General features: G+C 61.0%; 91 protein-coding genes and 1 tRNA gene. 42 read left to right on the top strand and 50 right to left on the bottom strand.

The features are described 5' to 3' along the window. The first annotated feature begins 229 nt into the window (after positions 1-229). From IC235_RS16755 to IC235_RS16730, 6 genes are all read left to right on the top strand, one after another. The gene (locus tag IC235_RS16755) at positions 230-604 is read left to right on the top strand and encodes a hypothetical protein (RefSeq protein WP_223847369.1); all 375 of its coding nucleotides are present in this window, start codon (positions 230-232) and stop codon (positions 602-604) included. Between the two features lie 24 nt (positions 605-628). Continuing rightward, the gene (locus tag IC235_RS16750; protein WP_191006345.1) at positions 629-1,603 is read left to right on the top strand and encodes a TorF family putative porin; all 975 of its coding nucleotides are present in this window, start codon (positions 629-631) and stop codon (positions 1,601-1,603) included. Positions 1,604-1,626: 23 nt separating this feature from the next. After that, on the top strand, positions 1,627-2,301 hold the full coding sequence (locus IC235_RS16745; RefSeq protein ID WP_191006344.1) for a response regulator transcription factor: 675 nt from the start codon (positions 1,627-1,629) through the stop codon (positions 2,299-2,301). Positions 2,302-2,330: 29 nt separating this feature from the next. Next, positions 2,331-3,728, top strand: coding sequence for a sensor histidine kinase (locus IC235_RS16740; protein ID WP_191006343.1), 1,398 nt, complete (start codon positions 2,331-2,333; stop codon positions 3,726-3,728). A gap of 274 nt (positions 3,729-4,002) precedes the next feature. Continuing rightward, positions 4,003-5,814, top strand: coding sequence for a DUF885 domain-containing protein (locus IC235_RS16735; protein ID WP_191006342.1), 1,812 nt, complete (start codon positions 4,003-4,005; stop codon positions 5,812-5,814). 630 nt (positions 5,815-6,444) lie between these two features. Next, positions 6,445-7,074 (top strand): flavin reductase family protein, encoded by a 630-nt coding sequence (locus IC235_RS16730; RefSeq protein ID WP_191006341.1) that lies wholly within the window; start codon positions 6,445-6,447, stop codon positions 7,072-7,074. Positions 7,075-7,231: 157 nt separating this feature from the next. Here IC235_RS16730 and IC235_RS16725 read toward each other — a convergent pair whose 3' ends face one another. The 4 genes from IC235_RS16725 to IC235_RS16710 form a co-directional block, all read right to left on the bottom strand. Further along, entirely contained in the window at positions 7,232-8,431 is a 1,200-nt protein-coding gene (locus tag IC235_RS16725) for an MBL fold metallo-hydrolase (protein WP_191006340.1), read from the bottom strand. A gap of 351 nt (positions 8,432-8,782) precedes the next feature. Continuing rightward, complete coding sequence (locus tag IC235_RS16720; RefSeq protein ID WP_191006339.1) at positions 8,783-10,780, bottom strand: M1 family aminopeptidase; 1,998 nt, start codon at positions 10,778-10,780, stop codon at positions 8,783-8,785. Between the two features lie 95 nt (positions 10,781-10,875). Continuing rightward, positions 10,876-11,676, bottom strand: coding sequence for a helix-turn-helix domain-containing protein (locus IC235_RS16715; protein ID WP_191006338.1), 801 nt, complete (start codon positions 11,674-11,676; stop codon positions 10,876-10,878). A 516-nt stretch (positions 11,677-12,192) separates the two neighbouring features. Beyond that, the gene (locus tag IC235_RS16710; RefSeq protein WP_191006337.1) at positions 12,193-12,576 is read right to left on the bottom strand and encodes a hypothetical protein; all 384 of its coding nucleotides are present in this window, start codon (positions 12,574-12,576) and stop codon (positions 12,193-12,195) included. Between the two features lie 115 nt (positions 12,577-12,691). Here IC235_RS16710 and IC235_RS16705 point away from each other — a divergent pair, with 115 nt between their 5' ends. Continuing rightward, a complete protein-coding gene (locus IC235_RS16705) occupies positions 12,692-13,906 on the top strand; it encodes an esterase/lipase family protein (protein ID WP_191006336.1) in 1,215 nt (404 codons plus the stop codon). Positions 13,907-14,255: 349 nt separating this feature from the next. On the opposite strand, the gene IC235_RS16700 is transcribed toward IC235_RS16705, so the two are convergent. Next, positions 14,256-15,785: an HTTM domain-containing protein gene (locus tag IC235_RS16700; RefSeq protein WP_191006335.1), complete on the bottom strand. Its 1,530-nt coding sequence runs from the start codon at positions 15,783-15,785 to the stop codon at positions 14,256-14,258. 111 nt (positions 15,786-15,896) lie between these two features. After that, a complete protein-coding gene (locus tag IC235_RS16695) occupies positions 15,897-16,394 on the bottom strand; it encodes a hypothetical protein (RefSeq protein WP_191006334.1) in 498 nt (165 codons plus the stop codon). 210 nt (positions 16,395-16,604) lie between these two features. On the opposite strand from IC235_RS16695, the gene IC235_RS16690 reads away from it, so the two are divergent. Further along, a complete protein-coding gene (locus IC235_RS16690; RefSeq protein WP_191006333.1) occupies positions 16,605-17,027 on the top strand; it encodes a thiol-disulfide oxidoreductase DCC family protein in 423 nt (140 codons plus the stop codon). 518 nt (positions 17,028-17,545) lie between these two features. Further along, complete coding sequence (locus IC235_RS16685; RefSeq protein WP_191006332.1) at positions 17,546-19,609, top strand: reprolysin-like metallopeptidase; 2,064 nt, start codon at positions 17,546-17,548, stop codon at positions 19,607-19,609. A 27-nt stretch (positions 19,610-19,636) separates the two neighbouring features. Here IC235_RS16685 and IC235_RS16680 read toward each other — a convergent pair whose 3' ends face one another. Both IC235_RS16680 and IC235_RS16675 read right to left on the bottom strand, forming a co-directional pair. Further along, positions 19,637-20,872, bottom strand: a complete 1,236-nt coding sequence (locus IC235_RS16680; RefSeq protein WP_191006331.1) for a serine hydrolase — start codon at positions 20,870-20,872, stop codon at positions 19,637-19,639. Continuing rightward, positions 20,872-21,987, bottom strand: coding sequence for a mandelate racemase/muconate lactonizing enzyme family protein (locus IC235_RS16675; RefSeq protein ID WP_191006330.1), 1,116 nt, complete (start codon positions 21,985-21,987; stop codon positions 20,872-20,874). Before IC235_RS16675 ends, IC235_RS16680 begins: the two co-directional genes overlap by 1 nt. A 535-nt stretch (positions 21,988-22,522) precedes the next feature. On the opposite strand from IC235_RS16675, the gene IC235_RS16670 reads away from it, so the two are divergent. Beyond that, on the top strand, positions 22,523-23,443 hold the full coding sequence (locus tag IC235_RS16670) for a T9SS type A sorting domain-containing protein (RefSeq protein WP_191006329.1): 921 nt from the start codon (positions 22,523-22,525) through the stop codon (positions 23,441-23,443). Between the two features lie 225 nt (positions 23,444-23,668). Here the strand turns inward: IC235_RS16670 and IC235_RS16665 are convergent, their stop codons facing one another. Continuing rightward, complete coding sequence (locus tag IC235_RS16665; RefSeq protein ID WP_223847368.1) at positions 23,669-26,152, bottom strand: glycoside hydrolase family 31 protein; 2,484 nt, start codon at positions 26,150-26,152, stop codon at positions 23,669-23,671. Positions 26,153-26,349: 197 nt separating this feature from the next. Here IC235_RS16665 and IC235_RS16660 point away from each other — a divergent pair, with 197 nt between their 5' ends. From IC235_RS16660 to IC235_RS16645, 4 genes are all read left to right on the top strand, one after another. Further along, a complete protein-coding gene (locus IC235_RS16660) occupies positions 26,350-27,669 on the top strand; it encodes a glycosyltransferase family 4 protein (protein ID WP_191006328.1) in 1,320 nt (439 codons plus the stop codon). Between the two features lie 185 nt (positions 27,670-27,854). Then, positions 27,855-28,325, top strand: coding sequence for a YdeI/OmpD-associated family protein (locus IC235_RS16655; protein WP_191006327.1), 471 nt, complete (start codon positions 27,855-27,857; stop codon positions 28,323-28,325). Positions 28,326-28,410: 85 nt separating this feature from the next. After that, positions 28,411-30,276, top strand: a complete 1,866-nt coding sequence (locus IC235_RS16650) for a glycoside hydrolase family 13 protein (RefSeq protein WP_191006326.1) — start codon at positions 28,411-28,413, stop codon at positions 30,274-30,276. A gap of 289 nt (positions 30,277-30,565) precedes the next feature. Further along, a complete protein-coding gene (locus IC235_RS16645; protein ID WP_223847367.1) occupies positions 30,566-30,826 on the top strand; it encodes a DUF7710 domain-containing protein in 261 nt (86 codons plus the stop codon). Positions 30,827-30,868: 42 nt separating this feature from the next. On the opposite strand, the gene IC235_RS16640 is transcribed toward IC235_RS16645, so the two are convergent. The 8 genes from IC235_RS16640 to IC235_RS16605 form a co-directional block, all read right to left on the bottom strand. Further along, positions 30,869-31,225, bottom strand: a complete 357-nt coding sequence (locus IC235_RS16640; RefSeq protein ID WP_191006324.1) for a DUF6713 family protein — start codon at positions 31,223-31,225, stop codon at positions 30,869-30,871. 80 nt (positions 31,226-31,305) lie between these two features. After that, entirely contained in the window at positions 31,306-31,734 is a 429-nt protein-coding gene (locus tag IC235_RS16635) for a hypothetical protein (RefSeq protein ID WP_191006323.1), read from the bottom strand. A 101-nt stretch (positions 31,735-31,835) separates the two neighbouring features. Beyond that, positions 31,836-32,690: a helix-turn-helix domain-containing protein gene (locus IC235_RS16630; protein WP_191006322.1), complete on the bottom strand. Its 855-nt coding sequence runs from the start codon at positions 32,688-32,690 to the stop codon at positions 31,836-31,838. Positions 32,691-33,178: 488 nt separating this feature from the next. Continuing rightward, positions 33,179-33,637: a DUF2147 domain-containing protein gene (locus IC235_RS16625; RefSeq protein ID WP_191006321.1), complete on the bottom strand. Its 459-nt coding sequence runs from the start codon at positions 33,635-33,637 to the stop codon at positions 33,179-33,181. 20 nt (positions 33,638-33,657) lie between these two features. After that, entirely contained in the window at positions 33,658-34,503 is an 846-nt protein-coding gene (locus IC235_RS16620; RefSeq protein WP_223847366.1) for an oxidoreductase, read from the bottom strand. Positions 34,504-34,612: 109 nt separating this feature from the next. Continuing rightward, positions 34,613-35,176, bottom strand: coding sequence for a TetR/AcrR family transcriptional regulator (locus IC235_RS16615; protein WP_191006320.1), 564 nt, complete (start codon positions 35,174-35,176; stop codon positions 34,613-34,615). 167 nt (positions 35,177-35,343) lie between these two features. Further along, entirely contained in the window at positions 35,344-35,799 is a 456-nt protein-coding gene (locus IC235_RS16610; protein ID WP_191006319.1) for a macro domain-containing protein, read from the bottom strand. A gap of 355 nt (positions 35,800-36,154) precedes the next feature. Then, on the bottom strand, positions 36,155-38,203 hold the full coding sequence (locus IC235_RS16605) for an alpha amylase C-terminal domain-containing protein (protein WP_191006318.1): 2,049 nt from the start codon (positions 38,201-38,203) through the stop codon (positions 36,155-36,157). Between the two features lie 370 nt (positions 38,204-38,573). On the opposite strand from IC235_RS16605, the gene ggt reads away from it, so the two are divergent. Continuing rightward, positions 38,574-40,325 carry a gamma-glutamyltransferase gene (gene ggt, locus IC235_RS16600; RefSeq protein ID WP_191006349.1) on the top strand — a complete coding sequence of 584 codons (1,752 nt, stop codon included), beginning with the start codon at positions 38,574-38,576 and terminating at the stop codon, positions 40,323-40,325. Positions 40,326-40,641: 316 nt separating this feature from the next. Here ggt and IC235_RS16595 read toward each other — a convergent pair whose 3' ends face one another. The 5 genes from IC235_RS16595 to IC235_RS16575 all read right to left on the bottom strand — a co-directional run bounded on the left by IC235_RS16595 (position 40,642) and on the right by IC235_RS16575 (position 45,003). Continuing rightward, positions 40,642-41,394, bottom strand: coding sequence for a LytR/AlgR family response regulator transcription factor (locus IC235_RS16595; protein ID WP_191006317.1), 753 nt, complete (start codon positions 41,392-41,394; stop codon positions 40,642-40,644). Beyond that, a complete protein-coding gene (locus IC235_RS16590; RefSeq protein WP_191006316.1) occupies positions 41,391-42,425 on the bottom strand; it encodes a sensor histidine kinase in 1,035 nt (344 codons plus the stop codon). Before IC235_RS16590 ends, IC235_RS16595 begins: the two co-directional genes overlap by 4 nt. A 263-nt stretch (positions 42,426-42,688) precedes the next feature. Further along, complete coding sequence (locus IC235_RS16585; protein ID WP_191006315.1) at positions 42,689-43,444, bottom strand: hypothetical protein; 756 nt, start codon at positions 43,442-43,444, stop codon at positions 42,689-42,691. A 281-nt stretch (positions 43,445-43,725) separates the two neighbouring features. Then, complete coding sequence (locus IC235_RS16580) at positions 43,726-44,091, bottom strand: hypothetical protein (protein ID WP_191006314.1); 366 nt, start codon at positions 44,089-44,091, stop codon at positions 43,726-43,728. Positions 44,092-44,391: 300 nt separating this feature from the next. Next, positions 44,392-45,003: a hypothetical protein gene (locus tag IC235_RS16575; RefSeq protein WP_191006313.1), complete on the bottom strand. Its 612-nt coding sequence runs from the start codon at positions 45,001-45,003 to the stop codon at positions 44,392-44,394. A 202-nt stretch (positions 45,004-45,205) separates the two neighbouring features. Between IC235_RS16575 and IC235_RS16570 the strand changes: the two genes are divergently transcribed. Then, positions 45,206-45,598: a hypothetical protein gene (locus IC235_RS16570; RefSeq protein WP_191006312.1), complete on the top strand. Its 393-nt coding sequence runs from the start codon at positions 45,206-45,208 to the stop codon at positions 45,596-45,598. Between the two features lie 91 nt (positions 45,599-45,689). Next, a complete protein-coding gene (locus IC235_RS16565) occupies positions 45,690-48,188 on the top strand; it encodes a DUF4132 domain-containing protein (RefSeq protein WP_191006311.1) in 2,499 nt (832 codons plus the stop codon). Positions 48,189-48,477: 289 nt separating this feature from the next. Here the strand turns inward: IC235_RS16565 and IC235_RS16560 are convergent, their stop codons facing one another. From IC235_RS16560 to IC235_RS16550, 3 genes are all read right to left on the bottom strand, one after another. Further along, positions 48,478-50,715 (bottom strand): M3 family metallopeptidase, encoded by a 2,238-nt coding sequence (locus tag IC235_RS16560; RefSeq protein ID WP_191006310.1) that lies wholly within the window; start codon positions 50,713-50,715, stop codon positions 48,478-48,480. A 403-nt stretch (positions 50,716-51,118) separates the two neighbouring features. Further along, positions 51,119-51,667 carry a pentapeptide repeat-containing protein gene (locus tag IC235_RS16555; protein WP_191006309.1) on the bottom strand — a complete coding sequence of 183 codons (549 nt, stop codon included), beginning with the start codon at positions 51,665-51,667 and terminating at the stop codon, positions 51,119-51,121. Between the two features lie 291 nt (positions 51,668-51,958). Further along, positions 51,959-53,011 (bottom strand): NYN domain-containing protein, encoded by a 1,053-nt coding sequence (locus IC235_RS16550; protein ID WP_191006308.1) that lies wholly within the window; start codon positions 53,009-53,011, stop codon positions 51,959-51,961. A gap of 245 nt (positions 53,012-53,256) precedes the next feature. On the opposite strand from IC235_RS16550, the gene IC235_RS16545 reads away from it, so the two are divergent. After that, positions 53,257-56,205 carry a TIM-barrel domain-containing protein gene (locus IC235_RS16545; protein ID WP_191006307.1) on the top strand — a complete coding sequence of 983 codons (2,949 nt, stop codon included), beginning with the start codon at positions 53,257-53,259 and terminating at the stop codon, positions 56,203-56,205. A 24-nt stretch (positions 56,206-56,229) separates the two neighbouring features. Here IC235_RS16545 and IC235_RS16540 read toward each other — a convergent pair whose 3' ends face one another. Together IC235_RS16540 and IC235_RS22685 are read right to left on the bottom strand one after the other, a co-directional pair. Beyond that, positions 56,230-59,007 carry a DUF6443 domain-containing protein gene (locus IC235_RS16540; RefSeq protein ID WP_191006306.1) on the bottom strand — a complete coding sequence of 926 codons (2,778 nt, stop codon included), beginning with the start codon at positions 59,005-59,007 and terminating at the stop codon, positions 56,230-56,232. A 54-nt stretch (positions 59,008-59,061) separates the two neighbouring features. Continuing rightward, positions 59,062-63,654, bottom strand: coding sequence for a carbohydrate-binding protein (locus tag IC235_RS22685; RefSeq protein WP_317173598.1), 4,593 nt, complete (start codon positions 63,652-63,654; stop codon positions 59,062-59,064). Positions 63,655-64,437: 783 nt separating this feature from the next. On the opposite strand from IC235_RS22685, the gene IC235_RS16530 reads away from it, so the two are divergent. Then, complete coding sequence (locus tag IC235_RS16530; protein ID WP_317173597.1) at positions 64,438-64,986, top strand: GNAT family N-acetyltransferase; 549 nt, start codon at positions 64,438-64,440, stop codon at positions 64,984-64,986. A gap of 67 nt (positions 64,987-65,053) precedes the next feature. Here the strand turns inward: IC235_RS16530 and IC235_RS16525 are convergent, their stop codons facing one another. The 4 genes from IC235_RS16525 to IC235_RS16510 all read right to left on the bottom strand — a co-directional run bounded on the left by IC235_RS16525 (position 65,054) and on the right by IC235_RS16510 (position 69,137). Continuing rightward, a complete protein-coding gene (locus tag IC235_RS16525; RefSeq protein WP_191006304.1) occupies positions 65,054-65,761 on the bottom strand; it encodes a phosphatase PAP2 family protein in 708 nt (235 codons plus the stop codon). A 623-nt stretch (positions 65,762-66,384) separates the two neighbouring features. Further along, positions 66,385-67,023, bottom strand: a complete 639-nt coding sequence (locus tag IC235_RS16520) for a hypothetical protein (RefSeq protein ID WP_191006303.1) — start codon at positions 67,021-67,023, stop codon at positions 66,385-66,387. A 102-nt stretch (positions 67,024-67,125) separates the two neighbouring features. Beyond that, a complete protein-coding gene (locus IC235_RS16515) occupies positions 67,126-67,713 on the bottom strand; it encodes a Crp/Fnr family transcriptional regulator (protein ID WP_191006302.1) in 588 nt (195 codons plus the stop codon). A 221-nt stretch (positions 67,714-67,934) separates the two neighbouring features. Beyond that, on the bottom strand, positions 67,935-69,137 hold the full coding sequence (locus IC235_RS16510) for a helix-turn-helix domain-containing protein (protein WP_191006301.1): 1,203 nt from the start codon (positions 69,135-69,137) through the stop codon (positions 67,935-67,937). Positions 69,138-69,213: 76 nt separating this feature from the next. Between IC235_RS16510 and IC235_RS16505 the strand changes: the two genes are divergently transcribed. From IC235_RS16505 to IC235_RS16465, 9 genes are all read left to right on the top strand, one after another. After that, on the top strand, positions 69,214-70,509 hold the full coding sequence (locus tag IC235_RS16505; RefSeq protein WP_191006300.1) for an alpha-amylase family glycosyl hydrolase: 1,296 nt from the start codon (positions 69,214-69,216) through the stop codon (positions 70,507-70,509). Continuing rightward, positions 70,461-70,679 carry a hypothetical protein gene (locus tag IC235_RS22890; RefSeq protein WP_191006299.1) on the top strand — a complete coding sequence of 73 codons (219 nt, stop codon included), beginning with the start codon at positions 70,461-70,463 and terminating at the stop codon, positions 70,677-70,679. Before IC235_RS16505 ends, IC235_RS22890 begins: the two co-directional genes overlap by 49 nt. 35 nt (positions 70,680-70,714) lie before the next feature. Then, positions 70,715-71,431 carry a DUF421 domain-containing protein gene (locus IC235_RS16495; RefSeq protein ID WP_191006298.1) on the top strand — a complete coding sequence of 239 codons (717 nt, stop codon included), beginning with the start codon at positions 70,715-70,717 and terminating at the stop codon, positions 71,429-71,431. Between the two features lie 333 nt (positions 71,432-71,764). Next, a complete protein-coding gene (locus IC235_RS16490; protein ID WP_191006297.1) occupies positions 71,765-72,817 on the top strand; it encodes a S41 family peptidase in 1,053 nt (350 codons plus the stop codon). 213 nt (positions 72,818-73,030) lie between these two features. Continuing rightward, the gene (locus IC235_RS16485; protein WP_191006296.1) at positions 73,031-73,990 is read left to right on the top strand and encodes a sensor histidine kinase; all 960 of its coding nucleotides are present in this window, start codon (positions 73,031-73,033) and stop codon (positions 73,988-73,990) included. Continuing rightward, positions 73,987-74,691, top strand: a complete 705-nt coding sequence (locus IC235_RS16480; RefSeq protein ID WP_191006295.1) for a LytR/AlgR family response regulator transcription factor — start codon at positions 73,987-73,989, stop codon at positions 74,689-74,691. The genes IC235_RS16485 and IC235_RS16480 overlap by 4 nt, the downstream gene beginning before the upstream one ends. A gap of 564 nt (positions 74,692-75,255) precedes the next feature. Beyond that, entirely contained in the window at positions 75,256-76,200 is a 945-nt protein-coding gene (locus IC235_RS16475; protein WP_191006294.1) for an aldo/keto reductase, read from the top strand. Between the two features lie 173 nt (positions 76,201-76,373). Beyond that, entirely contained in the window at positions 76,374-76,823 is a 450-nt protein-coding gene (locus tag IC235_RS16470; RefSeq protein ID WP_191006293.1) for a hypothetical protein, read from the top strand. Positions 76,824-77,076: 253 nt separating this feature from the next. Then, entirely contained in the window at positions 77,077-78,105 is a 1,029-nt protein-coding gene (locus tag IC235_RS16465; RefSeq protein WP_191006292.1) for an NADP-dependent oxidoreductase, read from the top strand. 90 nt (positions 78,106-78,195) lie between these two features. On the opposite strand, the gene IC235_RS16460 is transcribed toward IC235_RS16465, so the two are convergent. From IC235_RS16460 to IC235_RS22880, 4 genes are all read right to left on the bottom strand, one after another. Beyond that, positions 78,196-79,221 (bottom strand): transglutaminase-like domain-containing protein, encoded by a 1,026-nt coding sequence (locus tag IC235_RS16460; protein ID WP_191006291.1) that lies wholly within the window; start codon positions 79,219-79,221, stop codon positions 78,196-78,198. Between the two features lie 365 nt (positions 79,222-79,586). Further along, positions 79,587-79,931 carry a zinc ribbon domain-containing protein gene (locus tag IC235_RS22885; RefSeq protein ID WP_394355275.1) on the bottom strand — a complete coding sequence of 115 codons (345 nt, stop codon included), beginning with the start codon at positions 79,929-79,931 and terminating at the stop codon, positions 79,587-79,589. Next, positions 79,894-80,457 carry an RNA-guided endonuclease InsQ/TnpB family protein gene (locus tag IC235_RS22220; protein ID WP_223847365.1) on the bottom strand — a complete coding sequence of 188 codons (564 nt, stop codon included), beginning with the start codon at positions 80,455-80,457 and terminating at the stop codon, positions 79,894-79,896. Before IC235_RS22220 ends, IC235_RS22885 begins: the two co-directional genes overlap by 38 nt. 8 nt (positions 80,458-80,465) lie before the next feature. Beyond that, a complete protein-coding gene (locus tag IC235_RS22880) occupies positions 80,466-80,573 on the bottom strand; it encodes a helix-turn-helix domain-containing protein (protein WP_223847364.1) in 108 nt (35 codons plus the stop codon). 270 nt (positions 80,574-80,843) lie between these two features. On the opposite strand from IC235_RS22880, the gene IC235_RS16445 reads away from it, so the two are divergent. The 3 genes from IC235_RS16445 to IC235_RS16435 all read left to right on the top strand — a co-directional run bounded on the left by IC235_RS16445 (position 80,844) and on the right by IC235_RS16435 (position 83,063). After that, positions 80,844-81,704 (top strand): helix-turn-helix domain-containing protein, encoded by an 861-nt coding sequence (locus IC235_RS16445; protein WP_191006289.1) that lies wholly within the window; start codon positions 80,844-80,846, stop codon positions 81,702-81,704. A gap of 162 nt (positions 81,705-81,866) precedes the next feature. Further along, on the top strand, positions 81,867-82,265 hold the full coding sequence (locus tag IC235_RS16440; protein ID WP_191006288.1) for a DUF983 domain-containing protein: 399 nt from the start codon (positions 81,867-81,869) through the stop codon (positions 82,263-82,265). A gap of 255 nt (positions 82,266-82,520) precedes the next feature. Beyond that, the gene (locus IC235_RS16435) at positions 82,521-83,063 is read left to right on the top strand and encodes a YdcF family protein (RefSeq protein ID WP_223847363.1); all 543 of its coding nucleotides are present in this window, start codon (positions 82,521-82,523) and stop codon (positions 83,061-83,063) included. Positions 83,064-83,353: 290 nt separating this feature from the next. Here IC235_RS16435 and IC235_RS16430 read toward each other — a convergent pair whose 3' ends face one another. The 5 genes from IC235_RS16430 to IC235_RS16410 all read right to left on the bottom strand — a co-directional run bounded on the left by IC235_RS16430 (position 83,354) and on the right by IC235_RS16410 (position 89,979). Further along, entirely contained in the window at positions 83,354-85,351 is a 1,998-nt protein-coding gene (locus IC235_RS16430) for a M1 family metallopeptidase (RefSeq protein ID WP_191006286.1), read from the bottom strand. 78 nt (positions 85,352-85,429) lie between these two features. Continuing rightward, positions 85,430-85,795 (bottom strand): hypothetical protein, encoded by a 366-nt coding sequence (locus IC235_RS16425; RefSeq protein ID WP_191006285.1) that lies wholly within the window; start codon positions 85,793-85,795, stop codon positions 85,430-85,432. A 212-nt stretch (positions 85,796-86,007) separates the two neighbouring features. Then, the gene (locus IC235_RS16420) at positions 86,008-87,207 is read right to left on the bottom strand and encodes an acetate/propionate family kinase (RefSeq protein WP_191006284.1); all 1,200 of its coding nucleotides are present in this window, start codon (positions 87,205-87,207) and stop codon (positions 86,008-86,010) included. A gap of 145 nt (positions 87,208-87,352) precedes the next feature. Further along, a complete protein-coding gene (pta, locus tag IC235_RS16415) occupies positions 87,353-89,455 on the bottom strand; it encodes a phosphate acetyltransferase (RefSeq protein WP_191006283.1) in 2,103 nt (700 codons plus the stop codon). A 167-nt stretch (positions 89,456-89,622) separates the two neighbouring features. Further along, positions 89,623-89,979 carry a hypothetical protein gene (locus IC235_RS16410; protein WP_191006282.1) on the bottom strand — a complete coding sequence of 119 codons (357 nt, stop codon included), beginning with the start codon at positions 89,977-89,979 and terminating at the stop codon, positions 89,623-89,625. A gap of 347 nt (positions 89,980-90,326) precedes the next feature. Between IC235_RS16410 and serA the strand changes: the two genes are divergently transcribed. The 4 genes from serA (at position 90,327) to IC235_RS16390 (ending at position 94,897) form a co-directional block, all read left to right on the top strand. Then, complete coding sequence (gene serA, locus IC235_RS16405; RefSeq protein ID WP_191006281.1) at positions 90,327-92,228, top strand: phosphoglycerate dehydrogenase; 1,902 nt, start codon at positions 90,327-90,329, stop codon at positions 92,226-92,228. Positions 92,229-92,500: 272 nt separating this feature from the next. After that, complete coding sequence (locus IC235_RS16400; RefSeq protein ID WP_191006280.1) at positions 92,501-93,046, top strand: REP-associated tyrosine transposase; 546 nt, start codon at positions 92,501-92,503, stop codon at positions 93,044-93,046. A gap of 249 nt (positions 93,047-93,295) precedes the next feature. Beyond that, entirely contained in the window at positions 93,296-93,922 is a 627-nt protein-coding gene (locus tag IC235_RS16395; RefSeq protein WP_191006279.1) for a hypothetical protein, read from the top strand. Positions 93,923-93,934: 12 nt separating this feature from the next. Further along, positions 93,935-94,897: a nucleotidyl transferase AbiEii/AbiGii toxin family protein gene (locus IC235_RS16390; protein WP_191006278.1), complete on the top strand. Its 963-nt coding sequence runs from the start codon at positions 93,935-93,937 to the stop codon at positions 94,895-94,897. 231 nt (positions 94,898-95,128) lie between these two features. On the opposite strand, the gene IC235_RS16385 is transcribed toward IC235_RS16390, so the two are convergent. Both IC235_RS16385 and IC235_RS16380 read right to left on the bottom strand, forming a co-directional pair. Then, on the bottom strand, positions 95,129-96,562 hold the full coding sequence (locus tag IC235_RS16385) for a D-alanyl-D-alanine carboxypeptidase/D-alanyl-D-alanine-endopeptidase (RefSeq protein ID WP_191006277.1): 1,434 nt from the start codon (positions 96,560-96,562) through the stop codon (positions 95,129-95,131). A gap of 73 nt (positions 96,563-96,635) precedes the next feature. Then, on the bottom strand, positions 96,636-96,917 hold the full coding sequence (locus IC235_RS16380) for a hypothetical protein (RefSeq protein ID WP_191006276.1): 282 nt from the start codon (positions 96,915-96,917) through the stop codon (positions 96,636-96,638). A gap of 376 nt (positions 96,918-97,293) precedes the next feature. Between IC235_RS16380 and IC235_RS16375 the strand changes: the two genes are divergently transcribed. After that, positions 97,294-97,659, top strand: coding sequence for a DoxX family protein (locus IC235_RS16375; RefSeq protein ID WP_191006275.1), 366 nt, complete (start codon positions 97,294-97,296; stop codon positions 97,657-97,659). 235 nt (positions 97,660-97,894) lie between these two features. Next, positions 97,895-99,670: an ABC transporter ATP-binding protein gene (locus IC235_RS16370; RefSeq protein ID WP_191006274.1), complete on the top strand. Its 1,776-nt coding sequence runs from the start codon at positions 97,895-97,897 to the stop codon at positions 99,668-99,670. A 253-nt stretch (positions 99,671-99,923) separates the two neighbouring features. Here the strand turns inward: IC235_RS16370 and IC235_RS16365 are convergent, their stop codons facing one another. Further along, the gene (locus IC235_RS16365) at positions 99,924-100,754 is read right to left on the bottom strand and encodes a polyphosphate kinase 2 family protein (protein ID WP_191006273.1); all 831 of its coding nucleotides are present in this window, start codon (positions 100,752-100,754) and stop codon (positions 99,924-99,926) included. 206 nt (positions 100,755-100,960) lie between these two features. After that, positions 100,961-101,683 carry a VIT1/CCC1 transporter family protein gene (locus IC235_RS16360; protein ID WP_191006272.1) on the bottom strand — a complete coding sequence of 241 codons (723 nt, stop codon included), beginning with the start codon at positions 101,681-101,683 and terminating at the stop codon, positions 100,961-100,963. Positions 101,684-101,801: 118 nt separating this feature from the next. Here IC235_RS16360 and IC235_RS16355 point away from each other — a divergent pair, with 118 nt between their 5' ends. Further along, positions 101,802-102,524, top strand: a complete 723-nt coding sequence (locus tag IC235_RS16355; RefSeq protein WP_191006271.1) for a Dps family protein — start codon at positions 101,802-101,804, stop codon at positions 102,522-102,524. 106 nt (positions 102,525-102,630) lie between these two features. Here IC235_RS16355 and IC235_RS16350 read toward each other — a convergent pair whose 3' ends face one another. Continuing rightward, positions 102,631-103,095 carry a low affinity iron permease family protein gene (locus tag IC235_RS16350; protein WP_191006270.1) on the bottom strand — a complete coding sequence of 155 codons (465 nt, stop codon included), beginning with the start codon at positions 103,093-103,095 and terminating at the stop codon, positions 102,631-102,633. A gap of 195 nt (positions 103,096-103,290) precedes the next feature. Between IC235_RS16350 and IC235_RS16345 the strand changes: the two genes are divergently transcribed. After that, positions 103,291-103,372 (top strand) — tRNA-Leu (locus IC235_RS16345). Between the two features lie 137 nt (positions 103,373-103,509). Here the strand turns inward: IC235_RS16345 and IC235_RS16340 are convergent. The 4 genes from IC235_RS16340 to IC235_RS16325 form a co-directional block, all read right to left on the bottom strand. After that, positions 103,510-105,147, bottom strand: coding sequence for an NFACT RNA binding domain-containing protein (locus IC235_RS16340; RefSeq protein WP_191006269.1), 1,638 nt, complete (start codon positions 105,145-105,147; stop codon positions 103,510-103,512). A 105-nt stretch (positions 105,148-105,252) separates the two neighbouring features. After that, on the bottom strand, positions 105,253-106,020 hold the full coding sequence (locus IC235_RS16335) for an MBL fold metallo-hydrolase (RefSeq protein WP_191006268.1): 768 nt from the start codon (positions 106,018-106,020) through the stop codon (positions 105,253-105,255). 149 nt (positions 106,021-106,169) lie between these two features. Continuing rightward, complete coding sequence (locus IC235_RS16330; protein ID WP_223847362.1) at positions 106,170-106,583, bottom strand: response regulator; 414 nt, start codon at positions 106,581-106,583, stop codon at positions 106,170-106,172. Between the two features lie 28 nt (positions 106,584-106,611). Beyond that, positions 106,612-110,301 carry a PAS domain S-box protein gene (locus IC235_RS16325; RefSeq protein ID WP_191006267.1) on the bottom strand — a complete coding sequence of 1,230 codons (3,690 nt, stop codon included), beginning with the start codon at positions 110,299-110,301 and terminating at the stop codon, positions 106,612-106,614. A gap of 123 nt (positions 110,302-110,424) precedes the next feature. Here IC235_RS16325 and IC235_RS16320 point away from each other — a divergent pair, with 123 nt between their 5' ends. Both IC235_RS16320 and miaA read left to right on the top strand, forming a co-directional pair. Next, positions 110,425-111,582 carry a glycosyltransferase gene (locus IC235_RS16320; protein ID WP_191006266.1) on the top strand — a complete coding sequence of 386 codons (1,158 nt, stop codon included), beginning with the start codon at positions 110,425-110,427 and terminating at the stop codon, positions 111,580-111,582. A gap of 43 nt (positions 111,583-111,625) precedes the next feature. Then, positions 111,626-112,552, top strand: a complete 927-nt coding sequence (gene miaA / locus IC235_RS16315; protein ID WP_191006265.1) for a tRNA (adenosine(37)-N6)-dimethylallyltransferase MiaA — start codon at positions 111,626-111,628, stop codon at positions 112,550-112,552. Between the two features lie 182 nt (positions 112,553-112,734). On the opposite strand, the gene pfkA is transcribed toward miaA, so the two are convergent. Continuing rightward, positions 112,735-113,706, bottom strand: a complete 972-nt coding sequence (gene pfkA, locus IC235_RS16310) for a 6-phosphofructokinase (RefSeq protein ID WP_191006264.1) — start codon at positions 113,704-113,706, stop codon at positions 112,735-112,737. A 235-nt stretch (positions 113,707-113,941) separates the two neighbouring features. Between pfkA and IC235_RS16305 the strand changes: the two genes are divergently transcribed. Further along, the gene (locus IC235_RS16305) at positions 113,942-114,400 is read left to right on the top strand and encodes a tellurite resistance TerB family protein (RefSeq protein ID WP_191006263.1); all 459 of its coding nucleotides are present in this window, start codon (positions 113,942-113,944) and stop codon (positions 114,398-114,400) included. Positions 114,401-114,541: the final 141 nt, after the last annotated feature.

The following is a 114,541-nucleotide window of genomic DNA, read 5'->3' as shown; positions in this document are numbered from 1 at the left end:
CCAACGCCGCCCATGCCCGGTCACTGATTTCATCCAGATTGCTCACGAACCCAAAGATAATTGTCCGTACAGCCTAGACCGGCAGCATTATTTGCTGCCGAAAATTCAGTAATTTGCTCCCCCGTCCGGTGGAGCTTAGCCGAACTTTATTATGAAAAGCAGGTTCCATTTCTTTTTTGCACTGCTGTTGGGGTTGGCCTCTACCCAGGTCCAAGCCCATGTGTACTTTATGCCGACTACAACCGTGGCCTCTAAATTAGCATCTACCGAAGAGCCGACCACGGCCAGCCAAGGCCCCGAGCAAGGCAGCCCGCCCGTGAAGGCGGTGCCCCTGACCGGGCGCAAAAACAAGCCCCAACAGGTGGAGGAGCAAGCCGAGGGCTCGTCGGATAATACTTCCGCCCGCGACGACAACGACAGTCCCTCGGCGCGCGACAACACTTCCTCGGCGCGCGGCGACCGGCCCGAGCGCAGTGCCCGGGGCGCTCGCGGCAGCCGCGATTCAGATGGCGCTCGGGGAGCTGGGGCCCGGGGAGGCCGCGGGGCCGAAGGCGGCCGGTCCATTGGGGGTGGCGGAGGCCACGGCCGGGGCCGCGGGCAGTAATTTATATCAACTATTTGTTTACGCATGCGCCTATTACGCAGCAATTACCAACTGTCCGGACTTATTCTCCTCGGTGGCTTCCTCCTGACTTGCTATTCGGCGGTTGGCCGGGCGGTAGGTAGCAGCCGGGCGCCGAGCACCCAAGCCGCACCGGCCGACACCACCGCCGGGCGCGTCGGGCATGGCGGGTTTACGGCGGCCCTTAGCTACAGTAGTAATTCCTCGTTTTTTGGGCGCAGCCAAACCACCCGCTATCCCTACATGGCGGGCGAGCTAACGTATAAAAGCCGGTTTGGCGTATGGGGCTCCGTAATGAGCTACGACCTGTTTGATACCAGTTCCCTCGTGGATGAAACCGACCTGTCGATGGGCTGGGACGGCGACTTGTCCAGAACCGTGGACGCCTCCCTCAGCTATTCGCGCTTTCTGTTCGCGGCCAACAGCCCCCTGATTAAATCCAGCGTCAACAACTCGGTAGATGCTTACGTGGGCTGGGACTGGCAATATGTGTACTCGCGGTTGAACGCGAGTTACTTGTTTGGGGAGAGAAGCGATGTATTTCTGACGCTAGACAACTCGCGCAACTTCGAGATCAACCGGGTATTCACGCCGGACGGCTACCTATCCATTGTGCCCCGCCTGAGCCTGACGGCCGGCACCCAGCGTTTCATCGAAACCAGCATGGAGCAACAGACCCGGCGCGGCAATGGCAAGACTAAAACCAGCAACGGGAATGGCAATGGGAACGGCAACGGCCATGGGAACGGCAATGGCAATGGCAACGGGAGTGGTACCAGCACGGGGAGTACGATTGTGACGACAACTTCAAGCACCCGCTTCCAAATTCTGACTTATGAGTTGCGCCTCCCCGTGACGTACTCCCTAGGAGTAATTTCGGCGCAGGTAGCTTGGCGCTACTTCATTCCCGTTAACCTGCTGCCCGACGACGACTCCCGGCCCCGGTCTTTCTTTACCACCAGCCTGTCGCTGAACCTGTAGCCCTACCCTATCCTACCCTAGCTATGACCGTCCTAATTGTGGAAGATGAGCGTACCCTGGCCCGTGAGCTGGGCATCTTCCTCTACCAGCAAAATTTCACCTGCACCATCGCCCGCACGGCCCGCGAGGCCAGCCAGCAGCTAGCCGATAATGCTTTCGACTTCGTGCTGCTGGACCTGGGCCTGCCCGATGGCGACGGGCTGTCGGTGCTGGCCGAAGCCAAACGAAACGAGCTGACGGCGGCTGTCATCATCCTCACGGCCCGCGGTGGCGTCGAGGACCGCATTGGGGGACTCGAGCTGGGGGCCGACGATTACCTGGCCAAGCCCTTTTCCCTACCCGAACTGCTGGCCCGGATGCACGCCATCACGCGCCGCCGCTTCGGGCTGCACAAGCCCTTGGTGCCAGTCAGCACTTTTCAGCTCGACTTGCAAGCCCGGCGCCTGCTGCACCAGGGGCAGGAAGTGGCGCTCTCCATCAAGGAGTTTGACGTGCTGAGCTATCTGGTGCTGCACAAAAACCGGGTGCTGACCCGCCTGCAGCTGACCGAGCACATCTGGGGCAACCTGCCCGAGTCGGGCTTCGACTCGAACTACATCGACGCGCACATCAAAAACCTGCGTCGCAAGCTGGGCCAGTACGAAGACGTGGAATGGCTGGAGACCGTGCGCGGCATGGGCTACCGGGTGCGGCTGTAGCACCGCGCCCACGGTAGAAAGAACGGCTCATGCCGGCCCGCCAGGCGCCCAGCCAGCCGGGCCGCGCTTACCAACCGACGATGAAGCTCAGCACCAAATTTTCTTTATTCAACGGGTTCTCGCGGGTGGCCATTCTGCTGCTGCTGCTGGGGGGACTACCCCTGGTGATGAGCCGGCTGGCCCTGCTCACCACGGACCAGCGGCTGGTGCAGACCAAGGAAAAAGTGCTGCGCCTGATTCGCCGGAACGGCATCTCGGCCTTCATCGAGGGCGGGCAATCCTCCTACGGCAGCTACAACCTGCTCAAGGAAGAGTTTATTTCGCTGGAGGCCATTCAGCCCGGCCCTCACATTGATGAGATTGAGGACTCGAAGCGGGCCGTGGAAGACGAGATTGTCGCCTACCGGGTGCTGAGCTACTCTTTTACGCAGGGGCAGCAGTCTTACTTGCTGGAAATCGGGCGCAGCACGGGCTCCATCGGCGAAACCGAGGATAACTTCCGCCGGTACGCCCTCTACGTGCTGCTGCTGGCGGTGGCCCTGACCACCCTGGCCGACCTGGCCTTTTTCCGCTATTTGCTCACGCCTTTTTACACCATCATCCGCCAGCGGCTGAAAAACGTGCACCACCCGGCCGCGTTCAACTTTGCCCCCATCCCGACCAGCACCGACGACTTTCGCTATCTCGACGAGAGCCTGCGGGAGATGATGGCCACCATTCAGGCCTCGTTCACCAAGGAACGCAAGTTCATCGCCGACGCCTCGCATGAGCTGCTCACCCCGCTGGCGGCCCTGCAGTACCGCTTCGATAACATGCTTAGCGACGAGAGCATGTCGGACGAAAACCTGCTGCGCATCGTGGACTCGCAGCGTACGGTACATCGCCTGCGCACCATCATCAAGTCGCTGCTGATGATTTCAAAAATCGAAAACGACCAGTTTCCGCGCACCGAAAGCACGGGGCTGGGCCAGCTGGTGGCCGAGGTGAGCGAGGAAGTGCAGGACCGTCTGGCCGTGCGGAACCTGACCATGAAGCACGAGCTAGAGCCCGACTTTGAGGTCGTAAACTGCAACCGGGGCCTGCTGTTCACGCTGGTGTACAACCTGGTGACCAACGCCATTAAGTACAACCGTGAGGACGGCCAGATTTTCGTGCTGGGGCGCCCGGCCCCCACCGGGAGTGGCTACGTGCTCGAAATTAGGGATACCGGGCTGGGCATTGCCAAAGAGCAGCTACCGCGCCTGTTTAATCGGTTTGATAAAGGCGTCGCCACCGATCCCGACAGCTACGGCCTGGGCCTGTCCATCGTCCAGACCATTGCTGATCTGCACGGCATCGGCATCGAGGTGAACTCCATCGAGGGGTTGGGCACCTCGTTCCGGCTCTTGTTTCCGCCCGCCCCTGGAACGTCGACGCCCGCAGCCTGACCAGGACGGACCATAGCCGCAGGCGGCCAGGGAAAAGCCATACTACCCGCATTTGGCTAAGCTCGACTATTCGGCTGGCCAGGAGAAGCCTTTTTGCCAAATTTGGTAGGCCGCACGGTCAAAGCTCACCGGAGCAACAGTAGCTTTCACGCTAGGTGTGCTAGTCAAGGCTTAGCCAGATGCAGGTGTAGTATGGGATGGGCGGCAAACGCAGCCCATCGGGTATTCTTCCGTTATTTGACCTCATCATTCTACTTACCCCGACGTCCGCTTCATGAAAAGACTTATCCTCGCCGGCCTCGTGGCCACGGCGCTCACTACGGCCTGCAACCAGACCAAAACTTCCGACACGGCCGCGAGTGGTACGGCTGGGGTCGCGGCCGACTCAACCAGCGGCCTGAATGGCCTGTTCAACAGCTACTGGGAGCAGCTCTCCCGCCTGGACCCACTCGCGGCCACGGCCTACGGCGACAACCGCTACAACGACCAGTTGCCCAACAACCAGACCCGGGCCTTCCGCGATACCATGCGCGTCTTTTACCAGACTTACCTGGACCGGCTGCATAAATACGACCGCGAGCCGTTGAGCGACAACGATAAAATCAGCTACGACATCTTCGAATACGAGATGGAGCACGGACTGGCGGGCCTCAAGCTCAACACCTGGATGCTCCCGACTAACCAGTTCTACGGCCTGCCCATCACGCTGGCCCAGTACGGGTCGGGCCAGGGCAACCAGCCCTTTAAAACCGTGAAAGACTACGAGAACTGGCTGGGCCGGGCGCACGGCTTCACGGCCTGGACCGACTCGGCCATTGCCAACTTCCGGGTGGGCATGCGGCAGGGCGTAGTACTGCCCCGGGCCCTGGTGGTGCGGATGATTCCGCAGCTGCAAGCGAAGGACATGGTGGTGACGGACCCCACCAAGAGCTTGTACTATGGCCCGATTACGCGCTTTCCCAAGGACTTTTCCGACGCCGACAAAGCCCGGCTGACCGAGGCCTACAAAAAAGCCATTATGACTGACCTGGTGCCGGCCTACCAGAAGCTGGGCGCCTTCCTGGCCAAGGAATACCTGCCGAAAGCCCGCGCCACGAGCGGCATCGACGCCGTGCCGGGGGGCAAGGAGATTTATGCCTACGACGTGAAGTACGAAACGACGACCGACAAAACCCCGGCCGAAATCTACCAGACTGGCCTGGCCGAAGTGGCGCGCATCCGCGCCCAGATGGAGAAGATCAAAGCCGACGTTGGCTTCAAGGGCGACCTGCTGGCTTTCTTCAAGTATTTGAACACCGACCCCAAGTTCCGCCCCTTCAAGACGCCGGCCGAGGTGCTGGCGGCGTTTGAGAACATTCATCAGCGGATGCTGCCCAACCTGCAAAAGCTGTTCGGCCGCACTCCCAAAACACCCTTTGAAATCCGCGAAACGGAGAAGTTCCGCGAGGCCTCGGCTTCGGCCGAGTACAACCAGGGCTCGCCCGATGGCTCGCGGCCAGGTATTTTCTACGTGCCGATTCCCGATGCCACTACGTTTGCGACTACTTCGGGCATGGAGTCGCTCTTCCTGCACGAAGCCATTCCAGGGCACCACTACCAGATTTCCTTGCAGCAGGAAAACGCCAGCCTGCCCAAGTTCCGGCGCTTCGGCGGCCAGAACGCCTACGTGGAAGGCTGGGCCCTGTACTGCGAAAGCCTGGGCCCGGAGCTGGGGCTCTACCAGGACCCCTACCAGCACATGGGCGCCTTGGGCGACGAGATGCTGCGCGCCGTCCGCCTGGTAGTCGACACGGGCCTGCACTCGCGCCAGATGACCCGCGAACAGGCCATTGCTTACCTGCTCGCTAATTTGAGCACCAGCCCCGACGAGGCGACCTCAGCCATTGAGCGCTATATGGCCATCCCGGGCCAGGCCCTGGGCTATAAAATCGGCCAGCTCAAACTTCGGGAGCTCCGGGCCAAGTACGAAAAGCAGCTTGGCAGCAAGTTCAAAATCAGCAGCTTCCACGATGAGCTACTGCGCGATGGCTCTATGCCACTGGCCGTACTAGAAAAGAAGATGGATGCTTGGGCCGCCAAGCAGTAAGCGCTACTGGAGCACCTCCCCGACTCGGCCTTTCCCAAAGAGCGGGGCCGCCAGGGTACGCGGGCAAGCTCAATGCATCCATCAGAAAGCCCCATTGCTACCAGCAATGGGGCTTTCTACCTATCGGGGCGGGCCGTCCCATTACCTTATTTGGGAGCATGACATGGCGCTGAAGATGGCATAGCTTACTCCGTTTATCCTGCCCAGGACCCACCTTATAAGAACCCATTCTATCCTAATTGCTCACCCCTGCTGGCCGCGACAGGGCGGCTAGCGCTATATAGCAAATCCACGTTGTGGAATAGCCGCGCCGCGGCGAGCAGTTGGTAGCCTATTTACCCCGTGACTACCGAGAGCCGCATCGCGGTGGCAGCGCTGCCGGACGAATCTGTCACCGCTACGCGGCTTCATGCCCGTTCTGGCTGCCCATGCTACCAACCTGCCGCCGCGACGCGGCTATTCGGCAACTTGAGTTTGCTATCTGACTGGACCGTCGTTGGCACGAATTCGTCACGCTACCCCAACTGTTTAAACTGGGCAACCATATACCAGCGGAACTAATGACGCGGCCCGTAGGCTAGCGCCGCTACCACAAACCGAAGCTTAATTCACCGCTTTAATTCAGTCTTTATGCGCCACATCACCGCCACCGATATCAAGAACTTTGAGCGGATCTACCGTCTTAACCTCGTCAACGGCCTGCCGGGCTTCAAGCCAGCCAACCTTATTGGCACGGCCGCACCCGACGATACCACCAATCTGGCCGTGTTCAGCTCGGCCCTGCACCTGGGCTCCGACCCACCCCTGCTCGGCATCGTAACGCGGCCGACCACCGTACCCCGCCATACTTACCAAAACCTGAAAAGCAGCGGCTGCTACACCCTGAACCACGTGCCCGTAGCCCTGGCCGCCCAAGCCCATTACACATCCGCCGATTTCGGGCCGGAAATCTCAGAGTTCGACGCCTGTGGCTTCACCGCCGCTTACCGCGATGATTTCCCGGCCCCTTACGTGGTCGAAAGTCCGCTCAGCATCGGCCTGCGACTGCGCGAAGAGCTGCCCATCTCCAACGGCACGGTGCTACTGGTAGGCACCGTGGAGCACGTGTACCTACGCGAAGAAGCCCTGCGGCCCGATGGTACCCTGGACCTGGTCGCGCTCGGCGATGCCTGCATCTCCGGCCTCGACGGCTACCACGAAGTCCTGCCCCCAACCCGCTTCGGCTACGCCCGGCCGGGGCAGCTGCCCGTGGCACAGTAGGTTGTTAGTTGTTGGTTGTTAGTGCTGGATGCTCGCATGATGGCCGTTCTTCAAGTCGGAAAGACGTTATGCACCCTTCAACGAAGTAGAACTCCCTATTCGACAGGCTTTTATTGGTCGCGCTACCAGGCACTAACAACCAACAACCAAGCTCCAACTACGGGTACTGCGTTTCTATCTTCCGGCTACGTTGGTCGGAATACTGGCGGTCGGCATAAGATGAACCGGAGCTTTGGGGCTGGTTTGGCTGGTCGGTGTAGGCCCCTGGGCGGCGATACTGCCAATCCGGGCCGGAGGCTCGTTGCTCGGCGGGGTTATCGCGGTACCAGGCCCGGGAGGGGCTGTCTTCTTTTCGGCTGCTTTTGCCTTCTTGGTCTTTTAGGGCCTTCGGCCGGCGCTTCTTTTTTTCATTACCGGCCCAAACCAGGGCGACGGCCCCAACGGCTACTCCGGCCACGGCCAGGCCCGCCAGCCATGGTTTCACTACGGGTGGGGGCACCGAACGTACGCCCCCGGCATCGGCAGTAGCGGGCTGGGGCACGTAGCGGCCTTTCCTGGGCCGGGCAACCTCGTCGAACCGAGCGGCTAAATCGGCCAGTTGGTCTCGCAGGGTCGTGCCGTGCATGGGAATGCCGTGACCAGTGGCCGCCACTTCGGGCTCCATCCGGGCCAGCAGCTCTACGGAGGCGCGGGCGGCATCCCAATCGGGGGTGAAGTAAGCCGGGGGGCCGTGCACTTCCTGCTTCTGCGTATAGGTGCCGCAGCCCGACTCGGCGAAGACCGTGGTGAAGGCATCACCGGCTACCAGTACTTTGTCGTGCTCCCGAAAAAACGACACGTGGCCAAAGGAGTGGCCCGGCGTGTGCACCCAGCGCCAGCCGGGCAGGCCGGGCACGCTGCCATCGGCGGGCAGGGCCTGCACGCGGGGACGGAAATCATAGGGGTGTTTGGGGTAGGCAAACGACAAGTAAGCCATCATGCCGCAGCCCACGGTTGGGTCCGGCGGCGGGTAGCTCGAAACGCCCGTGAGGTAGGGCAGCTCCAACTGGTGGGCGTACACGGGCACCCCCGGCCAGGCTTCGAGCAAGCCGTCCAGGGCCCCCACGTGGTCGAAGTGGCCGTGCGTGAGCAGAATGGCGGCGGGCGCGTTATCAGCGCCAAACAGCTCTTCGGCGTGCCGCCTGATTTTGTCGGCCGAGCCGGGCAGCCCTGCGTCGATGAGCACCCACGGGCCCTGCGGCTGGTCGGGTGAAAAAGCGTAGTAGAGGTTGGCGAATACGTCGCGCAGCATGGTCAACCCCGGCACTACGGGGTTGAAGGCGGGCGTACTGGCCCGAGTGGCTTCGTTAGAGAGCATACGGATAAGGAAAGGTGGTGAAAAACGGAAAGCGGCAACCGCCATGTGTATTACGGCAACCAAGCGGCCAGGGATGGGGCTTTTTCGGTAGCGCGGAGGTTATACCGCCCGGATTAAACAGCTAGGGCCCGCCGGGCAACGCCTTAGCTGTATAACGCCCTTAGAGCCGTTTCCTAGTCCGTGTACCCGCCGTCTGGCTCCCCTCCCCAGGGGCTTCGCGCCTCCAGCGAACCGGGGTCGTACCCGAGAGGGTCAGCCCCGTAGGGGTCCCGGGAGGTTTTCCCGCCTGCGCCCGGTACACGGAGCTGAAAATCGCTATAGGTCTGTGGCTTGGTCAGCTAGCGCGCCAAATCATTGATACCCGACCAGTAGTTTGGCCATGCCGGCGGCGTTGCCGTTGAGGGCGTCGGCGGTTAGGGCGTTGGTTTTGGCCCACGTAAATACGGCTCGGTCGCCTTTGGCATGGGCCAACTGAGCGAGGCGGTAATACACTTGGACCAGCGCGTTGGGGTCGCGCACCGGGCTTTGAATGGCGCGCAAAAAGTAATTCATCGCCGCGTCCCGCCCGGGAGGTCCCTGCCCGACCTTCAGCCGGCCCAACTCGTAGCACAAGGCAAACTCCACCCCGTAGCAGTCGGGCTGAGTTAACCGACTTAGTGCAGCCTCTGCTGCCGTGTTAGCCTCTTCCTTTTTGCCCGCGAGGCGCAGGATGCGTACGCCGACCACCGGCGCTAGAGCCTGAGCCGGGGCTCGGTACTGCTCTTCCCAGTGCGGCACGCGAAACGCGGGGTCCAGTCGCACCTGCTGCACCGGAAAGGCCGCGGGGAGAGATACCTGGGTCGTGGGACTGGTGAGGTCGATGAATTGACGGGTCCTTTCGCCCCTCACGCCCAACAGCTCTAACTCCAGGCGCAACCGGTAGAAGGGGGCGGGCTGCACAATCGTCAAGGCCACCGCCGGCCCGTGCTGAGCCCAGGTCAGGGACCAGTCAGGCGCGCCCTGGCGCTGAAACCACTGCTCGTAGAACCAGCTCAAATCCTGGCCGGCGGCCTGTTCAATTTCGGCCAGAAACGCTTCCCAGGTCAGGGGCTCGTGTCGGTGACGCTGCACGATGGCGCGCAGTCCCTGCCCCATTCGGTCGCGGCCGATGGTTTCGGCCAACAAGTCCAGCACCAAGAAGCCTTTGCTGTTGGCCAGGGCGTGAGCATTGGCCCCATTCACGTTTTCCAGTGCGGCGTCGTGGCCGCTGAGGGCCAGGGTGAGGTAGCCCAGCCCGCACTGGTCGCGGACGTAACCGGGGTAGCCGGTGCGGCGGTATTGCTCGGCGTGGGCCGAATCGAACCGGCTTACCACCTGCAGCGACCCGAATTGCGCCATGCCTTCGCTGAGCATCCCGGTCCCCTTCGCGCCTGCCGCCTCCACCGCCACCGCCCACCATTGGTGCGCCAGCTCATGGCCGAACAGGGCGTAGTTGAACCGGCTGCCAAAAGCCGACGAAGGCAGGGTAATACCGGCGTATTCGCTGGAACCGCCGATACTGAGTTTGTTAGAAACGTCCTCCGGATACTCCAGCAGGCTGAAGCTGCGGAACGGGTACGGCCCGAATTCTTCGGCTAACGCCCCGATGATGGCGGCGCTACGGTGCAGATAGCCCGCCGTGGCTGTGTCGCGCGTGAGCCGGTAAGCCGTGGTAGGCACCGCGCCGGCGTAATCAGTGCGCTGGTAGCAGCCCACGAACAAGGAAAATATGGCCGGGCTGGGCACCGTGAACCGCGTCACCCGCTGCGGGCCCTGGAAAGTTTGCCGCGACTCACAGCCCATGATGACCGGGGTAAAGGCACGGGCCGTGGTCACGCGAATGGTGCCGGTGCCTTCCATTGCAGTCGTGGTATTGTCGCGCCGCCGGGCCTGCACCTGCGGGTACCAGGCCACGTTGTAGCCCCCCGCCAGGCAGTACGAGCTGTCGAGGAAAAATTGGAAAGCCGGCAACCGGCCGCCCCGGTACGCAAAGCCAATGCGCACCGGCTGGCCAACTGCCAGCCGGTGGCCGAATACGAAGCGGTAAGTTGTCTGGCCATCACCAGCCTCCAGTTTCTTGATTATAAACTTATCACGCTTCGGTGACAGCAGTCGAAACGCCGGATTTCCCATGGTTTTGTGCAGCACCACATCTACGGAGTCCCGGAAATTCTCGGCGGCTACGAAGGCGGCCGTGCCGCGGACCGTCAATTGCCGAGCCCCTAAATTGGCGTCGACCAGTAACTCGTATTTCACAACCGGGGTTGGTTGGGCGGGGGCCGGAGTAGTTCCCAGCCAGAGGGCACTTAGCAGCAATAGAAGCCATTTCATACGGGCAAGCCGGCGCTAGTCTGACGGCGGCGCAAAGGACTTGCCTTCGTCGCAGGAATGTCTTGGACCGGCTTGCCCTCACTGGTACCGGTTTGTCACAACAAGGCCTTTCGATACGCTGCGGGGGGCTGGCCCATCACTTTCCTGAACACTCGGCTTAGGTGGCTGGCATCGGCAAACCCTACTTGAAACGCTATTTCCTCCGTGCTGAGGCCCGGTTTCGCCAGCAGATCGCACACGCGGGCTATTTTCTTGTGCCGCAGGTACTCTCCCGGGGTCATGCCCGTCACCCGCTTGAAATCCCGGCAGAGGTAATCAGGCGAGAGGCCAGCCACCTGGGCCAGTTCCGGCAACGTAGGAGTGTGCTGGGGCGTGTCGTCGAGCAAAGCCTGTACCCGGCGGATGGCGCGGGAGGCTACCCTCCCCGGGCGTTGGCCGCGCAAAAAGGTGCCGGCCAGTTGCACTGCGTAGCCAAAGGCAATAGCTTCGGAAAAGCAGTCCGGCTGGCGCACTTCTTTGATGATGCTGCGTACCAGTGCTTTGAGCGGCGGGCTGGCGACGAGCTGATGCGAGCGGGTGTTGCTCAGCGCCGTCCCGAGGGGCAGGCAATCCGGCCCAATTTCCACGTTAAAACACGCCGCCGACTGGTACTGGAACGCATTGGTATGCTCCCATTGCCTGGGATGAAACAGCAAGTCGCCCACCTGGCAGTGCCGTTGGTGGCCGTTGTGCACTTCGGTGTAACTCCCCTCCAGTACGTAGGTGAAATGAGGGTTGACGTGATGATGCGCCGGAATGCTGGTACGGGGCAAATGCTGCGATGTAGCCAGCACAATACCACCAACCGACGCAGTGAACGGTACTTCTCCCATGTATTGGCCAGTTTGCAGTTCCATAGTATTCGTCTTGAGGTGTATCGGGCAGTAAGTCTGTCAAAGGCCAGTCATCACCCGTTAGGCGGTCAATTTAACGGGTGTAAGGTCGGTGCTATACCGGTAAAATACGGCCAGGAGCAAGTTGTGATCGGCTAGAGTGCGTTTATGACCTCTTCACGGATCACCTGGCCCAGCGGTACGGCCGGCGCGTTGGGAAGCCAGCGCATATCGTGCTGAAAAGAAACATCCTTTTCATTCATAAAACTGCTGGCTCATGGAACGTACGCCGCCTTGGCTCAGTCGGGACCAACGCTTGTCGAAAGAATTCGACCGCCTGCTGATGCCTGCCAACGCTTGTATACTGGGGCCAACGCCCGACGCGTACCCAGTTTTTGCTAACTCAAACAGCTTATTAGTGAAGCTCAGCGCATGCTGCCCGGTGGTGCTCACCCGTTTTCAGCGAGGGCCCGACGAGCTTGCCCCGAACGCAAAAAGCCCGCTACCGGGGAAGTAGCGGGCTTTTGGGAAATCAAAAACCTATTGCGGCGGCGACTTGGGCTGCTGCTGGTCGTTCTGGTTACCGACGCCGTTCGTCGATTTGTCGGGGGCGGCCAGGGTGCCGCTGGCAGCCTGGGGTGAGGCTGTACTCTTCCCGGCAGGGGCCGAATTCAGTTGGTCCTGCACGGTGCCCTTCTTAAGGGCTGCCGCCGAACCGACGCCGCCGGGGAGTTCTACTCGTTGCTTATAGTTGATGCTGTCGCGGTTTACGTCGAAGCTGCGCCAGGCGGGCGGCGGGTATACGAATCCGTGTTGGTACTGCGGGTTTTTGCCGGGGCTCCAGCGATAATCGCAGGACGAAACCGCGGCAGCCAAGGCGGGGCCCAGCAGCAGGGCCAGGACAGAACGGGAAGATAGCTTCATGAAGTAGTGCTTGGATTAGTGGTGCAAAGTACGTTGATTTCAAGTGTAAGGTCAACGTAATGTCAGCGACGGCGCTACTTTCGGGGTATTCTCCCACCGCTGTCCTCTCCTGCTCATGTCTGAATCCAGCCCTAATCAGCCTTCCCGCTTCCGCCGGGCCCTCGGGGCGGTGGGCCGGGCGGCCCTGTTGCCCGTCCGGGGGGTGGGGTACCTCATACGGTCGGGCAAGGCCCATCAGCACTTTTTTTTGCCCGTGCTGAACGGGGCCCTGGGCGACCAGCTGGCCGCCCGCTACGACCCGCGAGCCATTCGCATGAGCTTCCGACGGGGCGGGCACGACGTGGCCGTGGCCGACCTGCGCCTCAGTGAGCCGCACCAGAAAACGGTGGTGTTCGTGCACGGACTGATGGGCGACGAGCTCATTTGGCAAACCGGGTTTCAGGACCCGCCCGGCAGCCGGCGCTACGGCCCGCGCCTGGCCGAGGAGGCGCACGTTCGGTCGCTCTACGTGCGCTTCAACTCCGGCCTGCACCTCTCCGAAAACGGCCGCGAGCTTAACCGCCTGCTCACCGAGCTGGTCGATACCTACCCCGATGCGATTGGCGAACTGGTGCTGGTGGGCCACAGCATGGGCGGGCTGATTATTCGCTCGGCCGGGTATTATGCTTCAGTGGATGACGAATTAAAAATTAAAAATGAAGAATTAAAAGTGCGGAATCAGAAAGCAGAAACTGATAACGAGCGGTCTATACCCACCACCGACCAGTCGCCCGACCCGCCATCCAACGACTCATTTTTAATTTTTAATTCTCAATTTTTAATTACCAAAGCTCCCTGGTTGGTGCATTTACGGTCGGTTTTCCTGCTCGGCACCCCGAACGATGGTTCGTGGCTGGAGCAAAACTCCCACTTCACGGCCCGCCTGCTGCACCGCATCAACCTCTTCCCCACTCGCTTTCTCAGCAAAGCCCTCAACAAGCGCAGCAACGGCATCAAAGACCTGCGCTACGCTATTTTAGTAGATGAGGATTGGCAAGATGCCCACGCCGACGACCTTACCCCGCCCCGGACGCCGGTGCCCCCGCTGCCCGGGGTGCAGTACCACATTCTGATGGGGGCCTGGCTGCGCGCTACCCGGCCCTCGGCCCTGCGCGAGTATTTCGGTGATGGGCTGGTAGGCCAGGACAGCGCCCGCGGGCACAATACGTTCGGCAATGAAGCCGCCTTGCCGACCGGAGCCCGGGTACGCACCGCCGTGTTCAGCCAGCAGCACCACGGCGGGCTACTCACTCACCCCGAGGTGTTCCAATACCTCAAGCAATGGGTATAGGGGGCTAATGCCTTGATAATAGATACCTAGTCGACTTGGTACGGAGAAACCTCACCCCCGACCCCTCTCCGCAGGAGAGGGGAGCCTGACGACAGGGGCGCAGGCCGGAATTCCAGTTCCAAGGAAAAGAACCACACCCATCTGGAGCATGGCACTGCTATAGCGCTAGCATATGGCTGCTCAAATTTGGTTCCTCAGTCCGTATCCCAGTCGTCTGGCTCCCCTCTCCTGAGGAGAGGGGCTGGGGGTGAGGTGTCCCCGCTGGGTCCAGTCCACAGACCAGAAAACGGTCCAATATGCCAGCTACCAACACCGTGCCTGATGTGCTGGTAAAGTAGTACTCTCACTCTTATCGATTGCTGGCTTCCGTGATTCCGCAGTTGCACAGCACTTCATGAGTTGGCTTAGCGAGCTTATAATCAGGCAATGACACCTCTTTCATGTAGATGATTGACAGGCGGCGTACGGGCGGGTGGGTCGGGTCTTCATTCCAGATCCGCAGCAGGTAGTTACAGTAGTAGGGCCGCATCCACTCGTTGCTGACAAACAGGTAGTTTTCAGAATATTTGCGCCAGCGGTCGTTTTTAAATAAAGCCAGTACCGAAGCTGGTTTGGCGTACGTTACGGGAGCACCAGCCCGATTTAAGTCGAGTTGGCGTCCAGTGCTGGTGCTACCTTCCAGGATGTACCAGCCATCATCTTTAAACACCGTTGGGGCAAACATGCCCCAGTGCTGGTCAACTCGAAACAAATAACCAAACCAGCGCATGGAGGCCGACATCAGCTCGCCGCTGGGTCGGATAATAGCTACATCATCGAGGTTCCACCAGCACACGTAGGCCAGCACCGCCACCACGAAGGTTTCGCGCCCGGCCCGCACTACCCGCCGGCTACCGGCCGAGGGTTCGGCCGCGTACTCGAGGCGCAGCCGCCAGGGTGCCTGCCATTTCGGGAGGCGGGCCCACCAGCGCTCAACCCGGGAGACCCGGGGGGCCAAGCGGCGGGTGAGCCAGTCGAGCGCCACGGGGGGCAGCAGGCCCACAATCGACGCCCAGTTTATCAGGAAAAAAAGGCCCACAAACAGAGTAAGACTAATGCTGAGGTGAAACACGAACAGCACCACTACCACCAGCAAGCGCCACCAGGCCACGCCCACCGGAATAAAGAGCACGAACGGGAGCAGCAGCTCAGTGAAATAAGCCCCGAAGGTGAGGAAGCGCAGCAGCTCGGGGTACGGGTAGAGCAGCCGGCCACCGGGCATCAGCACCTGGTCGAGACTGAAGGCGTAGTAAAGGGCCGTGCCGTCGCGGGTCCACTCCGCGCCATTTTTAAGGAGGGCTGTGCACCAATAGAGCAGGGCCAGCTGCACAATGTAGGCCACCGTGGCGGCGCTAAAGTACTCGTAGCGTGCCGGGGCGGGCTGCCGGCGGGCATCGCACGACCACACCCGGCCCCAGGGCAGGAATATGCCCCAGAACAACAGCATCCGCAGTAGGTCGTCGCCGCCCTGCTCAATGAGGGGGTTGCGGTTTTGCACCGACACGAGCAACACCCACGAGGCCATAGTGGCCAGCCGGGTATGATAGCCCAGCAGCAGGGCCCCGGCCAAGACCGCCGCGATGGCAAACAGCGCCGCCTGCCCCTGCCACAGGCCGGTAGCAGCGTGTAGCGAAAACTGGTAGGGCGTCCAGAGGTGGTCGAGTACGGCCGCCATGGGCAGCACGCCCATATTGGCGTAGTGGGCCTCCAGGTCGGTGCTGCGGATGGCTAAATCCGTCAGCACCACCGCGGCCGTGGCCATGCGCAATAGGGCCAAGGCCCGCAGATCCAGCACGAAAGGCCGTCGTAATACTTCCCAAAAACCTGTGCTCGGGGCCATAAATAGTGGTTAGTCCGGGGCCCGGGTGGGCCTAAATTCAACAAGGCGAAAAGGGAGCCACACAAATGACTCACCTTTTCGCCTTGCGAAAAGTAGTAATCGGAATGCCGATTAGCGCGAGGTCGAACCGCCGCCGCTACCGCTGGTTGAGCCACCACCGGTTGAGCCACCAGCGGTGCTACCCGAGGTGCTCATGCCACCCGCCGTTGAGCCGCCGGCCGTCGAGCCGCCGCCAGTTGTGGATGCACCAGCGGTCGAACCGCCACCCGCCGTGGAGCCGCCGCCCGCGGTCGAGCCACCTCCGGCCGTAGAACCGCCGCCCGCAGTCGAGCCCCCGGCCGTGGACCCACCCGCGGTTGAGCCTCCAGCACCACCGGCCGTGGACTCACCACCCATCGAGCCAGAACCGCCCGTGGACTCCGACCCACCCATGGCGCCAGAACCAGTAGCCGCTGAGTCAGTGCTCATGCCAGTGCCCGATTCTGTTCCCGTGCCGCCGCTGTTCGAGCTTCCAGATTCGCCACTCGTTTTACTTTGGCAAGCTCCCATCAGTGCGGTGCCCAGCACCAGCGTAGCAACGAAGGCTGAAGGTTTTTTAGTAAACATCATGTTAAAGAGTTGGTTGGTTTGGTAGGCTATACGGTCAATATTGAGTGGATAACTGTTGAAAAAACCCGTATTTTTATTGATATAACTACGTAGAGGCCGCTTAGGATCTTGGCTACTCATCCACCAGCAAACCGCTACCGCCAGTTATCCCAATAAGCTTAGTGAGCCGCTAGGCCCGAATTTCAAAGCCTGCGCCTCGTATACGAATCTATGTTTCTCCCTTCTCCCCTGCCTGATATTATTCTGTTCGACGGGGTGTGCAACCTCTGTAACGGCTTCGTGCAATTCGTGATTCGTCACGATCCGCAGAGCCGCTTCCGTTTCGCCGCCTGGCAAAGCGAAGCGGCCCAAAGCCTCCTGCGGACCCACGGCCTGTTACCGGATGTCCGGGCTGCCGAACCCGAATCGGTGCTGTTGCTCAGTGGAGGCCGCCTGTACTCCCACTCGACGGCCGTGCTACACATTGCCCACATCTTGGGCGGCCGATGGCAGCTGATGAAAATGGGGTGGGTGCTACCTCGGAGTTGGCGCGATGCCCTCTACCGCTTTGTGGCCCGCCACCGCTACCGCTGGTTCGGGCGGCAGGAAAGCTGCCTGCTGCCTACCCCAGCGCTTAAAGCACGTTTTCTATAAAACCACCCGAGCTATTTTAGGTTGGCTGGCACTTGTTTCATTGCGGTAACTTGCAGATTGGCGTTCGTGCTTAAGACTAACTTTAACAACAATTCTACGGCCCTAAATTAGAGACCGAAAATATAATCTTTCTCATAAACACAGATTTTATCCATTGGCTATTATTTGCTTTACTATTCTCGCACATAAATACACCAGCTAACATTTTCACGGCTACTAAGGGTTAGGTTTGGCCTGGGCTTGCTGATCAATTAAACTCCTTATTTTCTGCGTAAATTGGGTCGGGACCGGCCGGCGATAAGCAGTTACCGAGAGTTAACCACAGCTCACATTAATGAGCGGGTGCATTTATTACACTAATTAATATTAAAATTATATTTCTGTTAAAAATATTTATAAAAATGGCAAGCACGAAACACCGAATATTATTTCTATTTATTGCTGCCCTATTAATTCAGCGAGCCCATGCCCAAACGGCGCCGCTATGGCGCCAGGCCGCAGCGCCCGTGGCCCACAGCTTGGAATCTCAGCCTGGCCCCACCAGCTGGTTTACCCTGGATGTTGCCCAGCTGACAGCCCGCCTGGCCCAGGCACCTCCCGAAACTCTCCGCGCCGAAGCTATCTCCGTGGAGCTGCCCTATCCCAATGGCACTCTGCACCGCTTCGCCATTACCCGGGTACCCGTGCTGGCGCCCGCCCTGGCCGCCCGCTACCCCGAGCTGCAAACCTACGCTGGCTGGGCCCTCGACGACCCGGCCACGACGGTGCGGCTGGAAACCTCCCCCTCCGGCTTACAGGCTCAGGTCCTCACCCTGGCCGGGGCCTTCAGCGTGGGGCCCGACCCCACCGCGAGCCACCGCTACCAAAGCCGAGCCGATAAGCCCAGCGATTTTGAATGTCTGGTGAAGCAGGTCGCGGAACGCGAACTTGCCGGTACACCCCCACCCGCCGCACCGGCACCTTATGGGGCTCAACTGCGCACCTTGCGCCTGGCTTTAGCAGCCACGGCCGAATACAGCAATAACCTGGGTGGCGGCACCGTGGCCGGTACCCTGGCCAGTATGGCAACTCTCGTAAGCCGGTTAAATGCCGTATACGAGCGCGACCTGGCCCTCCGGCTGCAACTGGTGAACGATAACAACCGGCTCATTTATCTAGATGCCGCTTCCGACCCCTACGACAACAGCAACCCGACGACCATGATGAATGCCAACGACGCCGTTGTTAAGACCGCTCTTGGTGCGGGCAACTACGACCTGGGCCATGTGCTCGGCTACCGTAGCAACGGCTACTCAGGTGTAGCGTACGTGGGCGTGGTGTGCACCAATACCGCCAATTCTAATAACCGAGCGGCGGGCGGCGCCTCCACCGCAGGGACCCTATCTTCGATGACCACCGTGCTGACCCATGAACTAGGCCACCAACTAGGGTCCAGCCACACCTTCAACGGTGACCAGGGCAACTGCAGCGGCGGCAACCGCAATGGCACCCTCGCCTTCGAGCCGGGCGCTGGCAATACCATCATGTCGTACGACCAACGCTGTGCTCCCGACAACGTGGGCAGTGGCATCTCTTTCTTTCACGCCGGTAGCTTAAGCGCCATCATGCCCCTGCTGACCTGCGGCACGCTCACCAGTACCAACAACCGGCCGCCCAGCCTGACCGTGCCACCCAGCACCTACACTATTCCGAAGGGCACCCCCTTTACCCTGGCCGGCAGCGGCTCCGACCCCGATGGCGATGCGCTAACGTATTCCTGGGAAGAGCTCGATCGCGGCAACGCCGGGGGCCTGGCCGTCGCGGCCACCGATGTCTCGGAGCCGCCCTTATTCCGCAGCTTCGCGCCGGAAGTCAGCCCCGAACGTACCTTTCCCATGCTGTCGGCTATTCTGAGCAATACGGCTTCGCTGGGGGAAATCCTGCCGCTGGTGCCCCGTTCACTCAATTTCCGGCTCACGGCCCGCGATAACCGCGCCGGCGTGGCCGCCGCCAACCTGACGCTGACCGTGGCCGCCACCGGGCCGTTTCGCGTGACGGCGCCCAACACGCCCCTGACCGCGGCCCCCGGCAGCCCCTTCACCGTCACCTGGGACGTGCAAGGCACCAATCAAGCCCCCGTGAGTTGCGCCAATGTGCAGATACTTTTCTCGGCTGATGGAGGTCTGACCTTTCTCACCGTGCTGCTGGCCAGTACCCCCAACAATGGCTCGGCCCAGGTAACGCTGCCTCCTCTGAACACTACTCAGGGTCGCCTGAAGATTCAGGCCATCAACAACGTTTTCTTTGCCATTAACAACGCGAACATTACCATTAGCTCCCTCCTACCCGTTAAACCGGCGGCCGTTGAAGCCGGGCCGGCCTCGCAACTGCGGCTGTGGCCTAACCCCGCCCGCCACACCGTGGAGGTAGCCGGCCTGGCGCCCGGCCAGGTGGCTCAGCTGTACGACCTAACGGGGCGCCTGATTCTAACGGCACCCGCGCCGCACCGCGGGCCGCTGCAGTTGGTGCTGCCCGCCAGCATCCCCGCGGGCATCTACGTGGTGCGCGGGGGCGGCCAGTCCCGGCGCCTGGCTCTGGAATAAGGGTCAGGCAGGTTCGCACGGTCCTTTTTACCGGTTTTTCTTTCGGCGACACTCGGCTTCGTACACCCGGCGGCCTAAGTCCCGCATAAAGGGGAAGCCGATAGCATCGTATTCGTACTTGTCGTCGTTGAGCACGCCATCGGCATTAACGTATAGCACGACGCTGAGCAGGAATTCTACTCCTTGCGCTGCGTCGACAATGTAGGCGTTATCGATGAGGAACCCGTACGCCTCACCAATTTTGTTGAACACCCGCACGCCCGGGGGTAACGGCGTGGTACCGCCCCCACCCAGTAAGAACTTCACGTAGGTGTCCGGGTAGTGAGCCGCGTCGTAGCGCGGGTGTACGCTTTCGCGGGGCAGCTGCGAAAGGGCTTGCCGGAGCAAGGCGTAATCTTCGGCAGCCAGGCGCAGGCGCTGAGTCGGCGGCCGGGTTTCGGGGAAGAGCACTGCCCGAAGCATCTGCTGCAAATCGAGCAACGAAAACGCGTTCTTCTGGCTGAAATCCACTGGACCGGGCACGAAAGTGCGGCCCTCCAGGTGGGCCTGCCCAATCGTTTCGTCCCGCATGGCCACGCGAGGCCAGGGGCCGGAGTAGAAGGCGGCGGGCTGCTGGTAAAGCAGTTGCGTGGCGGCTGTATCGGCGTAGAACGCCACGGGGTTGGTGTGGCGGCTGCCCGGCTCCTGGTCGCCCACCGAAAGGCGGTGCAGCAGGCGGCTGTGGCGCAGGCCCAACCGGGCCAGGCCCGCGTTCAGCGCGGCGGGCCCCACGAATTCGTAGAGCCGGTTAAAAGCATCATTGTCGCTTACCAACAAGGATTTGCGCACGTAATTAGCTACGCTTGGCCGGCCGGTGGCCGACGAGGTATCGCGGCGCACCCGCGTTTGGCCCGCGAAGGCCGAGTCGGTCAGCATCACCGATTCGGGCGTGAGGCCGGGGGTTTGCGAGCTCAGCGCCCGCAGTTTCTCGAGGGCCAGGGCCGCGCCGGCCAGCTTCACGGTGCTGGCCGGGTAGAAGTATTCGCGGGGCCGCAGCCGGTAGCCGTAGCTCCGGAAATGTGGCGTGCCGGCGGCGTCGCGCCGAATGCGGGTGTAGAGAATCTGGAGGCGATAAGCGTCGGGATGGGCCAGCACGCGGCTTAGGCCCGCAGTATCGTGCCGCAGCACCTGGCGCAACGGATTGCCCCATTGGGCCGCCACGGGGCCCGCCGCGGCCCAGAGGCCGGCCGCCAGCGTTAGGGTTCGAAGCAGGGGGTTTATCATTAGAAATGAACTTGCTCGGCGCGGCGCAGGTAGGCCTCATCAATGGTAGCACCCAGGCCCGGCCCGGTGGGCACCTCCACCACGCCGCCGGGACGGTAGCGGATACCGCCCACCACGGGGTCTTCGGTAAACAGGAGGGGCGTATCGAAGTCGCAGTGCCGGATGGCGTCGTTCGTGAGGGCGAGGTGGGCGGCGGCCGTCATACCCAGGCGCGACTCCAGAAAGCCTCCTACTTGCAGCGTCAGGCCGGCCGCCTGGCCGAAGCCCGCAATTTTCCGGGCCCGGTGAAAGCCCGACGACTTCCCGAGCTTGATGTTGAACAGCTGGCAGGCGTTTAGGGCAATGAGCCGGGCGGCGTCGTGCTCGTCGCCGCAGCTTTCATCGGCCATAATTGGAATGGGCGACGCGGCCGATACCCGGCTCAGCTCCATGAAGTGGTGGCGCAGAATGGGCTCCTCACAGTGCTCAATGTTGAATTCGGCCAAGGCGCGTAGCACCGCAATAGCTGCGTCGGCCGTTTTCCAGCCCTGGTTGGCATCAATGCGCAAGGGGTGCGTGGGCCCGATGCCGTCGCGAATAGCCCGAATTCGGGCCACGTCGGCCGCCAGTGTATCGCCCAGCTTCACCTTGATGGCCGGGAAACCCTCGTGCTGAAAGCGCACGGCGTCGGCCCGCATTTTAGCGGGCGGCCCGAGGCTCACGGTCATGTCGGTAGTTAGCACCTTGCGGTTATTTCCACCCAGAAACTCGTAAATCGGCAGGCCGGCGTGCTGGGCCGCGATGTCGTGCAGGGCCCCGTCGAAGGCGCTTTTAATACTGGTGTTGCCGTAGATGATGCGGTCCAACTCGGCCAGACAGCCCGCCAGGTCCAGGGCGTCGCGGCCTTTGAGGGCCGGGGCGAAGTATTGGGCCACGACGAAGCAGGTGTCGATGCTTTCGCCGTTGATGGTGAGAAAGGGGCTGCATTCGCCGTAGCCCGTGTGGCCATCGGCCGTTCGCAGTACCACCACAATATTTTGCACCGCAGTGAGGGGCCCGAGCGAAATAACGAATGGCTCGCGCAGCGGCACGAGCAGCTTGTAGATGCTGATAGACTCAAGGGTAGTGCCGGGCATGGAGCTGGGGAAGGAACCACGAAGAACGGCCCAATGCGCCGCATATGCAATTGGGCCGCTACATATGCAATACGGGCCCAGCCACCGACTCAGCTCGCGTACCCGTTCCCTGGCCCGAACCGGCGCCAACAGGGTAGGTTCGTCATCGGAGCCGCTAAGGCTTTTGGTGCGGTGCGCCGGCTGGAAGCCACTGACTACCTCTTTCAAGGTTATTGGTCATGTCCACTCACGCGCACCGTTTCGGAAACCTGGTCAATGCGGCGAAAAAGTCATGCGGTAATTACAAGTCCGGCCGCTTGTTAGCGCTCTACCAGGTCTGACCTTTTTAGCGCCGGGAGGTTCGCATGAACCCGTCTCGCCGCCTAAAACGAACGACTCCTGGCCTGCTGCTCTACCGCCATTTGGGCCATCGGCTATTTACATACCCGTACTCAGTGCTTACTTTAACGCAACGAATCACCACATCGGGGATTTCGTTATTACTTATTCTACATTAATCTTTTACATTCTCATTTTTACCCTTCAATTCCCCTTAATGAAATCAATTTTCCACCCTCTGCTTGCCCTCGCGGCGGTTGTGGGCCTGCTGGCACCGGCCCAAGCCCAAACATTTCCGAACAACTCCTTCGACACGTGGGCCACGCGCAACGGCGCGGAGGCCCCCGACGGCTGGCGCACAACCGACGACGTGATCCAGGACTCGCTCCGCATCCGGCTAATTACAAATACGGTGGTTAAAACGAACGTGGTGCAAAGCGCAAGCGGGCCTTTCGCCGCGCAGCTGCAAACGAAATCTCTGCTGGGCCAGACAATCCCGGGCATCGTCATTCTCGGGCCTACTACCAAAAGGCGTGCGCAGGTACCCGGCGGGATACCATTCACCGGCCGGCCGGCCGCGCTGGAGTTTTATTATCAGCTCAGCGGGGCGGAGGCCTTGGCCAACAAGCCGGCGGCGCTGGTACAACTTACCCGCTGGGTAAACGGCCGGACCCAAGTAGTAGCCAACGCGGGCTATTACTTCACTACCCTCACAAACACCTACACCCGAGTCTACCTGGGCTTGAACTACCAGTCAGCCCTTGTTCCCGATTCGGTGTCGATAGTATTCATTTCGGGCAGCGTTCAACCGCTGTCCACGAGCACCGTACTGCGCATCGACCAGGTTTCGTTCACGGGTACGGCTACCGCTACCCGTGACGCCGCCCTAGCTGGCACCATCAGCGCGGCGCCCAACCCCAGCCCCAGCGGGCGTTACGTGCTCAGCTCCCCCGAGGCCAGCCTACTGGCCGGCCCCTTGGCCGTGCGCGACGCCCTCGGCCGCGAAGTACACCGCGAAGACGCGCCCCGGCTCGCCGCCACCAGTCGCACCCTCGACTTGAGCGAGCTGCCCGCCGGGCTGTACACCGTGCAGCTCTTCACGCCGCGCGGGCTGGTCACCCGCAAGCTCGTGCGCTAAAGCGCATTACCCTACACCGCCACACAACGAAAGGGGCGCTCAGCGGAGTGCCCCTTTCGTTGTGTGGCACTCACTTGGCTGGAGAAATGATGCAAAAGCAAGTACGACTACCATTGATAAATGACAGGAACATGCTCCCACTGCTTGTTCAGTAAAGGAAAATAGAAAGTTGTTGCAAAAAAGGCGCTCTACGAGCGCCTTTTTAGTCTGAATCTATTAGAAAGCCTAAGCGACAGGAGTAGCCGGCGCGGCTACTTTCGCCACCACGGGCGGCACCACATTCACCCGCACCTCGCCGAAGCTGACCGGTACTACGAGGCTGGGCAGCGTGAGGCCCGTTTCCAGGGTGGCTTCGGTGACGACGGCAGGCTGGCCATCGGCCGAAACAGTAATGGGGCCGGGCAGGCCGTGCAGCACCACGCGGTAGGTGGCGTAGCTGGGTTGGTAGTCGCCTTCGATGGCCTGGGTGAGGGTGAGCCCGGTTTCGGAGCCGGTGAGGGCGAAGCGGCGCACGGTTTTCTGGCCTTCCTGGTAGGCGTAGCCCTCACCGCCATCGTCGTAGTGCACACTTTCGGCCGTGCCATTTTTGTAGTACACGTGCAGGGTGAGCTCCTCAATGGGCTTTTCGCCCACGTACTGCAGCACGGGCTGCATGGGCACCACGGCCCCGGCGCGCACGAACAGCGGAATACGGGTGAGGTCGGCGGCGGCCCACACCTCACTGCCGCCGGCCGTGGGGGCATCGGTCCAGTAGTAAAACCAGTCGCCGCGGGGCAGGTACATCCAGCGGCCTTCGGCGCCGGCCTGGGTGATGGGACACACCAGCAGGTTATCGCCGAGGCCGAATTCGGCCATGCGCAGGTAGGTTTCGGTGTCGTTCTGGTCGAGGAAGGTGAGCGGGCGCAGCATGGGCAGGCCCTGCTCGGCGTACTGCCAGAAGGTAGTGTACATGTAGGGCAGCAGGCGGTAGCGCAGCTCAATGAAGTGCCGGGCCAGGTCGGTCACCGGGTCGCCGAAGCTCCAGGGCTCTTGGTCGCCGTGGTCGCCGGAGCTGTGAGTGCGGAAAAACGGGTGGAAGGCTCCCAGGGCAATCCAGCGGGCGTACAGCTCGCCGGTGGGGCTGTCTACAAAGCCCCCGATGTCGGAGCCAATGAAGCTGAAGCCGGAAATGCTCAGGCGCTGGCACTGGATGTTGGCCAGCCAGAGGTGCTCCCAGGAGGCAATGTTGTCGCCGGTCCAGCCCGAGGAGTAGCGCTGCCCGCCCGAGTACGTGCTGCGCGTAATAGTGAACGGCCGGTTGGGGTGGCAGAACTGCTTCATGCCCTGGGCCGTGGCCCGGGCCATTTGCATGCCGTAGATGTTGTGGGCCTTCTGGTGCGAGGCCCACAGGCCGTCGTAGTGGAAGCGCACGTCGGGCGGGAAGGTGCCTTTCTCGAACACGGCCGGCTCGTTCATGTCGTTCCACACGCCTTTCACCCCAATGTCCTGCACCAGCTCCCGGAACAAGCCCGCCCACCAGTCGCGCACCGTGGGGTTGGTGAAGTCGGGGAAGTTGCACAGGCCGGGCCAAACGGAGCCTTTCATCAGCGGGCCGTCGCCGCGGCGGCAGAAGTAGTCGTTGGCCAGGCCCTCCTGGTACACGGAATACTCGGGGTCGATTTTAATACCGGGGTCGATGATGACCACCATCTTAAAGCCATCGTCGGCCAGCTCCCGCACCATGCGCTTGGGGTCGGGGAAGTGCTCCTTGCTCCAGGTGAAGCAGCGATAGCCTTCCATGTAGTCGATGTCGAGGTAGAGGGCGTCGCAGGGAATCCGGCGCTGGCGCAGGCCAGCGGCGATTTCCTTCACGTTGCTCTCGGGAAAGTAGCTCCACTTGCACTGGTGGTAGCCCAGCGTCCAGAGCGGCGGCAGCTCGGGCGGGCAGGTGAGCAGGGTGTACTCCTGGGTTACCTCCATCAGGGTGGGGCCGTAGATGAAGTAGTAGTTCATCTCGCCGCCCTGGGCCCAGAAGCTGGTTACGTCGGCCCGCTCGGCGGCAAAGTCGAAGCTGGCCTTGAAGGTGTTGTCGAAGAAAATGCCGTGGGCAATTTTCTGGTGCAGCACGTGGTAGAATGGAATGTTCTTGTAGAGCGGGTCGGAGCCCTTGGTGTAGCCGTAGGTGTCGGAGCCCCAGTTGGTGAAGCGCTTGCCGCGCAGGTTCATGTTATCGGGCTTGTCGCCGAGGCCGTAGTAGTGGACGCCGGCGGGCACCTGCTTGCTCATCTTCACGATGTCGTTGCCGGTGTCGTAGTCGTACTCCCAATGAAAACCTTTTTCGTCGTCGCTCAGAATAGTACCCGAGCGGTCGAGCACGCGGGTTTTCAGGCTTTCTTTCTGAATGATGCAGATGAGGCGGGCCGTCGTGAGGCGGTAGTGGTCGGGCTTTTCGCGGAACTCGATTTGCTCGGGCGCGGGCCGCGGCCGGGTATCGACGGAGACGGCATAGGAGAAATCGGGCAGCAGCGGGCCATCGGTGAGGTAGCGGAAGCGCAGAATTTTGTCGCTGAGCACGTGCAGCAGCAGGCGCACGCCATTCTGACAATTGAACAGAAACCGGTTACCGTCGAGCTGTTCCGCTCGTATTACTTCGCCGGGGTAGTGCTCCTGGTGGCTTTGGGCCGCCAGGTCGTTGACCATGTAGTTATTTCCCTGAATTGAGGAGTCCATAAAGTGTATGCTGAGCAAAAGGCAGAAACGGCCGTGAAACCAGTTAAAAAAAGATCGGCGCGACCGGTTGGGCGGAGCTTAAGAGCGCAAGTTACTTTTTCCAGGCCGGCTTTTCACGGATATGTGAGCCGGCTTGCGTAGCATTGACGACTGATTAGTTCCCGCCCGGCCACTCCACTGACCAGATACTACCGCTCATGCTACCCACTACCCCGACCGATTTTTCTGTGCTACTGCTCGCCTGGGACGATGCCGATCCCAAGGTGGCCGTACTCGGCGGCTCGGCTCTACCCCCTACCCTGCCCTTGGTATACCAGCTAGCCACGCACCAGTCCGTGGTGGCCCTGTACCCGCACCTGCCCACCGAATCGGAAGCGGCAGCCCGCCCAACGCCCGAAACGGCTACTCCCATCGCTGCTGCTCCGAACCCGAAAGCCCCCCCCTCCGCGACGACTACCGATGCTTTGCCCGTCGCTACTACGGCGGGAGTACGGCTGCTGCCCGAGCCCGCGGCAACGGTCGCCGGCGCAGCGGCACCCATGGGGTTCCGGATCCTGTCGTCGCGCATCATTGGCCTGGACGACCTAGCACCCGACCGCCCCTCGCCACTGCCCGGCGCCCTGCTGCCACCACCTGCCCTAAGCGCGGCCGCTCCCCCGCCGGCTTCTCGCAGCCAATGGCCCACGGGTGCCGATGCGCCCTCGTTCTTCCGGGCCCAGGTACCGGCGGCCCCCTACGTGGGAGCCTGTTTCGAACCCACCCCGGGCCCCTCGGTTCATAGCTTGCCCGCGACTGTGGAGGGTGAAGCGGCCGAAGTAACCCTTGAAATCGCGCCCTCGGTACCCGCCGCTCAGGTGCCTACCCCCGCGGCCCCACCCAGCGAACAGCCAGCAGCTGAGGCTTCGACTCTGGCTCCCGACCCGGGCCCCGAGTTGCTCCCCGTAGCCCAGCCGACGCTGTTCGCCGAGCCCACGGACGAGCCGGGCCCCGCCGAAGCCATTGATCTGCTGGCCTCGGAGGATAATATCACGCCCGATGCGCCACTGGTCGCCATCCCAACCGCCGCCCCCGCGCCGGCAGCGGAGCCGCAGTCGGCCCCGCCTGCTCCCAGCGAACCCGTACCATTACGCCCAGCCCTCGACGGGCTGAATTACCGCATGATTCAGTATGCCCGCCAAGCCGCGCAGCTGGTACGGGGGCACACCAGCTTCGGCGTCATCTACGCGCCTAACTGGCCGGCCTGGCTGGCCGCTTTAGAAATTCGCAACAGCACCGGTCGGCCCCTGGTGGTTTACGCGGCCGGCTTAGCCGCCGACTTTGGCGGCCCAGCCGAGCGCGGCTGGCTGCTGGAAGTTGAGCGAATGACCCTCCGCCGGGCCCGCGTAATTTTAGTGCCGGACGAAAGCCTGCGCTACCGGCTCCAGGAGCAGTACGGCGCTACCATCGCCGAAGTGCGTGTGGTACCCGCCGCTGATGAGCCAGCCGTGCAGCGCGTGCTCAGCGAAGTAAGCCAGTAAAGCAGCACCGAACCACTAGCCAAAGCGGGCTGGGGTGAGCTGTTTGGGCCATGTGAGCGCGCACCTGCGCCCGTTAGTGGGCCGGCATCGCGCGCTCGACGCTAAACCCTGGTCAGGGCGCTGACTTACCGCAAAATGGCTTCCTTTGTCGGATCAAGCCACCTTTACGCCGCCAATCCCCCCGCATGCAGCCCGAACACGAATTTGAAGCGGTTTTAGAAGCCGGTGAGGCCGAGGGCGGGGTGTTGGTAGTGCTGCCGTTCAGCGTGGCCGAGGCGTATGGTACCCGCGGCCGGCTGCCCGTACGGGCCACCTTCGATGGCTACCCATACCAAGGCCAGCTCACGCCGCTTGGCGACGGGCACCACGCCCTGCTGCTCCCCAAGCAAATCCGGCGCGCCATCGATAAAACTCTCGGCGATACGGTACGGGTGGCCCTATCACGCGACGCAGCCGAGCGCAAACTGGAAGCGCCGGCCGACCTCGCCGAACAGCTGGCGACCGTGCCCAAAGCAGCCGCTTACTTTGCCAAGCTGGCCTACACCCAGCAGCGCGATTACGTGCGCTGGCTCGAAGGAGCCAAAAAGCCCGAAGCCCGGGCCGACCGGCGGCGCCAAATTGTGGAAATGCTCGCCCAGGGCCGCAAGCGGGGCTAGCGTGGCCGATAGCGGGCCCCCACGTATTTTGCACTGTTCTGTTTCCCGAGCCCCTTGGTTTCTCGCTTCATTCAACTTCATTCCCATGCACAAGAGCTACCTGCTGCTGGCCCTGCTACTTCCCCTGATGGCGGGGGCCCAGACCGTTACCATCGACCGCGTAAACCCGACCAACTGGTGGGTGGGCATGAAAAACCCCAACGTGCAGCTGCTCGTCCACGGCCCCGGCGCGGGTACGCTCACCTACAGCATTGCCTACCCCGGCGTGAAGCTGGTGAAAGCCAGCACCGTGGATAACCCCAACTACGCCTTTCTGGATTTGACCATCGCGCCCACGGCCAAGCCGGGGAAGGTGCAGTTGGTGGGTAAGAAAGATGGCCAAACCATCACCGAGGCCTGGGAGCTGCGGGCCCGCGACAACACGCCCAAAGCCCAGGGAGTAACCCCGGCCGACTTCATCTACCTGGCCATGCCCGACCGGTTTGCCAACGGCGACCCCACCAATGACAAGTTCGCCGACCTGCGCGACCCCAACATGGACCGGGCCAACCCCTTCTTCCGGCACGGCGGCGACCTGGCGGGGGCGGCCCAGCACCTCGGCTACCTCAAAGACCTCGGGGTGACGGCTATCTGGTTCACGCCCCTGATTGAAAACAACCAGCCCCTGACCAACGAGGGCGGCAGCATGCGCGCTTCCTACCATGGCTACGGCTTCACCGACCAGTACAACGTGGACCGGCGCTTCGGCGGCAACGAGGCCTATAAAGCCTTCGTGCAGCAGGCTCACCAAGCCGGCCTACGCGTGGTGCAGGATGCCGTGTACAACCACGTGGGTAGTATGCACTGGATTTTGCAGGACTTGCCCATGAAAAGCTGGCTGCACCAGTGGCCCACCTACACCAACACCTCTTACCGCTACCAGCCCATTACCGACCCTTACGCCGCGCCGAGCGACCGCAAAATCACCCTCGATGGCTGGTTCGTGCCCTTCCTGCCCGACCTCAACCAGCAGAACCCCTACGTGGCCAACTACCTGATTGAAAACGCTATCTGGTCGGTGGAAAACTTCGGTATTGATGCCTGGCGCATCGACACGTACATGTACAACGACCAGCCCTTTATGAACCGCTGCAACGCCGCCCTGCTGGCCGAGTACCCGCGCCTCCACATTTTTGGCGAGTCGATGGTGAACAACGTGGTGGACCAGGCGTACTACACCCGCAACAACATCAGCTTTCCCTTCAAGTCGAACCAGCCGGGGGGCATCGACTTCGTGCTCGAATACGGCATGCTCGACGCCCTGAAGCAACCCGTCAGCTACGACGGCGGGGTGCAGCGCTTCTACCAGACGCTGGCTCAGGACGCGGTGTACCAGGACCCTACCAGGCTGGTCACCCTGCTCGACAACCACGACCAAAACCGCTTCCTCTCCGAAGTCGGCGACGACTTGGACAAGTACAAGATGGGCCTGACCTGGCTGCTCACCACGCGCGGCATCCCCAGCATGTACTACGGCACCGAAATCCTGATGAAGAACTTCAAGGACCCCACCGATGCCGAGGTGCGCAAAGACTTCCCCGGCGGCTGGCCCGATGATAAGGAAAACAAGTTCACCGCCGCCGGCCGCTCGGCCCGCGAAAACGAGGCCTTCGACTTTGTGAGGAAACTGGCCACTTACCGCCGCGGCCATCAGGTGCTGCACACCGGCAAGTTGATGCAGTACCTGCCCGAAAATGGCCTCTACGTGTATTTCCGCTACGACGCCATCAACACCGTGATGGTAGCTTCTAACACTTCAGATAAGGCTGCCAAGCTGCCCACCGCCCGCTTCGTGGAGCGCACCGGGGGCTTCAGCAAGGCTCGTAACGTGCTGACGGGAGAAACGTTGAACGACATCTCCACCCTGGCCCTGCCCGCCAAAACGGCCGTGGTGCTGGAGTTGCTGAAGTAGCTAACACCAATTGCGGAATAGCCGCGTAGCGGCGGCAGGTTGGTAGCCTAAGAAGGAGAAGGTAAGAGCCGCGTAGCGGTGACAGACTCGTCTGACCACCCTGTCACCGCTACGCGGCTTTATCCGGGCAGGTGTTCTATTTTCTGCCAACCTGCCGCCGCGATGCGGCTAGTCCGCAACTAGGGGTAGCTATTCAGCACGGGTCAGGCCACGGTTAGGGTGCCTGCTGTAGATTTACGCATTCGAACCATACTGGAATATCATGGCGCAAGTAGCTACAGGATCTGGCGTGTGGGTCTTTCACGGAGTGGGCGGGCATTTTGCCAGTGGGGTGTTCACTACCCGCGAGAAAGCCGAGGCGTGGATTGAACACCACGGCTTAACCGGCGTGTTGACCCGCTATCCCTTGGACCAGGGCGTGTACGATTGGGCGCTGGAACAGCAAGCATTTCAACCTTCCAAGCCTGAACACACCCAAGCCAGCTTTATTCAGCGATTCACTTCTGCCAATCAGGAGCACTACCACTACGACCCACAAGACTTCGGGTGAGTAACCCACGCTAGCCTGGCAAACCAGCCTGCCGTTAAGGGCTTACCCCACCCACAGCTCCAGGGCCCCGGCGGCAGCGGCCCCCGCAATAATGCTCCAGGAGCCCCGGTCGGTGAATTCATTTTGTGGATGCCACAGAAACAGCAGGTGGAGCCCGCCGTGCACGAGCATGAACAGGCTCATGCCCCGGATAAAGCCCGGACGGCTCGCCTCACCGGCCAAAGCGACCAGCATAAAGTAGTAGATAGGGATATGAACCAGGAAAAACAGCCGTTTTCCCCAGGCATCGCTCAGGCCCGACAGGCCCGGAAATATTCGCCACTCCCGGCACCGTACCGCATCCATCTCGTGCAGCAGCAACAGGGAGAACCCCAGAAAAAAGGCAGAGTGACTAGCCATATACCATGATGGAGTAAATAAATAAAATCGGGAGTCGCTACCTCGGGGCGAGCCTTCCCGGCAGGGTAAGCGCCGGCTGGCTACCCAGCGGTTATCAGGTCTCGGGAACGCTCTCCGACGGCTTGTGACCAATGGCGCCCCCGCAACCCGTAGGCCAGCGCCAGGCCGCAGCCCACGCCCCACAGAATCCAGGCCGCCCCAAGCAGGACTACAGCCGACGATTCGCCATACAGGGATTGCTGAAACGTGAGGGCCAGGCCATCGAGCAGGGTGGCCACGCCGGTCATGACCACGGCTGAGTCGTAGAGCTCCGGGGGCGTTAAGCGCCCCAACCGCTTCGCAATCTGTATAAACAGCCAGCTCAGGGGCACCGTCGCCGCGTAGAGGGCCAGCAGTCGCGGCGGGTGCCCCGTAAAAAAGTACGGGCCGAAGTAGCGCACGAACCGGGCAGCGAACAACCAGAATACGATTCCCAGCACCAGGGAGAGCAGCAGTTTGCGCGTGTTCATAACGACCAGTAGGTTAGATGATTTGACAGAGGCAAAGGAAGCCGCTTCATCGCCCGGGCCGTGAGGGGCAAACGTGGGAATAGCTGGTAAAAACGTAAGAATTAGCCCTGGCGATACTGCTGCGGTGAGCAGCCAGCGGCCTGGCGGAACACCTTGCTGAAGTAGGCGGGGTCCTCGTAGCCCAATTCGTGGGCAATGGCCGCGACGGGGGTGGTGGCGTAGCGCAGCAGGTACTTGGCTTCGAGCACTTCCATGGCCCGGATCCACTGGCTGGGGGCACGGCCCGTGTTGGTGGTCACCATCTGGCTCAGGTGGCGCGGGGTAATGCAGAGCAGGTCGGCGTAGTCCCGCACCTGCTTTAGGCGCCGAAAGTGCTGGCTGACCAACTCCTTGAACTGTCGGCTGATTTGCTCCCCCCGGGTGGGCACTCCGGCCGCGGGCGTACCGACCGGGGCATACTCCCGGTTAACCAGCACGAACAGCTCGAGCAGGTACAGGCGCAGCAGCAAGGCATGGTCCGGACGTTGGGCAGTGCACTCCGCCTGCAAGTTGGCGAAAAGCTCCTGCGCCCGCTGGCCGGTGGCGGGCGAGAGGTTCACGACGGGACACCCGGCGGCCTGGAAGAAGCCAAACCCGTCGAGCAGCGACCGATTCAGGTGTGGGCTGTTCAGGAAGTCGTCGTCGAAAACGCAGTACACGAACCCCAGATCCGGGGAGGGGTCGGTGTAGCTGATAATCTGCCCCGGAAAGGTGCACACCACGGTGTGGGGCTGCAGCTCGTAGGACTGCAAGCCGATAGTTTCCCGGGCCGTTCCGCTGAGGGTCAAGCCGCAGGCGTACTGCATGATGCGCACCGGCGGCAGGTCGGGCAGCAGGCTGTGGTGCGAAAACAGTCGAAACCCGGCGCTCGCTGCCAACTCGGTGGGCCCTTGCGGCAGGTTGTAAACGGGAATCATGCGGTAAACCAAGGTTGGTAAGTAGCCGGTCAAAAGTACTGATATAGAGCAGGACGTTCTGCTATACACGAGTACTTGGGCACAAGTGCTTAAGGCTATAAGGCTAAGATAGAAGCCCCACCCCTGCCGGGCCGCTGCACAGAGCGCCCTTCTGCAAATCTTGGTTCGGCATGACGACCGACTGAAATTTTAGAGCCTTTCCCAGCCCGTGTCCCTGCGTCTGGCTTCTTTCTTCTGAGGGCCGTAGGCAAACATCCGGCTCGCTTCGTTTCACGATACCATTTGGCTCCCCGCTCTTGGGGCTTCGCGCCTCAAGCGAACCGGGGACGGAGTTTTCACGGCTGCGCCCAGTACCCAAACCTGAACACCGCTCTGACCCTACCTGGAAGTGGACGACTCCACGTTTGCCTATTGCCCGCTAAGTAGCCTTCTTTGGTAGGACCAGCATGATGAACTAGGTGAGTCCGTGTCAGTTTTCCCACCGCGGTCTATTTGCCGGGCCGGTCCCACAGAACGGTCCGGCCTAGCATGGAGAAGCCAAGGTACCCGCGCAATGCTATCCTGCCGTCTTTCCACTCGATATGGCAATTATATGTGCGTCCGCTCGGCGGATCGTAAATCTTCCCGTCGGTCCAGCGACCATCCTGGTAGGTCAGGCCCGTTAAGTGGATGATGTTTTGCAACGAGCGGGTACGCAGCTTGGGGTCAGGATTGTTAACATCTTTTTTAAACGTTTTGCCGTCGGCTTCCACCACTCGGTTGCCCCACAGCAATTTGCCGACGTAGTAATTGCCGGAGCGCATAATTTCCATGCGAGCGTCCTTGCTTTCCGACACCCAAATGCCCAAGATGCGGTCGGCCGGCGGCACGGACGATTGAGCCCGTACCGGCGCGGCTAGCAGCAGCAGCAATAGCCAGCCGAGCCAAATTAAAGCTGGTTTTTTCATGATAATTGGTGGTAAAGGAGTTACGCTTTAAATAGTTTGCGGAATTTTGAAGAATGCCCCCCAAAGCTGGTCGAAGCAGCGGTCGGGTAGCAGCCAGCGCAGGCCGATGACGACGCGGGCCGACGCCGGGGCCGTGTACCGAGCCCGCGGCCGGCGGGCCGACGCCGCTCGCCAAATGGCATCGGCCACCACCTGCGGGCTGGCCCCTGCTTTTCGTCGGTATCGCGGTACACTTGCGCGGCCGTGTGAGCCAGTTGGCGGTAGGCCCCGTGCCCGGAAACCCGGAGCAAGTGCTCGACGGCAATGCCCGCCCAATCCGTCTTGATGCTGCCCGGCCGAACCAACACCACCGCAATGCCGAAAGGCCGCAACTCGTTGCGCAGGCAGTCTGAAAAGCCTTCGAGGGCGAATTTGGTGGCCTGGTACCAAGTGCCCAGCAAGGACCACGTGCGCCCGCCAATGGACCCAATGTTGATGATGCGCCCCGCTCGCTGCTGGCGCATGGTGGGCAGAAAGAGCCGGATTAATTCGGCCAAGCCAAAAAGATTCACCTCGAACTGCCGACGCGCTTCTTCCAGGGGAACGTCCTCCAGCGCCCCGTACGAGCCGTACCCAGCATTGTTAACTAGCAGCGCAATGCCCTTGCGCTCGGCCAATACTTGCTCAACACACCTGGCGATGCTTTGGGCATCAGTCAGGTCCAAATAAACCAGCGTAGCCCCGGACGCTTCCAGATCTTGCATGGCCGCAAGGCGCCGGGCGGCAGCGTACACGCAAAAACCCTTGCTAAGCAGGGTTTGGACAGTGGCTCGACCGATGCCACTGGAAGCGCCCGTAACCAGCGCAACTTGAGGAGTTGGTTCCATGTTTATGATTGACTAGTCAGTCAAATTTTGGTTAAAAAAGGGGTTTAAACACTAATACTTTCCCAAAATGGGTATAGGTCTGGCACCAGATACCGCTACGCTTGTACGTTCAAACGCTAATACTTTCCCAGACTGCCTGAGCGGCCTGCTCCAGCAGATGGTTCTGCTCCTGCTCGGTAGCCGGATTAAGGAGCAAGAAATGAAAGAGAGCGAAGACCTGGCTGCTGACCATTAAAAACAACAATGGCACGGGTAGCGGACGCAACAGCCCGGCGCCTACGCCCTCAGCCAAGGCCTCCAAATGCCGTTGGGTTTGGCGTTGTACCTGTTCCGCGGACAGTTTACTTTGATAGGGCGATGCCTGAAATTGCTGAATGAAGCGAAACGCTAAGGGGTTCGCCAGGGCCCACCGGACCGATTCGGTAAGAAATTGCTGAAATCGCTCACGAACCGACTGGGTGGCCCAGGTATGCTGGTTGAGGTGCGCGTCCAACTCGTCCTTCACGTAAATATAGACGGCTACAATCAGGTCGTCTTTTGTTTTATAAGCATTGAAAAGGCTACCATTAGAGACCCCTGCTTCGGACGCTACCCGGCTGGTTGGGGTGCCGTGGAAGCCATTCTCCACGAAAAGGCGCAAAGCTGCGTCGATGATTTTAGAAGTAGAAGGCATGGTTGGACTGACTAGACACTCTAGATAAAAACAAAGGTAACCATCGCTTTTTACGACGCAAATTTTTCATAGTAGGATTTTCAGCAGCTACTCAATGGCGAATAATTTGCTCATCAGCTCATCGGGACTTCGCCAAGCCGCGGTGTAGTATAGACAAAAGGCCACTTTCACGGCTGCCATTCAACAAATACGTGGTCCTCCCCCGCCAATTCTTCTTCAATAATAGCGGCAATCACCGGCCATTCGCCCCCGGCTAACCCGGCCCCAATAGCCGGATAGCCGATGCGCTGGCCGGCGTACTCCTGCTTAATGCGGCGGAAGACCTGGCGTAAGGCATCGTAATCGGCTTTGCGCCCCCGGCCCTGCCAGTGGTACTGGGTGTAAGCGTTGAGGATGGTTAGCGCCTTGCCTCCAACCTGCACGTTCGCCACGGTATAGTGTCCGAGTTTGGCTTTATCTCCGACGGGGGTGGCTAAATCCGCTTCATAAGCCGCAGGAAATACCTGCTTGATGGTTTTGGCAATGCCGGCGCCCATGGTGCAAAAGCAGTTGCAGCCATGCACGATGACGTCGAATTCGCCAGCTTTTGCCTTCCGCACTAGGTCTCCTTTTTCCGTTCGCATCCTGTTTGAGCATTGGGTATATGGTGCTTCAAGGTAGTGGGTTTCCTACAACTTGGCTCCAGCCTAGAGGTGCTTATTCGAGTTGTATTATAGCGGTTCTAACATCAGTGTACAGGGCACAGCCGTTGAAACCTCACGGGACCCCTACGGGGCTAACCCCTCTCCACAGGAGAGGGGAGCCAAACATTGGGTACACTGACTGGTAAAATGCTCTAGAAGCCGTTTGCGTTAGTGAAAAAGCACTTTTGAACATCCTGCTCGATCTGGCGTCCGCTGGTCGAAGCAGGATCGCTTTTAATTTACTCAAACAGCTTCTCAATTTACCGAACTCCTTATTGCCCAAGGGACCCCGATGTTAGCTCATCGCCAACACCAACGCCACCCGGCTGGGCACGTACAGGCTGAGTTGGTGCTCGTACGTTTCGTATTCGAAGGATTCGTCGGGCCGGTCGAAGCCGCCGAACTGGCGGTTATCCGACGAGAGCACCACGCGGTATTTGCCCTCCTCCGTCACCCAGAAACGGTAGTCGGTCAGGCTTTTTTCGACGTGCAAGTTGACTACGAACACCAACCCGCCGCGCTCGAATACCAGCACCTTGTTTTCCTCGTCGTGCTTGAGCAAGGTGGCCGGGCCGGCGGCGAGCAGGTGCCGGGCGCGGGCCAGGTGCACCAGGGCCTTATCAAAGTTGCCCAGTTGCTGGAACTTCAGGTCGGGGTTGTCGGCCAGGCTCCACTGGCGGCGGGCAAAATGGTAGCTCCAGTTGTTGCCCTCGCGCGGAAAGTCGACCCACTCGGGGTGGCCAAACTCGTTGCCGATGAAGGTGAGGTAGCCTTCGCCCCCGGCCGCCAGCGTGAGCAGGCGAATGAGCTTGTGCAAGGCCAGCGCGCGGGCCGCGCCGGGGTCCGGGTCGTGGGCCTGCATATGGGTATAAATACCGGCATCAAACAGCCAATGGGCCAGCGTTTTGTCACCCACCAGGGCTTGGTCGTGGCTTTCGGCGTAGGCAATGGTCTTCTCCCCTACCCGGCGGTTGGTGAGGGTGTGCCAGAGGTCACCGAGCGGCCAGTGCTCGTCGGGGGTATGCTTGAGCAGCTTGATCCAAAAGTCGGGAATGCCCATGGCCAGGCGGTAGTCGAAGCCCACGCCACCTTCTTTAATTGGCCGGCACAGCCCCGGCAGGCCGCTCATGTCTTCGGCAATCAGCAGGCTGCCTTTTTTGAACTCGTGGGCCAGCGTAGTAGCCAGCTGCAGGTAGAGAATGGCATCCTCGTCGGCGGCCGGGCCGAAGTAATTGTCGTAGCCCACAAAGGCCACCCCCTCGCCGTGGTGGTGGTAGAGCATGCTCGTCACCCCATCGAACCGAAAGCCGTCGAAGTGGAACTCCTCGAGCCAGTAGCGCAGGTTGCTGAGCAGGAACTGCTGCACTTCGGGCCGCCCGTAGTCGAATAGCTTGCTGTCCCAGCCGGGGTGGTTGCCCCGCGCCCCTTTGTGGAAGTAGAGGTTGCCCGAGCCATCAAAATCGGCCAGGCCCTCGGCTTCGTTTTTTACGGCGTGCGAGTGTACGATATCGAGCAGCACCGCAATGCCGCGGCGGTGCGCCTCATTAACTAAAAACTTCAGGTCTTCGGGCGTGCCGAAGCGGGAGCTGGCGGCAAACAGATTGGCTACGTGGTAGCCAAACGAGCCGTAGTACGGGTGCTCCATAATGGCCATCAGCTGCACCACGTTGTAGCCGGCCGCCGCGATGCGGGGCAGAATATTTTCGGCAAACTCGCGGTAGGTACCCACCCGGCCTTCTTCGGTGGCCATGCCCACGTGGGCTTCGTAGATGAGCGGCTCCGGCACCGCGGCGGCAATTTTGAACTTCTGGTCAGTCCAGACGAACGGGGCAGCCGGACGCCACACCTGGGCCGCAAAGTCTTTGGTTTGTTCGTCCTGCACGGCGCGCCGGAGCGCGGCCGGCAGCCGGTCTTTCCCGCCGGCGGCCGTCACGACGTGCACCTTGTAGCGGCTGCCCGGCGCGAGGCGGTCGAGATACTCACTGTCGGGCAAAAACACCTCCCACACCCCAAAATCCAGGCGCTGGAGCGGGTTGGCCCGACGGTCCCAGCCGTTGAAATCGCCAATCAGGGCCAGCGCTTCGGCGCCGGGGGCCCACTCGCGGTACACGTAGCCGCCGCGGCTGGCGTCGTGGTTCAGGCCCAGTTGCTGGTGGGCGGTGGCGTACTGGCTTAGGGAGCCGTGGTACTGCTCAATCTCGGCCAGCCGCGCCCGCAGCCGTTCGAGCCGCCGTTGCAGCACCGGCTCGTAGGGCACCAGCCAAGGGTCGTTCTTGGCGAGAGCCAGCGAAGGCCGACGCGGGGCCGGAGGAATGGTAGAAGCAGGGGTTTTTGACTTAGCCATGAGGAAGGGGGTTTACCCCAAAAGTAAGGGAACGACACGACGCGGCCCTGAGTGAGGAATCAGCAATCAAGAACGAGCCATAAAGGAGCTTGCGAAGACGAGACTGCTTCAGTTGCCTAATAGACTATCGGAGCGGATAAAGACGCTCACACTAACGGAAGCTGATCACTGAAGCACTAGCAACGTCGTGTACGTCGGGGGTTAAAGATTAGCGGTGCACTACTCATCAGCTCCAACGACGAGTTGCCCAACCGGCGCCTTCCTTGCGCGGACTAACGCGCACCGCCCTTTAAGCCCTTATTCCTGCTTGTGAAACAAGGGCCCGCCCTCAGTAGCAAGCTGGCTAATAAAAGCGTTATTTTGTTCGATGATGAGATACCGTTTGCTACCCTTTTCGCTCGGCCTGTTACTGGCCTGCTCTACCGAGCGCTCCGTTACATCTACCTCAACGGCTTTTGAAGCACCGCTGGCTACGCCTATTCCCAAGGCTGCCGCGCCGCGCCTGGCCGATTCGGCCATGGTAGTATCGGCCCACCCCGAGGCGTCGAAAATAGGCACCCAGATCCTGCGGCGCGGCGGCAACGCCTACGACGCCGCGGTGGCCGTGCAGTTTGCCCTGGCCGTGGTGCTGCCCGTAGCGGGCAACATCGGTGGCGGCGGCTTCCTACTCTACCGCGACCGCAACGGCTCGGCCGGCAGCCTGGACTTCCGCGAAACGGCCCCCGCCCGCGCTTCACGCGATATGTACCTAGACCGTCAGGGCAAGGTAGTGGAAGGCCTGAGCACCGCCGGCCCGCTGGCCGTAGGCACCCCGGGCACCGTGGCCGGCATGGTGACCCTGCACCAGCAGTTGGGCAAGCTCTCGTGGCCGGCCCTGGTGCAGCCCGCCGTGGACCTGGCCGCCAAGGGCTTCCAGCTCACGGTGAAAGAAGCCGCCGGCCTCAACCACTTTCGCGCCGATTTCCTGAAGTACAACCCCGGCAGCACCCCCGCCTACCTGCGCCCGGGCGGGGGCGAGTGGCAGGCCGGCGACACCCTGCGCCTGCCCGAGCTGGCCCGGACCCTGGCGCGCGTGCGCGACCAGGGCCGGGCGGGCTTCTACCAAGGCGAAACCGCCCGCCTGCTGCTGGCCGAAATGAAGCGCGGCGGCGGGCTCATCAGCCAGGCCGACCTGGACGGCTACCGCGCCAAGTGGCGCGAACCTCTGCGGGGCCGCTACCACGAATACGACGTCATCACCATGCCGCCGCCGAGCAGCGGGGGCGTGGCCCTGCTGCAAATGCTGCAAATGCTGGAACCCGTGAACCTGGCCCGGGCGGGCTACCACACGCCCCTGGCGGTGCACTTCATCACCGAGGCCGAGCGCCGCGTGTACGCCGACCGGGCCACTTACCTCGGCGACCCCGACTTTGGCTACGTGCCGGTGCGCAAGCTGCTCGAGGTGGACTATAATCGCCAGCGGATGGCATCGCTACGCGCCCAGGGCCGGGCCACGCCCAGCAGCGAGGTCGCGGCCGGCGCCAACCTGCCCGGCTACGAGAGCAGCGAAACCACCCACTACAGCATCGTCGACGCCCTGGGCAACGCCGTGAGCTGCACCACCACCCTCAATGGCGCCTATGGCAGCCGCGTGGTGGTGCCCGGTGCTGGCTTTTTGCTTAACAATGAAATGGACGACTTCAGCGCCAAGGCCGGCGTGCCCAACGCCTACGGGCTGGTGGGCGGCACGGCCAATGCCATTGCGCCCGGCAAGCGCATGCTCAGCAGCATGACGCCGACCATTCTTACCCGCAATGGGAAGGTGGCCCTGGTGGTGGGCTCGCCGGGTGGTAGCACCATCATCACCAGCGTCTTGCAAACCATCCTGGGGGTGGTCGACTACGGGCTCAACGCCCAGCAGGCCGTAACGGCGCCGCGCCTGCACCACCAGTGGCTGCCCGACGTCATCGACGTAGAAGCCGGCGCGCTGCTCCCCGCCGCGCAGGACACCCTGCGGGCTTGGGGCTACCACCTCAACCCCCGCCTGCCCTGGGGTCGCCTCGACATCATCCGTGTGCAGCCCACCGGCAAGCTGGAGGGCGGCGCCGACCCCCGCGGCGACGATACCGCGCTGGGGTATTAACGCGGGGCGTATTGTATGACCGGGCAGCCGTCTGCTCTTCTGTGAGCTGAGAAGGAAAGCTGGAAGACCACTCCTCCACCGGCCAAACCAGCAGGGCCCGGTCTGGTCAGGCGTCCGCGCAGCCGAAGCAGCTCGCGGGTCACCACTAATCTCCCTTCCTACAGCGATATGGTGAACCAAGTGCCCGGCGCGGCCCCGCTCACCCCTGCCGGGTCGTACCCGGTAGGAGGCAGTTCAGGTCCGCCGGGTCACGCCAGCTACCCGGCTCACCATATCGCTCTAACTTCGTGCTACTGCTCCGGGCGCCGGCAGGGCCTTAACCTAACCACTTCCGCAACCCGGGCGTGCGGCTTGCGCTGGAGATAAACACTTTGCTTACGCCTTGCAAATGCACCGCTAACCGGTCGGAACCGTAGTTTTCTAATTTGTCGAGGTAGTGGATGCTGATAATCTCGCTGCGGCTGATCCGGAAAAAATCTCGCGGATTGAGCACGCTTTCCAACTGGCTCAAGGTTTCGGGTAGCACGTGCCGGTTGCCTTTGGGGTCGAAGGCCACGGCCACTTCGTTGATCAGCTCGATGCAGACGATGTTGGCCGTGGTCAGCAGGTAGATGCCCCCGCGCGCTTTTACCACGAAGCGTTCTTTGTAGGTTGGCTGGCCAAGCACGGTTTGCAGCATTTGCGCGGCTTCGGGGCTGAGGTGAGCGAAGCTGCTTCGCAGCCGCTCAAACTTTTGTAGGGCGCTGCTCAACTCCGGGTACTCAATCGGCTTGAGCAAGTACGCAATCCCGTTTTCCCGAAACGCCCGCAGCACAAACTGGTCGTAGGCCGTGGCGAAGATGATGGGGCAAGTGAGGGAAACCTCCTCGAAAACGCGGAAAACGGGCCCGTCCAGCAGCTCGATGTCCGAGAAAATCAGGTCTGGGGACGGGTGTTCGCGCAGCCACCCGATGGCATCGGCGGCACTTTCCAGCACGGCCAGCACGGTTATGGCGGGGTTGTAGCGGCGCAGAGAGTCACGCAGCTTTTCGCTGGCCAGCGGCTCGTCTTCGATAATGAGGACCCTCATGCGGCCAGCAATTTAAGCAGTGGCACGCGCACCGTGAAGCTGTCCGGCTCGGGCCTAATGTCAACGGGCTCGTCGGTTAAGAGGGCGTAGCGTTGCCGCAGGTTGCGCAGGCCGGTGCCCAGCGAGCCGCCAACCGCCGGCTTCGCCCGTACCACATTGTGGACCACCAGCCAGCCTTCGTCCAGGGCGATGCTGACCTCCAGGGGCACCTTGCAGCTGCCCTCGTTGTGCTTAACGACGTTCTCGAGCAGCCCTTGCAGCGTAGTCGGCACCACAAAGCCTCCCGCAGCTACCGCGGCGGGTGCGAGTTGCCAATTGAACCGGTAGGCCCCCGAAAAGCGCTGCTCCAGCAGGTAAACGTAGTTTTGGGCAAATGCCACCTCCTCCGCCAACGCCACCACCTCCTCATCCTGATGCTGCAAGCTATAGCGGTACAGCTCGGTAAGGTTGGTCAGAAAGCGCTGCGCCAGCGCCGGGCTCTTGCCAATCAGCGCCGACAAAATATTGAGGCTGTTGAACAAAAAGTGGGGGTTGGTCTGCTGCTGCAATTGCCGCAGTTGCATTTCCGTCTGGGCTTGCTGAGCCAGCAAGAACAGCTCCCGGGTTTTGAGTAGTTCGGCCAGGTAGCGGTACGCGATATAGCAGTTGCCCAGCACAGCGTGGATAATAAAATAGACCAGGATGAAAACCAAGGTACCGAAGCGAGTAGGCGGTTTGGCCATTACCCACCACTCGAAGCCAATGCTACTCGCTACGGCCACGGCTACGTACAAACCCGCACTAACACCGAACAGCCGGGCGTAACGCCACCCCCCACCCACGGAATTGACCCATCCCACCCGGCGGTCCGCCGCGCGGACGACGCCAATGGAAAGCAGGCCATAGAAAAACATACAAGCCACGGCGTTCCAATAGTAATGAAACTGCTCGAACGAGCCCGCCACCAGCAACCGAATCAGCAGCACCAGGAGCAGGCAGAAAACCAGCAAGCCGAGGGCGACTAGTAAGTAGGTTTTCGGGTGGCGCTTCATGCCCAAGGCATTGACAGTAGAGGTGGTTTACTTAATGGAGAACCGGTTGGCCAGGCTTCTAAGTAGCCGGTCAAAAGTAATGATACACAAAAAGGCGGTTCTGCTCTATCTGGCGTCCGCTTGCCGAAGCGTCGCTACCGCTTCGGCGAGCGGACGCCAGATAGAGCAGGGCTTTCTGACTTAATAAGACTACTTATGCACAAGAACTTAAGCTCACGGCGCAGAGCGAGGCAATCAGCCCCGCCTGGCTGGTACCGGCCAGGCTATTTTCGAGCCGGTGTTGGGCGGGCGCTGGTCTTAGGATAGCTGTCGGTCACTTTGCCCGTTGCGTCGAGGAAGTTAAGCTTGGCTTGGCCGCTAGCCTCCACGGTCAGGCTGATACGGGGATTGCCTTTCACGTCGCAAACGTACACGGCGGCGGTCTTATCGGGCTCTTTGCCCACAAAAATCCGGTCGGCGCCGAACAGGCCTTTTGCTCGAAGCTTGTTCAGGGCGGCCGTTTTTTCGGCCCCATCCGGTAGCGCTCTAACTGCCAATAGCTCATCTATATTTTCCGATATCGGCGCGTCGGGACGATCCTTAATGAGCAAGCCGGCTATCCGTTGCCCTCCTTGCTCTCCGTAGGATAGTGAGATGGTCTCATCCTGATCGTACTGGTCGAATGACAGGTTCATCCCGGCTTGTGGTTTACCATTCACTTTCTTGCCCGCAAAGGACAGGCCCCCGCACTCCACGCCCTCGTCGTTGAAGAACAACATACCGCCTAGATTACTATTATTTGATCGTTTCACTTGCTTTCCTCCCACAACTGCGTCTGGAAAGCGTTCATGGTTGGCGATAATCATCCCCAGCTTGCCATCTTTCTCGACCACGTTAATCCGTTCGACGTTGATTTCGCCAAACGTGGTGGGCGTTTCGCTGCCGGTGAAGCTGCTTACGAGCAGCCCCCCGAGCAAGAGGGTACTGAGCCCAGCGTACGCTTTCAAAAAGCGTACGTCCTGCTGTATTTTCTTTTCCATGCCGGTTAGTGATTAGGTGATTGCGCCACAAGGCTAGTGGCGCGGCACCGAGCGACCAACCAAAAAACCGGGAAGTCGGCAAAAAATCGCGGGAACGAAGCAAAAGCAGCCGTGGGCTTTGGGCGCTAAGCCACCACTTCCAGAATAGCAAAGGCCCCGGCGCGGCAAACCAGCGGAATGGTTTGCCGCACCGGGGCCGGGCTGGGCGTAAGTCGCAAGGGCAGTTGCTCCTACTAGCCGCGCTCGTTGCCGCTGGACCTTATTTGCTTACCGAAAAGCTGCTAGTGTTTAGGAGCGCTGGCCAGGTGGCGCAGGTTGCCGGCGGCGGAAATCAGCTTCTGGCTGAGCTCACGGGCTTTGTCGCCGTTGCCACTGAAGTTGTGCACCGACAGGACCGACTGGGCCGTCATTTCACCCAAATTTTGGAAAGCCACGGACATGCCGGCGGCATCGTTGTTGTTGATGCAGGTGCGGAGCGTTTCCAACTCCTTCACGATGGGACGCAGCGCGGGCTGGTCGCTGGAGCGCAGGTGCTGGACCCAGTTGTCAATTTGGGCGTGGCCGGCGCTGGGGTCCATCTGGAAGCCGTTGCCAATGGCGGCAAACAGGTTTTGAATGCTGCCTTCTATTTCAGAAATAAAGCTCATGAGAAGAATTGGAGGAGAATAAAAACAGGAGAGGCCGGGCGCGGCGCGGCCACAGGGCCCGGGTTTGTGGCGGCGAAGGTACGCAAAGGGGCAGGCAAAATCCCATGCTCCGGCCCCTGAGCCGCCTCTTGGCCGTACGCAACGTCCCGGGCAGGGACGGCCCAGCACAGCGGCTTCCCCTACCCTACCAACGGGGTGCTGGCCGCCCACAGCGCCTCGCCAAGCCAGCGCAGCTTGCTGCTGATTTCTTCGTCAAGGTCGGCCTCGGTGGCGGCTTTGGTGGGTTGTTAGCTGAAATGATTAATCTAGCTCTATTAAGCGCGAAATATCATGATCATCAATACCTTGAGTAACTAAATCAAAACATCGTTCAATAACAGCGCGAATCTTCTCCCGCTCTCTTGACTCAAATCGCACTACTACATTATTCCAATCCCTTCGAAGCAGTGTGAGGCGATAACAGCCTTGAGGATCTGACTCAGGATACCAGCCAAGGTCTAGTACATGTGCCCTCTGAGCCCTAACCCAATCTGTTCCATTGAACTGAAGACGTTCTATTGATAATAAATCCTCGTTATAAAATCCATCATTAACAATAGTTCCATTGAGAAGAACTGGATCTTCGTCTCCAAAAGAATTATGAATAACAGCCCAACCACCTGGTATTTTAAGTGCAACTAATTTTTTGTACATAAGTAAGCTGGCCCAGGCTATGGGGCGAATGGTTGATGTGGTTTTCAGGTTGGTCATTTCAACCAGCATGGCACCCGGCGCGCCGGCACCATTCCCGCCCGTCGAGCAAACTCCGTCAGCTGTCAAGCTGGCTGCGGGAGCCCCGGTTAAATCGCCTTTAACGGCCTCGATAGCCGCATCAAGCGCCGGACCCGGGGAAGCCGGGTTGAATCTGGACATCGTAAAACGAGTGGGTGAAGATACGCTGGGCAGATGCTTGACCTTTTTCCCGACTCGGCGGACGGAGCAGGCATTTAACCTTGGAAGGCGCAACTAAGATGTACTGGGTTGAGAGAGCCCATTCTGATCTGAGAAATTTTGGCAACTTGCTAAAGCAATTCGCATAAACCAATCCTCCCATTTTAATTTTGCGCATAGGTATATGTCGGTACTTACTATTCAGGACGAAACGGCTACGGGTGGCGTCCTCCACCGGCTGGAACTGGAAATAGCTCAGGAAATGCTAACCGTGCGGGAGCTGATTGAGCAGCGGGTGCGCCAGGAAGTCGCCGCCTACAACGCCCAGCAGTCGGATGTTTTCCAGGGCTTAGTCCAGCCCAGCGAGTCGGAGCGGGTGCTCAATGGCTACCGCCGGCGGAGGTTCCAGCCCATTGATGCCGAGCAGCAATTGTACAAGGCCCTGGAAGGATTTCAGCAAAACCGCTACTTCGTGCTGGTAAACGAGCGGCAAGTGGAAACGCTCGACGAGGAAGTATGGCTTGGTGAGGGGGCGACCGCCAGCTTCATTAAGCTCACGCCGCTGGTAGGTGGGTGAGGAGGCGCACCAGGTTGTTGACTGCGTTCAATTCTTACTATATCGCGTAGAAATGGCTCTTACAAAAGATCTTACCCAAGAAGAAGTCGCAATGTCTAAGCTGCTCGATGACGCCTGTGCTGAGGCCGTCGAGATGAAACCCGTGCTTATTGAGCTCGTTCCCGAGGTGATGAATAAAAAGTATAGGACGAAACTCAACGAGTTGCCAGCCTACCAAGCGGTGCGAGCTACGGATGCGGCTTACCAAGGGCGCTTGGCGCTGGCCATTGCCACGGCGATGCACCGCTGCAGCCACGAAGAGCACTGGCGGGTACGGTACAACATGGGTGAAGTGCTCGGGGCATTACTACGAGGTACGCTAGGCCTGGAGGAGGACGACTATCTGCGGCTGTTTAAGCTGTACGGCTTGGATTTCTCACATGCCCATCCCTGCCGGAATCTGTGGTACTTCCCAGTGGGCTTGACCCTGGCCCAGGTAGGCCGGCTGGCTAAAAAGCAGGGCCAGTTGAGCCCGCCCATGTTAACCTTCTTAAATCAGCTGCTGCAACACACCACCGGCCTTTCTGGTGATGAAGGTAAAATCGCGCTCAAAGTGCAGGAAATTCTGAATCAGGTGACGGGAGTCGAAACCTTGCCCACTATTGTATTCGCTGATGGTGATCCTTTTGGCCAACAACTGAATGAGTTTGTGGCGCACCTGGATGTGGCCTCGTCGGCTACCGGCGCTTGGCTGCGCTTACTTCAGCTGTGGCAGAAGGCGAATGGCGGCCAGCCCACGGCCAAACTACGCAAGGAATTGGAGGCTGCCATTGCCGCCATAGGCGTCGAGGCCCTCCGCCACCACGCCCGCGGGTGGCTGGAATTGCTAATCAAAATGCCCGTCGAGGAAAAAGTGCACGACATGGGCTCGTATACGTACACGTCTCTCACCTTTCTGATGGAGGCTAACGCAATTGTAGCCAAAGGCTTAGTATGGGCCATGCAGCCACTAGCCGACAATACCATCCAGCCCTTATTGGCCAACTTAGCTGTGAAGTGCTACCGGAAGATTCCTGGTAAAGGGCCGTTGGCGGCGGGCCTGGGCAACGCCTGCTTGCTGACCCTGGCCGAGGGCGGCTTGCCCGGGGTGGCGCTGCTGGCGCGGGTACGGCCCAAAATCAAGCAGACCAACACGCAGGAGTTGATTGCGCGTCATATCGAAAAGGCTGCGCGGGAACTCGGCGTCAGCCCCGCCGAAGTGGAGGACATGGCCGTGCCCGATTGTGCCTTGCACGAGGGTCGGGCCGTGGTGCCATTCGGCGAGTACACCGCGACGCTGACCCTCACGCAAGGCAAGGCCGATGTAGCCTGGGAGAAAGCCGGCCAGCCGCTCAAATCGGCCCCCGCCGCGCTAAAGGCTACTCATGCTGCCGACCTCAAGCAGCTGAAGGAGACGCAAGCCCAGGCCCAGCAAACCTACACGGCCCAGCGCGAGCGGCTCGACCGCAGCTTCGTGGAGGAACGCCGCATCCCCTGGCCCTGGTTTGCGCAGTACTACTTCCACCACGGCCTGCTCAGCGGCCTGGTGCGCCCGCTCATCTGGCGCTTGCAGCACCCGAATGGTGCTTACACCGACGCGCTCTGGCTCGACCAGGCCTGGCGCGATGCCCACGGCCAGCCCGTGCCCGCGCCCGACGAGCAAACGCAGCTCCAGCTCTGGCACCCGGTCATGGCTTCCCCTGACCAGGTGCTGGCCTGGCGGGCCTTGCTCGAGCAGCACCAGCTGCGCCAGCCCCTGAAGCAGGCGTTCCGCGAAGTGTATTTGCTTACCCCACCCGAGGAGCGCACGGCCACCTACTCCAACCGCATGGCGGCCCATATTCTCAAGCAGCATCAGTTCAACTCCCTGGCCAAGCTGCGCGGCTGGAGATACAGCCTGCTGGGCGCCTACGACAAGGGCTACGAGTCGGACAAGGCCAGCCTGGCGCTGCCAGCCCATAACCTGCAGGCCGAGTTCTGGGTGAGTGAGGTGAACGCCGACGCCGCCTGGAATGATACGGGCATTTGGAACTACATCAGTACCGATCAGGTGCGCTTCGTACGGAGCGACGCTCCGGTGCCCCTGCCCCAGGTACCGCCCGTGGTTTTTTCGGAGGTGATGCGCGACGTGGACCTGTTCGTGGGCGTGGCCAGCGTGGGCAACGACCCGCTCTGGCGCGACAACGGCGGGCTGGTGCAGTACCGCAACTATTGGGAAAACTATAGCTTCGGCGAGCTTGGGGAAGTGGCCAAAAACCGCAAGCTGGCCCTTGAGCGCCTCGTGCCCCGCCTCAAAATTGGGAAGGTGAGTGCAATCCAGGACCGGTTCCTGGTGGTGAAGGGCAAGCTGCGCACCTACAAAATCCACCTGGGCTCGGGCAACATCCTCATGGAGCCCAACGACGAGTACCTGTGCATCGTGCCCGACCGCTCGGCCAAAGCCGTCACCACCGACGTGTTTCTGCCCTTCGAAGGCGACGCCGTACTCTCCATCATCCTCAGCAAAGCCCTGCTGCTCATGGACGATAACCAGATCACGGACGAGACCATCAACCGGCAGATTAAGCGGTAGCCGCAACGCTCGGATAGCCGGCTTAGCAACTACAAAAAGCCCCTCACCAGAAATGGGAGGGGCTCTTTGCTATTGGGTTGGAATTGGTCGGCAGGCTGACGGCGACAGCTTCTCGCCGAAACGCTGCGCGATCTGGTTGTGGAGATGCGATGCCGGGCTTCGCCGCGCACTGTGCGGGTGGCCGGAATATCTGACGCATTCGATGCTCCCTCATCAACGGCCCTTTCGAGGCAGTTGAACCGTGCAGCCAAACTACCACGTCATCGATGGGGCCGCTGATGAGCTGAATCTATTTCCCGGCGGGCCTTTTTTTACCAGCGGCCTTGTTAGTCGGCGCTGGGGCCTTCTTAGCCGCTATCGGGAAGCCCCGCTTGCGCATGAGGGCATCAATCCGGGGGTCGCGGCCCCGGAAGGCCCGGTAGCCCTCGGCTGGGTCCACGGTGTTGCCCACGGAGAACACGTGCTTGGTCAGGCGCTGGGCCACGGCTTTGTCGTAGGGGCCACCGGCTTCGGTGAAGGCGCTGTACGCGTCGGCCGCCAGCACCACCGACCACAGGTAGCTGTAGTAACCGGCCGAATACGCGTCGGAAGCGAAAACGTGCGAGAACTGCGGCGTGCGGTGGCGCATCACCAGCTCGCCGGGCATGCCCAGCTGGGCCAGGGTTTCGCGCTCGAATTTATCGGGGTCGATTTTCTGGCTGCCGGCCAGGTGCATCTTCATGTCGAGGAGGGCGCTGGCCAGAAACTCGGTGGTTTCAAAGCCCTGATTGAAGGTCCCAGCCCGCTCCAGGCGGTCGACCAGGGCCTGCGGAATGGGCTGGCCGGTTTGGTAGTGTACCGCAAAGCGTTGCAGCACGGGCGCCGTGGGTAGCCAGTTTTCGAGCACCTGCGAAGGAAACTCTACGTAGTCGCGCACCACGCTGGTGCCCGACAGGCTGGGGTACGTCACGTTGGAGGACAGCCCGTGCAGGGCGTGGCCGAACTCGTGGAACAACGTGATGGCATCGGTCCAGGAAATCAAGGTTGGCGCGCCCTCCTTGCCCTTCACGAAGTTGGCGTTGTTCGACACGATGGTGGTAACGGCCTTGCCGTCGAGGCGCTGCTGGCTGCGGTAGGCGTTCATCCAGGCACCCGAGCGCTTGCCGGGCCGGGCGTAGGGGTCGAAGTACCACAGGCCCACGTGCCGGCCCGAGGTCCGGTCGGTCACTTCCCACACCTTCACGTCGGGGTGGTACACGGGCACGTTGGTAACGGACGCGAAGCGGAAGTTGAACAGCTCGCCGGCCATCCAGAACATGCCTTCACGCATCTTGTCGAGCTGCAAGTACTGCTTCACCTCGTTCTGGTCGAGGTCGTAGCGGGCTTTGCGCACCTTCTCGGCGTAGTAGCGGTAGTCCCAGGGCGCAATGTTGAAGGTAGCGCCTTCTTTATTGGCGAGGGCCTGCATGTCGGCCACTTCCTGCTTCACCCGCGCCACGGCGGGGGTCCACACTTCCTCCATCAGGGCCATGGCCTTTTCGGGCGTTTTGGCCATGGTGTTGTCGAGGCGCCAGTGGGCGTGGGTGGGGTAGCCGAGCAGCCGGGCCCGTTCGGCGCGCAGTTGCAGGATTTGCGTGATAATGGCGTTATTGTCGTGCGCGCCGCCATTATCACCCCGGTTCACGAACATGCGCCAGGCTTTCTCGCGCAGCTTGCGCTGGTCGGAGTACGTCAGGAAGGGCTCGATGGACGAGCGGGTGTTGGTGATGGCGCCCGCCGCGGTCAGCTGCCGCGCGGTGGCGGCGTTGGCCGCGTCGTCGCGTAGCGAAGCGGGCAGGCCGCCCAGGTCGGCCGGGGTTTTGAGCACCAGCACCGAGTCGGTTTCGTCGGCCAGCACGTTCTGGCTAAACCGGGTGAACAGGCCCGCCAGTTGCTGGTTGATGGCCGACAGCCGGGCTTTAGCCGCGGCGTCGAGCTTGGCCCCGGCCCGCACGAAGCTGTTGTAGTGCACCCAGGTCAGGCGCTGCTGCTCGGGGGTAAGCTGCTTTTTAGCCGGGGAAGTATACACGGCCTCGATGCGCCGAAACAGGCGCTCATTCTGGCTGATTTGGTCGGCGAAAGCGGCCAAGCGCGGCGACATCTCGCGCTCAATTGCCTGCACTTCGGGGCTGCTCAGCGTGCCCGCCCAGATGCCGTACACGGTCCGCACTTCATCGAGCCGCCGGCCGGCCCGTTCGAGCGCGGCAATGGTGTTCTCGAAGGTGGGCGTCTGCGTCTGGCCGGCAATGGCTTCAACCTCGCGCAGGTTTTCGGCCATGGCCGCCTCCAGAGCCGGCTTAAATTGCTCGACTTTCACCTGATCGAAAGGCGGGACCCCGCCGTAGGGCCCGTCCCAGGGCCTCAGCAGCGGGTTGGGGCCAGCTGGCGCGCTCGGAGCCGCGGCGGTTTGGGCCCGGGCAGCAGCCGGCGCCATAAAGCCGGCCAGGCTAAGCGTAAGGCAAACACCGGCCAATAAACTTTTGCCGGGAGTAAAAATGGGGTGGGTCATGCGCGGGCGGGGGAGATTTTAATAGCGAAGAAAGAAACTAACAATTTCATCAGAAATTTCTTTCTGGAACTACCTGCTTGTGCGATCGCAGAAGGACATAATTTCCAGCTATAAATCTGAGGCAGGAACACCATTAGTAATAGAGCTGCGTACTTGTGGCTTGAGATTGAATAATCCTTAGTATCAATCGGCTGGTAGATTTCCAGGCTAACCTTGAGGGCAAGAGATGAGTTGTTTTCGTTGGTCAGGACTCGGGCAACCGTCAGGAACAGACCAGGGATAATCTGGATTTTAAATTATTAAAAATCTGTACATCAGAAAACTTCAGATTTACAACCTTGTTAAAGTCAGGTATAGACGGCCAATCAGTATTCAGTGGTTGCGCTTGTCTGATAGCTTGGCATCAGCCTGCAAACCTATCAAATCGAGCATTGGTCAAGATCGCACCCTCAAATAGTGCACCTTTAATCTCTGCTCCGAACAAGCCGGCATTAGTTAGATCTGCTTGAGAAAAATTCGCTCCCACCAGGTTTGCGCCAGTCAAAGCAGCATTTGTTAAAGTAGCGCTAGCCAGGTTAGCCCCTGTGAGGTCGACCCTAATCATTAGGCATCCCGCAAAATTTGCCCTGCCCAATTTAGCCCCTGATAAATCGGCATGATTGAGTTGTGCTCCTCTAAAATCCGCATATTCTAAACTTGCGCCTCGTAGCTCAGCAAAATCCAGTGAGGCGTCCCTGAAATCCAGATTGTCAAGCTCTAATTCATTTAAAGGTGCTCCTCGTAGATCCCGTCCAGTTAGCACATCCTCCACGGCTGGCAAAGTTGATAGAAATGAATTCCAAGGCTGTCCTGACCGCATCGATGACAAGACCTTCGCTAGCATATCCTTGCCCGCTGGTGATTGCCATCTTTCCTTAAGGGATAGCATTAGTTGTTTTGTTTCTTCCACCATCAGATGGCTCCTTTACTTTGTTGCAACCTTCAATATACAGGTGTTCTATCAAGTTCAGGATTCGGGAGCAGAGTCTGGTTTCCATTCGTGATATAGTAGAAACTGGCCGTCTCCTGATCCTATTCCGAAGCCCATTTAACCAGGTAATCAAAATTTGTACTCCAAGGGCGAAAATAAAACCAAGGCAATGTGGTAGGGCAGAGAATGCCGCCCTAACGGTGCGACATTCCCTGCCCTACCGCATTGGCCGACGCCAAGCCGGACCCAAATGAACAACGTTCCGCTGCTGCCCTACTCCGCCCCGGGGTGCAGCTCTATCACGTCAGGATGGTTGTAATTCACCACGATAACCGAGAAAGGGTGCGGCTCACCCTCGCGCTTTTCGATGCGGATGGTGCCCGCGTCGCGCAGCCGGTTAATCAAATCGCGGCGCTCGTAGTCGGGCAGCTCGGGCAGCTCGTCGGTAAGTAGGCGCATAAACGGGCCCAGCCACAGCTCGGGCACCCGGCGCTGCTGCTTGGCCTCGAGCTTCTGAAACTCGCCTAGCATAAACGACAACGTACGGGTTTCCAGGTCGCGGGAAAGCCGCCGGACCGGGGCAAAATCCGGGACCTCGTCGCTGGGGCGCGCCGTGGTCGAACGGGGCGCCGTGGCTGCCCCGGCCCTCGGTCCGGGCCCGGCGCTGCCCGCCCGGCCCGGGGCCTCCGGGTCGGCGGCAGTGCGGGCGGGCAGCGGAGCCGGTCCGCCGGGGAGGCCCTGCTCGCGCAGCCGACGGCTTTCTTCGGCGGCTTGCAGGCGGTTGGTACGGCGTTTTTCGAGTTGCTCCATTCGCTCGGGCGCCAGCAACTCGCGGGCATCGAGGAACTGCTCGGCGCCGATGTTCTGCAGCAAGTCGCCGGATACGGACTCGCGGAAACCGGCTACCAGTACCTGCCGGGCCTGACGGCGTAAATGCTGCAGCACCGGGATATAGTCGCGGTCGCCGGCCACGAGCACGAAGGTGCCGATGTCGGGCCGGGTGTACATAACTTCCAGGGCATCGATGCAGAGCTGCATATCGGCGGCATTCTTATGGTTGGTGCCCAACACGTTGCGCGTGCTCACGCCCATCAGGTAGAGGGCGCCCTGCGGGGCGGTAGCCAGTTGCTCGAAGTCGGCGTAGGCGTAGCTGATCAGGCAGTCGAGGCCCCGACGGCCGAGCTGCTCGCGCAGCGTGCGGACAATGTCGAGCACGTAGTCGTTAAGATCGGGCGGATCCTGAAAATGGTTTTTAAGGAAGTAATAAACGTTTTCAAAATCGATGAAAACGGCGGCGTAGGAGGTGGTAGATGACTTGGGCGACATTTGACAAAGCTACTGGGTCCGGAAAGGAAAATTGTCCCTTTCTAAGGTTACTGTTGAACTCCTTTCAATACGAATCCGGGGGCTAAAGTGGTTCTCAGGTTGGTGCACGGGTGTCCCTGATCTTCCCCAAGGAGAATGGGTATCAGCCGGAATTCGCTATGCTCCCGGGCAGTTCGGCCTTATTCCGCCTTCGTCACCTAACAACTTCGTCGGTAACTTGCCGCTTCCCACCTGGCTCGTTACTGATGAAGTTATTTTTTCGCTTTTCCATTTATTCAGCCGCCGGGATGGTATTGCTGGTCACCGCCGCTCACGCCCAGCGCGTCGATGGCGAGGGGGCGGCCCCCGACCCATTCGGGCAGCGGCCCGCACCGGCGCGGGCCGTGCCGGGGGGGCAATACCAGTCCCATGCGTTGGCCAACGGCATCCTGACCATCCGGGCCACCGATGGCAGCACGCTCCGGGTGCGCCCCTGGGCAACCAACGTAGTAAAGGTGGAATATTTCGTGACTGGCCGCCGGCCGGCGCCGGATTCGTCAGTGAGTGTGCTACCGCAATCCAACATACCAGCAGTGGCCAGCTTGGCCTTGAACGGGTTGACGGATGACGGGCGCGGTCAGCAGCCCCGAACCCCGGTCGAAGCCGCTGGCAATACCCTTACGTTTCGGCTGCCGGGCTCGCTAGCCGCCGTGGTCGAAAAAAATCCCTTAAGGATCAGTATACTGCGGGGCACTGATACGCTGGTGGCCGAAGCGGCCGGGGCTTTTCGCCGCGTCGCCCAGCCACCTACCGCTGCCAGCGTATTACCAGCCCCGGGCGGCACGGCCGTGCGCTTCCGCCTCGCGCCGGGGGAGCACCTCTACGGCACGGGCTCGCGCGCCCTGCCCGTAGACCGGCGCGGCTACCGCCTGGAGCTGTACAACCAAGCCCATTACGCCTCCCAAAATAACGAGCCGAACCTGAACATCACCCTGCCCACGGTGCTCAGCAGCCGGGGCTACCTGCTGTTTTTCGACCACCACACTGCGGGCTACCTCGACCTGGGCAAGACCGATAAAAACGTGCTGGAATACGGCGGTGAGGGCCTGAGTTCGCTCAGTTACTACGTCATCACCGGCCGCGACCAGGCGGAAATCTTAAACCGCTACACCGCCCTTACCGGACGGCAGCCCCTGCCTCCGCGCTGGGCCCTGGGCCTCATTCAAAGCCGCTTCGGCTACCGGACCGCGGGGGAGATGCAGCAGGTAGCGGCCCGCATGCGGCGCGAAAACTTTCCGCTCGATGCGTTGGTGCTAGACTTGTACTGGTTTGGGGGCACCACCAAGCAGGGCGACTTCAGCTGGTACCAGCCCAGTTTCCCCGACCCGGCCGGCATGATGAGCAGCCTCAAAAAGCAGGGAGTTCACACCATCCTGATTTCGGAGCCCTACGTGATGCGCACTTCGCGCAACGACAGCACTGTGCGAAGCCAGGGCCTGGTGGGCACTACGGCGGCGGGCCGGCCGTTCACGGTGGCCTCGTTCTGGGCCGGGCCGGCCAGCATCCTCGACGTGTTCAAGCCCCAGACCCGCACCTGGCTGTGGGGCCACTACCGCGCCCTGCACAACCAGGGTGCCGCCGGCTGGTGGAGCGACCTCGGCGAGCCCGAAAACCACCCCGAAGCCATGCACCACGCCATGGGTCCCACCCGGGCCGTGCACAACGCCTACGGCCAGACGTGGGCCAGCATTTTGCAGGAGAACTACACCAAGGAGTTTCCCGAGGAGCGGGTGTTCAACCTGGCCCGCTCGGGCTGGGCGGGCATGCAGCGCAACTCGGTGTTTCCGTGGTCCGGCGACATCCAGCGCTCCTGGAGCGGCTACCAGGCGCAGATTCCGGTGATGCTCGGCATGGGCCAGGGCGGCGTCGGCTACATGCACTCCGATGCCGGCGGCTTCTGCGTGGGTGGCATCGACAGCGAGCTGTACACCCGCTGGCTGCAAATGGCCAGCCTCTGCCCTATCCTCCGGCCCCACGGCGAGGGCGTACCGCCGGAGCCCTACTACTACCCCGACCCGTACAAGAGCAGCGTGCGCGAAGCCGTGCAGCTGCGGTACCAACTGCTGCCGTACTTGTACACCCTGGCCTGGCAGAACAGCACGACCGGTGCCCCGCTGGTACGGGCCCTGGACTACGAAGAGCGCTACGGACACGAACCCGACCGTGAGGCACCGAGCCAGGGAGCCGGTGAGCTGTCCGGCAACCGGATTTTAGCTTCTAACGCCTCCACGGCAACTCCCGACGACCAGTACCTGCTCGGCCCCAGCCTGTTGGTTGCCCCCGTGCTCAACCCCAGCCAGCGACGGCGCAATGTGGCGCTGCCCCGCGGCAACTGGGTTGATTTTCACTCCAACCAAACCTACCGGGGCGGGCGCACGGTAGGCGTGGTAGCCCCGCTGGCCCACGCCCCGCTGCTGGTGCGCGCCGGGGCCTTCCTGCCCATGACGGCCTACCGGCCCAGCACGGCGCTCTACCGCCCCGACACGCTGCTGCTGCGCTACTACCCCGACCCGGAAAACCCGGAATCAGCCTTCACGCTCTACGACGACGATGGCCATTCGGCGCGGGCGCTGGCCCAGCACCAGTTCGCGCTGCTGACCTTAAGGGGCCGCCACACCGCTGCGCAAACCGATATTGTATTTACTTCCGATGGCGGGCGCTACCCCGGCCAGCCGGCCCAGCGCACCATCCAGCTCTTGGTGCAGCGCGTAGCCGCCGCCCCCGCCGCCGTTATGCTCGACGGGCAGCCCCTGGCTCCCCATGCCGTAACTTACGACTTGGCCCGCCGCGAGCTGCGGGTTCAGTTTGTCCTGCCCGCGCCAGGCGCAACGCTTTCCCTGCGCGGCCTGCGCCTGCTCACCGCTCCCGCGACCACTGCCGACCCCGAGACGCTAACTTTTGAGGCCCCCGACAGCCGCGCGTTCGGAGCCGGGGGCACCCGGCTGCACTACACCCGGCACGGCGTCGGGGCACCGGAGCGGCTACTGATCCGCAACGCGCAAGGCGCCGTGGTTCGCACGTTTCCCCTGGCAAACCGCCCCGGAGCCCATACGCTGGCCTGGGACGGGCTCGACGAACAGCGCCACCCCCTACCCCGCGGCGTGTACGTAGCCGAGGCCGGCGAACAGCACCAACGCTTGATTGTAACAGAGTAGCTGGATAGGGCTTCTCGTAGTTAGTTATTTTAGCAGCTTGTAGGCAAAGTCCTCGGTTTGCAGAAACGTGCGCCCCCAGTCCCGGCTGTGGAGCTGCTTCTGCGTCAACTCGCCCAGGCCCGTGTAGTGCTGGCGGCTGAGCAGGGTTTCTGGCTCGAGCCGGCCCTGCAGCTCGTGCTGCTGCCAAGTGTCGAGTAGGCGCCCCGCCGCGTCGTAGCTGAAGCGGTTGCGCACCACCACCGGCCAGGCCGCCCCGTAACGCTGCTGCTTGACCGAGCGCAGCACCCGGGGCACGAAGCCTTCTCCCTGGTACACCAGCGTGGTCTGGTCCCCCAGCTCGCTACTGGCTTGCAGCAGGTTATTACTCTGCTTTTGCACCACGTTGCCATACGCGTCGTAGAGCAGCGCCGTGCTCAGCCATCCCCCGTACGCCCCACCCGGCTCCACCACCCGGCGCCGCGTCACCGTCACCAGGCCCCGGGTCTGGCTCGTGGTCACCGGCTGCTCGCCGCCGCTCAGCCGCGATTCCGCCCGGAAGGCATAATCCGGCGTGCCGTCGCCATTCAGGTCGTAGTCGTCGTAAAACGTGAGCGAGAGCAGCGTGGCTCCGGCTACCCCGTCCTGCAGGGCCGGGAAGGTATTGCCGGTGGTGTAGCTGCCCCCGCTGCGGGTTTCGTACTCCAGCGCCTGCGACTGGGCCGCCGCCTGCACCTCCGCGCGCCCGCGGCCATCTTGCCAGATGCCCTCGACCACCGGCCGGTTCTGGGCGTCGAACTTGGTAAAGAGCCACTGCTGGGCGGCCCGATGGGCGCCGTCCTGCACCAGGATGGGTCGGTCGAAGGCGTCGTAGACCAGGTAAACCGGGGCCGCGCCGGGTAACTTGCGCTCCACCACCCGGCCCCGCTCGTCATACGTGTAGTGGTAGAGCCACCGGTCCTGGAAGCCCGCGTCCTGGATGTTCCACTGCCCCGAGCTGCGCAGCGCCGCCACGGCGGCCGGCGGAATCACCCACTCCACGTAGCCCGCGTCGGCGTACACAGTGTAGGTGTCCAGCTGCTGGTCGTCGGCCAGCTGGCGCTGCAGCACCACCCGCCCGAGCTGGTCGGTGAAGACATCCGTGCGCCGGTTATCGGGGTCGAGTCGGGTTTCCTTGCTCAGCTGCCCGGCCGCGTACCACTCCCGGCCATCGACGCCCCGCCAGCGGCGCACTTCCCCGGCCGCGTTCGTGGCGTAGCTACGCCGCGCGGCATGGCCGGCCCAGGCCTGGCCGGGTTGGGTTTGCTCCAACGGGCGGCCCAGGGGCGAGGCTTCGCTCACGCTGGTGCTGAACGGCGCGCCCCCCTTGCCGGCGTAGTACGCGTCGAGCTTGCGCAGCGCGTCGGCCTCGTACGCCCCGCTGGGCTTGGCGGCGACGTCAACGGGAAAGGGCAGGAAAGTTTGGGAGGTGGTGCCCGTCCCTTCGTAGCCCAGGTGCTGCACTACGTCTTCCTGCTGCGGGCCGGCCTGCACGCCCAGCTGCTGGATGGGTTGGCCCAGGCCACCGGCGTAGGTAACGGTATAGCCCCGCTCGCTGGCCCCGAGCTGCGGCACCTGCTGCGGGTCGCTCACGTGGGGCCTAAGCACCGTCCACTCCTTCAGTTGGGTCAGCGGCAGCACCTGCACGGGCAAGGATTCGTACTCGGACCCGGAACGGTCGGCCAGCCGCACGGTGTAGGTACCTGCTTCCGTGACCGCCAGCTGCGGGCCACTGGCCCCGCTCACCTGCTCCCCATCGCGCCACCAGCTATACGGCCCGGGAGACGTCCCGCCCGCCAGTTCGGCCTGCAGCACCACGCGCGTGCCCGTCACGGGCTGGGTCGGCTCCTGCCCGTCGACCAGAATCCGCACCTGGCGCAACAGGACTTGTACTTCTTGCCGCGGGCCTTCTTCGCAGGAAGTCACGGCCAGGTAGTAGCGGCGGCTCTGGCTCAGGACCGGGGTGGTAAACGTCGGCCCGCCCCTGTAGGCCACGGCCGGGCCCGTGGCCGCTTCGTACCAGGTATAGGTATAGGCCGGCTGATAATTGGCAACCGTTAGTGCCAGACTACCCGGCCCGAAGCGCGCCGTGTCCGTCACCACGGCCGAGCCCAGCGGGGCCACGTTCACCGTAAAGGTGAGCGGCCCGACCGGGCAGGTACCGGCTAGGTGGTAGCGTAAGGTATAAGTGACGCTGCTGTAGGGCGCCGCCCCAGCCGAGCTCACCAGGACTCCGCCCCCAATAGTAGGGTTGGTCGTAGTAGCGGGATTGCTGCTCCACACGCAATTGGTGGCGCCGGGCGGAGGCATCAGTACAAAACTGCGGTTAGGACATACGGTCGCGCTGGAAGCCGTGATGTTGGCGGCCTGGTTGTTGAGCACCGTAATGAACTGATTCGGTGGGGGAGCAACGACGTTGACGTCGATGTAGGCAGTTGGATAAGATGTCCGGCCGGAGGTCTCATTCTGACAAGTGGCACTGACCGAAACCCGACGAATGCCGGGTGAGTTCCAGGTAATGGTGACCTCCCGGCCATCACCCGGACTGGTAACCGTGCCATCGCCCGCATTCCAGTCCCAGCTATCACAGATGCCGTCGATTTCGGACACGCTAAAGGTAACGGCTGTTCCCACGCAAGCCTGGTTGGGGCCACTGAGAATTAAGCGGGTCGGGGGATCAATCGGCCCTGTTTGCCCACAGGCCGAATTCGCGTGAAACAAGCCCACTGCCAGCAGCAGCAACCAAGCCCAACGGAATAACGGAGCACGAAGAAGCAGTTGTTTCATAGCCAGGTAGGCAAAATGAGTAAGTCTTTATATAACGCTGGAATTACCCCGTAGCTAGGGGGTGGGGCAAGGGTGTGCAGCGTTGCCTTGGCTGCTGTACCGTTGGACCGAAAAAACCTGGGAAACGCCCAGCTGCACGCCATTGCTATTCGTGACGATGCATTGGTAGCTCCGCCGGTCCACGGCTACCGGGTTGGCGCTGATGGGCACGGTAATAGATGGGCTCGTTTGGCCGGTGGGCAGCCACGGGCCCCCGTTGGCCTCCCGGTAATACCAGGTGTACACCAGGTTGCTTCCTCCGGCAGCCGTAACCGCGTAGGTATTGTTCCCTGTCTGCGGAGTGTTACCCGGGCTGCACGAATTTTCCAGTACATCGGGCTCGATGCCGCAGTTATCGATTGATACCACCCCGTTCAGGCACGAAGTAACCGAAACGGGCGCCGGGCGGATTTCAATGTATTGAACTGAAGTATAAATCTTGGTTTGTCCGGGCACGTTAGCCGATAACCTTACCGCGAACGTTTGGACGCGCCCCCCGGTATTGAAAGCATGGCTGGGAGCCACCCCCTGCGCGGTCGGGGAACCATCGCCAAAGTCCCAGCTGTAGGATAGGTTGTTACCGCAGTCCGTATTGGCTCGAAGCGTCAGGGCCACCCCATCGTACGCATTCCCCTCGGTAACGAACGCAGGGCTTATTTCGGGGGGGCGTCCGGCCACTATTTTCTCCATCTGCTTCACGATGTCCCCATTATGGTCGCGCACCCGCGCCAGGGCGCCCAACGCGTTGTACTCGTAGAACAGGGTGCGGCCCCGCCCATTGGTTTCCGAGGTCTTCCCTTTCGTCAGATCGTAGGTGGTGCTGGCCGCCGCGGCCGTGGCCGGCAGAAACAGCACGTCGTCGACCTGCACCGCGGAGCTGGCTACCAGCCGCAGGCCATAGCTGCTCCGGGCGGCCGCGGGAATGCCACTCAGGTCGAACACTTTTTCGTAGAGCTGCCAGGCCCCGGTGGCGGAGCCAACGTTGACCAGTTGGGGGGCGGGCGGGGTGCCCCCGCTGCCGCCCGCGATGGTAGCCGTAATGGTCGCGGCACTCCCGGCCGCCGGGCGCGCCCAGAAGCTCAGCCGATAGCTCGGGGCCGCGGACGTTGGCAGGGGGGCACTTAGGGAAGCATTGGCGGCCAGCGCGACGCCGGCCTGGCCCGTGCGCGCCGCCGCGGGCCCCGTAACCGCGCCGGCGGCAGTGCTGAACGCGAAGCTTTTTGCCGACTCGAAGTCCGAGAACAGCACTTCCGAGGCCAGCGCGCCGGTAATCTGCAGCACCGGCGTGCTGTCGTCGTAGCCCAGATGCACCGAAGAAAGCTGCCGGCCCGCTTCGGTTCGGGTGGAGAGCGGCGCGAGCCGCGGGGTGGTTTCCAGCAGCGTGGAGGCCACCCGGAAGTTCGGGCTAACGTGCAGCTCCGCGCCCCCGGCGGTCAGCTCGACCCGGGTGGAATCGTAACTGGAGGCCGAGGGCAAGGGGTCGGCCGGCTGCCAGCGCAGCACTTGGTAAGGCCGGGTGGGGATTGCCCGGCCGGCCACTTGCGAAGCCACGGCATACGTATTGAGGGTGGCCCCGGCGAACCGCACGTCGTTGGGGCGGACCACCACTTCGGAAATCGTTTCCACGGCGGTCGCCCCGGCTTGCTCGCCGGCCCGGGTGAGCCGCTCTTTCATGGCCTGGTACCGTAAGCCGCCGGGGCTCGGCGCCGGGGTCGCCGTGAGCGGATAGTCGGTCAGGTATTTGTAGCGGGTCCGGTAGGCTTTGCCGTCGCTGTTGGTTTTGCCCTGGGCCGAGAGCCAGCCCTGGGCGTTATAGTTGTACCAGGTGTCGGCCTGGTTGTCGGCGGCCCCGGCGGAGCTAACGATTTCCGTTTGGTGGCGGATGGCGTAGAGAAACTCGGTCAGAATGGGGTACTTGGCGTAGGCGTACGCACTGCTGGTTCCGCTGCTGAGCTGCTCATAAGCCAGCCCGACCACCGGCGACGAGCGGGTCGGAGCCAGGTTGCGGTACTCGTAAGCGTAGATTTCCCGGCGGACCACTGCCGCGGGAGTGCCAGTACCGGGCTCGCTCAGGTAAGTAACCTGCTGGGGTAATCCCCGCCGAAAGTCGTAATTCGTCGCGGGCGCAAACGGATACTGGTCGGGGCCGGCCTGTAGGGGCGCCACGGAGGGACAGGAGCGCCGGGCGATGCCCACGGCGGCGCGCGTCCAGGCGAAGTTCAGGCCGCTGGCGGGGTCGGCGGCCACGGCGCTCTCATCGGCGCTGCCGGGCACCTGATACTCGGTTACTACCTGCCCCGTGCCGGTCATCTGCTCGCTGACCTGGCGGTAGCCAATGGAGCGGAACTCAAAAGGGTCTTCCGTCAAATCCGTGCCGCAGCGCACGGTCGCAGCCGTCCACTGCTGCTGCGATGCCCCGGTGGTCGGCAGCGCGAAGGCAAAGCGCGGCGCCCGCAGCAGCACCCCACTGGCCCGGCCGTCGTTTTCCTGGTAGCCGTACTCGCGCCGGGCTTCAATCCTAGTAATGGCATCCTGAATCCGGATGGCGTGGATGCGGGTTCCCCCGGCTGGGTAAGACTGCTGGGCCACCGGGTCGTAAAAGCGGTGCGCCTCGTATTCCAGCAGGGCTTTGCCGCCGCCGGGCAGCGTCACCGAAGTCAGGGTACCGGCCAGCGCCGCCTGAAAGTCAGAGCAGGCCGCCGGTCGGCGGTCGGCCCCGGGCAGGGTAAAGCCGCCACTGGCGCCGGTGGGCTCGGCTATTTCGTACAGCCGGTACGGCCCTCCCGGAACAGCGGGAGTCCGGCCCGCTAGCTGGGGGTACACGTATAATTTTGGAATCAGGGTCGGGCTGCCGTTCGGGGTGTAGAACCCCCAATAGTCCCGGTCGTTTACGCCGACCTCGGGCAAGGCCACAACTGACTTGAGCGCCCCCGCAAAGCCCTGGTAGGCGGGCACCTCTTCCAGTTGGTGGTACCCAAACTCATACAGGGGCTCGGTTGAGCACCCGTTGGTTACCCGAACGCGCCGCAGAAAGCGGCGGGTCTGGCTGAACTCAATGGGATTTCCCTGGCTGTCGTACCCGCTATGATGCATCGACGAATTGGCCTCTGCGTTCTGGTAGTCGAGCAGATACTTGCGGATAAGCGGCGCATTGGGCGCGGCCGTGGCCAACACATCCACCGACCGGACATAATAATCGTCTTCGGTGGCCTGTGCCAGGTCGAGTTGCACCTGGGTCGTCGGAGAGCTAACCCGGATGAGGTATTTTTTCGTGGCGGAAGTTTCGGTGCGGTACTCTGTCACGGCCGAATTAGCGCGGTCCCCCCGTGCGATTAGGCGCGCCGATGTACCCGGCTGCGCCGGGGGAGAGATGGTCTGGTAGGTGAGCTGGATCTGGTCGCCAGCCACGGTGGTGATGTTCGTGGCCTGCCAGGCAGAGGTATAGGTAACTTTCTGGTCCGCCGGCAGCTTATACAGCCAGTACTCCCGCAGGAAGCACGTCGGGGTGGCGTTCACACCTACCACCTTTTTGGTAATGGTCTCTTGCTCATCAAACGTATAGCGCGTGCCATCGGCCGTGCGAATGGTAAAGCTGGTTATCCCGGTGCTGGCATTGAAGGGCAGATACGTGATGGTCAGGTGGTCGTAAGGGATAGTGCGCGCGTTGCCCTGGGCGTCGAACACGAACTTGCCCGAATGCCCCGGTAGCGAGTAATAAAAAACATCTGGCTCCGTATCGTACAGGGTGCGGGTAGCAAGCCCCGGCTCCAAGCTGCCGATTTGAGTGAGTTGCTCCCAAGCCGTCAACTCATCCCCCGTGCAGGTCGTTGCCGAAAAAGTCGCGGGCGCATTCGGTACGGCACTGATTTTATCCTGGGGCGTCGTACCAGCGGGGTAAGTGAGCCACCCGTATCGATTTTCGCCGGGGGCTAACTTCGTGAGGTCGTCGGGCAGCCCCCGTACTTCCCGGCTGATGCTCACCCCCCCGGCCAGCGCCCAATTAACGCCGACTTCCCCTCCCCGGTCGTCTACTTGTACCCCGGTGGCGGCGTACGACAAGCCAATGGGCAGCGCCACGCCGTTGGCCTGCACGGTATGCAGGGGCAAGTATAGCTGCGCCGTACCGGTGAATTTGTCCACCGAAATCTCTTTGGGAAACCACCCGGCGGTCGGCGGCGCCCCCAGTTTGTACCCCGCGCTAACCGTCTCCGGCCGTACCCGAACGTAATCGAGGTTAATCCACCCATTGTCGTCGGCATCATAGCGGATCATGATGGTGTTGGTACCCGCCCGCAGGTTCAACGCCTCGGTGTGAGTGCCCCAAAGGGACCAGGAACCAGTGGAAGGGAACAGCCCCTGAGTCACATCCGTACCGTTAACGTAGATGCTCAGGCTCGAAGCCGAGGCCCGGGCCGCCGCATACCGGAAATCCACCGCGTACGTCTTAGCTTCGCTACGACCACTGAAGTAAAGGTGACGGACGATCCGGGGGTTAAGGCAGTACCGCGCTGCGTGAGGTACTCGGCATAAGTGATCCCCCCCGAGCTGCTGACGCTGGCTCCGCCCGCTAGCTGGGCAGCCTCTGCTTCGTACACCGTCTGCGCCCACACGTTGGCGGGCCGGCTAAAAAGAAGCAAGACGGTGGCTAGGTATAAAAGCCGTAAGTGTGCGTTCATACAAGGCTAATTGAAAATGGCAGGTTTATAGCGCAATGGCCTGGTACCAGCAGCGCGGGCCGGCTTCAGCTTGCGGCGTGGGGATAGCTGCGAACGAGCGCAGCAAGCAACTACTGTAAAAGGAAGTGGGAAAAGCGCGGATGCTTGCTTAATTTAAGGAGCTGACTAGCCATAGGACTGAGCCAGAACTTGGCCATCAGCCTCGCCAATCAGTTGCGTAGCTATCATTTCGCCTTCAGTGGCAAGCCCAGGGTTTACGGGCAGCCAGGGGCTGCGGCAAGCTCCCGGTGTCGGTTCGAATACCATTCGAGTAGAACTATTTAGGCAACCGATGAAGGCATGGCAGATATCTGCACAAATTAAACGCAATATTTTATCATAAACTAATCGCAGCCTTTTTTTACAAGCGGGCAAGGCGTTCTACTGTCTACAAAGCCCTTATGATCAACGCACTATTTTATCGGGTTCAGTAACGTCTGCCGCACTGAATGCGGCCATCGATGCCCAGGACCAGCACTTTGAAGCAATCAAATAAATGAAGGGATTGCTTACTTAATCACATGGCCAAGGTGCCTCTCCCAGGGGCTGATTTGCTTTCCTTGAGTAGGTACAGCACCTTGTGGCCTTCTTACCTGATTTATGAGCAGGTAGGCATACCGCGCTCTGAACTGAGCTTCAATCATCAAATGGCTACTTTTACCTGACTACCCAACGAGTGACTGTTGAGAAAATGCTGCCTTTCACCACTGCCCGCCTGCTGTTTCGTCCGCTTACTGAAGCCGATGCGGCGGGAATGTTTGCCCTTGACTCCGACCCGGCCGTGCACCGCTACCTCGGCGGCATTGGTGGCCGGCCCGCGGCCGAGTTGGCCCAGAGCGCCGAAACCATTGCCTATATTCAAGCGCAATATCAAGCCAACGGCATCGGGCGCTGGGCGGTGCTGCTACGCGCCACCGGGGAGTTCATGGGCTGGGCCGGCCTGAAGCTAGTGCCCGGTCCGATAAACGGCCACTACCACTTCTACGACCTGGGCTACCGCTTCCGCCCCGCATACTGGCGGCAGGGCTACGGCTACGAAGCGGCCCAGGCCTGGCTCGATTATGGCTTTCAGACTCTGGAGCTACCCCGCATCTGCGCGTATGCCGATGCCGAGAACGTGGCCTCCTGCCGCATCCTGGAGAAAGTGGGCTTGCAGCGGGGCAATGAGTTTGTGGAGGAAGGTGTGCGCTGCGTATGGTACGAGGCCGATAATACCGGTTCTTGAAGCCAGCGCCCCGGCTGGCCCACTACTCCGATTTGCACAGAGCCTCCACGACGGCGTTCATCGGGAGTTAAACCGCCCGGGGCGGCTCATTAACCGCCTCGGGCGCTTGGCTTAGTTCCTGAAAAACCGGCGCAAACAGCAAGTACACGCCCGTTACCCAGCCCGTCGCGCTCAACCAGCCGGCCAGCACATCGGAGGGGTAGTGCACACCCAGGTACATGCGCGACCAGCCCACGCCCAGGGCAAACAGCGGCAGCCAGGGCCAGGCCAGCCAGCGCGCCCGGAACTGCCACAGCAAGAAAATCCCAGCCGTCGCCAGGGCGGCCGTGTCCATGGCGTGCCCACTGGGGAAGCTGAAGGTGTGAACCGGCTTGATGCTGACCCACAAGTCGGGACGGGGACGGGCAAACAGGGCCTTCAGCACTTGCGTGAGCACCATGCTGCCGCCCACGGCCGCGGTAAAAACCACCGCCTGCCGCCGATGGCGCCGCAGCGTCAGGCTCAGCGCCACCAGCACGCCCAGCGTAATCATGGGCCCGGAGTCGCCAAGGTCGGTGAGGGCGACGGCGAGCTTATCCTGCCCTGGCGTGGCGCTTTGGCGCAGAAACGCGAGTACCGTTTTGTCGTGAGCGAAGCCGCCCGCGAGCCTGACCTTCTGCGCCAGGAGCACGAACCCGGCCCACGGCAGCACGAAGCCCCCAAGCACCACCGCCAACAATTTTCGGCGCCGGCTCAGGCCATTGTGCACTTTTTTCCAAGACCAATCAAGCGGCATAACAAGCGGATAAGGCGCGAGACGGGAATCCCCCGACGGCGGCTTTACGAGCGCGGCGGCGCGGCGTTTGCTGCCAAGGCCGCGGCGGCTACCACGCCACCGCAAAAGTTAACCGGAAATCCTGCTCAGGTCGACCATCACACGGGCAGTGTCCAGGTTTCCGTCAGCGGCTACGGGGCTGCTTTCACCCGGGCGCAGGCTTATCAAATTGCATAACCCTTCCCGCTTGACCCAAACACCAGCGGGATATTGCAGAACCATCGGGGCTGTTGCGGAACACGCCAAAGAGACGCCTTAGCTACCGTTCACGTTTGGGAAAGGGCCCGCTGCTGTTTAGTGCTTTTAGGAGCACTCGGGTGCTGGCTGAATGCTCCTAGCCAAGTTCCGCAACCGCCACGACCGTGCAAAACCAGATGTGGGATCATTGGAATGGCTTAGGAGTGGTTACACCCCACTCGCTGGCAACACCGAGTGAGGAACGCGCGGCGGGTACGCCCCAGTACCGCCCGGTACGAGCATGGCCTCACGGCAGTAAGCCGCGCCCCAGCGAGACCGGAAGCCGAAACGTCCACCCTGGATCCGGTCGAAAAGGCGCCAGCAGCATGGCCAGAGCTGGCCGCCACTCAAAACCCTACTATCACGTTCAGGCCCACCTGCCCGCTCCGGAACATTTGCGCGCCGAGCCCGTCGACGGTGCCGGAGCGCGAGGCGGCTTCGAACTCGCTTTCCAGGGTTAAGCTCCAGCCCCGGAGCGGCACGGTGTAGCCCACGCCCGCCATCAGAGAAGTGCCCAGCGCGTATTGGTGACGGTAGAAGTTCGCTTTTTCGTCGAAGCGCTTGGTGGTAAGCTGGCCGAAGCCCACGCTGCCGCGCAGGTACAGCCCACGGCCAAACTCCCGGCTCGGGGCGTAATAGTTGGCCGCGGCGGCCAAGTTGTAGTAGTTGAAAATGTATTCATCGCCGTAGTCGCCCACGACCGGGGCCCCGAAGGAGCCGGAAATGCGCGTGCCCAAGCCCAGGCCGCGCCATTTGGCGGGGGCCACGTAGAAGCCGGCCAGGATGTTGTTGCCCGTGCCGGGCTTGGCGCTGCCACCCAGGGCCTGCGCGAGCTTGGCGCGGGTATCGCCGAAGTAAAGGGCTTTGTTCAAGCCAACCCCAATTTCGCCGTAGACCGGCACTTTCGTGGGGGCTTCTTGCGCGTGCGCGGGGGGAGTGATGGCCGCAACAACAACCAGAACGGCAGCAAAAAACACGGTTTTCATCATGTGGGGCGAAGCAGGATTGGTGAGTGAATGCTTCGCTACAAATGTCTTGCGGCCCCGGAGGCGAAAACGATGATTTGGGTTAAGAAAACGCAGCCGGCCTTAGCTCCGCGCCCGGATGCGGCTCAAGCTCTCGGGCTTGATGCCCAGGTAGGTGGCAATGAGCCGCTGCGACACGCGCTGCACCACCTGGGGCCGCTCGCGCACCAGTTGCGCGTAGCGCTCGGCGGGCGTTTGGTTGAGCAGGGCCGCGCTACGCGCCCTGCTGCCCCGGTAGGCCTGCTCGGCCATGAGCCGTCCGAACCGCTCGAACGCGGGCTGCTCGTCGTAGAGGCGGTAGAGAGCCTGGTGCGGCAGCAGCCACACGCGCGTGGGTTCCAGCGCCTGAATGTTTTGGGTGGAGGGCCGCTGGTCAAGAAAGCTGTCGTAGTCGGCGTACCACTCGCCTTCGAAGAAGAATTGGCCGGTGTGCTCCTCCCCCTGCACGTGGTAGAAGTAACGCAGCGCGCCGGTTTCGATGTAGGCCGCCGCCCGGCACACTTCCCCTTCGCGTAGCAGTAGCTCTTTTTTGGCGAGCCGGCGCGGCTGCATCAAGACGTGCAGGGCGGCGCAGTAGGCTTCGCTCAGGCGCAGCATAGCCTTTAGTTGTGCGGTGAGGGCCGCGGGAAAGGCGACGAGAGTTTGGGGCATATATAGCACAATAACTTAAGGGCTGGCTAGCCGGCTTTTTTCAGGCGCACGTCGGGAGTTTGGTACGCGGAAGCCCGACCGACCAGGGGCATCGGCTTGCTACAAGCAACCCCAAGTACCGCATTTGTTCTTAGACTCGCCAGCAAGTGTTAGGCAACTGGCTCACCCGCTTTGGTGCTTCACGAATGCTTGATGCCCGCAATGCGCGCAAGGTCCTTCTCCTACGCCTGGTAGTCCCGCGGGGTCACGCCCGTTACCTGCTTAAAAATGCGGTTGAAAGTCGTTTTGGAATTGAAGCCGCTTTCAAACGCAATGCCGAGCAGGGTGAAGCGCCGGGCATCGGGCGCAGCAAGCCGGCGCTGCACTTCGGCCACCCGGTAGCCGTTCACCAGGTCGTTGAACGAGCGGCCGAAGCCGGCGTTCACGGTGAAAGAAATCAGGCGCGGGGGCAAGCCGGTGTGCGCCGAGAGCTCGGCCAGGGTCAGGGTGGGGTTTTGATACAGCCGGTCATCGACCAGGGCCCGGCGGATGCGCTCCATCACGAGCGGGTCGGGCGCCGTGGCGCGGGCTCCCTGATCCGCGAGACTTTGCTCCGTTGGGGGCGCCGGGAATTCGGGCATTGCCGCCCCTGCTTCGGGCACGGCGGAAGCCTGGGGTGCCGCCAGTGCCGTGGCTTTTTCAGGTTCGGCGGCCGCGTCCTCTTCCGGGGCGAAATGCACAGCGCGCATGTCGGCCTGCCGCAGGCCGACAACGCCGATAACGAACACTACCGCACCCAGTAGCTCACTGGAGTAGTCGTAGCGGTAATACAGCCCAAAGAATTCGCGCAGCACCAGCTCCACCAGCCATTGCCCACTGACTACGGCTAGCAGCACGAGCAGCCAGCGCAACCGCAGGCGCGACACCTCCGAAAAGTTGTCTTCCAGCCAGCGCCCGTACTGCCGCAGCCGGCCCAGGCTCAGCACCAGGTACGCCATTAGCGAAAGCCAGGTGCCGATGAACTCCAGCCGATACGTGACGGGCTGGTGCACGTGCTGCCAGAAGTCGTTGCGCACCTGGTAGGGCTGGAAGCGCAGCCACCAATACAGCCCGGCCTGGGCCAACACCGGCCCAAAGTGCGCCCAGTAACGCGCCCGCCACCGAAACCCGTGGTTGACGAGGCTGCGCACGTAGAAATACAGCAACGGCCCAAACGCCAGCGAGTAATAGATGGGCGAGAAATACAGCTCAGCGCTCTGGCGGTACAGGCCCGACACGCGAAAAAATCCATCAACCAGCCACAGCGCGATGGCCAGCATGAGCAAGGCCAGAAAGCGGTTCGACAACTGGTTCTGGGGAGCCCAGAACAGCAGCCCGGCGGCAAACAGCGCCTGCGCAATCACGGCCAGGGCGGCCACCGTTTGGAGAGAGAAAGTAATCTGCATAAGCGAAGCGCGAGGGCAGCGGGCCGGTGCAAAGATGCAGCCGACGGCGCTGGGGCGATTTCCCCTATTTTGCGCCATGACTCACTTTCCGTCCTTCTACCTGAGATGCGCCCTGCTCCTGCCGCTGCTCGTGCTCGGCGCTTGCCAGTCGGGCCCTAAATCTGCCGATAAGGCGGGCGCGGCGGCCCCGACCGCGCCCGATGCCTCGTCCTTCACCGTCAAGCATCCGGCGTGGGCCGCCAGCGCCACGTTGTACCAGGTAAATGTGCGGCAGTACACGCCGGAGGGCACCTTTCGAGCGTTTGAGCCCCACCTGCCGCGGCTGCGCGCCATGGGCGTTGGCATTCTCTGGCTGATGCCCATCCATCCCATCGGCCGAACCCACCGCAAGGGCACGCTGGGCAGTGCCTACTCGGTGCGCGACTACCGCGCGGTGAACCCCGACCTGGGCACGCTGACCGACTTGCAGCACCTGGTCCGGGAAGCCCACCAGCTGGGCATGCACGTTATTCTGGACTGGGTAGCCAACCACAGCAGCTGGGACAACGCCCTTACCACCGAGCACCCCGACTGGTACACCCACGACGCCCGCAACGGCTTCCGCCCGCCGGTGGCGGACTGGCAGGACGTCATCGACCTTGATTACTCCCGGCCGGCCCTGCGCCAATACATGACGGCCAGCATGGCCTACTGGGTGAAGAATGCCGACATCGACGGCTTCCGGGCCGACGTAGCCGGGCTCGTTCCCACCGACTTCTGGAACGACACGCGAGTTGAGCTGGAAAAAATTAAACCGGTGTTTATGCTGGCCGAGTGGGACGAGCTGTTTCTGCCCACCTTCCTCAAGCCCGACGAGTTCGACCCCAACACCCGCCTGCTGGAAAAAGCCTTCGATGCCGCCTACGCCCTGCGCCTGCACGGCCTGCTCGACAGCCTGGGCCGGTGCCAGCAAGCCACTACAGAGCTGGCCCGCTATTGGGCCGCCGAGCGCCAGCGCTACCCGCCTGGCGTGAACCTGATGACCTTCACCAGCACCCACGACATCAACGCCTGGGACGGCAGTGAGTACGAGCGCCTGGGCAACAACGCCCTGCCCCTGGCCGTGCTCACCACCCTGTGGCCCGGCATTCCCATGCTCTACAGCGGCCAGGAAGCCGCCCTGAAAAAGCGGCTGCGCTTCTTCGACAAGGACACCATTGCCTGGCACAACTACCCGCTGCAAAGCTTCTACGCGACGCTTTTGCAGCTGAAAAAGCGGCACCCGGCCCTGCGGAACTTTGACGCGACAAGCACTTTCCGGCTTCTGCCCAGCCCCCCCAAACGGTGCTTTTTGACCGTCGTAAAGAACTGGATGGTATCGTCGTCGCCGTGAATTTGAGCAACAAGCCCCAACGGGTGACCTTACCAAAAACGCCTAGTTCGCTGGGCTGGCACTACGCCTCGGTGTTCGACGGCCGCGCGTATTCGGTTTTCGATAATAACAGCACTGTAACCCTGCCACCCCACGGCTATCAGGTATGGGAACAAATTGCAATGAAGTGAGTAAGTAGTTGGGATACTACTCACTTTCCTTGCCTATGCCTCTGCTTGCCGAACCCGTTATGCCCTTCGACTGGCCGCGCCTCTGGTGGCCGGGCGAACACTCGCCCCTCTACGCCCTGGAAGTAGTATTTCGCTGCATCGCCACGTACCTGATGCTCCTGGCGGCTTTGCGCATCACCGGACGGCGTAGCGTGAAGCAGCTTTCGCTCTTCGAGCTGAGCATCGTTATCGGCCTAGGCTCCATTGCCGGCGACACCATGTTTTACCCGGAGGTGCCGCTGAGCCACGCCCTCATCGTGTTCGGGGTGGTCATGGGCCTGTACTGGCTGCTCAACTACTGCACCGAGGTTTCGCCCAAGTTCAGCGACTGGATGGAAGGCAAAGAAGTGCTGCTGCTGCAATCCGGCCACCTGCAGTGGGACAACTTTCACCGGCAGAATCTCACCCAGAAAGAGCTGTTTGGCGCCCTGCGGCAGTATCAGGTAGAACACCTGGGCCAGCTAAAAGCCGTGTACAGCGAAGCCACTGGCGAGATGAGCGTCTTTTTTTACGAAGCCGACGAGGTGCGCCCCGGCCTGTCCATCATCCCCGATGAGCTCGCCAAGGCCAGCACAACCATTACCGAGGCGGGCCCGCACGCCTGCACCACCTGTGGCCACGTGCTGACGGCGCCCACCCAGGCCGCCTTAGCCTGCCCGGTGTGCCGGAAAAGCCAGTGGCTACCTGCCTGCACGGCCCGCCGCGTGGCGTAACCGACGGGCCCGCCGCCCAAAGCACCGGCAAGGCCCAGAGTTGCCCGGGCCGTAGCAAGAACGCGCCAAGCCCGATAACGGGTGCCGCCTACTTTTTCAGCAAGCCTAGCTCGGCTAAAATCTGCTCGGTGATTGAGTGTTCATAGAAGATGCTAAGCAAGGCCATAAGCGCTTTCTCTGCGCGATGGAAAAGATTGCACAGCAGGCTTTCTGGAAGGTTGTCCTACCTCCCGAGGTGTTTGTCTGCCCGTAGCTGTCGTTGGTCTATGTTTTTCGGGCTTGGTAACTTTCCCCAATAACTTGCGGGCAGTAATTAACCCAAGCTAACTGTATATGAAACAGACCTTTGTTACCTTGCTTCTTCTCGTCAATGCTGCCCCGCAGGTTACCGCGCAAGGTCAATCAAACTCACCTGTCATTGCGCCTTCGAAGGTTAGTGCTCATCCAGTGGATAGACAGCCAACAGGGCTTACTCCCGGACAACAATACTTGCTGACGGCCATTCGGCTGCTTAAGCAAAAATCACTTTACACCAGTCGCATCAATTGGCCTGAGCTAGAAGCGAAGTATCTTCTCAAAGCCAAGGAGGCCGATCAACCCAACGATGTGTATGGCTTCATCACCGAAATAATTAAGAGCAATAATCTACGCCATCATTCCTTTAGCAATCCGGAGCAGGTACGAGCCTACAAAGGCAAAGCACGAAGCACTGATACTATCGAAAAAGCCAAAGTAGAGATGCCGCAAGGGAAAATACTATCTAAAAAAGTCGGTTATTTAAAAATTCCTCAATGCCTTACTTCTGACTCACTCGTCCTGCTGCAATATGCTACCGAGTTGCAACGCATCATTGCAGCACTTAGCCAAAAGAAAGTGCAGGGCTGGGTGGTGGACTTGCGCGATAACGACGGGGGAAACATGTGGCCCATGCTGGCCGGCCTGGGCCCGCTGTTGGGCGAAGGCGCCGTGGGCTCATTCGTTACCCCTGCTACTTCGAAAACTACCCCTTGGTATTACGCCCAAGGCGAAGCATTTCCCAAAGGTCGGGTCGTCGCGGTGCGGGTTTCAACCACACCCGCGAAAACACTGCCGCACGCGCGAGTAACTGTTTTAGTGAACGAAAATACAGCGAGTGCCGCCGAAGCAGTTACCGTAGCCTTCATCGGCAAAGAGAACACCACAATTATCGGGCAAAAGACAGGTGGCTATTCTACCGCAAACAGCGAGTATGAACTGAGCGACGGAGCCAAGCTCTACGTCAGCACGGCGGTGTACGCGGACAGACACGGCAAGCAATACGACAATGGCATTATCCCGGATATTGTCACGGCTAAAGAAGCAACCCTTGCCAAAGCTGTAGATTGGCTTTTGAGCCAGCCCAAATAAGAACCCATGCACAGTAGCAGTGGAATAAAGCACGTAAACGTAGCCACTATCCAGAAGGAAGCTCCAGCCGAGGAGGGGCCGCTCGCTGGCAAGAGAACAGTCGAGTCCGGACGTGCAGCACCCAACGGAAGAGACGGTTTTGAACAACCCTCCCACTGGCTGGCCAACCACGGCGAGTTGGGGCTGCATCTGCTATTTTGGGCTCTGTATTTCGTGTACCCTCTGGCCAAGTTCGCGGGTCATGCTGACCATAAATTCAACTACTGGCTCTCCGCGCTGCAAACGGCAACGTCCGTTCTGCCAGTGTACGGGTTTTACCTGCTGGCCCTACCCCGGCTTTTCGCCGCCAAGCAGTACGCCGGGCTAGGTCTGGGTGGCTTGGGGCTGGCCGCTTTGTTTGCCGGCTTGGATTGCTACCTGAGTCACGCCTTTCTCACAGACTGTCCGTGCAGCCTGCAGCTGTGCGTCCTCAATACCACACCGGAAAAGGCTTCGCTGCTGCTATTCTTCAGTGCGGTGTTTGCTTTCAAGCAGCACCACTGGAAGCAAAAGGAACTGGAACACACCGAGAAGGAACGGCTGGGAGCTGAACTCGGCTACCTCAAGGCGCAAGTAAACCCGCATTATCTATTCAACACGCTGAACACGATTTACTCCTGCTCCCTCGACAACCCAGTCAAGGTGCCGGGCCTGCTGCTCAAGCTTTCCCACAACCTGCGCTATGTGCTCTATGACAGCGAGCGGGACCGAGTAGATCTGGCCCAGGAAATCCAACACCTGGACGACTACATCAGCCTGCAACAGCTGCGACTGGAAGGGCGAGTCCGGGTTGATTTCTCGGTTGAAGGCGTTGTAGCCGGACAAACCATTACCCCGCTGCTGCTGGTTGCCTTCGTGGAAAACACCTTCAAGCACTGCGCCGAGTATCTGGATCGGGAAAGCGAAATCACCGTTCGCATTGCGGTTGCGGGCCCGAAATTACATTTCTGGTGCGAGAACGATTGCACTGAGCCCGAAGCCGTAGAGACGAGTCCCTGCCCGCCCGCTGAAGGAGGCCTGGGCTTGAAAAACGTCTGCAAACGGCTGGAACTCGCGTACGGTCCCCGACAACGCCTCATGACCGCGAAGGTAATGGGCAAGTTTCAGGCGGAGCTTATTATTGATCCATTATGAGGTGCTTCATTGTAGAAGACGAGTTGCCAGCGCAACGGGTACTGCAAAAATACCTAGCCCTGATTCCGGGCACGGAGGTGGTGGGTACTTATCAATCAGCCATCGAAGCCAGCGCAGCCTTGCAGAGCACCCACGTAGACACGCTGTTTCTGGACATTCGGCTCCCGCTGCTATCGGGGACCGACTTCCTGAAAACCCTGGTTAACTCGGCCAAACCCAACGTTATCATCACCACGGCTTACCCTGAGTACGCCGTGGAAGGTTTCGAGTTGGATGTGGTAGACTACCTGGTCAAGCCGTTCTCGTTTGAACGGTTTCTCAAGGCCATTAACAAGGTGCGTAGTTTCGCGGCCACCCCTGGGCCAGTCCAACTCCCCTCCGCAGTTGGACCGGCCCTCTTTGTCAACGCTGACAAAACCCTGCACAAAGTGCTGCTAGTCGACATCCTATACCTGGAATCGGTTAAGGACTACGTGCGTATCGTCTTGCCCGAGCAGAAAATCATGTTCCTCGACAATCTCAAAAGTTGGGAGGAGAAGCTGCCCGCGCAACAGTTTGCCCGCATTCACAAGTCCTACATCGTGAACCTGGACAAAATACGCAAGGTGCACGGCAATATTGTGGCGTTGCCTCACGCTGAGTTACCCATTGGCCGCACGTACCGGGATGACTTTTTTCGCCGACTACAGGCGGCGACTTAGGGCGTTGCAAAACGAACGGAGAGAACGCCGACCCAGCCTGCGCACGCCTGAATCGGCATTTTCCCATTCGTTTAATGGTGTTCTTGGAAAGCGGAGAGAGATACTGATCAACCCTGCCCCGGCACCCAGCTAATAGCCCATACTCACTCCATCAATAAAACGTCAACGCTTCACGAGGACAAGTACAGCATCACCCAGCGCGGGGGCCAGCAACTGAGCCTGGAACAGTGGCAAGAAACGGACGAACCGCTACTCTCGGAAGATGTCAGCCGGCTCTCGCCGTTGCTGCATGAATGCGTTAGCACGCCGGGTCGCTACGAGAAAATGCCCGGTAACTGCTTGGGCATACTGCACTCTGTTTCTACCCTGCTCTGGCTGCGTTCATTGTCCGTACAACCTGGAGAAAACCAGCGACAGTAGCAGGAATAAAAAAACGCGCATGGGCGGGAAATGAGGCCGCAAAGTACAAAAAAGGCCGCTTGGCACAACCTGCCAGCCCGGGTGTCAGTTAAACAACCTGCCCCGCCCCTGGGGCTTCGCCTCGCCCTTTAGCGCACCTGAGCTATGCAAACCCGTGAACTTGGCCGCTCCGGCCTCTCCATTTCGCCCCTGATGCTGGGCGGCAACGTCTTCGGCTGGACCATCGACGAAGCCACTTCCTTCGCCGTGCTCGACGCCTTCGTGGCCGGCGGCGGCAACGCCATCGACACCGCCGACGGCTACTCGGTGTGGGTGCCCGGCCACGTGGGCGGTGAGTCCGAAACCATCATCGGCAAATGGCTGCGGCGCCGCGGCCGGCGCGACGACGTGGTCATCGCCACCAAAGTCGGCTGGGAGGTGAACGCCGAGAACAAAGGCCTGCGCAAAGACTACATCCTGCGCGCCGTCGAAGGCTCGCTGAAGCGCCTGCAAACCGACTATCTCGACCTCTACCAATCCCACAAAGACGACCCCAGCACCCCGGTCGAGGAAACCCTGGCCGCCTACGCTCAGCTCGTGAAAGAGGGCAAGGTGCGGGCCATTGGTGCTTCCAACTTCACTGCCGCCCGCCTGAGCGAGTCGCTGGCGACCAGCCAGCAGCACGGTTTTCCGCGCTACGAAACCCTGCAAAACCTTTACAACCTCTACGACCGCGAGGACTTTGAAAAGAACCTCGCGCCCTTGCTTGAGCAGGAGCACATCAGCGCCATTCCGTATTACGGCCTCGCCGCCGGCTTCCTCACTGGCAAGTACCGCTCGGAAGCGGACTTGCAGAAAAGCCCCCGTGGCGGGGGTGTGGGCCAGAAATACCTGAATGCGAAAGGTCTCGGCATCCTCAACGCCCTCGACGCCGTGGCCGAACGCCAGCGGGCCACGCCCGCCCAGGTTGCCCTGGCTTGGCTAATGCAGGCGCCCAGCGTAACCGCGCCCATCGCCAGCGCCACCAGCGTGGAGCAAGTCAACGATCTGCTCAAAGCCGCGGAGCTGCAACTCTCGGCCCAGGACTTGCAGACGCTGGACCAAGCGTAGTCCATCTGGGCGCTGGGTTTAAGGAAATTCCGCAGAGAAGGCTTTTATGATTTCTTATGATAAAGCCAACTCCAGTGTAGCTACCGGTTTTAAAAAGCCCCTTTAAAGTCAATTAATTCAACAGCCAACCAGATAATCCTGGCTTTATCAGGAAACAATGAGTTGCAAATAGCATGATACATTTAATTCCAGAAAAGGTAGATTTCAGGATATCGACAACTGGAGTTGAAGTTTTATACACAGAGGCTGGCGGCGCAATAATCACTTTAGATACTCAAAAAAGGAGTGATTATTTTGCTACAGACAGATACACAAGGACTCACATTACATTTGATATAGTAGCTGAATTAAAGTGCATAAAATTAAACTTTTACGAATTCAACTACGATAACTATTCTATTCTGAGAATGGAAGATACCCTTTCTGGAATTGAATATTGGCAAAAGTATGCTCATACCTATGAAAACGGGTTTTATTCGGTAAGCAATTCAGAAATCTTAAATAAGATGAGCTTGGTTTATGACCCCCAAAAAAGACTAAACTTGAAGCACTATCTGATTATTTGCTACGACAGCTACATTGAGCTAGTAGCTTCTGGTTATACCTTAAAAGAAGAGTATTAAATACTAATCTTATTCTGGAACGTATCTGAAAATGCAGAACGCCTGTTAGACTCGCTCCGATATAACTTTATCATTATCAGAGCTTTATTACTTCAGTTTATCAAGTCACCTTCTCAGTTATGCCGAGTAGAGCATCTGGCGGGCATTGTCCTCACAATTGGGGAAGCTCCCGGCGCGAATAGCTCCGCTCGGCAGACGTTCTTTTTACCTTTCCATCCCTTACCCTGCTACCTCCCACCCCTCCTACCATCCCATGACCATTACCAACACCCGCGTCAAGCTGGCGTCGCGCCCAGTGGGGCTGCCGCAGCCGGCTAATTTTGAAATTGATACCGTCGAAGTGCCACCGCTCAGCGAAGGCCAGGTACTGGTCAAAATCAGCTTTATTTCCCTCGACCCGGCCATGCGCGGCTGGATGAACGAGGGCAAATCCTACATCCGGCCGGTGCAGATTGGCGAGGTATTCCGGGCGCTTACGGCGGGCCAGGTGGTGGCATCCAAGAACTCTGCTTTCGCCGTGGGCGACTACGTGACCGGCAACCTCGGCGCGCAGCAATACGCGGTGGTGGGTACCGCCGTCACCGACCCCGGCAGCGCCGAATACCTCGTGCCGGCGGATACGCGCATCGCCCCGCTCGAAGCCTACCTGGCCACCCTCGGTATGCCGGGCCTCACGGCCTACTTTGGCCTCCTGGATACCGGCCAGCCCAAGGCGGGCGAAACCGTGGTGGTATCCGGGGCGGCCGGGGCGGTGGGCAGCGTGGTGGGCCAGATTGCCAAGCTGAACGGCTGCCACGTGGTGGGCATCGTCGGCGACGAAGCCAAAGGCCAGTACTGCGTGAGCGAACTGGGCTTTGATGCCTACGTCAACTACAAAACCGACAACTTGTTCGGCGCGTTACGGGCCGCCTGCCCCCGGGGCATCGACGTGTACTTCGACAACGTGGGGGGCGACGTACTCGACGTGGCTCTGGCGCAGCTCCGCCTTCGGGCTCGGGTGGTGGTTTGCGGGGCCATCTCGCAGTACAATAACACGACGCCCATCAAAGGCCCGAGCAACTACCTCTCGCTCCTCGTGAACCGCGCCCGGATGGAGGGCATCCTGGTGTCCGACAACGCCCCCAACTACGGCCGCGCCGCCCGCGAGATGGCCGGCTGGATACAGGAAGGCAAGCTGCGCTCGCCCAAAATTCAGGTCGAGCACGGCATTGAAAACTTCTTGCCCGCGCTGCTGAAGCTGTTTTCCGGCGAGAACTTCGGCAAGCTGGTGCTGGCACCGTAACCCCAGTTGGCAGTTGCTCCCGAAAATCAGGTAAATGAGTTGCGGCTTTTCCCTGTTAGGAGGAGCATGGCTTGCGGCTGAAAGATGGCCTTACGGCGCAGTGAGGTCCACGAACTCATACGTCCGGCCTACTTCCAGCGGCTGGCCATCGGCCTCGGCGTAGGGGTACACGAAGTAGTTGAGCGGGGGGCCCGCTTGTTTGGGTATGAGGTTTACGTCGCGGCCACGGGTAAATTCTACGCGGTTTTCGTCATGGGCGCCGAAGAAATAGGCGCGGCGGCCCGGGTTCTTGGCGGCTTCCGACGCATCGACGGGCACCCAGCCGGTTTCGGGCGTGAAGAATTCGGCCCAGCAGTGGTACCCTTTGATTTCGCCCTTGCCGCGCTCGGCCGGCAGCGGCAGGCCAATGCTGAAGCGCGCCGGGATGCCCAGGGCCCGGCAGTAGCCAACCACGATGGCGTGAAAATCGGTGCAGTTGCCGCGCCGGGCATCGCAGGCGTAGTAGATGTCGCCCCGCCCCCAGCCCTGGCCGGTTTTATCGTAGCTCACGGTGCTCACCACGTGCTCGTAAATGGCGCGGGCTTTTTCCAGGTCGGTGGTGGCGTGGGCCTGGGCCGCCACGTCGCGGGCCTGCTGGCGGATTTGCGGGTCGAGGGGCACCAGCCGGTCGGGGGCCAGCCAGCGGGCCAGGTCAGGGTCGGGCTTTTCCTGCTTGCTGGACTCGGGGCGGGCGGCTACCGCGGGGTTGACGCGCAGGTTCAGGTGTTCGCGGCGCGTAATCTGGGCCGTGAGGCGGACCACCAGCGGCGCGGTAGGCACCGTGGCCGGGCGCAGGTGCAGCATCTGGTTACCGAAGGACCCGCGCTCGATGGTATAGGGCACCGGCGAGTCGATTTTCAGGCTGGTCACGTCCTGGTTGGCGTCGGCGTGCGGCACGGGCAGCCAGAGGTCGAGGGCCCGGGTACCGGCCGGGGGCACGGGTACCGTAGCGGTGCTGGTGAGCACGAACGAGCGGCTGCGTGGCGCCGGCACAGTGGGCTGGGACCGGGCTACGCTAAGGCTAAACAACAGCGCGGACGCGCCCAGCCACCCAACCCGCACGGCTGAGCGATTCATCAATCGGGTACTCACAACAACTGGCCACTAAAACGCTGCTGGCGGGCGTCGGCCAAGCTGGATGGGAACCCTCGGGCTCCCACTCAACGGCCAAGGCGCGGGGCCCTGCCCGTTGACGCGACGCTGCAGCAGCGCCCGCCAGTCAGGGCCAACCAGACCCCAGCAGTACCCAAAGGTACGGCCGGCTCGCGGCTTAGGGCTGAATCAGACGCGATAGGGCAAGCCCCACCCCTACTCGCACGCATCACTCTCTTGATTCAATACTGGTTCAACCAGTGGCGCACCGCGGGTGATGGTAGCGGCTGGCAGCTATTACACGGCGTGGGTTTGCTTAATCATGCTTTGATTAGCCGAGTGAACTACCCCTAGCCTACAGGCATAGGGGCTTCTCCATCAAGTGCGGAGAACTTTTCCTGCTTCATCGACCTGACTAGTGTCAGCGTCTCCACAGGCACACTGGAGCGTTCCGCCCCTGAATGTCTTACAAGCGCCATCTGTTTGATGTTGATGGCAGCGTTATGGTCGCGGTTATGGTGCGTTTGGCAGCTTGGACAATCCCATTCCCGGTCGGCTAAGGTCAACGTGTGGTTGGTATAGCCACACGTTGAGCAGAGCTTCGTGGATGGTTGGAATCTACCTATTACAAGTAGCTGTTTACCCTGCCACTCGCATTTATATTGTAGCTGCCGCCGAAATTCTGCCCAGCTCACGTCTGATATGGCTTGCGCCAGCTTGTGGTTTTCGTGAAGCCCGGCGCTGCAACACCTTCAACCGGGCGATGTTCTTACGTAGGTGCTTGGGATTGGCTACGGCTTCGCCCTCACTTGTCACCAAAAAGTCCTTGATGCCGAGGTCAATACCCACCACGTTATCAGGGGTGGGTGGTACCAGCGTTTCCGCTTGTTGGTTGGGATCGACCAGTACGGAGGCAAAGAACTTACCCGTTGGCGTTCTGCGAATCGTGACGGTTTTGACAGTGCCCTTGAATCTACGGTGCAACACCGCTTTGATACCCGACTTGAATTTGGGTAAGCTGATGGTTCCCTTCTCAAAGTCTACTTGCCCGTTGGCGGGAATCTGAAAGGAACCGCCGTTGGCTTTGCGGCGGAAGTTGGGATAGTCCCCGCGTCCTTTGAGGAAGTTGGTGAAAGTATTATCCAGATTACGCAATGCCATTTGCAGGCTTTGCGAGTTGACCAGTTTCAACCACGGACACTCGGTTTTGAGGTCGGGCAACTGGTTAATCAGGCGAAGCAAGAGAGCGTTTTTCCAAACCGGGCATAGGCTTGCTGCTTGGTATCCAACGCCAGATTGTAGACAAACCGCGCCGCGCCGATGTGCTGGTTCAGCAACTCGGTGCACGTTCCGGCGCTGGAAGCAGTACGAAGGCTATTTGCTTCGCTATTTCTGGAAGGAACGCACCGTATTTTCAGATGGGTATTTTGTATGTTCAACCGGCGAAGCCTCAACGGATACAGTGCGGCCGTACATTACCTGGCAAGGCTAACACGAAGCTCGTGGTAACGACCGTTCAACTGTTCGCTGTAATCCCCTTGCCTAAAGGAGAAGGGGTTTTGCGCTCATAATCATAAAAGGCCCCGCGGCCTTTTCACTCCCTGCCTATGAAAGCTGCTGGCCTGCCGGTTCTCGCCCTCGCCTCGTTTCCCCAGCCGGCGGCCCGTACACCGTACTACTGCGCCCAGCTCGAAACGCACGTGGTCCAGTTTCCCCACGTGAACGTGCCCCACACCCACGACTTCTACCTGCTGCTTTACGTCACCGAGGGCGCGGGCCGGCACACGGTCGACCTGGTGACGTACGAGCTGCGGCCGGGCAGCCTGTTTTTCCTGGCGCCGGGGCAGGTGCACCACTGGGAGCTGGCCGCCGATACGCGCGGCTTCGTGGTGTTCTTCGATACCGACTTTTACCTCTTCCGCTACCCCGGCAGCGGCCTCTACGCCTACCCATTTTTCGACAGTGCCCACCCGCCGGTGCTGTACCTGCCCCCGACCGAAACGGACATCCGCCCGCTGGTCGAGCGCCTGTTTGCCGAATACGGCGCGTCTCACGCCAACCAGGCTGAGGTATTCCGCAGCTACCTGCACCTGTGCCTGGAGCTGGCGGCCCGCGGCTACCCCGCGCTGCCCGCCGCCGAGGCGAGCCCGGCTCTCCGGCAAATCCGGCAGTTTGGGGCCCTGCTCAACGAGCACTTTCGCACCAAGCGCAGCGTGAGCGACTACGCCGAGCTGCTCCACCTCACCGCCAACCACCTCAATGCCCTGTGCCGCCGGGCCCTTAACAAAACGGCCAGCACGCTCATTCACGAGCGGGTGGTGGTCGAAGCCCAACGCCTGCTCAGCCACTCGGCCCTGAGCGTGGCGCAGGTGGCCTACGAGCTGGGTTTTGAGGATGCTTCGTACTTCGTGCGCTACTTCCACAAATACGTCGGCACCACGCCCGAGGGGTTTCGGCAGCAGCGTTGATTTGTCCTGCAAGGGCCCGCAAAGGGGCTGCGCATAGGGGCCGTCGCCCCGGTAGTTTTGTCGTGCAAGAGGGCCAAAGCCGTCAGCAAGCTCCGCGTTAGTAGGCGAGCGGCGCGTTTGCCCGTATACTTTCTGTATTTGTCTCCTTTACCTTCTTTGGTTATGGCTACCTCCTCCGATTCCGCCGCCACCGCCCTGTTGGGTTTGCGCTGCCCCCGCTGCCACCAAGGCAAGCTTTTCACTTATTCGGCCTTCCAGGTCACCAAGTTTGCCGATATGCCCGCGCAGTGCCCCGTGTGCGAGCAGTCGTTCGAGCCGGAACCCGGGTTTTACTATGGTTCCATGTACATCACCTTCGCCTTCAACGTGGCCACCCTGATGGTGGTGGGGGTGCTGCTCTACTACTTTTTCGGCAACCCCGATACCAGGGTGTACGTCGTCGTCGTCACGGGGCTGACGCTGCTGCTCACGCCCGCCATTCTGCGCTACTCACGGGCCCTGATGCTGTACTGGTTCGGGGGGGCGCGCTACGACCCCAAGTGGCGGGGGCGGGTGGCGTAACCTCACATGTCTCCTTGGGATGGGCCCCTATCCAAAAAGAGGGGCTTTCCTCCCACAGAGTGCATTCTACAAACTCCGCCAAAACAGACAAAAGCAAATTCGGATCAAGACCCGGATGAATTAGGGCTAAATTTGGGCGAGCATCATCTACTCCTATAGTCCAAGGTATTAGGATGACGTTGATAACCCGCAAAGCAGGTGTTAAGGCGAGCAAAGGGAATGAGCAAAGCTATTAAAAGGGTCCTTTTGCTGGCTTTGGCCTGGTTTCTCATTCACACCATGCTCATCGTGGTGGATGGCCTGATGGATTCTCCGGGAAAAGCCGATGTAGCGCTCATCCTGGGCAATACAGTCCACGAAAACGGGAAGATGTCGGCCCGGCTGCAAAGCCGGGTGGAAAAAGGGCTGGACTTATACCGGGCTGGTCGCGTGAAGACAATAGTGGTAAGTGGGGGGTTGGGGAAAGAAGGGTTCTACGAAGCCGAGGTAATGAAAAATTACCTGCTGGCCCAGCAGGTTCCGGCGGCCAGGGTAATCGTGGATAATAAAGGCAATACGACTCAGCTGACGGCCCTGAACTTCAACCAGATCCGGAAGAAGCTCGGGTTTCGGTCAGTCATAGTCGTATCTCAGTACTACCACCTCAGCCGCACCAAGCTGGCTCTGCGAAATCTGGGGATGGAGAACGTTTACTCGGCTCACGCGCCCTATTTTGAATTCCGCGATCTGTATTCGCTGGTCCGGGAATTTTTCGGCTTTTACGCCTATCTGCTGCAAGGCCTTGCGCAAGGCACCTAAGTACGGCAGCTTTCAGCCCGCACTTAGGTGCCTTGCGTACCATTCTTTCCCTGGCTTTTTTGGCCTGACTATCTGGTTTAAACCTTCTGAGGCATTTCTGAGAAGGGCATGTGAACTGATGAAAGAAAACTTGAAGAAGCTATTCCGTTGCTGAATAAGTATTTACCCTAGCACAATTGCATCCGTACTTGGCCCCTACTCCAATAGCTAGAGCAGCCAGCTTGATCCAGGAATGATTGACTTTTCAGGAGAAGCGGCCTTGGGTCTGGCCCGTGAGCAAATGGATGAGCTTACTTCAGCACCTGCGCCTGCCACAGGTTATTACCGGGGTTGGCGTCGGGCAGTAGCTTGGTCGCGTTCAGCCGCACCCGCACGAGCGGCGTGGTGGAGTTGTAGCGGAACGTCCACGTGCCACCGCGCTGCCATATCTCCACCGGCAGGTGCACGCGGGTGGTTTTGCCGCTGGCTTCAGTCACGTCGGCGGTGACAGGCATGGCGGCGGGGCCGCGATTTTCGAGGGTGATGAGCGCACCCTGGGCCGGGTCCTGGTTGACGTAGGTGACGGTGCTAACGGCCTGGTCGAGCGCCCAGTTGTTGTACACCCACTCGCGCCAAAACCAGGTCAAGTCTTCGCCGCTGGCCTCGTTCATGGTTCGGAAAAAGTCCTTGGGCTGCGGGTGCTTGAACGCCCAGCGCTTGATGTAGGTGCGGAAAGCATAGTCGAACCGCTCCGGGCCGAGCACTTCCTCGCGCAGCAGAAAAAGGCCGTAGCCCATCTTGCTATACGCCGCGAAACCCAGGTTGCGGGCCTGCGTTACGTCGGGCACGGTGTAGGGCGGGTCGGTGGTGGGGTCCAGAATGCTGCGCACGAGGCCGGCCACCAGGCGGGTGGTGTCGTTAATCGACTTGTACTCGCCATTGTTGAAGTTTTGACTCGAGAGGATGTTGATGAAGGTGTTAAAGCCCTCGTCCATCCAGGGGTATTTGCGCTCGTTGGACCCCACAATCATCGGAAACCAGTTGTGGCCGAACTCGTGGTCGGTTACGGCCCAGAGGTTGGCTTTGCGGGCTTTGGCTCCGCAGAACACGATGCCGGGGTACTCCATGCCGCCCACCACGCCGGCCACGTTGGTCGCCACCGGGTAGCTGTACTCGTACCACTGCTTGGAATTGTATTCGATGCTCTTCTTCACGTACTCCGTCGAGCGGTTCCAGGCCGTATCCTGAGCCGACTCGGTGGGGTAAAGCGACATAGCCAGCGCCTTGCGCCCGCTGGGTAGGTTCATCTTCGCCGCATCCCAGATGAAAGCAGCCGAGGCCGCCCAGGCCACGTCGCGGGCCCGCAGGCAGCGGAAGTGCCAGGTGAGGCGGCCGTTTTTGCCGGTCGGCCGCGAGCTGGCTTGCGTTACCTCGGCGGCGCTGCGCACCGGCACGGTTTGGTCGGAGCCGGCGGCCTGGGCCAGGCGGCGCTGTTGGGTGGCGGTCAGCACTTCCGCCGGGTTCACCAGCTCGCCCGAGCCGCCCACCAGGTAGTTGGCGGGCACATCCACCGTGTAGTCGAAGTTTCCGTATTCCAGGTAAAACTCCGCCGACATGTAGGGCAGCGTGTTCCAGCCTTCGACGTCGTCGTACACGGCCATGCGGGGGTACCACTGCGCCACCTCGAAGATTTCGCCGTTGGTGGTTTTGAGGCGGCCGAGGCGGTCGGCGCCGTACTCGGGAATGTTAAAGGCGTAGCTGATGCGGATGCCGAGTTGGTCGCCGTTCGGCTTCAGGGCTTCGGGCAGGATGATCTGCAGCCGCGTGTCAGTAACGCGATAGTTGGCTTGCTGCTTCTTGCCGTGCAGGGAGATGGTTACGGCTTGCAGGCTGTCGCCCCCCCGAAAGGCCCGGGCCGAGTTGCCGAAGCGCCCGCCGGCCACCGGCGTTGCGGCCGCCCCGCGCGAGTCGTTCCGGAACAGGTTCTGATCGACTTGCAGCCACACGAAGGGCAAGTTGTCGGGGCTGTTGTTGGTGTAGGTGATGTCGACGGTGGCCGTTACGCGGGCGGCTTTCTCGTCGAGGCGGGCGTTGATTTTATAGTCGGCGGCGTTTTGCCAATAGGCGGCACCGGGCTGGCCTCCGGCCGTGCGGGTGGGGGTGGCCAGCTGCTCAATAAACGAGGGGTTGAACAAGGTGCGGGCGTCGTAGGCCGCGCCGGAGCCGCTGGTTGGGAGCTGGGCCGCGACCGGGCCGGCCGCCAGCAGCGCCGCGCTCAGCAGCCCACGGGACAGAAGATTCAGTTTCATGCGAAAAAATCAGAAGAAAACACGGGTTCGCGAGCGAAGTCGCTGGTTTATCAAAAGTACTCGCCGAAGCTTCTTCCGCTATACCAGCCGGGCGCGCACCAACGCCATTAGCTGGTTGAGGTCGGCCGCATCCATCTCCGGGGCTTCAATGAATGGCGTCAACTCGCCGGTCTCGGCCGCGGCAAAAGCGGCCGGCAGCGCCTGCCCGCGCCACTGGGGGTAAGCGCGCGCAAACTCGTCGCGATGCAGGAACTCGACCGGCACGGGCAGGCCTTGCACAAATGCTTTCCACTCGGGCTGCATCGAGGTAGCGCCGTAGGTAACGGCGCACAGCGAGCAAGGGTACGTGGCCGGGGACAGAATTTTGTGGAACAAGTCCTTCAAGCCGGGCAGCAAGCCGCCATCGGTATTGTACACGAAAAGCAGACGCTGGGCCGCAAGCATACGCAAAGGTCGGTGGGAAAGCTGCTGCCCATTTACGTTATCCCTTGTCTCGATCAGTTGGTGCTTGGTGCTTGGTTGTTGGTGCTTGGTGTTTTCTTAATCGGAATACGGCGCTAATCCTAAGTTGGCGGGGAGCTCCGTTACTCGGAGCGGCGAAGGCGTCAATCCAACTTCAACTTTGCCCTGCCTCTATGCCGCTCACAGTTCAACCTTCAAGCTAATAGCTCGGCGCACTGCCGGGCGATTTCCAGCTCCTCATTGGTTGGGACTACCAAAATACGGGCCCGCGACTCGGGTTGGCTTATATCGTGCAGGCCCGGCAGGCGCTCCTGGTTTTTAGCCTCGTTCAATAGCAAGCCGAAGAACTCCATATCCCGGCAAACCCGGGCGCGCACCAGCGCGTCGTTCTCCCCTACCCCCGCCGTAAACACGATGGCATCCAGTCCATTGAGCACAGCCGCATAGGCCCCGATGTAGTGGCGGATACGATAGGCGTAGATGTTGTAGGCCAGCTCAGCGCGGGCATCACCCGCGGCCAGCGCCTGCCCAATGTCGCGCATATCACCGAAGCCGGTGAGGCCCCGCATGCCGCTCTCCTGGTTGAGCAAGGTGCTCACTTGCTCGGCGGAATAGCCCAACGGCCCCAGCAGGTGCAGCACCACCGAGGGGTCGAGGTCGCCGGAGCGGGTGCCCATCACCAGGCCGCTGAGCGGGCCGAACCCCATGCTGGTGTCCAGCGACCGGCCGCCGCGCACGGCCGCCATGCTGCACCCGTTGCCCAGGTGAATGGTGACGAGCCGCGCGTCGGGCTGGCCCAGATAGGCGGCCGCCTGGGCGGCCACGTACTGGTGGCTGGTGCCATGAAACCCGTATTTGCGGATGCGCGGCCCGGTGTAAAGGGCGGTAGGCAAGGCGTAGCGAAATACGTGTTCGGGTAAGGTCTGATGGAAGGCCGTGTCGAATACTGCTACCTGCCGCGCCTGCGGAAAGAGACACTCCGCCACCTCAATGCCCCGGTAATTAGCCGGGTTGTGCAGCGGGGCCAGCGCAAAGAGCCGCTGAATTTCCGCTTTTACTTCGGCCGTAATGAGGGTGGTGGCAGCGAAAGCTTCGTCGCCGTGCACCACCCGATGCCCCACCACGGCAATTTCGGCGGGGTCCTGAATGACGCCCCCGGGCTGTTCAGTTAGCAGGCGCACCACTTCGCGGAGGCCGGCTTCGTGGTCCGGCAGCGGCTGGGGGTGGTGCTGCTCAGTGGGCGGGACGGCCGCGGCGAAAACCCGGTGGGTGATGCGGGCTTGCGCCGAACCAATGCGCTCCACCAGACCGCTGCACACGGGCTGCTCGGCTGGCCAGCGGAAAAGTTGGTATTTAATGGAGCTGCTGCCGGAGTTGACGACGAGTATGTTCATGCGGAATTAGTAGATAATAAGGCATCAGTTCGTCACGCCGAGCTGAAAAAACGTGGTGCAGCACCAAACGTTCCGTTATACCGAAGAGAACGTCATGCTCGGTGTGCTGTTCTTCGCAGTACGAACCCCGTTCGCTACCCACCTCTTATTGGTGCTGGGCTTGCTGGCTCTGAATGGCGGTAATCACCACTGTATTAAACACATCATCCACGGTGCAGCCCCGGCTCAAGTCATTCACCGGTTTGTTCAGCCCTTGCAGTACCGGGCCAATGGCCAGCGCGCCGGTTTCGCGCTGCACGGCTTTATAGGTGTTGTTCCCGGTGTTGAGGTCGGGGAAGATGAGAACACTCGCCTGGCCGGCCACTTCTGAGCCGGGCAGCTTCTGCCGGCCCACCAGCGGGTCGACGGCGGCATCGTATTGAATGGGTCCGTCTACTTTCAGGTCGGGGCGCAACTGCCGCACCAGCTCGGTGGCACGGCGCACCTTTTCCACGTCGGCCCCCGCGCCGGACGTGCCCGACGAATACGACAGCAGGGCCACTCGCGGCTCAATGCCAAACGCCGCGCTGCTCTCGGCCGACGAAATGGCGATTTCGGCCAACTGCTCGGCGGTGGGGTTAGGATTCACGGCGCAGTCGCCGAACACGGCCACCCGGTCGGGCAGGCACATGAAAAACACCGATGACACCACCGACACGCCCGGCTTGGTTTTGATGAACTGCAGCGCCGGCCGGATGGTGTGCTGCGTGGTATGCACTGCCCCCGACACCATGCCGTCGGCGTGGCCCTTGTACACCATCATCGAGCCGAAGTACGACACGTCGCGCAGCAGGTCACGGGCCATGTCGTGGTTCACGCCCTTGTCCTTGCGCAGCTCGTAAAACGTCTCCACGTAGTCGGCATAATAAGCGGAATTCACCGGGTCGATGATGCGTACGTGGCCGGCGGGCAGGTTTAGGCCCAGCCGTTTGGTCGAGGCTGCCACCTCGCCAGGGTCACCCAGAATGGTCAGGTCGACCACGTCCTGGTGGAGCAGCTGCGCGGCGGCCCGCAGAATACGGTCGTCGTTGCCCTCCGGCAGCACGATGTGGCGCCGCGAGCGCTTGGCCCACTGCAGCAGCCGGTACTGGAACATGTGCGGCGTAATGCCTTCGGGTTGGAAGCTGACCAGCTTTTCTTCCAGGGCCCGCACGTCGACGTACCGCTCGAAGGTGCTGATGGCCAACTGAATTTTCTTGGGGTTATCGGCCGTGATGCGCGACTTAATGGCGCTGACGCGGGTAGTGGTTTCGAAGGTTCCCGTGGGCACGGCCAGGATGGGCACCACGCTCGGCAGGCCTTCGAGCAGGCGCATCACGGGCGCTTCGGGCTCGGTGCCGGCCGTGAGCACCAGGCCCGCCACGCGCGGGTAGCTGGCCGACTGATTAGCCTGCAAGGCGCATACAATGATGTCGCCCCGGTCGCCGGGTGTCACAATCAGCACGTTTTCTTTGAGGTAGTTCAGGAATTGGGGCACCTGCATGGCCCCGATGATGTAGTTGTCGACCTGCCCACCCAGGCCGGCCTCGCCAAAGAGGAGCTTGCCGCCCAACCCGGCCTGAATTTCCCGCATGGTGGGGTGCAGCAGGTGGGGGTCTTCGGGGATGACGGCCAGCAGTACCTCAGCCGGCAGCTGGCTACGCAATAGTGCCCGGACGTCGTCGGCCTGCCCGGGAGCCACGCGGTTGGCCACCACCAGCAGCACCGGCACCTCGCGGCCCTCGAAGTTGCGCAGCAGCGTGAGGACCGTGCTCACCAGCAGGGCCGTGCTCTTGCCCTCGCCGGACACCACCAGCACCACCGGCACGCCCAGGTTCTTGGCCATCGACAAGTTGGCGTCGAACTCAAAGGCGGTGCCCGGCCCGAGAAAGTCGCTGCCCTCCACCACCGTAAAGTCGTAGTGGTCTTCCCACTGCTTGAACTTGCGGATGACGGTATCAATCAGTTCGCCCTGGGCGTCGGCTTCGAGCAGCCGCAGGGCCTCGGGGCGCGTGTAGGCGTGGGTGGGCGCATCGGCCAGCGGCAGCCGGAAGTAGCTCACCACCGCTTCGATGTGCGGGTCGGGCTGTTGCGCGGGGTCGTAGTCGATGATGGGCTTGAAGTAGCCCACCTTGCGGGCCTGGCCCAGCAGCATGTTCACCAGCCCCAGCGCCACCAGTGATTTGCCGCTGTAGGGCTCGGCGGCGACAATAAAAATGGCTTTCGTCATGCGTAAGCTAACGTAACGGCCGGGGTGGACGTTGGCTATGACCATGCTAGGAAGTGACCCAGCCTCGTTACTTCCTGTAGGTGTATTGGGTCAGGGGAGGTTTTGCCCCGCCCGGAATTCAATACGCTCCACCAAACTCGTTTCAAACCAAGTAAACACCTTTATTTTCATTCCTCACGACGATCAAACAGCCGGTTCATCGCCTCTTCGTTGTACATCCTTTGGCTACTATTGTCGGACAATGAATAGATGCAAAAGTCATCACCTGCGTATTCTTTCGCATAGACGTTATTCACCCGCGCTTGCTCATCGAAGTACACCCAAAGCATCGGATAGGTCCTCATGAAGCCTCCCTCAAGGGTGTACGTAAACTTGGTTCTTCGATAGTGCTTACGCTCATCGTTGGCGTCACACACGTGCGGAACGGTATCGAGGGCCGCCCGAAGAAAAAGATCAGCTATGCTGGTCGTATCCGCCGCTATAACACTCTTCTGGGTCGCGTCGAAATCAGCGGAGTTCGCCATACTATGCGCGTCGTTTCCTTGGTAGGAGTCAATCAGATAGGGTCGACCCAGGAGGGCTACTACTTGCGCAGGGGTCATCCTCAACTGCACTTGCCGGATTCGGTTAACAGTTACCTGTGGCCCCCTAGCTGGAAGCGGATACAGACCCCAAAAAGTAATGAAAGCCATTATCATGGCTACTCCGCAGCCTAGCGCTACCAAGCCTAGCGTAAAAAGAGTTCTCATTGTAGCGCTGATAAATCCAGAGGTGAGCATAACTCCCGTGGCCATATTCTATTGTGCCGAAACGTCAAGGCTGAGTGTCACTACAACTGCTACACTGGCTTATTGACCTCATCTTTGCGCCAATGAATCCAACTGCTGCTCCCCTACCCTACCTCGTTTTCGACTTTGACTCTACCTTCACCCAGGTGGAGGGCCTCGATGAGCTGGCTGACATTGCCCTGCAAGGCCACCCCGACCAGGCCGCCGTGGTAGCTCAAATTCGGGCGCTGACCGACCAGGGCATGGCGGGCGAAATTGGCTTTCAGGAGTCCTTGGCGAAACGGCTGGCCCTGCTCGGTGCCACCGAAAAGCACCTGGCGCCGCTGGTAGCCCGCCTGCGAACCAAAGTGAGCGAGAGTATCCGGCGCAACGGCGACTTCTTCCGCCGCTTCGCCGATAGGATTTACGTGGTGAGCAGCGGCTTCCGCGAGTTCATCGAACCCGTAGTGGCCGAATTCGGCATTACGGCCGACCACGTGCTGGCCAACACCTTCACCTTTGACGCCGCCGGCCGCATTACCGGCTGCGACCCGCAAAACGTGCTGAGTCGCGACGGCGGCAAAATCCGCCAGCTCGTGCTGCTCGACCTGGACGGGCCCGTGTACGTGCTCGGCGACGGCTACACCGACTACCAAATCCGCGAAGCCGGCCTGGCCCACCGCTTCTACGCGTATACCGAGAACGTGGCCCGCCCCACCGTGGTGGCCCGCGCCGACGAAGTGCTGCCCAGCTTCGACGAGTTTTTGTACCAGCTAAAGCTTCCCATGACTCTTTCCTACCCCAAAAACCGCATCAAAGTCCTCCTCCTCGAAAACCCGGATGCCCGCGCCCAGGAACTGTTCAGCGCAGAAGGCTACCAGGTGGAAACCGTGCCCGGCGGCCTCGACGAGGAGGAGCTCATCCAGCGCATTGAAGGGGTGAGTATTCTCGGCATCCGATCCAAAACCCAGGTTACCAAGCGCGTGCTCGACGCGGCCAACCGGCTGATTTCCATCGGCGCCTTTTGCATCGGCACCAACCAAATTAACCTGGACGCGGCCATGGAACGCGGCGTGGCAGTGTTCAACGCGCCCTTTTCCAACACCCGCTCAGTGGTCGAGCTGGCCCTGGGCGAAATCATCGTGCTGGCCCGCCTCATTCCCGAAAAGAACGCCCGAATGCACCGGGGCGAGTGGGACAAGTCGGCCCAGGGCTCGTTCGAGATTCGCGGCAAAACGCTGGGCATCGTGGGCTACGGCAATATCGGGGCGCAGCTTTCGGTGGTGGCCGAAGCGGTGGGCATGAAGGTGGTGTACTTCGACATCGCCGAAAAGCTCCAGCTCGGCAACGCCGTGAAGTGCCGTACGCTGGAAGAGCTGCTCACCCAGGCCGACGTCGTGACCCTGCACATCGACGGACGCCCCGAAAACGAGCGCTTCATCGGCGAGCAGGAATTTGCGCTGATGAAGCCCGGCGCCCTGTTCCTCAACAACGCCCGGGGCCACGTGGTGGACGTGCCGGCCCTGGCCGCCGCCCTGCGCTCGGGCCACCTCGGCGGCGCCGCCGTCGACGTGTTTCCCTACGAGCCTAAAACCAACCACGAAAGCTTCGAAAACGAGCTGCGGGGCCTGCCCAACGTGCTGCTCACGCCCCATATCGGCGGCAGCACCGCCGAGGCCCAGCGCAACATTGCCGAGTTCGTGCCCGAACGCATCATCCAGTACGTAAACACCGGCAACACCCAGCAGTCGGTCAACTTCCCCAACATTCAGCTGCCCGTGCAGCAGGCTCACCGCCTCATCCACATCCACGCCAACGTGCCGGGCGTGCTGGCCCGGATCAACAACGTGCTGGCCGCGCACCACGTCAACATCCTGGGTCAGTACCTGAAAACCAACGAGCTCATCGGCTACGTGATTACCGACATCAACCAGGAATACGACCAGGAAGTCATCCAGGCCCTGCGCGAAGTCGAGCACACCATCAAGTTCCGGGTCCTGTACTAATATATTTAGTACTTTTCTGGCGTTTTCTGGCTGCAGTCTTAAGGCAACGCAGTTGCCGTGACTGCCAGCCCCAAGAACGGGGGCAGTCTCCAGACTGCCGTAGGGCAAGCAGCACGCTAACGTGCAAGCTGCGGATCTAGGGCGGCAGTCTGGAGACTGCCCTCGTTCTCAGGGCTGGCAGTCGCGTCGCTACGCGACTAAGACTGCCGCCAGGCGTCAGACGTCTGGCGTTAGCAGTTTGTTTATTCTTTCCAGCAGGAACCTCATAAATTATGGGTTACCCAATCCGCGACCAGCAGGCGCTGTACTTCCTCACCTTTACCGTCGTGGGCTGGGTTGACATCTTCACCAGGCCTCAGTACAAAGACATCATCATAGACAGCCTGCGGTACTGCCAGCAGAAGAAAGGCCTGGAGTTATTTGCTTATTGCTTGATGACTAACCATCTGCACCTCATTGCCCGTGCGGCCGATGGTCACGAACTGTCGAACATTGTGCGGGATTTCAAGAAGTTTACCGCCACCAAGCTGTTCAACGAAATTACTAACGCGCCCACTGAAAGCCGCCGCGGCTGGCTCCTGTGGCTCCTAAGACAGGAGGGGGAGCGCAACCCAAGCAACCAGCACTTTCAGCTCTGGCAGCAGCGGAGCCATGGCGTGGAACTGCGCACCCCGGAAATGGTGCGACAACGGCTAGCCTATACCCATGCCAACCCCGTGCGAGCGGGTATCTGTTATCGCGACGAAGATTATCTATACTCCTCGGCTTCGTTTTATGCGGGTTTGGAGGCGGTGTTGCCAGTGTTGCGGTTGGTTTAGGCCGGTCTGTTTACGGCAGTCTGGAGACTGCATCCGTTCCTGGGGCTGGCAGTCACGGCAACTGCGTTGCCTTAACACGGCTGCCAGTAGCCCGCCGTTAGCCCAATAGCCGCCAGTAACGCTTCGTTGTTTTTACTAAATTGCTAATTATTAGCACTTTTTTATTTTTGCAAGTATACTGTTTGTAGAAACCTCCGGAACTAATCGTACTCTAGGGCTTTCCCTACATTACCCACAAGACAAAAGCTCATGGCTAACAGCGAGCAGCAGCTGGCTCATAACCCGATGATGTATCCGTTTGAGATTCATCTGACTACCCGTGAACTGTCGGCTGACCAACTCGCCAGCTTTGTGCAAGCCTGCGACTACTTGGCGGCTAAGCCCTTGCTTATTGAGCTGGCTCAGGGCAGTTCCACTACCCAGCCCATGCTCAGCAAGGTAGTCCACCAGTCCAACCTCGATGCGGCACTGGCCGCGGCGGCGGCCGCGGCCGACTACCTGGAGCGTCAGCACTTGTCGGCGGTTCGCGTGAAAATTGAAACGCCAGCGAGTTACGCCCACCTGGCCACTCCGGGTGGTGGCGCGGCGTTCCGGCCCTATTTTGAATGGCACGGCAAGGTGCCTTACCAACAGGTAGAAGTACTGCTAGCCCTCTGTGCCGAGCACCGGGCGCACTTGTCGGTGAATGCCCTGAAGCACAACGGCACTACGCGCTTCGTTACGCTGCGGGAATTTGGCGATGCGGCTATCTTTCAGGCGCGGGTAGCCGCCCTGACTGCCGCTTTACACCCTCAGTGGCCGCTGCTCAAGCAGGAGTCGGAGTGCTGCGTTTACGATAGCAACACGACTCTGGACGCGGGCTGGCTACCCCAATAAACTTCTGCGCCCATGACCTACTCCGAACTTGAAATGCGTGCTTACGAAGCATTTATTCGCCGCGCCGCGGCCCTGGACTTTCCTTTTATGCTGAAAGGCAGCTACGTGACCCGCCAATACTTTGCGCAGCCCACCGACCGGACTCCCCAAGATTTGGACTGGGTATACACGGGGCGCATCGGGAGCCCGGCCGAGGCCAAAACCGTGTTCGACGACTGGGCCACCCGCGTGACAGAGCTTGCGCAGGACGACGGGGTGGTGTTTCAAAGCTTTCAGAAGAACGCGTTTTGGCGCATGATCGACTACGCGATGGCCGACGACTTCCCCACCATCAACACCGATTTGGAGTGCTGGGTCGACGGCGAGCACTTCGAGAACTTCACCCTGGACATCTCGTTCAACCTACCCCTTGAGCTTCCCAGTGAGCCCCTGATTTATCAGCCCCTGCAGGGGGAGGCCTTTTACCTGCCCCACACCCCACCGCTGGCCCTGCAAGTTGCCTGGAAGCTACACCAGACCCTGGTTCGCCCGCGCTTCAAGGACTTATTTGACTTGTTGCATCTGGTCAGGCACCCGTCGTTTAATGAGACTACCCGGGAACGCGCCCTGGAGGCATTGAAAAAAGAATGCCGCGCCGATAATACCGACTTCGGCCGCCTGCGCTGGTTGCTCACGGGTAATTTGCAGCCGCTGTATGGCACCCCCACCGCAGAGGCACTGTGGCAGGCATGGCGGCACAACTCATCGGCCTTCGTCCCCAGCCAATTTTACGAGCAGCGGGCCGTACACATCACCGACGCTAAGCAGCTACCCGAGACCTTGGCGGGCTTTGAACAACAGCTGCAAAAATCTTTTCAGCACGCCGGCTTCGACGCGGTGCTGGAGCAGTTGCCCGCCCCAGGGGCAAATAATAAAAAGAATTCATCCTCGGAAAAGCGCGGCTTTTTTAATAGTCTGCTGGATTTCTTTAGCTGAGGGCTACGGCCCGGCGTGCGGACGAAGCGTTTCAGGAACCGCATCACGCGCCGGGCATTGGCAGAACTGGGGCGCCCCAGCAGATCCGGGTCGCCGCTAGTGCCGGGAAAACCGTGGGCAATAACGGCGTAATCGCCCACTATTACCTACTCAACGCCCTCGGCGCGGAAGTGGTGCAGTAGATGTAAATCCTCTTCTTCCATTGGTGGACAAGGCCAGATTGGCGGAGCCTCACAGCCGGTCCCGCACCTGCCGCAGTACCCGCTCTACTTCGTTGCGCATGGGGTAGCTGTCGACCACGTGGTTGTTGTTCATGAAGCTGAACGCTACCAGCCGGCCGCTTTTTGTGCGCAGGTATCCGCACACGTTGAGATTATTGCTCAGCGTGCCGGTTTTGCCCCATACCCACGGGCCGGCCGCGTCGTGGTAGCGCTTACGCAGGGTACCCTGGCGGCCACCGGCCGCCAGCAGGCTGAGCAGGCGGCGCTCCGGCACTTCCTGATGCAGCTTGAGCAACAGCGCAGTAAGCGTGCGGGGCGTGATCAGGTTGAGGCGCGAGAGCCCCGAGCCATCAACCCAGAAAACAGGGTCGGGCAGGCCGGGGAGGAAGTTTTTGCGGACGTATCGAATTACGCGCCCGGTACTCAGCGAGTCGTGGTTGCCAATCTTAGTGGAGCACATCAGCAGCAGTTGCTCGGCCAGGAAGTTGTCGCTCACCCGCAGCATGCGGCGGTAGAGCGAATCTACCCGCAGGCCGTACAGGGTGCGGATGGAATCAAGGCCGGGGCGCGGGCGCCACTCGGCGCCGGTGGTAGCCCGGCGCAGGGTGTCGCCCAATAGCCGCAGCATCAGCCCGCTGCTGGTGCGGAAGGGCGTCTCATCAACCCACTTTTTAGTGGCAGGGAGCACGTAGAAACGGTTTTCGAGCGGTGCGCGCAGCACGTGAACGTCCTCGTCGAGGCCGGGGGTGAGCAGGTTGGGCGGGGCCGGGCTGACCAAAGGCGCAAAGAAGCGCGGCAACACGCGCACCCGGGGCATGGCGGGCAGCGCCGGACGTGCGGCGGCCACCCCACCGGCCCGCGCGGGCAGCGGCGCGGAAGCATAAAAACGGACGGTATGCCCATAAATCGGAAACGCCCCCCGCTCGGGCTGGAAGTAATAGCCGTAGTCGTCCCAGTTCCAGCTGGGGCCGAAGGCGGGCACGCAGGCAATGGCACAGTAGGCCAGCTTTTTCTCGGGCCGGTTCAGCAGAAAATGATAGGCCCGGCGGCTGGGTACGTCGCCGTGCAGCAGCGTGGGGTCGCCGGTGCCCTGGAAAAAGAGGGTGTCGTGGCGGCTAAAGTAGCGCAAGCTGGGCAGCGAGTCGCCGAGCAGGTGCAGGCCGGCGTAGAAGCTGAACAGCTTCATGGTGCTGGCCGGGGTGAAGTATTTAGCCTCCTGGTAGCCAAACAACTCTTCGCCGGTAGCAGCATCGGCCAAGCTCAGCCCTACTTGGTGCTGACGCAGGATGGCCGAGCTGTCGAGCAGTCCCTGCAACCAGGGCAGCCGCTGAGCCGGGGGTGGCGCAACGGTTATGGGCGCCTGCTTCTCCGGAGCCTGGGCACAGGCCGAAAGTTGAGTAGCGCCGAGGGCAAGGAACACTAGGAAATAGAGAGGACGTAGCATCGGCCGCAACTTAAGCAACAATTAGGCCTGGGGCACCTCAAACAACTGCAAAAATCGCGTTTTTTGGCGCATTCTAAGGGTTCAGATCTTTTTTATAGAGCACTTTGGAAAGCCCACACATCTGAGTAGGTGTAGGATAGAAGAGGCATAATCCGAGTTCGGCCGGCGCAATAGGCTCCTCTATCGACAGCGGCGGAGGGGCAGAGGGGCCGCCGGGTCGCCAGGGCCAGCCATTGGGGTCGGCGAGGGTGACCCGGCACTGGTAGGCCCCACCCTCGACATCGCCGCTGGCGAAGAACTCTCGGTAGCTCACGCAGCAGGCCGCCGCGAAGCGTAGCGTCTCGAGGGAGCACATAAATAATATTGCCTGGGCCAGCCATCCGCATCGTCGGGCTGAGGCAGTACCCGCCCGACGCTCAATGTTTACCGGCGGGCAACGGGCGGTTTGTGCACCTTGAAATTAAACGTAAGTAGGTTTAATTTCTTAATTCTACTTGATTACTAATAGCTTAACATCAATTCACTAGCAGGCTTGTTTCTGGCTTATCAAAATGACTGAGCTAGCCTTATTCCAAACAAAGTCCAGGGGAGGTCCTTGCTGGCGCCCAATTTCGAGGCATTGAAAGCAGCCGCAGCGGCTGGTGGCCTTTACTGGTCCTACTTATTAGGGCCTCTCCCCTACTTTCGCGGTTTCTCATTTCTTTCTTCTCTACTCACCTACTAACACTACCATGAACCCTTCCGCCCGCAACATCATTGCCTGGATTCTGCAAGCCCTGCTCGCTGCGGCCTTCATCATGTCCGGCTTCAGTAAGCTGAGCCACGGGCCCGACACCGTGAAAATGTTTAGCAACCTGGGATTCCCGGGCTGGTTTGCCTACTTCATTGGCGGCGCCGAGCTGCTGGGCGGCATTGGTTTGCTGATTCCGCGCACCGTGCGCCCGGCCGCGCTGGGCCTTATCGTTATCATGATCGGTGCCGCGGTGCTGCACGCCACCAAAATCCCGGGTGGTCTGGCGAAGGGCGTACCGGCCCTGGTCTTGCTCGGGCTGCTGGCCGTCGTGGTACTACTGCGCTGGCCAAGGAAGCGACGCTAACTCCAGACCCGCGCCCGGGGCCTAGCCGTACGCCAACGCGCCACGACGGCTCAACTGCCTGGAGCGGAGCGCAACAGCTGCTTAACGCAGCCGGGCCGGGCGTCACCGCCTCAGCGGACTGGGCTCCGGGTAAAGTATAGTCGACCCGCGAGCGTCTACCAAGGCCACCGAACCAATAGCAGCCCATGGGGTTGCTAGTCAAGCTGGGCCGTGACTCAAGCTTTCCCTTTGCTTCATGAAGATTCTCTACAGCTACTTACGCAACTACTGGGGCTTGCTGGCCCTGGCTTTGGTGCTGGCAGCCATCAACCAGATTTTCTCGCTGCTCGACCCCTACCTTTTCCGCCAGTTGGTCGACCACTTCGTGCCCAAGAACGGTAGCATCAGTGGGTTGCGCCTGGTGCCGTTCTGGCCGTTCTTCCGCGAGGCCATGCCGCTGCTGGCCATGATGCTGGGCGTGGCTATGGTGTCGCGCATTGCCAAGAACTTCCAGGACTACTACGTCAACGTCATCACCCAGCGGCTGGGCGCCAAAATGTACTCCGATGGCCTGCGCCATTCGCTGGAGCTGCCCTACCAAGTATTCGAAGACCAACGCTCGGGCGAGACCCTCGGCAAGCTTCAGAAGGTGCGGGTCGACGTGGAGAAGCTCATTCAAAGCTTCGTAAACGTGCTGTTCACGGCCCTGGTGGGCATCATCTTCGTGATGTGGTACGCCATCACCGTGTACTGGCCCATCGCGGCGGGCTACTTCCTCACCATCCCGCTGCTGGGCATCCTGAGCTTTGCGCTGAGCAAGCGCATCAAAACCATCCAGCGGACCATCGTGGGCGAAACCACGGCCCTGGCCGGTTCCACCACCGAAAGCCTGCGCAACATCGAGCTCATCAAGAGCCTGGGCCTGGCCCAGCAGGAAACCCAGCGACTGAACGGCATCACCAGCAAAATCCTCAAGCTGGAGCTGCGCAAGGTTCGCTACCTGCGCTCGCTTTCCTTCGTGCAGGGGACCTTCGTGAATCTGTTGCGCAATACCATCATCCTGCTCCTGCTGTACCTGCGGGTGCAGAACCACATCAGCCTGGGCGAATTTTTCTCGTTCTTCATTTACTCGTTCTCCATCTTTGGGCCGCTCCAGGAGCTGGGCGCCATCATCGGTATTTACCGCGAAACCGAGATCTCGCTGGGCAACTTTCAGCACATTCTCGATACTCCCAAGGACGTGAAGCCCTCCCAGCCCAAGTCGGTCGCCCACATCGAAAACCTGGCGTTCGAGCAGGTGAGCTTTAAGCACCTCACGGCGAATGCGCCGGCGCTGTCCAACATCAGCTTCAGCACCCAGCTCGGCGAAACCATTGCCTTCGTCGGCCCCTCGGGCTCGGGCAAAACCACCCTGGTGAAGCTGCTGGTGGGCCTCTACACGCCCTTGGCGGGCCAGATTCTCTACAACGGTATTCCCGGCTCGGAAATCGACCTGGATGAGCTGCGGGAGCAGATTGGCTTCGTAACCCAGGACACCCAGCTGTTCGCGGGCACCATTCGCGAAAACCTCCGCTTCGTGGCTCCCAACGCCACCGACGACGAATGTCTGCTCGCCCTACGCCAGGCCGCGGCCGACACCCTGCTCGCCCGCGCTCCCCTCGGCCTCGACACGGTGATTGGCGAAGGCGGTGTAAAAGTGTCGGGCGGCGAAAAGCAGCGCCTCAGCATCGCGCGCGCCCTGCTCCGCAAGCCCACGCTCCTGGTGTTCGACGAGGCCACCTCGGCGCTCGACTCGCTCACCGAGGAAGAAATCGGCAAGACGGTGCGCAAGCTCTCGGGCTCGCGCCAGCACATGACCATCCTCATCGCTCACCGGCTCAGCACCATCCTCCACGCCGACCGCATCTTCGTGCTCGAACGCGGCCACATTGCCGAGCAGGGCCACCACGACGAGCTACTAGCCCAAAAAGGCCTCTACTATGCCATGTGGCGCCAGCAGATTGGCGAGCGCAAGGAAACGGCCTACGTGTAGTAATTTACGTAGGCTTATGGTGTTATCGTGATTTCAGTAAGAATCGGGTGGTGCTGCATTCCAGGACTTCCGGCGACTACTGCGTCTATTTCTGCTGACACCGATTCGATTCAGGCAACGAAGGGAAGCCCTTACCCGGTCACTCGTATCCAGGCGCTCGTGCGCTCTGTAACAGCTAAGGCAGTGGCCGCTTAAGCCTCGGGCACGGGTATTTAGATGGCGGTTCGCATTGGGTTATTACAAACGGCAGCTCCTACTCAATCACCTGTTTCGTCACGTCGAAAGCAACCTTCGGGGGCTGGGGGTCCATCTCCTCCAGGGCGGCCACGACAATCTCCGTGAGGGCCAAATCGCGGGCCCACTTATGGTTGGCGGGCACTACGAACCACGGGGCGTGGTTGGGCGAGCAGTGGCGCACGGCGTCTTCGTAGGCCTGCTGGTAGTCGTCCCAGCGGGCGCGCTCCTTTAGGTCGTTGGGGTCGAACTTCCAGTTTTTCGCGGGATCGTCGAGGCGGGCCTGCAAGCGCTGGGCTTGCTCTTCCTTGGAAATGTGCAGGAAGAACTTGAGGATGCGCGTGCCGTTGTGGGTCAGGAGAGCTTCAAAATTATTGATATCCTCGTAGCGCTGCTTGCAGGTCTTTTCGTCAATCAGGCCGTGCACCCGGGTGATGAGCACGTCTTCATAGTGCGAGCGGTTGAACACGCCAATGTGGCCCCGCTTGGGCGTTTGGGCGTGAATGCGCCAAAGGAAATCGTGGTTCAGCTCCTCGGTCGACGGCGCCTTGAACGTGGCCACCTGCACGCCGGCCGGGTTCACGCCCGTAAACAGATTTTCCATGGCTCCGTCTTTGCCCCCCGTATCCATGGCTTGAAACACGATGAGCAGGCTGCGCTGGTGCTCCGCGTAGAGGAGCTCTTGTAACTCACTGAGTCGCCGGCGCAGGGCCTGCAGGCGCGGCTGGGCGGCTTCTTTGTCGAGGTGTTTCCGGGTGAAGGGCTTGGTAGCGTCGGGGTCGACGTCGGCCAGACGGAAGGCTTTGCCCTTAACGTGGACAGCCGGGGTTTTGGGCAGGTTAAATCTCATGGGGAGCGTTCGAGCGTAAAAGCAGAAGCTGGTTGTACGCAAAGCAAGCCCCAACGTCTTAGAAGCTGGTTATCTTAGCTGATTCGACGGTTCCTGCGTTAGAACTTAGAACGGAGAACTCAGAACTAGAACTTAGACTGAAGAAAGGAACCGGCTTAGGACTTAAATCCCTGTTCTAGGTTCTGAGTTCTAACACTAATAGCTTCTTACCCCCGCGCCAGCCGCGCTACCCCGAAAGCCGCGGCGGCGGCCAGGGCACCCACGACGGCCATTCGGATGGCCCCCGCGGCGGCCGGTTGCCCCGTCAGGCGGCTCTTGAAAAAACCAAACACCAGCAGGCATACCAGCGTGATGGCCGCCGACCACGCCAGCCCCTGCGCCGGAGTAGCCGTGAAGAAGTAGGCACTAAGCGGAATCAGCCCGCCCAGGGCGTAGGCCGTGCTGATAGTAGCCGCGCTTTTAGGGGCCTGCTTGGGGTCGGGCTCCTCCAGGCCCAACTCGTACTTCATCATGAACTTCACCCACTGCTCGGGGTCGGCTGTGAGTTCGGCCACGGCCTGGCGGCGGGTGCCTTCGGAAAGGCCCATCTCGGCCAGCAGCTCGTCTACTTCGGCCCGCTCGACGTCGGGCACCTCACGCACTTCGCGGCGCTCGCGGGCCTGCTCGGCCTCGTAGTGCTCTACTTCGGTGCGGCCCGCCAGGTAGCCACCCAGGCCCATGGCAATGCTGCCGGCCACGATTTCGGCCAGCCCGGCCGTTATCACCAGGCCCGACGAAGTCACGGCCCCGCTCAAGCCCGCCGCCAGGGCGAACGGCACTGTGAGCCCATCGGATAAGCCAATTACGATGTCTTGCAGCATGGCCGAGCTGGTCGAGTGGTGCTCGGGGTGCGAGCCGGCGGGGGGCGGGGGGTTGGTGGGGGTAATCATGTAGGAAAATCAGGGCGGGGCGATTAACCCGGCGTAGTGCTTTACGTACGCAAGAATAGCCTCTTCGGCACCGAATTGTTTCGGTTGCTTTTTCTCACTTCACTCGTTTTTCATACCTATGGCATCCATCGCCAAAGCTACGGCCCCCAAAGGCGCAGCCCTCAAGAACGCCCCGGCTCCGGCCGCCAAGAAAACCGCGGCCGGCGCCAGCAGCAACGGCAAAAGCATTGCCGGCGGCAACGTCGGCAAAGGCGTGGGCAGCAACGCCGTCGTCGATATTCAGCCGCGCCTGAACCAGCAGCAGCACGCCCCCTCCCCCACCCAGCGCTACGGCACCGTGAGCCAGCGCCTGCCCATCGGCCTGGAGGAAGCCACCCGCCAGGAAAGCGTGACCATGCTTAACCAACTGCTGGCCGACACCATTACGCTGCGCGACATGTACAAAAAACACCATTGGCAAGTGGTCGGGCCTACTTTCTATCAGCTACATCTACTGTTCGACAAGCACTACGAAGAGCAAGCCATCCTGGTCGACGCCATTGCCGAGCGCATTCAAATTCTGGGGGGCGTAGCCGTGGCGATGGCCCACGACGTAGCCGAGCTGAGCAGCATTCCCCGGGTGCCGCGCGACCGCGAGGAAGCGCCGGTGCAGGTATCGCGCCTGCTCGACGGCCACCGCATTCTGCTGGAAAACTGCCATGACTACGCTGACAAAGCCGACAAGAGCGGCGACGATGGCACCAACGACCTCATCGTGAGCCAGCTCATCCGCACCAATGAGATGCAAGTGTGGTTTGTGTCGGAACACGTGGTGGACTCGCCGCTCATTCAGGCTGAATAAGCAAACGAGTTACTGGTTTCGAAGAGTGGGCTTGATGCTTGAGTTGTGCGAATTGCGCACTCCAGGCATTAAGCCCACTCTTGCTTTCAGTGAATCGAAAGGCCCCTCATTCCTCATGCGCAGCCAGCTTCTCGCTGTGATTATCCTCGGCTTCTTCCACGGAGTGCGTTTTGCCCAGATCGGCGTCTTGCTTGGCCAACTCAACCAGCCGGCAGTAGAAGTTGTGCAGGGTTGCGATTTCCTTCTCTGAAAAATCCTGGGCATTGATGAGACGGTTACTGGCTCCCCGTGTGGCGGCAATCAGCTCGTTCAGCTTAAGGTGCAACACCAGAGAATCCTTATTTTGGGCCCGCTGAATGAGGAATACCATCAAGAAGGTGATGATGGTAGTGCCCGTGTTGATGACCAGCTGCCACGTTTCAGAGTAATGAAATAACGGCCCCGTTGCCGCCCACACTACCACCGTGCCCGCCGCCCCGACAAAGGCGGCCGTAGAGCCCGAAAACTTGGTGATGCGCTCGGCGAAACGGCCAAAAAAAGAGTCATTCGAAGGAATTTCAGAGGGATTCATGGCTGGGAGTCGTTTAGGGAAAATTATTCCGTATCGCCCTACGGATGTGCAAGGTAAGGTACCGAATGGTGGAGAATTGATGAAAAAGGCACTTTGATGGTTGTGTGGCCCAAATGCATGGGCTATCTTTGCACCCGCTTCGCCGCCTCAGCGAAGCCGGTTTCGGCCGAATTGCCCGGTTTAGTTGCTCTTTTTGCGCACGTGGTGAAACTGGTAGACACGCCATCTTGAGGGGGTGGTGCCTTCGGGTGTGGGAGTTCGAATCTCCCCGCGCGCACGCAAACAACTAAGGCCCGTTCCGTTAACCCGGAGCGGGCCTTATTGCTGAGGGCCCGGGCCCTGCCAGAATGGCCGCACGGAATTCCGTGCACTAGGTTGGCCGCGTGCTCCTTGAACAGGGCGCCGCAAAAGCGGCTACGGGGTGTCGAAGGGGTTGCCGGGTTTTACCAGCACTACCCGCTCCCGCTCCACCACGACTTGGCCGGGCAAGGCTCCTTTGGGCTTGCGTACGAATTTTTTGGGCGTCACCGTCACCGGGCACAGCGAGTCGTGCTGACGGCGGGAATACCAGCCGGCCAGCATAGCGGCGTGCTCCACCACCGGCTCGGGCACCGGCTGCCCGGCCCGGTGCCGGATGACGACGTGCGAGCCGGTGACGTCCTTGGCGTGCAGCCAGAGGTCGTCCTTATGGGCGTACTTCTGGGTCAGGAGGTCATTGTTGGCCGCATTCCGCCCCACGAGAATGGTGAACCCCCGGTCTTCAAATACCTTGAATGGCAACTCGGCAGCTGCTTTAGCGGCGGTAGGCACCGGGTCGAGGCCGTGCTGCTTACGCCAGGCCCGCAGGCCGCGCAGCTCGGCCAGGGCCGGCAGGGTGTCGAGCTCTTCGAGGCGCTCCAGGGCCGTGAGGGCTTCGGCTTCGCGCCGAGCAACGCGCTCGGTGAGCTGGCGCTCCTCAATTTGCTGGTTTTTGCCTTTGCGGTAGAGGTTTTCGGCCGTGCGCTGCGGCTTTTCGGTGGGTTTTAACTTGATGAGCCGGGGCTGGTTCGTGTAGAAATCCAGCACCTCAACCTGGGTCGCCCCGGCGGGAATGGCGTGCAGGTGCGCCATGATGAGGTCGGCGGTGTGGCGGTAGCCGCCCTCGTGGGCCAGGGCGTGCAGGCGCCGCCGGGCGTGGGCCGCCGCCGTGCCGGCTTCGGCGGCGCGGCGCTCCAGCAGTTGGCGCAGTTGCTTGGTTTCCTGCTCCAGGGCGCGGCGACTCAGGGCCAGGGGCATGAACTGGCGCAACGCCCCGACGGGGTCGTCGCCGGGGAGCGTTGCCAGCACCTCGCCCAGGGGCAGCAGGCTGAGCCGGGTGCGGCCGTCGAGCCGCAGCAGGTAATAGTGAGGCGGCTTTTCCAGCTGGGCCAGCACTTGGTTCACCAGCCGGGTTTTGGTTTCGGGTGGGGCCGGGTCGTAGCCGTTCAGGCGCAGGTAGCGGGCGGGCAGGTCCGCCAGCGGGGGCGGGAGCTTGCCGGGATCTGAACCACGGATTCGCTCGGATTTTTCGGATTGGTCGGATTTTGTGGACGGCGCGGGCGGGATAGATGGCGCGAATGGGATGGATGGCGCGGGCAGGGCAAATACGGGGCACAGGGTGCCGTCGGCCAGCAGCTTTTGCTGAAAAAGCTGGGCGGGGGCGTCCGGCGCGGTTCGGAAAATGGCGTTTGGGCGCGGGCCGTAGAGCTTAAGCAGCAAGCGGGCCCCCCTCCGGAAATTCACTTGCAGCACCCGGTCCTGCGGCCAGGCGGCGATGGTCTCAACTTGCTGGCCCAGCAAATCCGGAAATAGATCTACGGAGTTGGCCCGGGCCCGCTGGAAGGTTTCGGGCAGGGCCAGCGCCGGGAAGGCTGCCCCCAGCTGAGCCTTCAGCCAAAATTCGGCGGTGCCGTTGGCCAGGCCAATTACCAGCTCGTCTTTTTCCTGCGAGAAGCACACGGCCACGCGGTAGCCGCGCAGCCGCTCGGTGAGGGCCGAAGCCAGTTGGCGCAGGAAGTAGTAATTGGTGTGCATAGGCGCGGGATAGAAGCACGAACAGGGTGTTGCCGGCGCGGCGTCGTGGCAGGGCGGGGCTACTCATTCTGAGCTTTGGTGGGGCCGCCGCCTGTGATATGGGTGCTACACCTCCAGCTTCAGCCCGTCGTACGCCAGCCGAATCCAGGGCGGCAGCTCGGCTTCCACGTCGTGATGCCGGCCCATTTGGTGGCTGATGTGCGTGAGAAAAGCCCGTTTGGGCTTGGCCTCGGTCAGTACCTCAATGGCCTGAGCCAGCGTGAAGTGCGAAATATGCGGCTCACGTCGCAACGCATTCAGCACGATAACGTCGGCATCGCGCAGCTGCGCCTGGGTTTCGGGACCGATGTGGTTGGCATCGGTGAGGTAGCAGAACCCTCCGATGCGGAAGCCCAGCACGGGCAGCTTGTGGTGCAGGGCCCGCAGGGGCTGTACGGCCACGCCCAACACCTCAAACGGCTCGTCGTCGCGCTCAATGGGATGCAGAATAACGCGGGGCACGCCCGGGTATTTATGCTCGGCGAAAATATAGGAAAACTCCCGCTGCAGTTGCTCCAATACGCGGGGCTCGCCGAACACCGGCATGTCCATCTGCTGGCGGAAATTAAAGGCCCGAATATCGTCAAGGCCGGCGGTGTGGTCCTTGTGCTCGTGAGTGAAAAGCAACGCGTCGAGGTGGGTAATCCGGGCGCGCAGCATCTGCTGGCGGAAATCCGGGCCCGAGTCAACAACGAAGCTGCGCTCCCCGATGGCCAGGTGAACCGACACCCGCAGCCGCTGGTCGCGGTGGTCGAGCGAGCGGCATACCTCGCAGGTGCAGCCAATCATCGGCACCCCGGAAGAAGTACCAGTACCTAAAAACGTTACTTGCATGTCGATCAGAAAGTGAAAGCCAGGAGGTAAAACGCAGGAGCCAATAAGGCTGGCTTACGCCGTAAAGCCCCAAGCTAGCTCCGTGGACCGGAACCAAAGCTATCGGCCCGGACGGACGGCCTCCGCGCTTGTTCCTCCTGGCTGCTCAACTAGCTCACGTACTGCCTCACCACGCGCACCAGGGCATCAAAGTCGAGCGGTTTGGGCAGGTAGTCGGTTACGCCAGCCTCCCGAAACTGTTCCATCGAATAGTTGTTGGCGTTGCCCGTGATGGCAATAACGGGCAGGGCGTTAATTTTCGCATCAGCGTGGGCGCGAATCTCGCGGGTGCACTGCATTCCATCCTTGATAGGAATATTAATATCCATCAACACGCAGTCAACAGGATTATTTTCTAATTGCTTCATGACTTCGCCGCCGTTCTTGGCCAGTACAATCTTGTACTTCTGCAATTCGAGAATTTTACGGGTGAGGTTGAGAATAACCGAGCTGTCTTCGGCAATAAGGATGGTTTTGGCTGGGGAGTCGGCGGACATGGTCATGGGATTAAAGAGTGGTGACATAGGGTAGATTAAAAGAAAAGCGCCGTCATCAGACAGCTGGAGCATTAGTAGCTCGGGCAACGGCACTGGGGTATTCGGCAACGAACTGCGCAAAGTAATATTCCAGAAGTTGAAACCCCGCAGGACCTTCTTCTAAATATCCTTCTTTGAACTGATGCTCGAGCCGCCGGGCCTGCGCGGCCAGGGCTACGCCGCCCAAGGTGGCGGCGGTACCCTTAAGCTGGTGGAGCATGGGCAGCAAGCCTCGAAAGTTGCCTTCGGCAACCTCCCGAGCGGCATCGCCGAGCAGGCTACCGGCTTCTTGCTCGAACTCCTGATAGAGCTCGGCCGTAAATTCCGGCCCGCCCAACGCCACGAGCTGAAGCAGGACGCCCTCGTCCAGCGTTGGCTCGGCGGACTGCGGCACGACTGGCAGGGGCGCGGCTGGAGCTGGCGCGGCCACTGGCTCGGCGGGGTTTTCGGGGTTTTCGACTGGCTCGGCCACGGGCGGTTGGGCGCCGGCCCGGCCCAGCAGCGGGCGCAGCCAGCGGTCGAGCACCTCGTAGAGCAGGCGGCTTTTCACGGGCTTGCCTACATAGTCGTCGAGCCCCTGGCGCATAAAGCGGCCGGCATCTTCCTGCATCGAGTAGGCCGTCATGGCCACCACCGGGGGGCAGGCAGGGCCCAGCAGGCGGCGAATCTCGGCCGTCGCCGCCACGCCGTCCATGTCGGGCATCTGAATGTCCATGAAAATAATGTGGTAGCCTCCGCCCGGGGTGGTGGCCATGCGAATGGCTTCGGGGCCGCCGCCGGCCACTTCCACCTGGCAGCCCAGCTTGGTGAGCAGCCGCTGGCCAACCTTCTGGTTGATGGCGTTGTCGTCGACGAGCAGCACGCGGGGGGAAATCGCGAAGGGCTCGGGCTCGGGCTCACCAACCGGGGCCACGCTGGGCAGGTCTTCCGGGCGGGCTTCGCGCACGCAGATGGTGAACCAGAACACACTGCCTTCGCCCTCGTCGGAGAGTACCCCAATCTCGCCGCCCAGCAACTCGGCCAGCTGGCGGCTGATGCTCAGGCCCAGCCCCGTGCCCCCGTAGGCCTTGCTGGGGGTGGTGTCGAGCTGAGTGAAATTGGTAAAGAGCAGACTCGCGTTATCGCTCGAAATACCGATTCCCGAATCCTGCACCGCGAAGCGCAGCGTGTGCACCCGGCCGTCGGTGCTCACGCTCGACACGATGATGGCCACGGTGCCCTCGTTGGTAAACTTGATGGCGTTGGCGACCAGGTTGGACAGAATTTGCAGCAGGCGCACTTCGTCGGTCACCACGTAGCGCGGCGTGTGCGGGGTGATGTGGTAGGTAAAGCGGAGGTTCTTCTGCTCGGCCCGGTAGATGAACAGGGCCCGGATGCGCTCCATCACGGCCCGCAGCTCCAGGGCTGTTTCGTGGATCTGGAGCTTGCCGGCCTGAATTTTCGACAAGTCCAGGATGTCGTTCAAGATGGTCAGCAGCGCGTCGCTGCTTTTGCGCAGCGTATCCACGTAGTCGATCTGCTCCTCTGTCTCCACCGTTTGGTCGAGCAGGTCTATCATGCCGATGATGCCGTTCATGGGCGTGCGCAGCTCATGGCTCATGTTGGCCAGAAATTGGGTTTTGGCTTCGAGCGCGGCTTCGGCCGCGTCCTTGGCCTGGCGCAGGTCGTCCTGCATTTGCCGAATTTCGGTCACGTCACGGCCAATGCCCTCCGTGCTGAACATATACTCGTTGCCGTGCACGAGGCGGGCATTCACGAGCATGCTCACCGGATAGCCGTCCTTGTGCCACATCTGGGTCTCGAAGTTGCGCAGCCCGCCGTTGCGCCGGGCTTCGGCGTCGGCCCGGACCCGCTCCTGGGGGTCGACGTAAAAGTTCACCACCGGCTGGCCCAGTACTTCTTCGGGCTCGTAGCCCAACACTTCGCGCACCGAGGGGCTGACAATAGTGACGATGCCGTGCTCGTCGGTGCGGTAGTAGATGTCCTGGAACGACTCAAAGATGGAGCGAAATTTCTCCTCCTGAGCCTCCAGGGCCAGCTGGGCGCGCTTCTGCTCGGTAATGTCGTGGGCAATGGCCGAGATTTCATCAAACGAGCCGTCGCCCAGATAAATGGGGTTGAGGTGGATGTCGGTCCACAAGTCGAAGCCCCGGGCGTCGCGCAGGCGCATCTCAAAGCGTTGAGCGTGGCCCTGGGCCGCGGCGTCGTAGTACTGGAGAAAGATGTCGCGCTCGGCCTTCGGCATGTGGGCCAGGTCGAACTCCCACAGGTTGATGCCCCGCACGGGGTAAAAGCCGTTGCGCCGCAGAAACAGGGCCGCGTAGTTGCGGTTGAAGTTCATCAGCTGGCCCTGGGTGTTCACCGTCCACATCACGTGCGTGCCGCTTTCAAAAATGGCATTCAGCCGGGCCGTTTGCTTGCCAATCTGTTCTTCATTGCGCTTGCGCTCGATGGCCAGGGCTACTTGGTTGGAAATAAAATGCAGCACGTCGAGGTCGCTGGGCGTGTAGGCATCGGCGCGGCTGTAGTCCTGCACGGCCAGCACGCCAATAATGCGGTCGCCAATGCTCAGGGGCGAAGCCAGCATCACCTCCGGCACCAGGCCGTAGGCGGTAATAGTCCCATTCTCAATCAGCTGCTGATAGTCGGAGTGAGTAAGGTAGCGGGGCTGCCCCCCGGCAATAATGTACTCCGCCACGCCCAGCGCAAACGGCAGCGGGCTCTGGGGCCGGTGCTGCGGATGCTGGTCGACGTGGTAAACGTACTGCATCTGGGTGCGCGCGTCGTCGCACAGGGCAATGAATAAGTTGCTGGTCTCGATGATCTTGCTCAGCTCGCGGTGAATGGCCCCGTAGAGGCTGGGCAGGTCCTTGGCGCTAATGGCCAGGTTGGCGATGCTGTAATAAACCTTCTGCAGGCGCTCCGCTTTAATCCGGTCCGTGATGTCGTGCAGAATGGCGCGGCTGCTCACCGGCTGGCCCTGCTCCCGCACCACGCTCATGCTCCCAATCAGGTGCACGGGCCGGCCTAAGTTGGTTAAAAACACGGTTTCGACCTTGTTCACCGGCTCGCCGTCGTAGAGGTTGCGCAGCTGATAGAGCAGTTTGGCCTTGTAGTACGGGTGTACCACATCGGCCAGGGTGCGGGTAGTCAGCTCGGCGTCGGTATACCCCAGCTTTTCTTTCCAGGCCTTGTTCACGAACAGAAAGCTGTTGTCGGCACTCAGGTGCTGCACCAAGTCCTGGGCGTTGTCAAGAAATTCCTGCAAGTGCGTGCTGTCGCCGTCGAGCGCGGGGCTGGTCAGGCGGCGGCTGGGCTCCTGGCCGGCCATCCACACGCCCGTGACGGCCCCCGCCGCGTCGCGCGTGAACCCGGCCCGCCAATGCACCTGGCGCGGGCGGCCCCCGTTCGTCACCAAGGTGCGCTCGTAGCTCGGGGCCAGGGCGCCGTGCGCCACGAAGTCGAGGTACTCCTGCCGTTGGGCGGCGCGCTCTCGCGCTGGCGTAAACAGCTCGAAGAAGGGCTGCCCCACCACCTGCTCGCGGGAGTAGCCGGCCATGGTCAGCAGGGCTTCGTTGGTATCCAAAACGATTCCCTGCACGTCGAGCAGGGCGTACACCTGCCCCAGCTGGTCGAGCACCGAGCCCAGGGGCGGAGCAGCCGGTTGGCCCGAGGAAACGACCGAGGAGGAAGGCGTAAGAGTCATAGCCAATGTAGTATTCTGCGAATATTCCTGCTAAGATAGCCGTCTGACCAACGAGCTCGAGCGTAAATTTGGCTAAAATAAATAATGTGCATCTGCTTTCCGGCGGTTTACGCTCTCTGACTTTTGCCCAATTCTCCCGGGCGGCTGCTCTTCGCCGTCACCACCGACCTGTGTTTCGACCAGCGCATGCAACGTATCTGCGGCAGCCTGGCCACCGCTGGCTATCAGGTACAACTGGTGGGCTGGCAGCGCCCCACCTCCCCGCCCCTCACCCCGCAGCCCTACCAGCAGCACCGCTTGCGCGGATGGTTCCAGCGGGGCAAGCTTTTCTATCTGGAATATAACCTGCGGCTGTTTTTCTACCTGCTGGGGCAAAAAGCCGCCGCCTGGTGCGCCGCCGACCTCGACACGGCCCTGCCCGTGTGGCTGCGGGCCCGGCTCGGCGGCCAGCCCTTCGTGTACGACGCCCACGAGCTGTTTACGGAAGTGCCCGAAGTAGTGGCCCGGCCGGCCGTGCAGCGCTTGTGGCGCGCAGTGGAGCGCTTCATCGTGCCCCGTGCCCACTTGGCCTACACCGTGGGTCCGGCCCTGGCGCAGGTGTTTGAGCAGCGCTACGGGCGGCCCTTCGCGGTGGTACGCAACGTGAGCCGCCTGCGCGAGCCCGAACCCGGACCGCCCACCGGGTCGGAGCCGCCGCCCCCCTCGGGCGGCTACCTGCTCTACCAAGGGGCCCTGAACGTGGGCCGCGGCCTGGAGAGCCTGCTCCAAGCCATGCCCCAGGTGGCCGGCCGGCTGGTCATTTGCGGTGAAGGCGACTTGTCGGCGGCTTTGCGGGCCCAGGCCGCCGAACTAGGGCTGCTGGCTTCGGGCTCGGACCCGGTAGGGCAGGTAGAGTTCCGCGGCTTCGTGCTACCGGAAGCGCTGCGCGAGGTAACCCGCCACGCGGCCGTGGGCATCATGCTGCTGGAAAACATTGGCCTGAGCTACTACTATTCTCTGGCTAACAAGTTCTTCGACTACGTCCACGCTGGTATCCCGCAGGTGCTCATCGACTTCCCCGAATACCGGGCCCTGAATGACCAGTTCGACGTGGCCGAGCTGGTGGCCGACCTGCACCCGGCCACCTTGGCGGCGGCACTCAACCGCCTGCTGCGCGACGAGCCCGCCCGCTACCAGCACCTGGCCGCCAACTGCCGCCGGGCGCGCCACCAGCTCAGCTGGCAGCACGAAGAGCAGGTACTCCTGAAATTGTATCAGGAGCTCCTCGCCCCTAAGCATTGAAGATGAAAGGTGGGTAAGGTCCCCCACCCCAACAGTTCGCCTCATGTCCATTCCAGAGTTAAGCTCCCAGCTTCCCCCTCTTGGGCCCACCGCCGCCGACCCCCGGCCGGTGCTGCTCACCATTGCCGGCCCCACCGCCGTGGGTAAAACGGCCTTGTGCGTGCAGCTGGCCCAGCATTTCCAGACCGAAATTGTCTCGGCCGACTCGCGCCAGTTTTTCCGGGAGCTGAGCATTGGCACGGCCAAGCCGACGCCGGCCGAGATGCAAGGGGTGCCCCATCACTTCATCGACAGCCACAGCATCGGCGAGGATTACAGCGCCGGCCGCTTTGCTACCGACTGCCGGGCGGTGCTCACGACCCTGTTTCAGCAATACCCGCTGGTTATTCTCACCGGGGGCTCGGGCCTTTACGTGCAAGCCGTAACCGATGGGCTCGACGAGCTGCCCGCCGTACCTCCCGAAATTCGGGCCCGGCTGCACGCCGAGCTGGCCGCCCACGGCCTGCCCCACCTGGTGGCCGAGCTAGCCGCCACCGACCCCGTGGCCCACGCCCGCATCGACCGCCAGAACCCCCAGCGCGTGGTGCGAGCCCTGGAAATTACCCGCGCTACGGGCCGGCCATTCTCCAGCTTCCACACCCACGAACCCTCCCCCCCAGACCCGCTCTTTCGCACGGTAAAAGTGGCCCTCACCCGCGAGCGCGCCGAGCTGTACGAACGCATCAACCAACGGGTGGAGCACATGCTGGCGGCCGGCTTACTTGAGGAAGTACGGGGCTTGCTCCCGTATCGCCACCACCACGCCCTGCAAACGGTGGGCTACCAGGAAATATTCGGCTACCTCGACGGCGCCTACGACTGGGCCGAAGCCGTACGTCTGCTGCAACGGAACACGCGCCGGTACGCCAAGCGTCAGCTCACGTGGCTGCGGCGCGACGCGGCGTACCAATGGGTAGAGCTAGGCAAGTAGGCAATAAAATAGAACGCCCGGCCGTGACTCTCCGGACGCCGGCTCAGCGGGATATTGTTCTTCCGGTGTGTAGCCTTAGAACGTGTTTGGCTTTTGCTAAAATGCCCCTTAGAACGCCATGCTCATTAGAACGCCATGCTCAGCATGACCGCTTTTCTATACCATCACTTTTGACCGGCTACTTAAACCGACAGAATTTCCACCATCCGCATGAAGCTCTGGTTGATCAGCTTTTTCTTGTTGATGGTATCCACGAACGGGGTGTATACCAGCTTTCGATCGACAATGCCGGCCATTACGTTCCGCATCCCGTTCATGAGCCCTTCCACGGCGGCGATGCCGATTTGGGAGCCCAGCAAGCGGTCGGCGGCCGTGGGGGAACCACCGCGCTGAATGTGCCCAATAACCGTAACGCGGGTGTCGAGCTGCGGAATGGCCTCCTTCACGCGGGCGGCCGTGTGCGTGGCGTTGCCTTCCTCTTCCCCTTCGGCCACGATGACGATAAAAGAAGTTTTGGAGCGGCGCCAGCCCGATTGCAGGGTTTCGATGACGACGTCCACACTCATCTGGGTTTCCGGAATCATCACGATTTCGGCGCCGCCGCCGATGGCGCACGGGATGGCGATGTAGCCGGAGTCCCGGCCCATTACTTCCACAAAAAAGCAGCGGTCGTGCGAGTCGGCCGTATCGCGGATTTTATCGATGCACTCCAGGGCCGTGTTCACGGCCGTATCGTAGCCAATAGTGTAGTCGGTGCCAAACAGGTCGTTGTCGATGGTGCCCGGCGCTCCCACGGTCGGAATGCCGAACTCCTCCTCAAAAATCATGGCCCCGGTAAACGTGCCGTTGCCGCCGATGGCCACCAGGCCCTCAATGCCATGGTTCACGAGCTGGTCGAAAGCCTGTTGACGGCCTTCCTTGGTCATAAACTTCTGGCTGCGGGCCGATTTCAGGATGGTGCCGCCTTTCTGCACGGTGTTCGATACCGAGGCTGAATCCAAGCGCACGAACTCCCCCTTAATCATGCCGCTGTAGCCGCGCATAATGCCGTATACTTCAATACCGTGATACGTCGCCGTGCGCACCACCGCCCGAATGGCCGCGTTCATGCCCGGCGAATCGCCGCCACTGGTAAATACTCCTATTCTCTTCATTTGACCTTTCTTATGAGCAAGCGGACACTCCGGTGGCGCCCAAACCCCGCAAAGTTGGCGAAACGAATGCAAACCCGCTCCCCCTTTCCCAAATATTCGGTAGCGTAGAGGTTATCTTTTTTTTACATCTCACGTAGGCCCTAAAGAACAACTAGCCGGTTTTCAGTATAACTTACCTGCCTGCATCGGCCTAAGGGCTCATCATCTATCCCTCACTCGTTAATTCCTACCTCTTATGTTCGGCTTTTTTGAGAATGACCAGTCCAAGAAAATCAAGAGCCATCTACTAAACCTCGCGGCCCTGGCGAAAGCCGATGGTCACATCGATGCTCGAGAAATGAACTTTATACTGGCCGTAGGCAAGAAAAACGGCATCGGATCCTCCGAGGTAAAGGCCTTGGTATCCGGCGCGAAAGGGGCTAGCAACGACCTCCCCACCACCGACTCCGAACGATTTGACCAAATTTTCGACTTGGTCGACATGATGCTCGCCGATGGCGTGGTCGACGAAACCGAGATGGAATTTTGCATCATGATGGCCGAGAAGCTCGGCTTCCGCAAGGCCATCGTGGGCGTGCTCGTGCGCAAAATCTCGCAAGGTGTAAAGGATGGCCTGCCCCGCGAGCGCATCAAAGAGGAAAGTAATGCCTTCCTCAACTACAACGAGCTACCTCGCCCCAACGTGGCGATTTAGCTCGCGCTTCGCCGCGGCCCGCGCCGGCCCGTCGTGCCCCGCCCTGGCGGTCGGGTACGGCGGGCCGACTCACTTAACCGGCTGGCGAAGGCTCCGCGGTTACGTGCGCCACCGCTCTTAGCAGGGCCGCGCAGGCCTGGT

It is taken from the genome of Hymenobacter montanus (assembly GCF_014699115.1).
GTDB classification, from domain to species: Bacteria; Bacteroidota; Bacteroidia; order Cytophagales; family Hymenobacteraceae; genus Hymenobacter; species Hymenobacter montanus.
Note: the sequence above shows the minus strand (reverse complement) of the source record. Positions and strands in the feature narration are given on the sequence as shown.

What these genes read in the sequence shown, in the direction of transcription:
- IC235_RS16660 (WP_191006328.1), top strand. Translation starts at nt 26,350, where the DNA reads ATGCTACCCACTACCCCGACCGATTTTTCTGTGCTACTGCTCGCCTGG.
- IC235_RS16705 (WP_191006336.1), top strand. Translation starts at nt 12,692, where the DNA reads ATGTCTGAATCCAGCCCTAATCAGCCTTCCCGCTTCCGCCGGGCCCTC.
- IC235_RS16445 (WP_191006289.1), top strand. Translation starts at nt 80,844, where the DNA reads ATGAAAGCTGCTGGCCTGCCGGTTCTCGCCCTCGCCTCGTTTCCCCAG.
- IC235_RS16675 (WP_191006330.1), bottom strand. Translation starts at nt 21,987, where the DNA reads ATGCCCGGCACTACCCTTGAGTCTATCAGCATCTACAAGCTGCTCGTG.
- IC235_RS16625 (WP_191006321.1), bottom strand. Translation starts at nt 33,637, where the DNA reads ATGAAAAAACCAGCTTTAATTTGGCTCGGCTGGCTATTGCTGCTGCTG.
- IC235_RS16475 (WP_191006294.1), top strand. Translation starts at nt 75,256, where the DNA reads ATGCAAACCCGTGAACTTGGCCGCTCCGGCCTCTCCATTTCGCCCCTG.
- IC235_RS16490 (WP_191006297.1), top strand. Translation starts at nt 71,765, where the DNA reads ATGAAACAGACCTTTGTTACCTTGCTTCTTCTCGTCAATGCTGCCCCG.
- IC235_RS16525 (WP_191006304.1), bottom strand. Translation starts at nt 65,761, where the DNA reads ATGCCGCTTGATTGGTCTTGGAAAAAAGTGCACAATGGCCTGAGCCGG.
- IC235_RS16370 (WP_191006274.1), top strand. Translation starts at nt 97,895, where the DNA reads ATGAAGATTCTCTACAGCTACTTACGCAACTACTGGGGCTTGCTGGCC.
- IC235_RS16505 (WP_191006300.1), top strand. Translation starts at nt 69,214, where the DNA reads ATGACTCACTTTCCGTCCTTCTACCTGAGATGCGCCCTGCTCCTGCCG.
- IC235_RS16550 (WP_191006308.1), bottom strand. Translation starts at nt 53,011, where the DNA reads ATGTCGCCCAAGTCATCTACCACCTCCTACGCCGCCGTTTTCATCGAT.
- IC235_RS16690 (WP_191006333.1), top strand. Translation starts at nt 16,605, where the DNA reads ATGTTTCTCCCTTCTCCCCTGCCTGATATTATTCTGTTCGACGGGGTG.
- IC235_RS16650 (WP_191006326.1), top strand. Translation starts at nt 28,411, where the DNA reads ATGCACAAGAGCTACCTGCTGCTGGCCCTGCTACTTCCCCTGATGGCG.
- IC235_RS16420 (WP_191006284.1), bottom strand. Translation starts at nt 87,207, where the DNA reads ATGAACATACTCGTCGTCAACTCCGGCAGCAGCTCCATTAAATACCAA.
- IC235_RS16385 (WP_191006277.1), bottom strand. Translation starts at nt 96,562, where the DNA reads ATGCTACGTCCTCTCTATTTCCTAGTGTTCCTTGCCCTCGGCGCTACT.
- pta (WP_191006283.1), bottom strand. Translation starts at nt 89,455, where the DNA reads ATGACGAAAGCCATTTTTATTGTCGCCGCCGAGCCCTACAGCGGCAAA.
- IC235_RS16740 (WP_191006343.1), top strand. Translation starts at nt 2,331, where the DNA reads ATGCCGGCCCGCCAGGCGCCCAGCCAGCCGGGCCGCGCTTACCAACCG.
- IC235_RS16630 (WP_191006322.1), bottom strand. Translation starts at nt 32,690, where the DNA reads ATGATTCCCGTTTACAACCTGCCGCAAGGGCCCACCGAGTTGGCAGCG.
- IC235_RS16590 (WP_191006316.1), bottom strand. Translation starts at nt 42,425, where the DNA reads ATGAAGCGCCACCCGAAAACCTACTTACTAGTCGCCCTCGGCTTGCTG.
- IC235_RS16635 (WP_191006323.1), bottom strand. Translation starts at nt 31,734, where the DNA reads ATGAACACGCGCAAACTGCTGCTCTCCCTGGTGCTGGGAATCGTATTC.
- IC235_RS16425 (WP_191006285.1), bottom strand. Translation starts at nt 85,795, where the DNA reads ATGCTTGCGGCCCAGCGTCTGCTTTTCGTGTACAATACCGATGGCGGC.
- IC235_RS16515 (WP_191006302.1), bottom strand. Translation starts at nt 67,713, where the DNA reads ATGCCCCAAACTCTCGTCGCCTTTCCCGCGGCCCTCACCGCACAACTA.
- IC235_RS16745 (WP_191006344.1), top strand. Translation starts at nt 1,627, where the DNA reads ATGACCGTCCTAATTGTGGAAGATGAGCGTACCCTGGCCCGTGAGCTG.
- IC235_RS16695 (WP_191006334.1), bottom strand. Translation starts at nt 16,394, where the DNA reads ATGATGTTTACTAAAAAACCTTCAGCCTTCGTTGCTACGCTGGTGCTG.
- IC235_RS16575 (WP_191006313.1), bottom strand. Translation starts at nt 45,003, where the DNA reads ATGTCCAGATTCAACCCGGCTTCCCCGGGTCCGGCGCTTGATGCGGCT.
- IC235_RS16520 (WP_191006303.1), bottom strand. Translation starts at nt 67,023, where the DNA reads ATGAAAACCGTGTTTTTTGCTGCCGTTCTGGTTGTTGTTGCGGCCATC.
- IC235_RS16585 (WP_191006315.1), bottom strand. Translation starts at nt 43,444, where the DNA reads ATGGAAAAGAAAATACAGCAGGACGTACGCTTTTTGAAAGCGTACGCT.
- IC235_RS16495 (WP_191006298.1), top strand. Translation starts at nt 70,715, where the DNA reads ATGCCTCTGCTTGCCGAACCCGTTATGCCCTTCGACTGGCCGCGCCTC.
- IC235_RS16725 (WP_191006340.1), bottom strand. Translation starts at nt 8,431, where the DNA reads ATGCTCTCTAACGAAGCCACTCGGGCCAGTACGCCCGCCTTCAACCCC.
- IC235_RS16580 (WP_191006314.1), bottom strand. Translation starts at nt 44,091, where the DNA reads ATGAGCTTTATTTCTGAAATAGAAGGCAGCATTCAAAACCTGTTTGCC.
- IC235_RS16470 (WP_191006293.1), top strand. Translation starts at nt 76,374, where the DNA reads ATGATACATTTAATTCCAGAAAAGGTAGATTTCAGGATATCGACAACT.
- IC235_RS16340 (WP_191006269.1), bottom strand. Translation starts at nt 105,147, where the DNA reads ATGCACACCAATTACTACTTCCTGCGCCAACTGGCTTCGGCCCTCACC.
- IC235_RS16395 (WP_191006279.1), top strand. Translation starts at nt 93,296, where the DNA reads ATGGCTAACAGCGAGCAGCAGCTGGCTCATAACCCGATGATGTATCCG.
- IC235_RS16390 (WP_191006278.1), top strand. Translation starts at nt 93,935, where the DNA reads ATGACCTACTCCGAACTTGAAATGCGTGCTTACGAAGCATTTATTCGC.
- IC235_RS16560 (WP_191006310.1), bottom strand. Translation starts at nt 50,715, where the DNA reads ATGACCCACCCCATTTTTACTCCCGGCAAAAGTTTATTGGCCGGTGTT.
- IC235_RS16350 (WP_191006270.1), bottom strand. Translation starts at nt 103,095, where the DNA reads ATGAATCCCTCTGAAATTCCTTCGAATGACTCTTTTTTTGGCCGTTTC.
- IC235_RS16400 (WP_191006280.1), top strand. Translation starts at nt 92,501, where the DNA reads ATGGGTTACCCAATCCGCGACCAGCAGGCGCTGTACTTCCTCACCTTT.
- IC235_RS16510 (WP_191006301.1), bottom strand. Translation starts at nt 69,137, where the DNA reads ATGCAGATTACTTTCTCTCTCCAAACGGTGGCCGCCCTGGCCGTGATT.
- IC235_RS16325 (WP_191006267.1), bottom strand. Translation starts at nt 110,301, where the DNA reads ATGACTCTTACGCCTTCCTCCTCGGTCGTTTCCTCGGGCCAACCGGCT.
- IC235_RS16670 (WP_191006329.1), top strand. Translation starts at nt 22,523, where the DNA reads ATGAAATCAATTTTCCACCCTCTGCTTGCCCTCGCGGCGGTTGTGGGC.
- IC235_RS16355 (WP_191006271.1), top strand. Translation starts at nt 101,802, where the DNA reads ATGGCATCCATCGCCAAAGCTACGGCCCCCAAAGGCGCAGCCCTCAAG.
- ggt (WP_191006349.1), top strand. Translation starts at nt 38,574, where the DNA reads ATGAGATACCGTTTGCTACCCTTTTCGCTCGGCCTGTTACTGGCCTGC.
- pfkA (WP_191006264.1), bottom strand. Translation starts at nt 113,706, where the DNA reads ATGAAGAGAATAGGAGTATTTACCAGTGGCGGCGATTCGCCGGGCATG.
- IC235_RS16545 (WP_191006307.1), top strand. Translation starts at nt 53,257, where the DNA reads ATGAAGTTATTTTTTCGCTTTTCCATTTATTCAGCCGCCGGGATGGTA.
- IC235_RS16720 (WP_191006339.1), bottom strand. Translation starts at nt 10,780, where the DNA reads ATGAAATGGCTTCTATTGCTGCTAAGTGCCCTCTGGCTGGGAACTACT.
- IC235_RS16540 (WP_191006306.1), bottom strand. Translation starts at nt 59,007, where the DNA reads ATGAAACAACTGCTTCTTCGTGCTCCGTTATTCCGTTGGGCTTGGTTG.
- IC235_RS16570 (WP_191006312.1), top strand. Translation starts at nt 45,206, where the DNA reads ATGTCGGTACTTACTATTCAGGACGAAACGGCTACGGGTGGCGTCCTC.
- IC235_RS16335 (WP_191006268.1), bottom strand. Translation starts at nt 106,020, where the DNA reads ATGCAAGTAACGTTTTTAGGTACTGGTACTTCTTCCGGGGTGCCGATG.
- IC235_RS16755 (WP_223847369.1), top strand. Translation starts at nt 230, where the DNA reads ATGCCGACTACAACCGTGGCCTCTAAATTAGCATCTACCGAAGAGCCG.
- IC235_RS16610 (WP_191006319.1), bottom strand. Translation starts at nt 35,799, where the DNA reads ATGCGAACGGAAAAAGGAGACCTAGTGCGGAAGGCAAAAGCTGGCGAA.
- IC235_RS16555 (WP_191006309.1), bottom strand. Translation starts at nt 51,667, where the DNA reads ATGGTGGAAGAAACAAAACAACTAATGCTATCCCTTAAGGAAAGATGG.
- IC235_RS16655 (WP_191006327.1), top strand. Translation starts at nt 27,855, where the DNA reads ATGCAGCCCGAACACGAATTTGAAGCGGTTTTAGAAGCCGGTGAGGCC.
- IC235_RS16430 (WP_191006286.1), bottom strand. Translation starts at nt 85,351, where the DNA reads ATGAAACTGAATCTTCTGTCCCGTGGGCTGCTGAGCGCGGCGCTGCTG.
- IC235_RS16680 (WP_191006331.1), bottom strand. Translation starts at nt 20,872, where the DNA reads ATGATAAACCCCCTGCTTCGAACCCTAACGCTGGCGGCCGGCCTCTGG.
- IC235_RS16715 (WP_191006338.1), bottom strand. Translation starts at nt 11,676, where the DNA reads ATGGAACTGCAAACTGGCCAATACATGGGAGAAGTACCGTTCACTGCG.
- IC235_RS16735 (WP_191006342.1), top strand. Translation starts at nt 4,003, where the DNA reads ATGAAAAGACTTATCCTCGCCGGCCTCGTGGCCACGGCGCTCACTACG.
- IC235_RS16380 (WP_191006276.1), bottom strand. Translation starts at nt 96,917, where the DNA reads ATGTGCTCCCTCGAGACGCTACGCTTCGCGGCGGCCTGCTGCGTGAGC.
- IC235_RS16665 (WP_223847368.1), bottom strand. Translation starts at nt 26,152, where the DNA reads ATGGACTCCTCAATTCAGGGAAATAACTACATGGTCAACGACCTGGCG.
- miaA (WP_191006265.1), top strand. Translation starts at nt 111,626, where the DNA reads ATGTCCATTCCAGAGTTAAGCTCCCAGCTTCCCCCTCTTGGGCCCACC.
- IC235_RS16330 (WP_223847362.1), bottom strand. Translation starts at nt 106,583, where the DNA reads ATGTCACCACTCTTTAATCCCATGACCATGTCCGCCGACTCCCCAGCC.
- IC235_RS16410 (WP_191006282.1), bottom strand. Translation starts at nt 89,979, where the DNA reads ATGGCGAACTCCGCTGATTTCGACGCGACCCAGAAGAGTGTTATAGCG.
- IC235_RS16605 (WP_191006318.1), bottom strand. Translation starts at nt 38,203, where the DNA reads ATGGCTAAGTCAAAAACCCCTGCTTCTACCATTCCTCCGGCCCCGCGT.
- IC235_RS16730 (WP_191006341.1), top strand. Translation starts at nt 6,445, where the DNA reads ATGCGCCACATCACCGCCACCGATATCAAGAACTTTGAGCGGATCTAC.
- IC235_RS16305 (WP_191006263.1), top strand. Translation starts at nt 113,942, where the DNA reads ATGTTCGGCTTTTTTGAGAATGACCAGTCCAAGAAAATCAAGAGCCAT.
- IC235_RS16710 (WP_191006337.1), bottom strand. Translation starts at nt 12,576, where the DNA reads ATGAAGCTATCTTCCCGTTCTGTCCTGGCCCTGCTGCTGGGCCCCGCC.
- IC235_RS16460 (WP_191006291.1), bottom strand. Translation starts at nt 79,221, where the DNA reads ATGAATCGCTCAGCCGTGCGGGTTGGGTGGCTGGGCGCGTCCGCGCTG.
- serA (WP_191006281.1), top strand. Translation starts at nt 90,327, where the DNA reads ATGAATCCAACTGCTGCTCCCCTACCCTACCTCGTTTTCGACTTTGAC.
- IC235_RS16465 (WP_191006292.1), top strand. Translation starts at nt 77,077, where the DNA reads ATGACCATTACCAACACCCGCGTCAAGCTGGCGTCGCGCCCAGTGGGG.
- IC235_RS16360 (WP_191006272.1), bottom strand. Translation starts at nt 101,683, where the DNA reads ATGATTACCCCCACCAACCCCCCGCCCCCCGCCGGCTCGCACCCCGAG.
- IC235_RS16620 (WP_223847366.1), bottom strand. Translation starts at nt 34,503, where the DNA reads ATGGAACCAACTCCTCAAGTTGCGCTGGTTACGGGCGCTTCCAGTGGC.
- IC235_RS16480 (WP_191006295.1), top strand. Translation starts at nt 73,987, where the DNA reads ATGAGGTGCTTCATTGTAGAAGACGAGTTGCCAGCGCAACGGGTACTG.
- IC235_RS16615 (WP_191006320.1), bottom strand. Translation starts at nt 35,176, where the DNA reads ATGCCTTCTACTTCTAAAATCATCGACGCAGCTTTGCGCCTTTTCGTG.
- IC235_RS16750 (WP_191006345.1), top strand. Translation starts at nt 629, where the DNA reads ATGCGCCTATTACGCAGCAATTACCAACTGTCCGGACTTATTCTCCTC.
- IC235_RS16700 (WP_191006335.1), bottom strand. Translation starts at nt 15,785, where the DNA reads ATGGCCCCGAGCACAGGTTTTTGGGAAGTATTACGACGGCCTTTCGTG.
- IC235_RS16375 (WP_191006275.1), top strand. Translation starts at nt 97,294, where the DNA reads ATGAACCCTTCCGCCCGCAACATCATTGCCTGGATTCTGCAAGCCCTG.
- IC235_RS16565 (WP_191006311.1), top strand. Translation starts at nt 45,690, where the DNA reads ATGTCTAAGCTGCTCGATGACGCCTGTGCTGAGGCCGTCGAGATGAAA.
- IC235_RS16365 (WP_191006273.1), bottom strand. Translation starts at nt 100,754, where the DNA reads ATGAGATTTAACCTGCCCAAAACCCCGGCTGTCCACGTTAAGGGCAAA.
- IC235_RS16440 (WP_191006288.1), top strand. Translation starts at nt 81,867, where the DNA reads ATGGCTACCTCCTCCGATTCCGCCGCCACCGCCCTGTTGGGTTTGCGC.
- IC235_RS16640 (WP_191006324.1), bottom strand. Translation starts at nt 31,225, where the DNA reads ATGGCTAGTCACTCTGCCTTTTTTCTGGGGTTCTCCCTGTTGCTGCTG.
- IC235_RS16595 (WP_191006317.1), bottom strand. Translation starts at nt 41,394, where the DNA reads ATGAGGGTCCTCATTATCGAAGACGAGCCGCTGGCCAGCGAAAAGCTG.